Raw genomic sequence first — 115343 nt, forward strand, 5'->3', positions numbered from 1 at the left:
TTAATTTTAAAAGCAAATATTACCATACTAAACACAGCTGCAATTGTTCCAGGATTAATTACTTTAAGAAGGTTCATCTTCTCCTTACCAGAACTTAATACTGTTATACCATGTGTGTAAAACAATAAACTATACATAACGTTACAAACTATAACATATACCATTGCTTCTTTTGGAAGCACCGCCTTAGCAACTGGAATACCTATAAATCCAACATTGGTATAAACCATCATCATAGTATAGAACTTTCTTTTTCCCGCTTCAACACCATAAAGAAATGGCATAATCATACCAAGTATCACATAGAAAATATGTATTACAACACCTGCTAACACTGCAAAAAGCAATACTTTCTTTCCCGATGTAACGCTGTTTGGATCAAGCGATGCAAGTATAATCGCCGGATTACAAACATCCGCTACAATAGCAGATAATTTCTTAGATGTCTGGCTATCAACCACATCCTTCTTAAAAAGATATACTCCAATTAAAACGAGAAGTGAGATGACAGCCATTTGCTGTAGAACAATCAATGTACTCATAATTCATAAACGATAAGTTTACGCATATACCTTGCTATAAACCTATATTCCTTCCATTAGTTTTTCCTTCATCCTATACAAAAACTCCATTATGGATTATATTCTATTTCGTGCTAAGTATCAATAAAGATAGTATCATTCTGATACTATCTTCTTTACTTTGATCTATATAATAATACGATAATTTTATATAATACAATATATTACATTAAATACTAACTCTATAATATCTACCAATCTTAATCAGCCAATATTTCCTTAGCCAACTGCTTAATCTCTTCTTTGTTAGCGTCTGATACTGTTGACTTAATTGTTACCATTGTATCACAGAATGTAATATCACTAAGTTTTTCAAAACCAGCCTTCATGAACTTACCACTCATTGGAGCCCATGTACCATTCTGGATGAAACCAACTTTTCTCTTCTGATAATTTTTATGTTCAAGATCATGTAAGAACATGCTTACAATTGGCATAAGTTCTGTTTCATATGTTGGTGATGCAAGTACTAACTTACCATACTTAAATGCATCTTCAATAGCTTCTGAGAACATATCTCTTGCAAGGTCATGCATAGCAACTTTCTTACAACCCTGTGCAAGTAATTCTTCCTTTAAAAGTTCTGCTGCCTTAGCTGTATTTCCATGCATTGAAGCATATACAACAAATACGCCTTCTGCTTCAACATCATATGCTGCCCAAGTCTTATAAAGGTTAATATAGTATTCAAGATTTTCAGTTAAGATTGGACCATGAAGTGAGCAAATAATTTCAATATCAAGTGCATCTGCCTTAGCTAAAACTGCAGAAACCTGTGGTCCAAACTTACCACAAATATTAAAGTAATATCTTCTTGCTTCACAAGCCCAGTCTTCATCAGTATCGAGTGTACCAAACTTACCAAATGCATCCGCAGCAAATAGTATCTTTTCGCTACTTTCATATGTCATCATAACTTCTGGCCAATGAACCATAGGAGCCATAACAAAATTTAATTTATGACTACCAAGATCTAATGTATCGCCTTCCTTAACTGTAACTTTCTTATCTTCTGCAACTTCAATTCCAAACTGAGTAGCCATTCTGAAAATCTGAGCATTTGCTACAACCTTAACATCTGGATATTTAGCTATAAATGAGCTAACGCCTGCACTATGGTCTGGTTCTAAATGCTGAACAACAATATATTCAGGTTTCTTTCCATCGAGAGCCTTTTCTACATTATCTAACCATTCATCGACAGCTCTTTCATCAACGCCATCCATAACTGTAATCTTTTCATCTAAGATTACATATGAATTATATGCCATACCATTAGGTACTGGATACTGACCTTCAAATAAATCTAAAGTCTTATCATCAACACCTACATAAACTACACTGTTAGTAATATTCTTATTCATTTCTACCTCCAATCAATCAGAAACATAATTAATTATATTTCCCATTATTAAACTAAATAATCTATATAATACTCCATTATTTTCTATAATTAGTCTATACTTCTATCACTAGCATCCTTATACTGAAGTTCTTCCTTATATGCATATATCTTCTCACCATTTTCATTTACAACATATCCATATACACTTTCAGCTTTAGATACTGCTTTATTCTTAACAGAATAAATATCAGCTAATTCACCATCAATATATAAATAGTAGAACTGTCTGTCATTCGGTGGAATATTTAAGTCTATTGTTGTATTTCCACCATATGTATTTTTACCAGTTGAAGTTTTAGTTTCTTCTTCACCATTATTATTACTTGCATCAGCTGTTTCCTTAGTTTCAACTTCAACTTTATCATCTGGTGAAGTAACATATATCTTAGCTGCTTTAACAACTAATTTTTCTCTTACATCTAAAGGATATTTAAAAACAAGAACAGGCATTGTTTCCTTAAGTTCTGTTACTATGAAACTTGGATTTGCTATTTGCTCTTCATCACCCTTAGTTTCAAACAACTGATCGTTAGCAATATTCTTGCCCTTCTTAGTTCTTGATAAACTAATCATATTACCCTTAACTTCAACATCCGTTACTCTAATATCATCCTTTGAGTAATTAGTTGAAACATGTAAATCCTTATCAAGTATGTACATGTTTTTCATTGGGAAAACTATGTTTCCATCAGCATCATTATTTATCTCATCAGCATTTGCTATGCCATATATAAGATCCTTACCAGCATATGCACAAACCCTGATTCTTTCGCCTTCATTTGCTTCGATATCTCTCACACTACCTGTTTCGAAGTTCATTACAGTCATGCTCTTTGCATCCCTTAAATTGCCATCCTTACAATATGCAATTGTATCCATGTTATCATTAACTGCATATGTACCTGGCTCAAGATTTGAAACAACCTGACCATGCTCTTTCGTCGCAAGATTTACATAGTTAATACAAGAATCGATGTATATATATAACACGCCATCTGCGATGTAATAAAGTGTACCAACTTCATTTGCTAAAATCTCATATGGTTTATCATACTCAACAAATATTCTTTCACGAGTTTGATTTTTCTCTTCATTATAGCTGTATGCAACAATACCGTTCTGACCTATGTGTTCCTTTGAATTAAGGTAACCATAAACGATGAATTCAACATTTCCATCATCATCAACACTCATACATTCAAGTTCCGAATCCTTACGATTATCCTTTGCATTTCGACCAATTGTGTATATACATGTAGCCTCGTAATCATCAGTATTAATGCACCATAAACTATCGCCTAAAACATAAGCTATATATTTATTGTTTTCACTTTGTTTATAATCAAAGCCCAAAGTTTTTTGAATACCAAGATTAATTCTCTCGCTTGTAATGGTACCACCACTTGCTTCAAAAACCTGCTCCATAGTTCTATCATAAGATCTTAAATAAACAGTATCAAGGGCTGACCATACTCTAAAGTACTCTTTAACATTATAGAATTCATCCTGTTTAAAATCATTCGGTGCCTTAACCAAATAATCAAGTTCATATGCACCAACATCGCCATCCATTTCAAGAAGTGTAACTGTAGGTTCACCAACACGACTAACTTCCATGTTACCCCAAGTAACCTGAGCAAATGATGACTTAATAGTTACATGCCCAAGATTAGAATTATCCGTATTACTATCCGGTTCTATATAACCTATAATACCCTTATTCCAACTAGCAGCCTTTTCATAATCAAAAGTTGTATCGCTAAAGAACTTAACAAACTCTGCTTGCTCTTTTACAAAACTCTTTTCAAGACACTCAATTCTACTATAATATCTTACTTCATTATAATCATCCGTAGAAAGTGTAATTATAAGAACCCACTCCTTATTAACCTGTCCACTTTCAGGAAATTCTAACACAGCAGAAATTTTATTATCATTTTCCTTAGTCTTAGTAATATCAGTAGATAAAATATTCTGAGTTTCACCGAAGCTTACAATATCAACGTGAATATTTTTAACAGAAGCTCCGTTCTTATCAATCTTAATCTTAAAATTTCTATTCTCTTTATCAACAACAACTAAACTATCATGAATCTTTGTAGTATCCATCTTAGTTGTATATCCATGCAAGGAGTTTATTTCTTTTTCATCACAAACAGTACTGACAGTAGGAAGTACTCCAAGTTCCTCGGAAAATTCAAGAGGTGCATCATCTCCATCCTTTCCCGACTTAGAGTACTTCATTACATACATTATCATCGTACCAAGCACTGCAATTATCGCTAATGCAGCAAATATTCTGATAACCTTTTTCATGGTTTAAAACCTTTCGTATTATTGAATTTACAACATACTATACTTCAATAACTTATTTCTTGGTCTCAGTTTTTGTACTCTTTCCACCTCTCTTAACTGGCATTTTAAAGATTACTGATTCACATCCAGCTAAAGGATATTTAATGTGATATGGCATGCCATCACATTCACCCTTCTCTGCCTTAATTGATATTTCCTCATATTCATCCTTTGATGATAATATAAGTTTGTACGTTCCAGAAATCGGAACACCGACCATGTAATCATCCCTATCAATAGGCGTGAAATTGCAAACAAATACTAAACCGTTTTTATAGTTTTCATTAGTCTTTCTAATAAAACTAAAAATGCTTCTATCTGCATCATCACAATTAATCCATTCAAATGAATCATATGCTAATGTATCAGCGTATAACGAAGGTGTCTCCTTATACAAATGAAGCAACTTCTTTACATGCTCTGATACACCCTTATGTGTATCCTCTTTCAGCAAATACCAATCCAAGCTTTTAGCTTCTGACCACTCAGCAAGCTGAGCAAATTCCTGTCCCATAAATAAAAGTTTTCTACCAGGATGACCAAACATAAATGTATATGCTGTCTTTAAGTTCTTAAACTTATCCTCTGGATAACCTGGCATCTTATTAAGCATTGAGCACTTAAGATGTACAACCTCATCATGAGAAATAACTAAAATAAAGTTTTCACTAAATGCATATGTCATACCAAATGTCATATTATTGTGATTGAATTTTTTGAAATATGGATCGAGTTTTACATACTGTAAAAAGTCATTCATCCAACCCATATTCCATTTATATGCAAAGCCAAGACCATTATCCTCAGGCGCCTTTGTAACATTAGGCCATGCAGTTGATTCCTCTGCAATTAAGTATGCTGATGGATACATCTGTTTTAATACAGAACTTAGATGTTTAAAGAATTCAATAGCTTCTAGATTTTCATTTCCACCATTTTTATTTCTTACCCACTGTCCATCATTTCTACCATAATCAAGGTAGAGCATAGATGCAACTGCATCAACTCTTAAACCATCTATATGATACTTATCAACCCAGAATAATGCATTCCCTATAAGGAAATTAATGACTTCTGTTTTCGAATAATCAAATACCTTTGTACCCCAGTCAGGATGTTCACCCTTTCTAGTGTCGGCATATTCATAAAGTGGAGTTCCATCAAACATTGCAAGACCATGTGCATCCCTTGGAAAATGCGCTGGTACCCAGTCTAGAATAACTGCGATTCCAGCCTGATGAAATTTATCAACCAAATACATAAATTCCTTAGGCTCACCATACCTTGATGTTGGTGCATAATATCCTGTTACTTGATATCCCCATGAACCATCAAATGGATGCTCTGCAATACCCATAAGTTCCACATGCGTGTATCCCATTTCTACTACATACTTGCAAAGTTCATCAGCTGCTCTCTTATAATCATAAAATCCATCTTTTGAATCCTTATCATAATCCTTTTTCCAAGAACCAAGATGAACTTCATATATAGACATAGGCTTTTCATAATGATTTTCCTTAGCCTTTTCTTCTTTCCACTTATCATCCTTCCACTTATATCCTTCAAGATCATAAACTCTTGAAGCGTTGCCTGGACGTTTTTCACTGTAGAAAGCATAAGGATCTGCCTTATATAATGTCTGTCCACTTTCTGTTACTATAACATACTTATACATATCCCCGCTCTTTACGCCAGGGATAAATAGTTCCCATATACCGGAGTCTCCAATACGCTCCATGTTATGGTCAAATCCGAGCCAATCATTAAAATCCCCAATTATACTGACTGTCACGGCATTCGGTGCCCATACTGCAAAATAAGTACCTTTTCTGTTTTTTACTTTTGCAGGATGTGCTCCCAATTTTTCATAAATCTTATAATGCGTACCATTGCCAAACAGATAGCAATCGTCCTTTGTAATAAAATCCATTATAAATACCTTCCTTCTCTCGTTTCTCCTGGTAACCCCAAGTTACCTTTAGTCTCTCTCATATGAATTTTGTCCTTTACGTAGTCATTTGTAAAAACCCAATTTTTGTAAAAACATTTTGCTGTACAGGGCTATACTATCTATCACGGACACTGCTCTCGCACATTGCGGGCTTCCCCTAGCGGAACTAAGTTCGCACTCGATTTATATCGGTGCTCACTAAGTACCGAGACCCGCTATGGTCCTTGCTAGATAGTATAGCCCTGTAACTGAAAATGTTTTTATTTGATTATACGAATACTAAGTAGCAAATTGCTACTTAGTATTCAGTTAAATTTTATATGCTTTTATTATTATAATTAATCAAGCAACCTTTAAGGATGATTTCTCTTTCATCATCTGTCATTTCACCAAGTTTAAGTGTGAACTCTTTAAGTCCTTCACCTGGCTTAACAACGAATGCCTTGATTTCTGATTTCTTTTCCTTAACAGCATTTGCTACTTCAGGGATGAAGATGTAATCCCCGTTAGCAAATGGTAAGTTATCATCTTCAAAGATGAATGGAAGCATACCCCAGTTAATAAGGTTTGATCTATATCTCTTAGTAGCGTATGACTTAGCAATGTTAGCCCAGCCACCTAAAACCTTCTGACATGATGCAGCCTGTTCTCTAGCTGAACCATCACCAGGCTTAACAGCGTAAATTGTACTACCAACACCTGTATTTTCTTTTGAAACATCACTATATGTTTCTTTGATTGTATGCATAACATCCTTAAGTTCTGGAAGAACTTCACCCATGCACTTTCCTTCTTCTCTAGCCTTCTCAGCTGCCTGAACTTCCTTAGCTCTGCCAACGTAAGCAGGGTCTTTTCTTGAAAGTGTAAATTCAGCAAGACCAAGTGGGTTAGATCTGTAACTTGATGTTTCACCTGATGGAATAAGTTCATCAGTTGTTGTAACTGGATCATGAATTTCAGATACAACCTTAATTACCAAGTTATCTGTAAGAGCTACCATCTTAGGCCAATCCTTGATGTTTGGTCCAAAGTGAATTTCTGCATTAGGATCTGCAACACCCTTTGAATCAAATACTCTATTTTCATAAATTGATTTATCAAAGTGATATGTAGGACCTGTAAGTTCAAAGTCCATATCCATTGCTGATGTAAGGAAGCCCTTGTTAGCAGCTGTAGCTGCAATTGATCTAGCATCCATAAGAGCAACAGATGAAATCTGACCATTCTGTAACTTACTACCTTCTCTGTTAGGGAAGTTTCTAGTAGAATGTCTGATTGAAAATGCATTATTAGCAGGTGTATCACCAGCACCGAAACATGGTCCACAGAATGCAGTCTTAAGAATTGCACCTGTTGCTAAAAGATCAGCAGCCTTGCCGTTCTTGAATAATTCCATGTAAATAGGTGTAGATGCAGGATAAACTGATAAAGTAAATTCATCACATCCGATGCTCTTACCCTTTAAGATATCAGCTGCAGCACAGATGTTTTCAAATCCACCACCTGCACAACCTGCGATAATACCCTGTTCAACATAAAGTTTACCGTCAACAATTTTATCCATAAGTGAATATTCTACCTGACCATCAAGTGATACAAGTGCCTTCTTCTCAACGTCAGCAAGAATATCCTTAAGATTTGCATTAACTTCATCAATTGTATAAGTATTACTTGGATGGAATGGCATAGCAATCATAGGTTTAATCTTATCAAGTTCAACATAAACAACTCCATCGTAATATGTAACTGCTCCAGGATTTAACTCCTTGAAGTCTTCACTTCTACCATGTATATCAAAGAAATCCTTAATCTTATCATCTGTTCTCCAAATAGATGAAAGACAAGTTGTCTCTGTAGTCATAACGTCAACGCCAATTCTGAAATCAGCTGAAAGATTAGCAACACCAGGACCAACAAATTCCATAACCTTGTTATTTACATATCCATTAGCAAATACTGCTCCAATAATAGCAAGAGCTACGTCCTGAGGACCAACACCCTTTGCAGGAGTACCTGTCATGTAAATAGCAATAACTTCTGGTCTGTTAATATCATATGTCTGTGAAAGTAACTGTTTTACAAGTTCAGGACCACCTTCACCCATAGCCATAGTACCAAGTGCACCATAACGAGTATGTGAGTCAGAACCTAAAATCATCTTACCGCCACCTGCAAGCATTTCTCTTGCGAACTGATGAATAACTGCCTGATGAGGTGGAACATAAATACCACCGTATTTCTTAGCACAAGAAAGACCAAACATGTGGTCATCTTCATTGATAGTACCACCTACTGCACAAAGTGAGTTGTGACAGTTTGTAAGTACATAAGGAATAGGGAATTTTTCAAGGCCCGATGCACGAGCTGTCTGAATAATTCCAACAAATGTTATGTCATGAGATGTAAGTTTATCAAACTTAATCTGTAATTTATCCATGTTGTCAGAAGTATTATGGTCTTTAAGAATATTATAAGCAATAGTACTCTTTAAAGCCTCTTCCTTTTCTACAAATCTACTACCGAGTTTTCCTTTAACTGCTTCTATACCTTCGTTAACTTCAATGATTTCACTACCGTCAACAAGATATGCGCCGCCTTCACTTAATTTAATCACGTGATTTCCTCCTACTTATCCATAATGAATTCTATTAATTATACCATTTTTTGCCTTTCTTTACAACAACAGGCCGCTTTAAATCACTAAAAAACAGCCATACTCACTATCACCAGTGAACATGACTGTTTTATTTCACATTTTACTAAACTATCTTGCAATTAATATGTGATTTTTTAAATAACCTCTTATATACTTTCTTCTTTGTTTTCGGAACTCTTATTATAACATTCTTAATTCCAGTGTATGCTTTTTTACTTACTTTTTTAAGTTTCGTTGTCTTAATAACTATTCTTTTTAACTTTTTACATTCAGCAAATGCTCCTGCTTTTATCTCTTTAATATTCTTTCCAATACTTACTTTTTTTATCTTTTTATTTCCATAAAAAGCATTCTCTCCAATAGAAACAACTTTATATTTATATCCATTTATTTTAATTGTTGAAGCAATATTAATAGTCTTTAAGTTCTTTTTCATTAAACCAACAACTTCAACTTTTCCAATTATTCCTTTATTATCTCCCTGTTTTAAAACTTTATATACAAGCTTTCCATCACTAATACTATCAGCATTTTCTGATTCTTTAATTATTGAATTAGAAGTAATATCAAACTCTCTTGTAATACTTCCACCGAATATACCCTTACCAGTTATAATGACTTTGCCTTTACCAGGTTTTATATTATTTTCATACTTTACAGTATAGTCCTCGCCTTCCTTTAGGCCGATCACATTTACCTTTGGAGTAATCGCTTTACCTGTATATTCAAACTCACCCTTTTCCATTTCTAATTTGAAATTATTTAAACCTATTTTGGCACTTTCATCTAATGATTTACAATAAATTACATATGCATTCTCTCCATATTTAACCTCTGGTAAAACATATACATACGAACTTGAAACATCCCCTGTATAATTTGCCCAGCTTGAAAACAAACTATAATTACCTTCCGCCGCCACTACAAGTATACAATTTGAAAGCTCATATCTGTATCCATCATTTTCAAACTTAGTTTTAGAAAGATCTTCTTTTCTAAGATTATACTCCACTAAAAAAACTTCTGCATATTTACATTCTTTATCTATCGAAACAATTACTCTACCACCCAATATATGTATTGAGTTTAATGGCTTAGTCAACCTGACAAGTTCTATATCACAATAGCCATGATTACCATATTCTTTTAACATTTCAACGCTAATATTTAACGTACCCGATTTCATATAAAAATCAGATGTTTCTATAGCATTATAAGAATATTCTCCCACGTAACCATTGATATTTATTGTAGGACCATCTATTTCCACCTTGCCAGTTGATTCAATCAATTCGGAAAAAGCAGTTTGATTATTCTTATTCGAAATCGTTAAACTTCCACTTCCTGTAAATCTTATACCATTAGTATAAGCATTATATATACCAACAACACCTTTCCAAGTTGTTCCATTAATCACCGTTGCATCTACTTCATTTTCACCTTTTACTTCAATCTCTATATCTTCATCTCTAGACTCATATTTATATATAGCTATAGAAGAACCTTTGTAATTATCAAGGGTTAACTTCATTTTTTTGCCATCCCAGCTCAGCCCTTTAAATTGATGTTCTTCATCCATTAAAGTAAAACCATCTCCATTATAAACAACAATTCCTACGTCACCTTCTAGCGCATATACTTCATTGTTAAACTTAGCTATCGAAAGTACAACAATCAACATTAAAAATACTTTCAGAAAATTCATTAAATATTTATTCATTATTAATCCCCTTATTGTTCGAATCTAACATTTTTTTCTTTTATTAATTTTTTATAATATTTCTTCATATTCTTTGGTACAACAATCACACAATTCTTTTTCACTCCAGAGTATGCCTTTTTACCAATCTTTTTTAATTTCTTTGTCTTAATAACTATTCTTTTTAATTTTTTACAATTAGCAAATGCTCCCTCTTTTATCTCTTTTACATTCTTTCCAATACTTACTTTTTTTATCTTTTTATTTCCGTAAAAAGCATTCTCTCCAATAGAAATAACTTTATATTTATATCCATTTATTTTAACTATTGAAGCAATTTTTACACTTTTTAAACTCTTCTTTCTAAATCCTATAACTTCAACAGTTCCCGCCTTTTTCTTAGTTGCTTTTTTTATAACATTGTATTTATATCCCTTATCTTTAATAACACATGCTTTAGATATTTTTGTATCCTTCTTATCAGTATCTTCCTTATTAGTTTCTTTCTTGTCAATTTCTATCTGATACTTTACTACAACTGTACCTTTATAATAACCTATACCAGTTATTACCACTTCTGCCGTTCCTACATTTGTATTGTTATTATAAAAAAATATATAATCAATTCCTGGTCTAAGTCCACAAACCTTCACTTTAGGTTTTTTCTCTTTCCCATCATATACGTATTTTTCAGAATCCAAACTTACCTTAAAATTTGAAATATCTGTTTCTGGAACTCTTCCTAGTATTCCTGCTCCCATGTGATTAACATTCTGATATTTCTTATATGATACTTCTTCCCATAAATTCTCATCAAAATTCTTAGTAACGTATCCCACTTCCGTATAAATATAACCTTCTGGCTCCCTAGCATAACTATACACTGGACTTTGCCCTATAATAAGGCAATCAGAAAGTGATATCTCAGGATAATAATCCCCATTTATTACCAATGCAAATATTGGTAAATCAATAGTTCTAGATCTTCCCGTAACACAATCTTTTTCCTCATATCTTGCTAATATAGTTCCGCCCGTTACATTTACCTTTTTTGTAACCGCAATTGTACTATTATAATATTCAAAATCAATCGTGCCATCATAATCTTCTCTAATCTCTTTGTATGGCTCATGATATCCCATTACACATCCTGATTTCATTTCAAACGTATCAACATAAATAGCTCCATATCTACTGCTAGAAATCAAAGAAATTGTTGGTCCATCTACAATAACTCCATTATGAATATCTTCGTTATACTCCGAAGGAATTTGATTATCCGAAGAATAATAACCTATATTATGAAACTTTTCTCTTTCATGTTTTATTTCTAAAAATCCATCTCCCTCAAATGTAATATCAACATTTCTAAGACCTATTGTGGATTTATTATCACTATCTATTATTCTATTCTTCCCCTTTACAATTATCTTAACTTTTTCACATTTGTTTAAAGATGAAAATCTTATACCATAACCATCATAATTATTCATTGTAAGTGTATTATGCGCTGCATCCCAGCTTAGTCCATCAATCCCAGTTGGTTCTACATATTCATAACGATTAGCAGACCACACCAAAATACTAAAATCTCCCTCATCAGCACTAACAAAATCCTTCACGCATACCAAAACGCATAACGTAACAAGAATAAGTAAAATCTTTTTTAATCCCTTATAACTATTCATTTTAAACTCCTTTATAATTATTTTATAAATATACTATCACATTTCTATAATTAAAAACAATCATATAATTCATTACAATATATATACACATATCCATCCCTAATTGTGACAAAAAAGCGGTCACTTACGTGACCGCTCCCAATGAAAGGTTTTTATACATAAAAACTTAGATAGTTAAATGCTTTTCTTTTTTGAAATTACAACACTCTGAATTACAAGGAATACACAAAGCATTAATGCGATTGTAATGCCTGTCCACCAAGCTTCATCAAAGCCTGCATTTGAAACAATATTCTGAATTGTACCAAGTGAAAGTACACCGAATAATGTTCCGATAATATTACCAACACCACCAGTAAGTAGTGTTCCACCGATAATTGATGATGCAATTGCGTTCATTTCCATACCAGCTGCATGACTTGCTGAACCTGATCCAACATGCATGAAGTAAACAAATCCACCAATTCCTGCAAGAAGTCCACAGATTAAATGTGATAAGAACTTTGTTCTCTTTACATTAATACCAAGCATCAACGCTGAATTTGCATTACCACCAACTGCATAGAAGTTTCTACCAAGCTTTGTCCATCTTAAAACAACGAACAATAATGCAACTGTAACAAGTGCAACAACAACACCAATTTCAATATATGCATCAACGTAAATACCTCTTACGTTGTATGATCCCATATATGGAATTCTAATTCTTGTTCCTTTTAATTTAACAAATCCTTTATGTGCAACATTGAAAGGTTTGTTATTTACGATTGTTGTCATACCTCTTGCAAAGAACATACCTGCAAGTGTAACAATAAATGGCTGGATGTCTAAGTATGCTACCAAAAATCCTTGAACCACGCCAAAGAATAATCCAATTAAAATTGCAATCACTAATGCACCTACAACACTTCCATTATGTTTATCAAGATATACCGCACAGCTCATACAAACAAGTGCTGTAACACCACCAACAGAAATATCAATTCCACCTGTAATCATTACAAGACTAAGTCCACAAGCGAGGATTATAAGACATCCATTTGCATTTAATAAATTTAAGAATGTTTGTCCTCTTAAGAATGCTCCTCCTTGAAGAAGCATAGCTCCGATATACATCGCAAAGAATATCACTATAGTGATTGAAAACAAAAGATTGGTATCTGTCATATTTTTAATTCTAGCAAATACATTTGCTGAATCTTTTTTGTCTTTACTCATTATGCTACCTCCTCTTTACTTGCTTTCATATTCTTTGAAAACTGTTTGATTTTTTCTCTAAATACTGGTGAGCTTACAACTACCAAAATAATAACTACGATTGCCTTATATGCTGGTAACGCATTTGAGTCAACTCTGTATTTATAAAGTGTTGTTGTAAGGAACTGAATAACATATGCACCGAGTATTGATGCAGTAAGATTAAACTTACCACCGCTTAATGCATTTCCTCCAAGTGCTACTGCAAGAATTGCATCCATTTCTATATCTTTTGCAATAACCGAGTAATTAATTGTTGAAAGTCTACTAACCTTAATCAACCCGGCTATTGCAACACAGAGGCCTAAAATTACAAAGCATAGAATCTTAATCATCTTAGGGTTAAGACCATTAAGTCTTGCTGAATTTTCATTTATACCAACCGCCTGAGTATATAGTCGAAGATTAGTGAGTTTAAGCACAATTGCCATTACTATTACACAGGCAGCTGCTATGAAAACTGGTGTAGGAATGGGTATTCCGGGTATATATCCACCAAATATTTTAAAGCTCTTTTCTTTTACTTCTGGAAGCTCGTTATTGTTAACCCATGCTGCTATTGAACGTCCAGCTGTATATAAAATAAGGGTCGCAACCATTGGTTGTATTTTAAAGTGTGCAACTAACACACCATTAAATGCACTGAATAACATTGATACAACACAAGCTATAATAAATGCAACGATAATAGGTGCCTGAATATGATCAGGTCTTGTGTTTCTACCACAAAGTACTCTTAAAATTACACTTCCTGCGATAGCAATACCAGCACCAACTGAAATATCCTGTCCACCACATGCTGCAGTAACAAGTGTCATACCAATTGCAAGTATTGCAAGTTCTGAACCATAATCAAGAATACTAATAATGTTTCCTGTTAATACCAAATCCCCCGTATTACTTTTACCTAGCTTGACAGCATAAAATGATGGATCTGCAATCAAATTAAATAACGCAAGAACAAGAAGCGCAGCAATTGGAATAATAATCTGATTTCTTAAAATCTTTGATTTAAAACTTTCCACTAGTTTTCACCTCCTACGTTAGTAATCTCTACAACTTTTTTATTATTATTTTTATCACCTGCAATTGTCTTCATAACATCTGCACTATTAAGTTTATCGCCAACTAATTCTCCAACAACCTTGCCATCTCTCATAACAACTAATCTGCTACAAGTTCTAAGCATTTCATCTGTTTCAGAAGATATAAATGTAATACTCATACCTTCTGATGCAAGTTTAAGAACTAATTTTTGAATATCAACTTTTGTACCAACATCAATACCTCTTGTTGGTTCATCAAGTATTAAATACTTTGGCTTTGTAAGTAACCATCTTGCAAGAATAACCTTCTGCTGATTACCACCGGATAAAGACTTAATAGGGGTTTCAGATGATGCAGTCTTTATCGATAGTAATTTAATATATTCCTGAGCGATTTTTTCAGCCTCAGCTTTTGAGTATGGTTTAGTAAATCCCTTAAGGACCTGACTTGCTAAAATAATATTATCCTTTACAGATAGATCCCCGATGATACCATCATTCTTTCTATCTTCAGGAAGATATGCAATACCCTGTTTCATAGCGTCTAAAGGTTTGTTAATTCGTACTGCTTTTCCATCTACGCTAACCTGTCCACCAACAACCTTATCAGCACCAAAAATAGCTCTTACACATTCAGATCTACCAGAACCAAGAAGTCCTGTAAATCCATTAACTTCACCCTTTTTAATGTGGAAGTTAAATGGCTTAATTCCTGATGTTGAACTAAGTCCAACTGCATTATAAATTTTCTTATCTTTGTCAGCGCCCTTATAAACAACAGAGTCATCTTTAATCTCTGACATGTCATCGAATTTCTTACCAAGCATCTTTGAAACAAGTTCAACTCTAGGCAAGTTTTCAATTTCATATTCGCCAACAAATTTTCCATCTCTAAGAACTGTTATTTTATCGCAAACTTCATATACCTGATCAAGGAAATGTGTAACGAATATGATTCCTACACCCTTACTCTTTAAGTCTCTCATAAGTTTAAAAAGTTTTGCTACTTCCTGTTCATCAAGTGATGAAGTAGGTTCATCTAAAATCAATACCTTACACTCCATATCCACTGCTCTAGCAATTGCAACCATCTGCTGAACTGCTATTGAACAACTTGAAAGCTGTGCTGTTGCCTTCGCTGGTATATCAAGTGATTTTAAAATTTTATCGGCTCTTTTGTTCATCTCTTTCCAGTTAACGCCCTTGCTTATGTTTCTGCCGATATACATATTTTCTGCAACTGAAAGATTTGGACATAATGTAATTTCCTGATAAACAGTACTAATGCCAACCTTCTGTGCGTCCTGTGGAGATTTAATATGTACTTCTTTACCTTCAATACTTATCTTTCCACTATCTTTTGTATATACACCTGTCAATACTTTTATAAGTGTTGATTTACCTGCACCGTTCTCTCCCATAAGCGCATGTATCTCACCCTTATTAAGTTTAAATTCTACATTCTGTAAGGCTTTTACGCCTGGGAAGCTTTTGGAAATTTCTTTCATACTTAAAACTAATTTCTCATCCACTTATCTTCCCTCCTTCTTTCCGTGCTAATTTTTTTATTCTTCTTTTTTCTTTTTTACTTTTTATAATGAAGAGCGCGTCTGACCAGCAATCACCCTGCCAGCCCGACGCTCTCTCTTTTAATTTTTCTTAGTATCATTTTGATACTAACTTTTGTTATTTGGTAAATAACATGCTTTTTCCGTTCTATTTTAACTATTTACTTTAAATTCTATTTGGGTTAAATACTATTTATTACTTTAAAAATATTTGTTTATATATAATTAAATACCGTATTTGTTAACATCATCATCTGTAATTGTTGTAGCATCAAAGCCTTTTTCTTCCATGATGATTGTCTTCTGTTCAAGAGTTTCACCATTTTCAAGTTTCTTAATAATATCATCAAGATATGAAGCCTGGAATGGATTACACTGTCCATCATAGTTCCAATTCTGAGCCTTTAATTCTTCAAGTGCCCACTTGTTACAGTCAAAGCCCATTACGATAACGTCTTTACCAACGCCGTGTGAAATGTTAGCTTTATCAAGAGCAGCTACAGCACCTTTTGCCATGTCATCATTTTCTGCATAAATTACATTGAATTTATCCTTAGCATCGATAACTGACTGTACGATCTGCTGTGCTTTTTCAGCATTCCATTCAGCTGTCTGCTGTGTTACAATATTCCAACTACTTTCTGCATCAACCTGTTTCTGTAACGCGCCTGATCTACCCTGCTGAGCAGCTGTACCCATAACACCCTGGATATGGATTACATTGTATTCTGAAAGGTTCTGACCTTTAAGCCATTCAACTGCTGTTTCACCTTCCTTGTTCATGTCTGAAACAACTGAAGCTTCATAAAGACTTTCATCTGCATCTACTGTACGGTCGAAAAGAATAACTTTAACGCCTTCTCTTTGAGCATCCTGTAAAACTGTATCCCAGCCTGCTGTATCAGCTGCTGAAAGAAGTAAGTAATCAACACCATCCTGAATCATAGTCTGTGCATAGTTAATCTGCTCTTCGTTCTTAAGTGAATATGAAAACTTAGCTTCATAACCATTCTCTTTTGTAAACATTTCTTTTAAGTCCTTATCATTAGCTGTTCTGTATCCAGATTCATTAGGATCGTTATTGATGATACCAACTTTAATTAATTTTTCAGTTTTAGCCTCACCAGAACCGCCTGCACCAGTAGTAGCTCCTTCCTTCTTGTCACCTGCCTTAGGACCACAGCCTACAAGCTGAGTCATGGCCATTGTCGCAACTAAAAGAGTTGCTAAAAGTTTCTTTTTCATTTAATCGTTCCTCCTTAATTAGAAAATTAAACTTCATTCTTGATTTCAATCAAATTTGTTTTTAGATTGCATTTAAGTTATTTTCTTTATCAAAATAACTTTTCATGTTCGCACCAATCTTATGTGTAAATGTTAACATTTATGTTTTTTCAAAAATACAAATTACACTTCCTAATTTTTGGGAAATGATTACTTTTAATTAACTTTTTAAATTTTTCTTATTTTATTTTTTGGGAAATAATTACATTAGTGGGATTTGATTACTTTCTGATAACAATTTAACTAAAAAAATACCGACCTCCATATTAGATTTTTAATCTAACCTTAGAGATCGGTATATAAGTTCAAAACTTTTATACTCTTTCTTTTTTAATTCTAATCATTGACCTTGTTCCTTTATTGTATTCACTATCAATATAAAGGCCACAGTCATCACCATAATATCGACGAATTCTAAAATTAACATTAGCAAGACCAAAGCTTCCCTTATCATGTTTATTTATATCGCCATTAATATTATCTCGAACCTTCTTTAAGGTTTCTTCTTTCATTCCAATACCATCATCTTCTACCACAAAAATTAAGTATTCATCTTCTATGTTACCACTAACACTAATTATACTTTTACCACGTTTACACTTAACTCCGTGATACAAAGCATTTTCTACAAGTGGCTGTAATAAAAGTTTTGGTATGTTGTAATTTAATACTTCTTCATCAAAGTTTATCTCATAATCCATAATGTCCTGATATCTAAACTGTTGGATTTTTAGATAACTTTCAATATGATTTTTCTCTTCCTCAACAGTAATAAAATCTCTACCCTTACTAAGGGTTGATCTAAAAAATTCAGAAAGAGATGTTACCATTGAAACAACTTCTTCATTTCTATTATCTTCGGCAAGCCACACAATTGTATCAAGTGTGTTATATAAAAAGTGCGGATTAATCTGAGCCTGCAAAAGTTTTGTTTCAAGCATGGATAGATCTTTTTGCTTTTCAGTAATGTCTTCTACAAGTTCACCAATCTCTGCTGCCATCTCGTTAAAACTCTCAGAAAGAATTGCAATTTCATCAGTACTACTAACCTTAGTTTTAACATTAAAGTTACCTTTTGATAATTCCTTACTCATATCACAAAGTCTTCTAATAGGTTCCGTTACAGCTCTAAGTGCACGATAAATATTTATAAGAGAAATCATGACAGCCATAAGGAAAATCACTAATACCGATATATATACAACTCTGTTTCTATTATGTTGCTCAACACGAATCTCGCTTAAGTATTCTGTTTCATTTTGAATATACTCTTTTACGCCTTCCTCAAACACGGCGGTAAGCATGTTAACATTATCATCAAGATACTTCATGTTCTCTTCATAAGTACCTCCACCATTTAAGTTTGACTCAAGAGTCTTTATGTTCTGACGTAGCGAATTAAGAGTATTATTTAATCTTTTAATCTGGTTTTTATTAATATCAACTGTTGCAATATCAGACAATTCTGACAAAGTCTTTTGCATCTTTTTTATGTAATCATACGGATTAACTGTTTTTATACCATTAACGGTTATCTCTCCATTTCCAAGAGTTACAAAATCACTTTTTCCAACAACAGCCAAGTACATACTGTAATTCATTCTCTCTTCAAAATCAAGAAGACTGTTTGCATAAGTTACACTCCTAGTTGTTTTAGAATACTGTCTTGATGAATAAGATAAAGATCCTAGAGCAAATACGAGCGCAATACACATTGGAACAAATGCCGATAACGCAATTGCAAGCAGCCTTTTATTTAAAGGTGTACCTTTTTTATTCTTCATCAACATTCCTCATTTTCATTCTATAATCTCTAGGAGTAAAGCCTCTCTCCTTCTTATAAACGTAGCTAAAATAATGCGGATCATTATATCCAATTTCAAGAGAAATCGCAGTTACAGTCATGTCCGTCTCAGCAAGTAATTCTTCACCTTTTTTAAGTCTAAACTTAAGAAGATAATCAGTAAATGTTTCCCCAGTCTCCTGTAAAAACAATCTACTTAAATATGATTTATTAACTGCAAGTTTATCTGCAATGTATCCAAGAGAAAAATCTCTATTTCCATATTCTTCTTCAATTACATGCTTAACTCTATTAATGAGTTTTGAAAACTTCTTAGTATTAACAACTTCTCTATAATTAATTGTTTCTGTAATAATGTCCTTTATAAATGCATATACATCGTCGCGATTATTAACAGAAGTCATGCGATTTTTAAACTCGCTTATTATCTTAACTTCATCTGTATTTTCATTATTAGAATCGCTTTCTGCCTTTGACATGCATACTACATAAACATCCATAATTATGTACTGTCTCATAATTACAGAATTAATGTAATCTCCATCTAGTTTTCTCATAAGTCCGTCAACATATTCAGGAACTTCATCAACTCCACCAAGGGATATGAACTTTTCCAAGCTTCTTCTAATTGATTCAATTTCCACGAAGCTATTTTCTTTAATAACGTCAGTGCTTAATTGTTCTTCATACTTTTCAATGTATAAAACATCACTTTTTTCACTATCGAATCTTCTTGAAAAAGCTCTTTCAGCACTAACATATGCATCCTTTAAATTATGAACTCTCATAACTGTTTTTCCAACGCCAACAAAATATCTAAGAGAATTATAATCCTTACATATTTCTTTTATGTTTGAAACAGTCTCATCACATATTTTAGAAACGTCCTCTTCACTCATGTCGCAGACTATAAAAACTAATCCTTCTACATCTTTTTGAAATGTATATACATTAGCATTTCCTGCATATTTCTTCTCGCATAAATCAAGAACTTCATTTACCTTAACTATCCCTTCCTCATTATCTTCCTTTGGAAAGGCATTAAAAATAATTACGTTATAATAACTTCTAGAAAAATCCATATCAAAACTTTCAGCCTCTTCTAAAAGCTTGGTCATGGACATATCGCTTGAAAGAATACGATTTAAAAACTTAAGCTTATTTCGCTCACTGTTTTCCTTCATATCCATGTTATAACGCACAAGTAATTCCTTATCCTCACTCTCCCTTAAAATCGTATCTTTGATTTTAATCAAAGTTTCAAGTAATTTATCAGAAGATATTGGCTTTAGTAAGTATTCAGTAACTCCAATATCAATTGCTTCTTTTGCATATTCAAATTCATCATATCCAGTTAAAAGCACAATTTTAATATCAGGTATTTCCTTTTTTACAAGCTTACTAAGTTCAAGCCCATTAACAAATGGCATTTTAATATCCGTAATCAAAATATCTGGAGCCGTTTCTATAATTTTTGGATACGCTAGTTCACCATCCCCAGCTTCCCCAACAAATTCAAAACCATTTGCTGACCAGTCTATCTTACTCTTAATACCACTTCTAATAACAACCTCATCTTCAACAAGAAATACTTTTATTTTTCTTACATCTTCCATATCAATACACTCTTTCACTAATGTAATCATCAGTTACCGTTAACAAATCGTACTTGTTTCCATCAACTAAAACATCCGTCAAAATCGAATCATGAACAAATACCTGTTCCTTAACATAGTACTCTTTATTCGGTGTTTTACCTTCTTCTAACATCTTAATAACATTCTCAACTTCTGGTCCCTGAAGTGGATTACATTCTACATCAAATAAAATCTCGCCTGAAAGTGTTCTTTTAAGTCCGCCCTTTGTAGCATCAAACGAAATAATTTTAATACCACCATTTTCTCCAACTGATAATCCAGCTTCTTTGATTGCCTCTATCGCACCAAATGCTTCATTATCATTTTCACAATAAACAAAGTCAATATCCTTCGTCTTTTTCAATATGTTTTTCATGACTTCCTTTGACTTTGCCTGTGTATAATCGCCAGGTTCCTGCGCAACTAAATTCCATCCGTACTTATCACATGCTTCATTAAGTGCATTACTTCTTCCAATCTGAGATGTTGAACCAAGTGTACCTTGAATATTTACAATATTAACATCTTTCATCCCTTTTTGAATAATGTACTTATTAAGACATTCACATGCTTTTTTACCCTGAAGATAAAAGTCAGAGCCAATCCATGTTGTATACAAATTATTATCAGGTACACTTACCTTTCTATCAATTACAATAACCGGAATTTTAGCTCTACTTGCTTCCTCTAAAACAGTTTCAAACCCTTCTTCAATAACCGGCGCAAGTACTATGTAATCAACGTCCTGCTGTATAAATTTACGAATTGATTTAATCTGATTATCCTGCATCTGTCTTGCATCTTCAAATAAAAGATCATATCCCTTACTCTCAGAAAATGTCTTCTTTATGGAAATGGAATTAGCCGTTCTCCAGTCAGACTCTGCTCCAACCTGAGCAAATCCAACGGTAATCAAATTCTTTTTTTTAACCACTTCTTTCTTAGGATGTGTATCCATGTAAAAATAGCAAAGAACACATGTACAAAAAGCCGCCATTAAAACCACCATAAAGGTAATTAATTTTTTCATTATATTCTCCCATATGTAAAACAATGGCGAGGGACGTTCTGTCCCGTCGCCATTTGGTTAACTAATTTTGTCCGTAATAAGCATTTTCTCCGTGCTTTCTGTAGAAATGCTTATCTCTTAAATAATCTGGTGCCTTGTCAGCATCCTTATTAATCATTTCAGTGAATGTTGCCATCTTTGCAACTTCTTCTAATACTACTGCGTTATGCACTGCTTCATCAGCATCCTTACCCCATGTAAATACACCATGATTCTTAACTAAAATACCAGGTGTATAAACTGGATTTACATCACGCTCTTCTAATGTCTCGATAATTACAAGTCCTGTATTTCTTTCATACTCGCCTTCAATTTCTTCCTTTGTAAGACTTCTTGCACAAGGAATGTCTCCAAAGAAATAATCTGCATGAGTTGTACCATATAGAGGAATGTCTCTTCCAGCTTGAGCCCATGATGTAGCAGATGTTGAATGTGTATGTACAACACCACCTAAATCAGGGTATTTTTTATAAAGTTCAAGATGTGTTGGTGTGTCAGATGATGGATTAAGTGTTCCTTCTACTCTGTTTCCATCAAGATCAAGTACAACCATATCTGAAGCCTTCATACCATCATATGAAACTCCACTTGGTTTAATAACAACTAAACCTTTCTCTCTGTCAATACCACTAACATTGCCCCATGTATATGTAATTAAGCCTCTCTTTGGTAATTCAAGATTAGCCTGCAAAACTTTTTCCTTTAATTCTTCTAACATTTTCTTTCCTTCCTTTTGCCCGTATTATAATGTATCAACAGCGCATTTTTCTACTGCGATACCTGCTTTGTAATCCTTCATAAAGTCATTGAAGCCCTTAACGTCTGCTGCATCTGGTTCAACTGTTTCGCCATCGCCTTCGCTAAAGATTTCACCATATAAGAATTCATCAAGGCTTCCGTTAAACTTACCTTCTTCCTTAAGTGATGAATAAGCTGCAAGTAAAGCCATGCCCCAAGGACCGCCTTCGCCAGCTGTCTTAAGTGTTGTAACTGCTGAGTTCATGGCAGCGGCCATTATTCTATTACCAACGCCCGGAGTCTTAAAGAATCCACCGTGTCCAATCATCTTATCAATAGTAACGCCTTCATCAATTGTTAAGATATCTAGACCAATCTTAAGTGAAGCAACAGCTGAATAAAGGTTAGCTCTCATAAAATTTTCAAAACTAAAGTTAGCATTTTCCTTTCTAACAACCATTGGTCTACCACTAAGAAGCCCTGTAATCTGCTCACCAGAGAAGTAGTTATAACTAATTACACCACTACAATTCTTATCAGCATCAAGAGCTGACTTAAACATAGTTGTATATACTTCATTCATGTCAACTTCCTTACCTGCTGCCTTTAAAAATCCAGCAAATATTCCAGCCCATGCATTAATGTCTGAAGTACAGTTATTACAATGAACCATTGCAACATCATCACCACATGGTGTAGTTACAATATCAATTTCTCTATGAAGTTCCTTAACAGGATTTTCAAGTACAACCATAGCAAATACTGATGTACCAGCAGAAACATTACCAGTTCTTACCTTTACACTACCAGTAGCTGTCATACCTGTTCCAGCATCACCTTCTGGTGGAGCAAGAAGTGAACCTGCTTCTAAGTTACCAGTTACATCTAAGAATGCTGCACCACTTTCTGTAAGTGTACCAGCATTATCACCAGCGAGTAATACTTCTGGTAAAATATCCTTAATATCCCAATTAAAGCCTTCAGAACTAATCATGTTTCTAAACTTAGAAAGCATATCCTCATTATAGTTCTTTGTCTTACTATCAATAGGGAACATACCTGATGCATCACCTACACCAAGCACCTTCTTACCTGTAAGTTTATAATGAATATATCCAGCAAGAGTTGTAAAGTATGCAATATCCTTAACATGAGCTTCTTTATTAAGAATAGCCTGATAAAGATGTGAAATACTCCATCTCTCTGGAATGTTAAATCCAAATTCATCTGTCAATTTACCAGCAGCTTCGCCAGTAATTGTGTTTCTCCATGTTCTAAATGGAACAAGCAAATTATCGTCCTTATCAAATGCAAGATAACCATGCATCATTGCACTAATACCAAGACTCTTAATCTTCTTTAATGTAACGCCATATTTTTCATTAACATCTTTTACAAGGTTACCGTAACTTTCTCTTAATCCCTTGTGAATGAGTTCGATGTCATATGTCCAAATGCCGTCAACCAAACTATTCTCCCATGTAAAATCACCTGATGCTAAGATATTACCCTTATCATCAATCATTACACTTTTGATTCTTGTAGAACCAAATTCAATGCCGACCACCGCCTGGCCGTTTTCAATTATTTCTTTGTTTGTCATTTCTTTTTTTTCCTTTCGTCCTTAATTTGCCTCTGTATTCTAATAATACAATATTCATAATTCATTAACAAGTTTTATTATGATATTTCTCAACAAAAACAAAAAAGACCGTTCGCACTGAACAGTCTCTCTTGGTGAAAAAGCAATCTCTTCTTTTCTCTTACTTAAATTCTCTTACTCTTTTGTATAAATTATTCATTTTAATGTTTTTTCAATAAACTAAATTTCCTTAAATAATTGATTGCTCTTCAATTTCTTTTTCTTCTCTTTTCTCTATATTTTGAGTATAAAACTTGTACACTAATTTTTGCAACTTGTTTTTTTCGCATTTTTTCAATAGTAGTTTCCCTGTATTTTTACCTACCTACAGGTATCCCCTTCTATTAACACAGGATCGATTAAAATCTGCTTTTCACACTCATTTCCCTTAATCATATTCATAAGCATTTCAGCAGCCATAGCTCCAAGTTCTTCCTGTGGATGTGCAATGGTTGTAAGCTGCAATCCGACCTGATTACCTCTTTGCGCATTATCAAATCCTGTAACAGATACATCTCTTGGAACCTTAATTCCACACTCACTAAGAGCACGAATAACCATCATGGCAGTCTGATCATTATAGCATACTATGCCATCAAATTCCTTGCCATCATTAATCATTTGCTTAATGCCATTATATGGATGAGACTTTCTATCCTCTGTATAAAACCATATTATATTATCAGGATCATACATAACTCCTGCTTCATTAAGGGCACGAACAAAGCCCCTATGTCTCTTCTGTCCCTGCTCATCATCACTCTTAAAAACACCAACTATGTTTCTATGACCTTTTTCAAGCATGTACTTTGTAACCATATAACCACCTTTTTCATCATCAATGAGTACATGTGGTTTATCCTTCATCTGTACATACTTTCCTTGTATAAATACATATGGGATACCAAATTCATCTAACTTTTTAAAATAACTTGTATGATTACAATATATATGACTCTTACTTGGCTCTATAATCAAACCCTCTATATCCTTAGTAAGTAATTCTTCAAGGCTCTTCGTCTCACCAGTACGTGAATTATTCGTACTTTTGAGCATAATTGAATAACCATATTTTTCCATTACTTCATCAATACCCTTTATGATATGTGGAAAAATATAGTCTGAAAGATAAGTTGTAACAACAGCAACATTCTTAGAACTCTTTGTATGCGCAAGCATCTCTGAACAGAACGTACCTCTACCATGTTCAGCGTATGCATATCCAGCACTTTCAAGATTAGCAATGGCTTTTCTAACTGTCTGTCTACTTACATTATACTTTTTTGCAAGTTCATTCTCAGATGGAAGCTTATCTCCAGGCTTAATATCTTCAGTAAAAATCTTCTTCTTCATATCTTCGAATATCATAACATGTTTTAGTCTCTTGCTTTTATCTTCCATAAGTCCTCCAACTACACGCAAATATTCTTCAAACTAATCAATAATCATAATATATCAACATACAAGTACCTAACACGACCATACTTGTATAATTTCTTCATTACTTGTACTTATAATTTTATCACATATCCATAGTTATTCTACACATTTACAAAAAAATGCTATAAAAAAATACAAGTGAAAGAAGATTTCTTCCAACTTGTACCTTGAAATATAAAAAATCTTACTATATAATAGTCCATGCAAATACAAAGCGGAGGAAACTACTATGTTTAGAATGTGGGGAAAACTTTTTAAAGATAGCCATATGCTAAAAGACATTGTCATAGAAGATGACAGTGATTTAAATAGAACTAAAAAAGTATATAATTCACTTGCGAAAATCTGCGAGGACTTTGATTTAGCGAGCCCAATCTGGCTTGATTCAAACATCTCAGACTTTAAGCGCGTTGCCAAAACTCGCTTTAGAGCAGATTCATTCGTAGAATCCATAGAATTTGATTATCTAGAAATACAAGTAATCGAAGAGGACGATTATTACATATAAAAAAGACCTGTACATACAGGTCTTTTTTATATGTATAAACTTTATTTATTTCTCAGTTTTTCTCATTTTAAACTTTAAAATAATACAATATATAACTGCAATAATAGCCAAAATAACTATAATATTTATTATTGAAACTAACGATGAAAAGCTCATTATCTTCCTCCTGTCCTAATCAATCCTCTGAAATTATAGTCATAATTTATGTTTATGTCAATTATAAATTATCTCTTTTTCTTCTTATATTTAACTACACTTTTCTTATTACTTTTTTTCTTCTTTACCGAATATCCAAAGGTTCCTAATTTCTCACCAAGTGTAAAGTATTCCCCATGGGAATATGTAATAAGATTAGTCTTATCAAGGTTAAACTTATTATTTTCATCCATGTATTTATCATCAACGGTTACACCAACAACTTCACCTATAAACATGTCATGACTTCCAAGTTCTAGTACTTTAACCACTTTACAATATATATTTACAGGACTTTCCTCGATTGCAGGTGTATCCATGTATTCACTTACATACTGATTAAGCTTCATTTCCTTAAACTTGTCTATGTCTCTACCTGATTTCACACCACAGTAATCACATGCTCTTGCAAGTTTTTTAGACACAAGATTTATAACAAACTCCTTGCTCTCACTTATTAACTTATGTGAATATCTAGATTTTCTTACAGATATTGATACCATGGCAGGATCTGAACATACTGTTCCAGCCCACGCTATTGTAATAATATTTGCTTTTTTATCCTCACCCATACAACTAACCATAACCGATGGAACAGGATATAACATATTCCCTGCTCTCCAAGATAACTTACTCATATTTATTCCTCTTTCATTTTTCTCCAACATTTTTTTATCAAAAAATCTTTTATTTCTTTTTCATTTTCGTTCTCATAATATTTAACTAGTAACTTTTTAAATTTTGATACTTCCTTTTCCGGAATCACCAAAAGACCCAAACCATGAGAAATCATATAATGATTAGCAAAAATAACCGCTGCCCTTTTATTTCCATCAATAAATATTTGAGTTCTCATAGTATATAGCAAAATTCTAACAGCCTTATCTATATCTTTCATATTCGATTCTACTATATCGTGGATTTTACCTTTTACTACGTTTTCAATAGGAATCGGTGGAACATAATCACAACCTCCTATTGCTACAGGTACACTTCTTATTCTTCCTCCCTCTGAATAAAATCCTTCATTTATTAACTTTGCTATATAGCTAAGTAAATAGTAGTCACAATCCGCCTGAAGAACATCTTCATCAAGTATAAACTCCCATGCATGCTTTAAATTTAAAACCTTTTGGACATCACTTGCCGTCATACCATTAACAGTACCATTCTCAATTATATCTTCAGTCTGTGGAAATGTCGTTGATACTCCCTCTAAGACAGCCTGATCATATATACTTGTTTTCATATTTGCTCGTGCAAAATCAAGATTCAGGACCGCCTCTGGCGAAAGCTCATTTGAAGTATAACCCAAATCTGCTAATTTCTTCGTCAATCTTCTAATAACTTTTTTTAATTCTCTTGATTCTTTTGCATTCTTTACTAAAAGCTGATAAAGTTCATCCGAATAAATATCAACATATGTTGATGTTAATCTATTCCCAACTCTTTTTCTAACATATAGATATTTTCCACTTTTGTTTTCTTTAATCTCTGGCGATCCATCATAAGGAATAAGATGCAAACGAGCTTCTGCTTCTGCTTTTTCATTTATCAATAACCTTATCAATTCAATATTACTCATATTTTAACCCTCCATTTTAGGGAACTTTTATATCATAATATTATCAAAAAGTTCCCTAAATTTCAATATAATTTTAGGGAACTTTTTTTCAAAATCATCACACAAAAGTTCCCTAAAGCAATACAAGTATTTTATTTATGCTCCTCAAAATATATTGTATAACTTTCATCCTTAACGTCATAGAATGGGATAAACTTAAAGTTCTTCATCTGATGCTTTGTTCTATAATTATTCTGAAGCCAAATAAATGTATCATATGTATGTTCAGAAACAGAATATAAGAAACTATCAGGTTTTTCAAAATCACCATTAATTACATCACAATCACTAGTTAATCCTGCAAGGACAATAGGTCCATCAACAAATGCAGCCTGTTCTGGCATATCTGGTAGTCTTTCTGCCTTAACCTTAGATGGTAAGAATAAATCAATAACATCACCAATCTTACATCCACTTATATTAATATAACCATCTTCAGCAGAAACTTTTACTCTATTACTAGAATTTGCCTTATAATCAACAACCTCATCATTAACATTAACCTGTACATCTCCATCAAGCCAAATAGGTGCTCTAAATAAAAAGCTTATCTCATTAACATCTTCATCGGAACATATTTCAAATTTATATTTCCATCTTGATTTTTCATATCCACCGTGTTCATCAAAAAGTGTCTGTGCATCGTAACTCTTCATATTAAGAGACTGTACTAATTTGATGCTCTTTCCATCTACCTTTCCATCAAGAATTGATGGAATATACTGATTAATGTATATCTTCTTTTTATCATCATCCACTGAATATATAAGTTCTGGATATTTAACCTGCGCTTGAATCATAGTCCCCTGACAACACCAGAAATCATTTCTCTTTGATGCCCATGTCTTTTTTGAACCTGTTGTAAGTGGTAAAAAGTATGCAGGCATTCCAGTATCTTCATTCTGTTGAACTAAAAATCCATTATATAGACATCTTTCTATATAATCAGAATACTTTGAATCTCCTGTCCACTTAAATAAATACTCGGCCACACGCACCATATTATAAACTGTACAAAATTCCTGTCCTCTGTCACCTCTATACTCTCCAAGCTTTTTAGGTGGAATCCAAAATTCACCAGCATTTGCTCCAGTTGTGGCATACATTCCACGGTCTGTTACAGCACTCTTCCAAAAGGCAAGAACTATATTCTTCCATCCTTCATCTTCTGTAACTTCATACATTTTAGCAGCACCTTGTAAAATAGGAATACTTGCATTGGTATGATCATCAGTGAGTGCGTCCTTACCTGCTTTTATAAGTTTAAATATACCCTGACCCTTATATGTATCAGCAAGGGCTTTATACTTTTCATCACCTGTTACAACGAAAGCGTCTGCCCAAAGTTCAAGCATTCCTGCCTGTTCTCCTTTAAATATTGCATCGGGCTTTCTCTTTTTCATGTCTGTGGTCCAATCAATAAACCAATCTGCCATACCTGATAAAATAAGGAGTGCTTCCTCATTGCCAGTATATTTATATGTATCTAAAAGTCCCATCAATAACTTATGAATAGTATACTGTGGAGACCATATATATCTATCTGTTGTAAGTACCTCAAAGTACTTTTCTGGAATTGAACCAGCCCACTTTCCACCATTTAACTCCTGACATTTTCTAAGTTCAGATATGATAAAACGTACTTTAGAAGCTAATTCCTCGTCACCTGTATTTGCTACAACCATAGCTGCTGCTGACAAATAATGTCCTAAAAAATGTCCTCTAAGCTGACAGGTTGGTGCTTCCCATCCCCAATGTAAGCCTGCGCTAGCTGGATCTTCCATCATCATAAGTCCAGGAATAATTATCCCTGCTTCAAAATAATAATTTTGGAGTAATGCTGTATTATCAAGTTCTTTTAAATACTTAATATTTACATCCATTCGTTTTTTAAACAATCCTTCGGTTACTTTCACTTCACCTAATCCATAATTTCTTACCATTCTCTTTTCTTTCCTTTCAAATATAAATATATAAAACCCTCGACAAACCTTATTTTATCATACTAAAAATCTATTTTCTATACTAGAAAAAGAGGGAGATTAACTCTCCCTCTTTTAAAAACAATTTATTTTATATTATTATTTTGTACAATACTGACTTACTACATCCCAGCTATACGATTTAGCTTTTACTTTACCAAATTTTCCAACAGCTACAACTTTAAAATAATAATTTACATTATGAGATATCTTTCTCTTTTTAAACTTTGAAATTATAGCAGATCTCTTTTTTGTTGTTTTAACCATCTTATATCCAGCATCGTTACCCTTTGCCATATATATTACATACTTCTTAGCGCCTTTTACTTTCTTCCAATATAATTTAAATTTTGCTTTCTTTGATGAAGATCCAACCACTTTCAAGTCAGAGAATGAAATATCTCTACATACATATGAATATGGTGACCAATCAGCTAGAACTTTTGTATCTCCAAATTTAACATAAGCTCTTACTCTTACACGATAAAAAATAGATTTTGATCCTTTTATATTGTAAGTAGTATACTCATCTGTATCAGCTATTTTTTTCTTTTTGCCATTATATAATGAATATTCGACTTCATATCCTCCAGCGCGCTCAACTTCATCCCATTTTATCTTAACTGCATCTGAATATGTATCGCTAACTTTTGCTTTTGAAGCCTGGCCTGGTAATGGTATAACACTATAAATGGTAACAACTCTGCTTGGTGCATTATCACGCGCAACATATGATGTAGTCGCTGCTTTTCTAATTGGATATATTTTAACATCTACTTCATCATTTAAATCAATAGTTGCACTAGTTCCACTAACTTCCATTTTCTTTGTTTTATCAACAAATAATTCATAACCAGTAGCACCACTCATAGCTGGCCACTTGATTGTTGCAGTAGTTTTAGTACATGTAACCTGTTCACCAGCGTCACCCTCTTTGCAAATAGGAACAGTTACAACTTCCATTGGTGAAGAATAAGTACTTGTTCCAGTTGCTCTCCATCTTACATAATAACTTTTTCCACTATCTAAATTAGGAATGTATTGTGTTCCTCCATAATTTCTTTCAGATGTTATACACTGACTAAAAGATTTATCTTCCGAAATCTGATAGTCCACATAATCATAAAGACCAAAATTCACTGTAACATTATCATTCGATGCACCAGTCTGCTCTGCGCCATACGCTATGCAGCCTAAGCTAATAGTTGAAACAGCAGCTGCAATAAACAACCCTAATTTTTTTGTTAATTTCATAAAATTATTCCTCCAATTAATTTAATACTAGCAAACAAAACATATAACAACACCCTATCAAATATATGTATCGTTAACTCCACATGCTATTATATACATAAACCATTATTTTGACAAGATACTTGCACTAAAAAAAGCCTGACCCACAATGTGAATCAGGCTTATAATAATCTAATTATTTATTTAATAACTGAGCTCTAAGTTCTTCAAAACCTGGCTTACCAAGTAATGCAAACATATTCTTCTTATAGCTTTCTACACCTGGCTGGTTAAATGGATTAACACCTAATGTGTAACCACTAACACCACATGCGAATTCATAGAAATAGAAGAGCTGTCCAAGATAGAATTCATTCTGCTCTGGAACATTAACTAAAAGGTTAGGGACATCACCATCAACATGAGCTAAAACTGTACCGTTCATAGCACACTTATTAACGAAATCCATATCCTTACCAGCAAGATAGTTAAGTCCATCAAGATCAACTTCTTCTTCCCCAATTACAACTGTATGCTTTGACTTTTCAACATTAACAACTGTCTCAAACATAAGTCTTGTACCATCCTGGATGAACTGACCCATAGAATGAAGATCTGTTGTAAGGTCAACAGCTGCTGGGAAGATACCCTTGCCATCTTTTCCTTCACTTTCACCATAAAGCTGTTTCCACCATTCACCAAAGTAATGAAGACTTGGTTCATAGTTAGCTGTAATTTCAACTGATTTACCCTTACCTAAAAGGATATTTCTTACTGCTGCATAGAGCAATGCATCATTCTCAGCAAATGCATTATTAAGAGCTAACTCTCTACCACTTGCAGCACCTTCCATAAGTTTATCAATATCAGCACCACTTACTGCGATTGGAAGTAAACCAACTGCTGTAAGAACTGAGAATCTTCCTCCTACATCATCAGGAACTACGAAACTTTCATAACCCTTTTCATTTGAAAGGTTCTTAAGAGCTCCCTTAGCCTTATCTGTTGTAGCATAAATTCTCTTAGCTGCTTCTGCTTCACCATATTTATCTTCAAGCATCTTCTTGAATATTCTAAATGCAATTGCAGGTTCTGTAGTTGTACCTGACTTAGAAATGATGTTTACTGAGAAATCCTTTCCCTTTAATACATCAATTAAATCCTGAAGATATGTACTACTAATGCTGTTACCTACATAGTAAATCTCTGGAGTCTTTCTATCTTCCTTTGAAATGTTGTTATAAAAACTATGTCTAAGGAAATCAATTGCAGCTCTTGCACCGAGGTATGAACCACCGATACCAATTACTAATAATACATCTGAATCGCTCTGAATCTTTTTAGCTGCTGCCTTAATTCTAGCAAATTCTTCCTTATCATAATCTACTGGTAAATCAATCCAACCAAGGAAATCGTTACCTTCGCCTGTTTTATTAACAAGTGTGTCTTTCGCTGCTAATACTTTAGCTTCCATAGCCTTTAATTCATCATCACTAAAGAAACTTTTTGCTTTTGAATAATCAAATGATACTTTACTCATCATATCCTCCTACTCTTCTCTAAAGATAATATAATTATCCCCTTCTCTCAGTCCGTTTTTTATTATATAACTTTTATATTATAAATTGCAAGTACTTTTATGTCTGTCCACGTTTCCTATAAGCACTTTTATTTACAATTAATAAATATCTGAAATCTTATCAATCATTGCGTTTATAAGTTTAATTGAATTATCGGCAGCTTTCGCTTCAAATACAGGATAATCCATATGTGAACTTCCATCTGCCTTATCAGAAATAGCTCTAATAACAACAAATGGTACCGAATTAAGAACACAAACCTGAGCAACGGCTCCACCTTCCATCTCACAACATGTAGCATTAAATTCTTCTACAATCTGTGTCTTCTTCTCATCGCTATTAATAAACTCATCCCCACTAGCAATTCTTCCTTCAAAGACCTTAACATCCGTAAGTTCTTTTCTAGCACTGTCTATAGCTATTTCAACCAACTCTCTTTCAGCCTTAAAAGAAAGACTATCAGTTTCTGGAATCTTACCCTTAGGATATCCTAATGCTGTAATATCCATGTCATGCTGAACCACATCACCTGAAATTACAATATCTGAAATATCTATTCTATTATCAAGAGAACCAGCAACACCAGTGTTAATTATGGCATCCACCTTAAATTTATCAATCATAGCCTGTGTAGCACATGCAGCATTAACTTTACCAACTCCACATTTAACAATTACAACTTCGCTATTTTCAAGTATTCCCTTTGTAAAATCTCTTCCTGCAATATGATATGATTCAATCATGCCATCAAGTTCATTTATAATTCCATCAACTTCTATATCCATTGCTCCAATGATTCCAATCATTATTAGCCCTCCGTTATTCATATATACTTTTTATCTCATACAATAATTTATTATATCATACTTTTTAAATAATAATTATATTTTCTAAACCATCTACAAAAATTGATATTTGTTATAACTATATCCTTATGATATAATATCTGATAATAAATAAGTATTTCATACTCATTGAAAGGAGTTAATTATAATGATTTATCAGACAAAAGGAACTTGTTCTAGAGCAATTAAATTTGATGTTGAAGATGGCATCGTTAAAAACGTTCAATTTGATGGCGGATGTAACGGAAACACTCAAGGTGTTGCCATTCTTGTAGAAGGCATGCCAATAGATGAAGTTATAAAAAGACTTAAAGGCATTAACTGTAACGGTCGTGGAACATCTTGTCCAGACCAGTTAGCAATAGCACTTACGCAGTATAAAGAAAATAATAACTAATAAAAAACAAACCATGGATTTATTTTTCCATGGTTTGTTTTTTATAACAAGAATTCTATATAACTACTTTCATTGTCATTGTTTTTCCATCAGGACACAGGGCTTCAATCGTACCCCCGTGAGTTTCAGCAACTGCTTTTGCAATTGCAAGTCCTATTCCATTACCACCTGTTTTTATATTTCTTGAATCATCTGGGCGGTAAAATCTATCAAAGAGTCTTTTTACATCAGGTACTTTTTCCAACTGACATGTATTAAAGACTTCTATTACAACTTTCTTTCGCTTTTTATATATGCTAAGTTTTATTTCACCATTATCATCTGAATATCTAATAGCATTATCAATTAAAACAGATAACATTTGCTGAATTGATGCTTTTTCACCAACCATCGAAACATCTTCAGCTATATCCAATGTAAGCTTCTTATTTTTACCCTTTGCCTGCTGCTCATAGATTCCAATAATTTCCCAAGCTGCACTACTTAATGAAAATTTCTCCTTATTAGGTAGTGGAAGTTCTTCATCTAATTTTGACAAGGTAACAAGTTCACTTACAAGTTTAGACATTCTATTTGTCTGATTCTTAATATTTTCCGTCCACTCATCCTCTCCATGCACCATAGTAATTACGTCAAGACTTGTGGATATAGAAGTAAGTGGTGTTTTTAATTCATGACTTGCATCCGTAATAAATCGCTTCTGCATATTTATGTTCTTTTCAATAGGTATCACTACACTTTTTGAAAAAATCATTATCAATATAAATACCAATGTAAGACTGCCCATTGCTACAACAAGACTTAAGTTTCTAAGTGATTTCATATACTGCTGTTCTCTTGATACATTCAAAAAAACAATAATGGTAGAATCATCCACTTTTTGCATACGATATCGATATTCATCAATATATCCGCTATCACTATCATTTTTATATACTTTAAGAGCATACTCTCGAGCATCAGTTTCGCTTATTGAAGCAACAGAATCTGTAGATGAAGACTCTATATTACCTTCTTTGTCAAAACAAACTGTAAAAAATCTATTCATATAGTTAGATTCCACATCTGGAAATTCAACCAGAGAATCTCTTAGCGGTTTGTTCGTATCTAAGTTTCCACTATCAGATGACCTTAAATCTCGTTTTTCCGTTGCCATAATAAATGAAATTGTATCATCTACCCTGCTGGTTACATTATAATAATTTACAACATTAACCAGGAATGCAACCAAGACAATTATCGCAAGGAAAGCCGCCATGGCTACAATTGTAAGACGCCATCGCATTTTCTTTATCATTCGCTAATACCCTCCAATGAATATCCTGCTCCACGCTTTGTAACAATTTCGACATTTGCTCCAACCTTTTTTAGCTTTTTTCTAACAAAGCCAATATGAGTCCATACAACATCTACTTCAGAATCTGTATCAAATCCCCATATGATTTCCATTAAATGTTCAGTGGAAAAAATATGTCCTGGATATCTGACAAAAAGATCCAAAAGCTGAAATTCCTTATTGGTAAGTTTGATTTTTTCATTATCAACGGAAAGTTCAAACTTGTTGCTATCTAATGCAATATTTCCAATTTTTTTAACTTGTTCATCAAAATTTTCGCTCCGTCTTCCAAGCGCTTTTATTCTTGCAATTAATTCTGCCGTAGCAAATGGCTTTGGTAAATAATCATCAGCACCTGCATCAAGACCTGCCACTCTGTCTTCTAATTCAGCCTTCGCTGTAAGTAACAATACTGGCGTGGTCAAATTATTTTTCCTAATGAGCGCAAGTACTTCAAGCCCACTAATTCCAGGCATCATTATATCAAGAACAATAACATCGTAGCTTGTTCTTGTAATGTTTTGCCATGCATCCATTCCATTGTAAACAATATCAACTGAATACTTTAATTTTTCAAGCAAAAGTTTTAACGCTTTCGCTGTAGCTATTTCGTCTTCAGCTATTAAAATTCGCATACTCAAGACTCCTCATCTTCACCAAGATTTTTCTTTGTGATTGCATATTTTGGCCAGTCCCTTGGAAGCGGACTTAAGTCATATATGTAATCATATCTTGATCTACCAAGTGTACGTTCTATATCATACATAATAAACTGACTTGTACTATCTCCCTCATAAGGAAGCTTTGTATAAGTTAAAATTCTTACATCTCTAGGAATCATCCTATGAAAATACTGCTTTGTAGGTAAATTATCAGTAAATACATTTGTAAGAATTGTAACATCAGCTAATTCGTAATCTATATTATCAACAACTTCTTTTAATTCTTCTAACACATTCGGACTACATGTCTTCCAGTCAACACAGTATAATATATGGTTTTTCTTATCCTGTTTTGTATCATTATGTTCAGGCTTTTTATTCTTACCACTTCCCCATACTCTGTCAATTAATCTGTCGCTGTTCATACCATCATACATTTCATCCTTAATCTTTTCCTTATCAGGAATCTCGGCATTTCCAAGAAGTGTTTCTATTACCTTATCAGTACATCCCTTACTACACCACCACTGCATTCTTAAATACTTTTCTTCATAGTATTCATTATATGCATCAAGATTATTAATGCATGCGTTTAAGGTATTTGCTGCATCCTCTATATCCTCACATACTGCACCAGGAAGTGCTTCAATAGGAACATATAAACCTCTTCCAGATTCATATTCCTTAAGATCTGGTACATAGAATATAACCGGCTTTCCTGTACGAAGGAAATCAAAGAATATGCTTGAATAGTCGGAAATCATAACATCAACAACTGACAAAAGTTCATTTGTATCAATTGTAAATGGAATTAACATATCCTTAAATTCTTCATCAGCTTCTAATTCCTTATAGATAAAATAATGCACTCTTAAATAAACATTATATCCTTCAGGAACACTTCGTTGAAACTTTCTGACTGTACTCTTAAATTCAGACAAATTATAATCAAGTTTATTATATAATTGACCCTTCCAAGTTGGTGCGTAAAGCACAATTTTTCTAGAAGTATCAATACCAACTTTTCTTAATTTATTAACGATGTACTTATAATTCGTACCATTAATCGCATCATATCTTGGATATCCACAATTTAAGTATTCACCCTTAAATGCGCCATCTGCAAGATACGCTCTTTTATACATACGCTCAATCATAAAGTTGTTAGCAGCAATTAAATAATCTGCATTTAATATGTTTCTAATAACACCTCTTGCATTTTCAACTCTTTCCTCAGTATGCTCATAACCCATGTACTTAGTTGGAACACCATGCCAAGTATTAATATAAACCTGTTCATCTCTCTTGGTAAAATAATAACCAAAAGTTGAGTTATTAATTAAGTACTTACTAGTTGCAAGATATCTATAATACGCTCTACTTTCCCTGTCAACGATAATAACATTACGAACATTTTTAAATTCATCAATGTTTTCTTCCATTATTGTTCTATCGTTAACACTCCAAACATGAATATAGTCCTTAAACTTAGGATCTCTTCTTGCCTTTCTAAGCATAGCCTTAAAGATTGCACGAGGATTATCCAAAATTCCAAGTCCAGCAAATGCCTCATACATAATCATATTTTCATTAATAGGCATTTCAAGACATCTGAAATAATACTTCTTAAGATCTGCATTACCATCTTTTAAAACCTTGTGCTTAACTTTAGATAATACTTTCTTTGCCTTACCTATAACCTCGCTAGCAGCAGTATCCTCTTTCTCCTTAGGTATACTCTTACTTCTTTCAGTTCTTACTCTTTCCTGTTTAATTACCTCTTCTCTATCTTCTAAATCAAGACCATCTCTAAAGCTACTATGTTCTTCCTTATGTTTAGGTAAATTATAAGTTATTTTCTTGTCGTTTTGATGTGTTTCATTATTATTCATCAATTTCACCTATATTTCCTTTTTTCTCTTTTCTTCCCCATTAATTAATTGCTTCATAGAACTGACGCATAGCGTTAACATTATACTGATTTGCATCAAATTCTGCTGTTGGAACATTTCCCTTATTAAATTCCTCTAAAGCTTCATAAATTGAATCTGCATCCTTCTTACATACAAGCTGACCATTAGGCTTTAAACTTGATGGTGCAGAATCAAAGTCCGACATAATAATCGGAAGATGTAATGCTCTTGCTTCAAGTAAAACTACTGGCTGTCCTTCATAAATTGAAGGAAGAATAAACAAATCACAATTCTTCATTACAGAAAATGGATTCTCCAACTTACCAGTAAATATAACATTCTTATGTCCATTTCTATCATCAAGACCAAGTTTCTTACATAAGGACTTAAGTTCACTCTCAAGTGGACCCTCACCTATAATGTATAACCTAGTATCTGGATGATTCTTATTATATCTATCATATGCTCTTATAAGTTGTTCATGATTCTTCTCTGGTGAGAATCTACCCATGTTAACAATACACTTAATATTATCATCCAAAAGTCCGTCATATCCCTTAAGGTCCGCTTCTTCTTTTGTAATATCAACCTTAGCGCCTTCAAGAACTCTTGTAAAGTTCGCTATGTTCTCAACGAAAGTACACTTATCCTTCAAGTTCTCATAACCGATCTTTTGTCTGTTAATATTCATAGTTGCCTCTGAACAACCTACGATTTTATCATAGAATTTATATGTTGAAAAAACAACCTTAAGCTCTCTCTTATGTGGCTGTTTTCCATCAACCTTCTTAAGTCTGTCTGTCTCTAAATCGTTATGCTGCCATATAAGTTTTTTCGCATCCCCTGCACTAAGCATTAAAATACTATAAAAACTTCCATATCCCGAAAAGTCTACAGCAACATCAAACTTAGCATCACCAAAACAGCGTCTAAACTCTCTGTCATAACACTTCTTTGGATAGAGCTTATCAAACAGTCCTCCCTTAAATCCAAAAAATCTATTTAAATAGAATAACACTTGCTCACCGAATGTAGCAGGTGTATATGATATTCTTGGGAAAGTTCTTGCATTCTTATTCATTCTCATAAGCATTTCCATCTTTTCAGGGATATGCGCAATCTTTCCAGCAAATACCGTTACATCATACTTATCATAATCAATATGATCAACAAGATTAATAAATGAAGTTGTAATTCCATTAAGAAGCATGCCTCCTCCATATAGAAGAAGTCTCTTTTTCTTTACGAAATTCTCAAGTACTCTGTACTTGTTACCCCAGTTATCAGTGTCCTTATTTTTAAATACTATATCAATAAGTAAATCTGTACTGTTTCCATTTTCAAATGGAGCACAAATATTCTTCATACTTAAATATTTCTTTTTATATTCTTCATTAACATTCTTAATGTTATTAATGTAATTACAAATCTCTTCAAGATTATCAGTTGCAGGACCAGGTAATTCATTAACATTAAAGTATAGTCCGTGATAATCTTCATAATCACTTAAATCAGGAACATAGAATAAAACAGGTTTTCCAGTAATTAAAAAATCAAAGAATATACTTGAATAATCCGATACTAAAATATCTGTAATAGACATAAGTTCATCAGCATCAATATATGCAGGAACCAGTAATCCCTTTAAATCTGCTCTATCCTTAAGTGCCTTATATACAACCTGATGAGGCTTAATCAAAATCTGATACTTATCCATATCAAGATTACTTTCCAAAATCTTCTTAAAGTTAAAGTACTCATCAGTACTAATATCCGGCTTTGAAAAATCAGTCCCCTTCCAAGTTGGAGCGTAAAGAATAACCTTCTTAAGTTCACCCTTACTATTTCTTTCTAAGTCAATGCCAAATCCAGCAAGTTTACTTACTATCTCATCTTCACTAGTACTTCCAATCAAATCACATCTTGGATAACCAGTCTCCATGATTTTCCCTGTATAAAGTCCATCAAGTTTATATTTTTCAAGATAAACATTAGTAAGATGTGGACAAGGTGAAACCATGTAATCTGAAGATAACATGCTTCTAAGCACATTACTAATTGTATATGTAGCATCTGGCAAATCGTAGCCTAATTTCTTCAAAGGAACACCATGCCAGGTATTAATTAAAATCTGATTATCTTTCTTAACATAGTAATATGGCATTGAAACATTAGTAATAATGTACTTCGCACTTGTTAATGCTTTTAAATAAGCTTTATCATGTCTCTTAACAAATACCACGTTATTATCACTTGCGAATCTTTCTATGATAGGTGCATTACCTTCCATATCCTCAATGGCCCATATATGTTTTAAATTCTTAAACTCATCCATGGACTTAAGCTTTTTAAAAATAGCATAAGGATTATCAAGCATACCCCTACTCATAAATGAATCATATAAAACTACAGACTCATCAATAGGTAACTTCTTATATAAAGACGCATACTTCATACGTCGTTTTGTCTCTTTAAGATTTCCAAATTTGTTTTTAACTTTACCTAATATTCCCAAACCTGTCCTCTTTCTTCTGTCTTATTGCTTTCTTTGTTTATGTGCATCCATATTTAAACATACACATTGACTATTATACCACAAAAAAAGCGACTATTGTCGCTTTTTTTATTCTGTCATGGCTTCATATACAGCAGCCACTTCCTCTATATCACCCTGTGCAATAAGTCTACCATGATCAAGTAGAATTGCCTTATTACATAAGTTCTTTACCTGTTCAATTGAATGTGAAACGAATAATACTGTAACACCCTTATCAAACATGCCCTGCATCTTCTTTTCACACTTTCTTCTAAACTTAGCATCACCTACAGAAAGTACTTCATCAAGAATAAGAATCTCTGGTTCAACAATTGTTGCAATTGCAAAACCAAGTCTTGCCTTCATACCTGATGAATAATTCTTAAGTGGTACATCTATAAATTCTTTAAGTTCTGAAAACTCAAGTATTTCATCATACTTTTCTTCAAGAAAATCTCTTGAAAATCCTAAAACTGAACCATAAAGGAAAATGTTCTCCCTACCTGTATACTGCGGATCAAATCCAGCACCAAGTTCAATCATAGGCGCCATTTTACCATGTCTTTCAACATGTCCTTCAGATGGTTTATATACACCAGCGATAACTTTTAAGATTGTACTCTTACCAGCACCATTAAGACCAAGTATTCCAAGTCTGTCACCTTTATTTACTGTAAAGCTAACATCCTTTAATGCCTGAAATTCATTATAATGGAGCTGCCCTTTTACAAACTTTATCGCATATTCTTTTAAATTATCAACTTTTTCCTTGCTCAAGTTAAATCTCATTGTTACATGATCAACTTTAACTGCAACTTTACTCATAATATAACCTTCCTATTAGTATCAAACTACTACTCAATAATTAAATCTGTAAAATAAATTCATCCTGTTTCTTATAGAACATGAATACACCAACGATATCTAATATTAAACTTACTACTAATGAATAAATTAACATATTTCTTTCATTAGCAATTGTAAATATGGACTGGCCATATAAAACTGAACTTCTAAAATTAGAAATTATACAATACAATGGATTTAATTTTACCAACACAGCTGACATACCTTTAAGCTTTGTTGTGTAATAGAATATAGCACTACAATACATAATAAGCATTGATAAAACATTCCATAAATATTCTAAATCTCTAAAGAATACCGATATGGTTGCAAGTATCATACTTAATCCAAAGCAGAACAAGAACAAAACAAATAATGAAGCTAATGCCTCAATAATGTGAATTGTAGGTTTTACACCAAGAACTCCTGATGCTAATGCCAATACAAATAAAGACATTAAGAATATAACATAGGTATATAAAACTGATGATAATGGATATAAGTATTTAGGTACATATACCTTCTTTATCATCGCGGAATTCGCTCTAATTGACCTCATGGCAACCTTAGTTGATTCATTAAAGAATCCATATAACAATCTACCTGTAAGAATATATATTGCATATGGTTCTCCTTGTTTACTTGACGTTCCAAGTAAGTTCTGGAATACGATTGTAAGAACAATTGTTGTAAGAAGTGGTTCTAATAATGTCCAGATAATACCAAGATATGAACGTCTATACTTTAACTTAATACCTTTTTTAACTAACTCTACAAGCAAAAACTTATATCTGTTAAAATTTCTAATATGTTTTTTCACAACATCCTCCAAATATGTAATTAAAATTACATATCAAATAATAATTTTCTATAAATGAATTTCATGTCATTTTGATTATTCGTTATAATACTCGCCACCGCACTTATCTATGCATGCCTTAGTTAATTCATCCATTGCATCAACATAGAAATCACCATTAAAATCATGATTTTGATATAGTACCGATAACTCTGTACAAGCAAGAACTATAACATCACATCCCTTATCTCTCAACTCTTTTACAACTGATAAAAACTGCTTTTTATCACCCTTTTCTCCCTGTTTAACCTGATTGTATATAATATCCATTACATCTTTCTGTCTCTCTTCTGATGGATATACAACTTCCACACCTAAATCTCTTAGTGTCTTTCCATACATATCAGCTTTCACAGTTCCGTCTGTAGCAATAATTCCAGCTTTCTTATAGCCCTTATTAACGATGCGCTCTGCAGTAACTTTAATCATGTTAATGAAATGTCCATGCATGCTATCATCAATCTTATCCTGAAAGTAATGACATGTATTACATGGTATAGCTAAGTATTCGCCACCCATTTTCTTTAACATTTCGATGTCGCCTTCGATAATATTCCAAAGTTCATCTTCCTTACCACCAAGTATATACTCTGTTCTATCAGGCATTGAAGCGTGATTATAAATCAAAATATCAAGGTGTTCTCTATCATTAGAAACTCTTGTACTTTCTATAATCTTTTTATAAAACATCTCTGTTGCTTCCGGTCCCATACCACCGAGTATAGCTAACTTCTTTCTTTCAGCCATAATTATCACCTTTTTACAAACTCTATCGTATTATAATACTTTTTTTATATTTGTCAATCTTTAAACACTGTCTCTACAACTCTCTGTGATGCATGACCATCATCAAGACAACAGAATCGTTCACAGAACTCATCATATCTTTCCTTGTATTCTTCATTTACCTTATCAATGTTTCTAATTGCATCAATAACCTCATCCTCAGTCATAAGAATTGGTCCCGGTAAATCCTTATGCATATCAAGATAGAAACCGTGAAGTACATCTTTATACTTTTCATAATCATAAGTATAGAAGATAACTGGTCTTCTAAGATTTGCATAATCAAAGAATACCGATGAATAATCCGTAATAATCATATCACTGATTAAATATAACTCTGAAATGTCACTATATGAACTTACATCTATTGCAAAATCCGAAAGGCTTGATAAATCAATACTATCAATGATGTAATAATGCATTCTTAAAAGAACCACATATTCATCACCAAATTCTTTCTTCAATCTATCTAAATCAAGTGCAAGTTTGAAATTATAATGACCACCTTCAGTATAATCATCATCTCTCCAAGTTGGAGCATAAAGAATAGTCTTCTTATCTTTAGGAATTCCTAACTTTTCTCTTAAATCCGCTGCAATTTCATCCTTGTTATCATAGTACATAATGTCATTAGCAGGATAACCCGATTCAAGAATCTGGCTTCTCTTAACTAAGAATGCACTCTGAAACTTCTCTGTTGAAAATGGATTATCAGATAACATATAATTCCATCTAGCTGAATTAGTCTTAACAAATGACTTATGGTTAGCTGTTGCTGAATGAACATCTTCCATGTCAAATCCAAGTCTCTTAAGTGGAGTTCCATGCCATGTTGCACAGATAATCATCTCATCCCTAATTGGAACAGTCTTAGGCTGTCTCATGTTAAGAACAAGATACTTACTTCTATTCATGTAATAGTAATACTTGAGACTAAAACGCTTTACTACTTTGCACTTTCCATCTGTAACCTTAACGTTTTTATTATCAACAAACCAGATGTACTTATACTTATTTCCACAATTTTCAAGCATGTATTTATATATGTACTTAGGCTGTCCTGAATAATTTCTACCAAGAAAACTTTCAAAACATACCCAATCATTTTTCATTGAAAGTTTTGAGAATATATGCAATGAAACTGTTCTAAAGAATATTCTTCTATTGCTTCTAAACTTTCTAATCTTTCTAACAGCAAGTATTCTCTTTGACTTGCTCTGAATATATTTAAAATCACATGTAGCAAATTTCTTTAAAAGTTTCTTTTCTCCAGGAGTAAAATCCCACATCTTAAGAACCTTCATATCAACATCTGCCATCAATGATTTAAGTTCATTATAGTATTCATTCTTCCACTCTTTATCAGGTGACCATCTTATGTATCTAATATATTCATTAACTACAAAAATACATAAAATAAGATTTAAATGAAGTTTCAAATCATAATGTTTTTCTAAATCAGCCTTAACAACATCAACTGCTGCCTTATATGACTTAAAGTAATGTGGCATTGTTTCAATCTTTGAATGCTGCATAATTGCCATATTAGTCTCTTTATCATTATGATATCTCTTAATATAAGTCGTACCTTCACATGGTCTTATACCTTTAGCCTTTGTATATAACTTCATAAACACTGCTGCATCTATAAAGAAATGTAAGTCATCATCAAATCTAATATTATTATCAATAAATAATGACTTTCTATAAAGACAACCTAGTACAGAAACTGTTTCCATACGCTTATTACGATTAATCATAAAGTCTTTAACATCTGTAAATTCAAATTCTTTTTGAACCTTTCTAAGTGTAATTGCTTCCTTTTTCTTTTCATCGTAATTAGCCTGGCTCTCTTTATATACACCACGTCTAAACCATGTTCTCTTAAAATCACTATAAACAATATCCGTGTTATCATCCATTAGTGCAACCATCTTTCCAAGATAATCACCAAAGAAATAGTCATCACTATCAAGGAAGAATACATACTCACCCTTAGCTTCATCAAGTCCAAGATTTCTTGCTGATGCACAACCTTCCTTGTCATCTAAATAAAACACTCTTAAGTTTATAATGTCCTTATACTTATTAATAACTTCCTCTAAATCATCTTCGCTATGATCAATAACTAAAATTGTCTCATAGTCTTTATATGTCAGATCCTTAATACTATCAAGGGCATCCTTTAAATAAGGCACGCCCTTTTTATGTGGAATAATTATACTAATCATTTTAACTCCTACTAATAACTCTTTAATAATTTTATTTTTATATCAAAAAGTCTTAGTTTTTCTTTGCGTTTAAATCCTTCTTAATCTGAGTTGTTGAAATCTCAGGTGTTCTTGGTAAATAAACAACTTCAACACCTTCATCTTTTAAGAAGTCAAACTTTCCTTCCCAGTCATCACCGATAACGAAAGTATCAACATGATACTCCTTAACATCAGTAACCTTCTGATCCCATGATTCCTCAGGAATAACTAAATCTACATATCTAATAGCTTCTAAAAGCTGCTTTCTTTTTTCATATGAAAAATAGCATTTCTTCTGCTTGCTATCCCAATTAAATTCATCTGTTGAAAGCGCTACGATTAAGTAATCTCCTAATTCCTTTGCTCTCTTAAGTAAGTTAATATGTCCGTAATGAAGCATATCATATGTACCATATGTAATTACTCTCTTCATTTTTAATACCTCTTCTAAATTTATTTTAAAGTTAAAACTTTAATACCTCTTTTATAAACAAGACTTATTTACGCTTGTTCATTCTTAAATACAACATCAACAAATCTCTTTGACGCATTGCCATCATCAATATCACAGAATTCCTTAGCAAATGCTTCGTATTTTTCCTGATATTCTTCTGAAACATTTTCAATATCAACAAGTCCCTTATAAACTTCTTCTTCAGTTCTGTAAATTGGTCCAGGGAGCTTTTCAATATCAAAATAAAAATCTCTTACCTCATCCTTATATTCTTCTAAATCATACATATAAAAAAGAATTGGTCTTTTTAAATTTGCATAATCAAAAAATACCGATGAATAATCTGTTATTAAAATGTCTGATATTAAATATAAATCACTTATATCATCAACATCTGAAACATCAATAACAAATCCTTTATATTCATTAAGATTTAATTTCTCAGTTATGAAATAATGACTTCTATAAAGAACTATATAATCCTTAAAATGATTCTTCATAACATTAAAATCAAAACCTGTATTTGCTCTAAAACCTTTTACTACATCATGCTTGTTATCCCTAAAAGTAGGCGCATACATGATTACTTTTTTATCCCTAGGAACATTATATTTTTCTTTTATCTTTTTAATGTATTCATCATCATTACAATGAGTATACAATATGTCATTTCTTGGATAACCACAAGTTAATACACAGTCTTCCTTATGTACTTCACTTAAGTTAAATGCTGATATAAGTTTTTCCTTTGTAAATTCAGATGGAGCAATCATATAATCAATTCTTTTAGCCTGATTATTATAAATCTTTTCCATCTGAGCTAAACTTGTAATCGCATTCCCTGTTCTATTAACATCTAATCCTATTTTTTTAAGAGGTGTACCATGCCATGTTTGAACAAACACCTGGCTATCCTTAAAAGTACAAAAATCTCTAGGATTTGAATTTGTAATAATATATCCAGCTTTCGCTAAATATTTGAAATATAACAAACTTTCATATTTCACAAGATAAACCTGATGATTACCTATTTTACTTTTTGAGGTAAAGATAGTATCATTTTGATACTTACTAACATCTCTAAATCCCCAGACAAAAGTATAATCCTTGAATCTTTCATCATTTAACATATATTCATAAATTGCCTTAGGATTACATGCATATTTCTTCCCTTGATATGATTCAAAGAAAACAATATTCTTTTTAGGAGTAAGAGCTCTTTTACACAAAAAATATAATAAGCGCTTATATGTAAGCATCATTACTCTTGCTAAATTTCGTAGTTGTTTTTTCATATTCTAATTCTCATTCTCTTGTGGTGCTGGATACTCACTATCCATACCGATTTTTTCAAGAAGTCTTTTACAATTCTTCCCATCCTGATATGTATTAATAAGATGATTTACTCTTGATCTGTCTGGTCCGAAAGATTCTTCGCCTTCGCAAACATCCTTCATAAACTTTAACATATCATCATAATTCTTTATGAACATACCTGGCATGTAATCCTTTGCAGGGTCTAATAAAAAACCTCTGTCATTACTATACTTTCTCATATCCTCAACAACAAATCCAATTGGTTTATTAAGTAAAAGATAATCAAAATATATTGATGAATAATCTGTTATGAGACCATCAGATGCTCTACATAAATCATATACATTAATACCTCTTTTATCCAACTCTTTCTGAGTTAGAATCTCTATGTTTTTAAGCTTCATGTTTCTATAATCAGTATCATTATATGCCTGTAGTGGATGAAGCTTTATTATAAGCTTAGTTTCATTCTGTTTTAAAATACTATCTAATTCTTTTATGTCTTCCCTTGAAAGCATTGGAATAGGCCACATTGAAAGTTTAGCAAGAGTTGTTACTTTACTTTCATCAATAACTTCTTCCGTATCACTTTCTTCTTCAACTTCACCTTTTGTAAATCTGTAAGTAGGCATCCAAACAAATAACTTCTTAGCACCCTTTCTAATCTTACTATCTACAGCAGGTAAATTCATAAAGAGCCTATCACATCTAGGCTGACCACCAATTAAAATCTGATTATCAAAGCAACCGAAACAGTCCTTCATAATCTGTCTATAGTACTCACTACATGTTAAAACATAAGTGAAATAATTATAATCAATATTCTCCTTACCCTTTTCAGTATTACCTAATTTCTTAAGCGGAATACCATGAGTAAGATTAACTACCACCTGATTGTCACTTGGTTTGATTGGATACTTTCCAAAACAGAAAAACATGTATTTTGCTCTCAGAAAATACTTTATGCCTTCCTTATTATCAACAACAATAACACCATTCGGTATCTTCTTTATTTCTGATTCATCATTTAAAGAAAGAACTATTTTATACTTCTTATTAAGACCCTTAGAAATCATATAATCAAAAAGTTCTTTAACATTATCCCTAAACCCTAAATTAGTGTAAAACATAACAAGATTTTTATCTTTAGGCATTACTTTATTTACTATTGTTAATGGTTTGAATAATAATTTCAAAGTCTCTTTCTTCATGATAAATCCTTATTTACTTTCTTTCCTTAGAACTTTCTTATATACGAACTTTCTAAATGAATTAGGCATTATACTAACAACTATGTGTCCACACGCCGAATATAAAAATTGCGTTAGAGATAAAAATCCCATCTTATACAAATGCTTTTTAAATTTCCATATATATCCTGCGTACTTAAATCCGCCTCTTCTTTTATAAAGGCCACCACCTGTTCTCATTTTAAGTAGCGGTTCTTTAATATTTATTGCTCTAGCACCACCATGAAGCATAGTAGCCCATAAGTTATAATCTTCAAAAAATGGGTAATCCTGATATCCACCATAAGATAATACAAAACTTTTTTTGTACATAACCGATGGATGATTAAACGGATTCCTCTTCTTTGCATATTTAACTATATCTTTATACTCACATGGAACCTCTCTTATATCAATAATATCATCTGGATCTTCAGCAAATTCATAAACCGAAGAACCTACAATATCAACTTCATTCTTTTCAAACACTTCAAGCTGCTTTCTGCATCTGGTCGGAAGTGCAATATCATCTGTGTCCATTCTTGCTACCAATTCATGTTCACATACCGCAAGCCCCGCATTAAGTGCTTTTGCCAAGCCAACATTTTCTTCTAAATAATGAATGGTAAATAAATCATCATATTTTTCAACATATTCATCAATAATGCCATATAATTCGTCTGTCAGTTTACCATCACAAACTATCACAATCTGAGAAGGCTTTATGGTTTGATTTAATATACTTTCTATACTTGTCCTAAACCATTCTGGATTTTCTTTTTCATATACGGACATCAAACATGAATATCCATATCTATCATCCAAATTATTCATATTCTTCCTTCATTAATCCTTAACTTAAGGATTGATTCTTAATTTTTTTCTTCCTTGCCCACACTACCGTCAGTAATAGTTGCTGTCTTTTGCCAGGATTCAACACCCTCAGTATTATCCTTAACAAATAATATCTTAACTGTCATCATAATTAACCTTAAATCCAAAAGGAAATTCTGATGTTCAATATAATAAAGATCAAGTTTTAATTTATCATATGGTGTTGTATTATACTTACCATAAATCTGTGCATAACCAGTAAGTCCAGCTTTAACCTTTAATCTAAAATCAAATTCAGGAATAGAATCTAAATACTGCTTTGCAATTTCTGGTCTTTCAGGTCTAGGACCAACAAGTGACATATCGCCCATCCAGATATTATAAATCTGAGGTAACTCATCTAAATGACATGCACGTAAAAATCTACCAATAGGAGTAACTCTGTCATCACCCTTAGCTGCAAGTCTGGCTCCTTCCTTTTCAGAGTCAACTCTCATACTTCTAAACTTAAGTACATTAAATACTCTTCCACCCTGTGTAAGTCTCTGCTGTTTATAAAGCACAGGACCACCATCTGTACACTTAATAATAATTGCAAATAAAAGCATAAATGGTGCTGTAACAATAGCCATAATTGTTGACACAAAAAGATCGACAAATCTCTTTGTGAATCTTTTCTCTGCAGAGAATCCTTCATTCTTTGCAAGTAAAAGAGGTGTATCAAAAAGATGAATATTATCAGCGCCCATAAGTATGATATCTGAAAGCTTAGGTGTAATATAAACTCTTATACCCTTACTAAAACCATACTTTATAAGGTCATTTCTAATATCACCCGGTATATCACAAAGTAAAATTGCCTTATGCTTATCAATAACCTGTGTTAATTTTTCAAATCCAACATCAATGTGGATTGAATCTTCAATTTTATATTTATCCGCTCTTGCATTCATCTTCTTAACAAGATTATCCGGATCTCTATCACAATATACTAACAAAATATCACGTGCTGGATATAATAATGTATATACATATCTAGCAAATACTGCCCAAAGGATGATTGCTGAAACATCCATAAGAGTCATAGATATCATTGGAATAACTGATACTAATCTTAAAGAAAGCATACAGATCTGCAAATATGCAAGGATATTAACAAATACTGTTGATAAGCTTTGTGAAAAAATAACATCAGTTGTTCTAAGATTAGAAACCTTAAAACCACCATATACCCTTGAAAATCCAAGTAACATTAAGTCATATAAAAGAATCATTACAATCTGACCTTTTAATACGAATGTTCTCTGAATATATGGATTGTAATATACACTCCAATAGTAAAAGAATATTGCTGTTTGTGCAGCGATAATAAGCACTGTTAGAAAAAATATTACTATTCTTCTAAAATGTTCTCTATTCACTGATATCTCTCCAATCAAATATATATTTAAATCATCTTAAAAATGTTTATAAACAAAAACTACTATCTACGCATAATTATCCAATTTAAATCATTGCATAGATAGTAGAATTGTAGCAAATACGCTATATTTTGTCAATAATTGCGCCAATTATTTAATTTCACCCATAAGATTTACCATTTCAATTGCTGATAATGCACAGTCATAACCCTTATTTCCCGCCTTTGTACCAGCTCTTTCAATAGCCTGTTCAATATTCTCAGTTGTAACAACACCGAATAATACAGGAATACCTGTATTAAGGCTAACAGTAGCAACACCCTTTGAAACTTCATTACATACATAATCATAATGAGATGTTGCACCACGAATTACAGTACCTAAACAAATGATAGCATCATACTTACCTGTTTCAGCCATCTGCTTTGCAACAACTGGAATTTCAAAAGCACCAGGAACCCATGCTGCTGTAATGTTCTTTTCATCAACACCATGACGAACCAAACCATCTACTGCTCCACCTAACAACTTGCTTACAATAAATTCATTGAATCGTGCTGCCACGATACCAACCTTCATATTTTTCTTTGCTACTAATTTTCCTTCTAAATAGTTAATTGCCATTTTTCTACTTCCTTTCATAATTATATATTTCTACATAAGTTATTGTTTAAAATTTTATTTCATTAAATACATGACCCATACGGTCCTTCTTAACCTTTAAATAATTAAAATCATACTTCTGTGGTTTGATTTCAATTGGCTCACGACTTGATACCTTAATTCCAAAACCATCAAGTCCATAAATCTTACTAGGATTATTAGTTAAAAGTTTCAATGATTTAATACCTAAATCCCTTAATATCTGAGCACCTACCCAGTATTCACGAAGATCTGGTGCAAATCCCAACTCGATATTAGCATCAACTGTGTCAAATCCCTGCTCCTGTAACTGATAAGCCTTTAATTTATTAATAAGACCTATACCTCTACCTTCCTGTCTCATGTAAAGAACAACACCACGTCCTTCTTTTTCAATCTGTCTCATAGCCTGTGCTAACTGTTCTCCACAATCACATCTGCATGAACCAAACACATCACCAGTAAGACATTCTGAATGAATACGGCAAAGCACATCTTCACCATCTCCAATTTCACCCTTAACAAGTGCAACATGATGCTCTCCTGTAATATCATTAATATAGCCATACATCGAGAACTCACCATACTTAGTTGGCATTTTAACCTTAGCTTCCTGCACTACATGCTTTTCATGAAGTCTGCAATAATCCTGTAAATCCTTAATAGTGATAAACTTCATATTGTGAGCATTTGCTAATTCCCAGAGTCTGTCAGTCTGCATCATAGTTCCATCATCTTCCATGATTTCACAACACAAACCACACTCTTTAAGTCCTGCCAATCTACATAAATCAACAGTTGCTTCAGTATGTCCGTTTCTACTTAATACGCCTCCCTTTCTTGCAACAAGTGGAAACATATGTCCCGGACGTCTAAAATCAAGAGGTTTACTTTCATCATCAACAATCTTCATGGCTGTAAGCGAACGCTCAACTGCTGAAATGCCTGTCTTTGTATCAACATAATCAACTGATACAGTAAATGCTGTTTCGTGATTATCAGTATTATTTTCCACCATTGGTACAAACTCTAAACGTTTAGCAATCTCCTCACTCATAGGCATACAGATAAGTCCTTTGGCAACTGAGGCCATCATATTTACATTTTCAGTCGTAGCGAACTGGGCTGCACAAATCATGTCGCCTTCATTCTCTCTATCTGGATCATCTGTCACTAAAATTATCTCACCATTTTTCAATGCTTCTAATGCTTCTTCAATCTTGTTGTATTTATAATCTTTCATAATCTCTCCTTTCATATTCTATTTATAGAAAACCATGTTCTCCAAGAAAATCCATGGTTATTTTACTATCATTCTTCTTATCGGCAATCTGTAAAAACTTTTTCACATACTTTCCAATCATATCTGTTTCCAAATTTACAACATCACCTTTTCCTTTTTCAAATAGAATTGTATGACTACCCGTATGTGGAATAATCGATACAGCAAATGCATCTTCCTTAACCCAGGCAACCGTCAAACTAATTCCATCAATTGTAATTGAACCCTTTTCAACAATTCCATTAATCAAAGCTTCATCCGCTTCTATTTCATACCACACTGCATTGCTTTCTGGCTTAACATTTGATATTGTTCCAACTCCATCAATATGTCCTGAAACAATGTGCCCTCCAAATCTACCATCTGCTGCCATTGCTCTTTCAAGATTAACATGTGAGCCCTTTTTCAAATCTCCAAGACTACTTCTTCTAAGTGTTTCCGCCATAACATCTGCAGTAAATCCATTCTTTTTTAAATTAGTTACAGTTAAACACACTCCATTAACAGCTATGCTATCACCAAGCTTTGTTCCTGAAAGTACAGTATTTGCTGAAATTTCAAGTTTACCACTTGCGCCCTGCAAAAGAACTTTCTCAACACTACCCACTTCTTCTATAATTCCCGTAAACACTATATCACTTCCTTTATATATGTAATTCGCAAATCTGCTCCAATCTGCTTACTATCAACCATATTAAAATGAGTTGCTTCTGATGGCTCGCATACGCCAACACCTTCAACAGGTGTCTTTGCATCAATTCCACCAAATACTTTCGGAGCAATATAAACATATGCACGATTAACAAATCCAACTCTTAGCATTGCATCATTAAGCGTTCCGCCACCTTCTAATAAAATGCTATCGATTTGCTTCTCTCCAAGTTTACTCATCATATCACTTAAAGCTATGTGTCCATCTTTCTCATCAACTTCTAAAACACATACACCTGCATCCTCTAATTTTTTCACCTTATCAGCATTAGAAATTTTGCAACTTTCTGTAGTAACAACTATGGTTTCATATTCATTAGCCGTAGTTACTATCTTGCTTTCTAAAGGAATCTGCAAATGGCTATCCGCAATTATTCTAATTGGACTTCTTCCACCATCCATTCTACAATTAAGCATTGGATTATCAGCAAGAACCGTACCAATTCCAACCATGATTCCTCTATGCTCATGACGTAATCTTTGCACATCTTCTCTTGATTCTTCACCAGTTATCCACTTTGAAGCACCAGTCTTAGTTGCAATCTTACCATCCATGGTCATAGCATACTTCATTGAAACATATGGAATACGCTTTGTAATGTAATGGAAAAATATTGGATTAATCTCATCACATTCCTTACGCATAAAGTCCTCAACCACCTCTATTCCTGCATCCCTTAAAATCTTTGCGCCTTTACCAGATACTAACGGATTAGGATCTCTAGAACCTATAACCACTTTGGCAATTTTATTCTCTATAATAGCCTCCGTACAAGGAGGTGTCTTACCATAATGACAACAAGGTTCTAAAGTAACATATATGGTTGCTCCTTTAGCATCCTCTGTTAGTGCAGCTATTGCATTTCTTTCTGCATGAAGTTGTCCACATCTTTCATGATAACCCTCTCCAATCACACGGCCATTCTTTACTATAACCGCGCCAACCATTGGATTAGGACTAACAAATCCTGCCCCCTTCTTTGCAAGCTCTATTGCACGTCTCATATATTGTTCATTCATAATCATTACTTCCTTATAATATTTACAATATAAAAGAGCCTTGATAATTCAAGGCTCTGATTAATTCATAATTCATTCAATTCATCAAAATGATTTTATTAATCCTTCTCTCATCCAGACTATACTGTCGGCTCTGGAATCTCACCAGATCATACCTTTCGGCTTGCGGGCTTTACCGCCGGTAGGGACTTACACCCTGCCTTGAAGTTTTAATCTCTATTCATATTTAAAACAACATTACTTTGTTTTCTACTATAATATATACCATTTATCAGCAAATGTAAATAAAACTTAGAAAATTCTTTGTATTTGCTATGCTTATTTCATATTTCTTAACGAAGTCTTACATTTTTTATTTATTGTTGTCAATGTTTATTTTATGTAGTATAATAGGCAACTGAAAATGTGGCAATATGTCTATTTTCGCAAATTATACAAGATTGTTTGAATAAATTTATAAAGAAAATATTGAGAAGTTAAGGAGAGAATTATGAAAAATTCAGAGACAGAGGATGTTAAAATCAATTCCAAAGACAAGCCAGAACTAACTGGCGGTCAGAAATTTGGACTTTTTGTGTCCTATTTATTTTTAATTTTATCAATTGTATTTGTTGGATCGCTACATTATGCAGACTTACTACCTGTGTATATTATAGCAATGGTTGTTGTTGGACTTTCATTACTTTATTTATACACATACTTTACTCAGTTCGGTAGCAAGAATCTAAGAAGAGCCGGAACATTCCTTTCTATACTGTTATGTGTATGTTTAGGTTTTGGTACCTATTATGTATTAGTAACAAAGGGAACTCTTAAAAAGATTGCCGGTGCACATAAGAAAACAGATACAATCAGTTTAATTGTTATGGATCAAAATCCAGCTAAAACAGTTAATGAACTTAATGGTTACAACTTCGGTATTGCTACTACAATCGATAGAGCTAATACTGATAAATGTATTAAAGACGTTGAAAAAGACTTAGATGGTTCAGTTGATACCAAGGAATGTGGTGGTATCGACACTTTAGTTTCTGCACTTTATGATGGCGAAGTTGATGTTATCATTCTTAACGAAGCCTATCGTCAGACTATTGAGGATTCAAAAGAAAACTTCAGCAAGGAAACAAGAGTAATCAAACAATATAAGTATGAATCAGAACTTTCAAAAACAAATAGTGTTGATGTAGATAACGAAACATTTGTTGTTTATATCAGTGGTAATGATACTTATGGTGCAATTGCAGATACTTCAAGATCTGATGTTAATATTTTAGGTATTGTAAATCCTAAGACTAAGACATGTCTTTTAGTTTCAACACCTAGAGATTCATATGTTGAATTATCAATCGCACCAGGACAAACTAAGGATAAACTTACACACGCTGGTATTTACGGCGTTGACTGTTCAATGGATACACTTGGAAACATCTACGGAGTTAAACCAAACTACTTTGTAAGAGTTAACTTTACAGGTTTCCAAAATATCATCAATGCATTAGGTGGTATTACAATTAAAAACGATACATCATTTACATCACATGATGGCTACCACTTTGAACAGGGTACTTTAGAACTTGATGGACTTCACGCACTTCACTATTCAAGAGAGCGTAAAGCATTTAAGAACGGTGACTTCCAGAGAGGTCAGAACCAGATGAAGGTTATTAAAGCAATGGTTAAGAAGATGACTTCACCTTCTATATTAGGAAACTATGCTTCACTTATGAGTGGTGTTTCAGATAGTTTCAGAACAAGTTTATCTGATGATGAAATTTCATCACTTGTTAAAGCACAGCTTAAAAATGGTGGTGATTGGAATGTAGTATCATATAGTGCTGTAGGTACTACCGGAAGTGAATACACATATTCATACGCTGGTAAACCTCTTTCAATCGTAAACCTTAACCAGACTTCCGTTGAAAATGGTAAGAAACTTATCAAGAAAGTAATGGATGGTGAAACATTAACTCAGGATGAATGTGATTCATTAATAGTAAATGACAAATAATTAAATATGTACTATACTAATATGGCGAGCATTAATATGCTCGTCATATAAATTTAAAAATATATAATATGAGGAATAATTATGTCAAAGAAAATAATCTTAACTGGCGGTGGAACTGCCGGACATGTAATACCTAACATAGCTTTACTTCCAGCTCTTAAGGATGCTGATTTTGAAATAATGTATGTAGGTTCCTATAAGGGAATAGAAAGAACGCTTATTGAAAAAGAAGGTTTATATTATAAGCCTATATCAAGCGGAAAGTTAAGAAGATACTTTTCAATTCAAAACTTCATAGACCCATTCAAAGTAATCAGAGGTTATTTTCAAGCAAAAAAAATAATTAAAAAATACAATCCTGATGTTGTATTTTCCAAGGGTGGATTTGTTAGTGTTCCAGTTGTTATGGCAGCAAGCAAGAAGAAAGTTCCTGTTATCTGCCACGAGTCAGATTTAACTCCTGGTCTTGCTAATAAATTATCCATGAAGTATGCAAATAAGATTTGTCATACATTCCCTGAAACAGCTAGATTCCTTGGTGATAAAGGTGTATTTACTGGTTCACCAGTTAGAAGCGATTTAAAAACAGGTGACAAACAAAAAGGTATTGAATACTGTGGTTTTAAGGATGATAAACCTGTAATACTTGTTGTAGGTGGAAGCCTTGGCGCAGCAGCTATTAACAAGTCAATACGCTCATCTCTAGATACTTTGCTTAAAGACTTTAATATTATTCACTTATGCGGTAAGGAAAAATTAGATAAAAACAAGGAAGGCATAGAAGGATACAAACAGTTTGAATATGTTAACGAAGAGATGAAAGATCTTTTCGCTGCATGTGATATCATAGTATCAAGAGCAGGTTCAAATGCTATTTGGGAATTTGTTTACCTAAACAAACCTGCAATTTTAATCCCTCTTCCTGCTGCATCAAGTAGAGGTGATCAGATTTTAAATGCAAAATCATTTAAAAAGCAGGGATTCTGTGAAGTTCTCAATGAAGAAGATTTAACAGATGAGTTACTTATTTCAACAATTGAGGATATGTATAAGAACAAAGATAAATACATTGATGCAATGAACAAGTCAGAAGCAACTAAAGCAGTTGATAAGATTACAAAACTTCTAATTGAAGCTTGTAAATAATTTGATTTTTTAACATATAAAAAGACTTTAGATTAATTTCTAAAGTCTTTTTTATACTAAATATTACTGAAGTTTTGATTTAATATTTTCAGCAAGTGCTGATAACTTATCCATCTCGGGTTCTAAATGCTTCCAAGTAATTGTTGCACTATCACCTTTATATCTTGGAATAATATGTGTATGGAAATGGAATATAGTCTGACCTGCTATTTCACCATTATTCTGAAGAATATTAAGTCCATCACATCCTGTTTCTTCCTTAATTGCAGCAGCAACTTTCTTTGCAACTACGAAAAGCTTACTTGCTTCATTATCACCAAGTTCATATACATTTGCGTAATGTTCCTTAGGTAAGATTAAAGCATGTCCAAAAGATGCTGGAGAAATATCAAATATTACTCTAAAATCTTCATCCTCATAAAGTGTTGTTGATGGAATTTCTCCACCTGCTATTTTACAAAAAATACATTCTGGGTCTTTCATTTCTACCTCCTCAATTTTACTAGTATTTACTATTATTATTTATTATAAATCTCTTTAATTATAATCTTTTCTTTAAAATTTCTCTACCAGGTCCTAATAAAAACCATAATCTTGCAATAATAAGACCGGCAATCAAACCTGCAATATGCGCTGTTACATCAACCGATGAATCAATTAAAACATCGCTCATAGTAAGGAAAACAACTAGTATAACTCTTATTACTCCGCTTTTTAAAGTAACCATTCTTTTCTCTACTGGAATCTGTAGAATCTCAACCATCGTTACAATAATATATACACCTAATATTCCATATATGGCTCCACTTGCTCCTGCGCCTACAACATCACCTGTTGCATTAGCACATGATACAATTCCAGCTATCAAGCCCGTTGAAAGATACATAAACAAAAATGGAATTGTTTTAACCTTCTTTTCTATTTTATCACCTAATACCGCAAGCATAAACATATTACCTAAAATATGCTCAATACCAAAATGCATAAACATGGAAGTAACAAGTCTATAATACTCTCCACCCTTTAAAATCTTTTGAGGATTACTTGCACCATGCTTAAGCATAAAGCTTGAATCCAATGTTGATCCTATCATTTCTAAATAGATAAAATATGCAACATTTAAAAATATCAAGAGCGCTGTAGCGTACGGGAACATCTTAACTTTAGAAAGAAAAGAAGTTTCATTTTTTTCATCTTCATCTACAGAATTTAAAGCAATTTCCATCGATTTATATAAATCGCAGAAATCATCTGGCTGATTTTCAAAAATCATGATTCTCTTTCCTCTTGAATCCAACAGCCAGTATTTCACGTTAGCATCATTATACGATTTTATCTGATTATCGCCTCTACCATATCCCATCTCAACTTCCGGATTTCCAGTTAGTACCAAACAGATACTATCTACATCCGTTGCCTTCTTCATATACAATATTTGGGCAATTCTTCGACTAATATCTTCTAGTATACCGCCTCCAGATCTTGTTCCTGCTTCATTATTAAAAACAAAGACTACCTTATATTCTGTTTCATTTTCAACTTTAATATAGGATCTTATATCTATGTCCTTGCCTTCTATGTTCCCCTTAATAAAACCCTTATCTAACAAAGCTTTCTCAACTCTGTCTACTAGCATAAATTCCTCCATAAAATTACGTTAGTATCATTTTACTACTATCTTTCATATAATCACTAACCAATTTAATCTATATTATGATTTTTTATCAAGTTTCCTTATATAAGCAAATGTTTCCTTTTCACCCTTTTCTTCAAGCATTACTAACAGACTTTCAATAAAATCTGATGTTTCAGGATGAATCATTCTTTTTCCTTTTGCCTTCATAAAGTATTTAAGCGGTTCTCCATCATTATACTTATCTTTTAAATATATCTTACTAGCCGCTACTCTATCACAAAACATTTCTATTACATATCTTGTAGGCATTTTAACCGGACTCATAACTCTTGTTTCTGGATTATAATCTGTCCAGTATTCAAAATGATGTTTGTTTCTTCCTTTATGATGCATCCATGCATATGAAAACCCATATGCTTCTCTTTCCCCTTCATTAGGACTTCTATATCCCTGATAATATTTTACTCCCTTAAAAAATTCCTCAGGACAATATTTTGATAAATCATGTCTTAAACCTTGAAACCCAATTCCAGCTTTAAAAGCATGATATATAACTCTACGTCTATGTTTATTTATTGTATGTAAATGTCCAAAAAATCTCTGAAAAAAATTCATCTCAACTTCACCAAACTAACTTATTCCTTTTTACTTTGTTCTAACACTTACTTCACCACTTCTAAGTGTTTCTAATTCTCCGTCTTTCTTTTTAACAACAAGTCCTAAGTTATCATCTATATCAATCACTTTACCAGTCTCTAAACTATCACCGTATTTGCTAACTATTTCACTAGTTGTTCCAAGGCTTCCATGATTAGAATCTATTATATACACTTCTTTACCTAATACTATGGATTTATCCTTATACGCTTTAAGGAAATCTTTCTCAGGCAATTTATTATAGTATTTCATAAATTCATTAACCGTTTCAGCCACTAGTTTAGAACTAACATCTTCAATGTCTTCACCATTAATAACAGGTCCTGCGATTTTTTTAATTTCATCACCATATCCCCCCTCTGGCTCTCTTACATTAATGCCTATTCCAACAACTGCATAATCAAGACTTCCATTCTCCATACTAATAGAGCCTTCTGTTAAAATGCCACATACTTTTTTGTCGTCTAAAAGTACATCATTAACCCATTTTATTTTCGCTTCCTTAGAAGTAACTTTCTTAATCGCCGTAACCACTGCAACTGCTGCAATTGTAGTTATAAAAAGAGCTTCATTAGGATTAATACTTGGTCTTAATAACAAACTAAAATACACACCTCCATTTTTAGGTGAAGAAAATGCTCTATTCATTCTGCCCTTACCCTTTGTCTGTTCTTTTGCAACAACCAAAAGGCCCTCACTTTCTCCATGTGCACCTTTTTCTTTTAAGTATGTATTTGTTGAATCTAAGCTATCAAATACTTCTACTCTAATATTTCCATCATTTAGATATTTCTTAATTGCATCCTTACTAATAACATCAACACTTGATACAATTCTATATCCCTTATTTGATATTGCATCAATCATTATTCCGTCTTTCTTAATGCTATTAATGGCTTTCCAGATTGCATTTCTAGAAACACCTAATTTTTCAGATAAGAATCCACCTGATATATAATCTTCTTTATTCTCTTGTAAGTATTTTAAAACCTGTTCCTTTGTACTCATAATTTTCCTTTAAACTTACCCTTAGGATCAACTATTTTTCTATATTGTTTTTCAATTTCCTTATAACCTTTAAGATGCTTTTCTGTAATTTCAGCAAATGGTATAATATCGTATCCTCTAGCCAGATTTATATTATATGTATATGTTAAATCAAATTTTGTATTTTCAAAACTTACTTTTCCATCATTAACAACTATATCCGTTGCTGCTAGAAGTCCTATTATCTTTGCCATTCCAAGTTCATGCTGTGCAGATATTAAATTTCCCAAAGAATATATACATAATGTATCTCCAACATATTCTATAGGCTGAATCACATGAGGATGTGAACCTATAATAAGATTAACTCCGATTTTAGATAGGTACTTCGCTTCCTCTCTTTGTTCAGATGTAGGCTCATGAGTATACTCAACGCCCCAATGCATTGCTACCATTATTACTTCTGCGCCTTTACTTCTTGCTGTTTCAACATCCTTTTTAACTAATTCTCTACTATACTCATTAACAAGATACTCCTTGCCCTCAGGTGCATGGAATCCATTAGTAGGTATTGTATATGCTAAAAATGCATATTTAATATCATTCTTTTCATAAACAGGTATGTCATCTCTTTCTTCAAATGAATCATATGAACCTGCTGTATGTGCTTTTTTTGATAAGGTCTTCCAAAACTTAATTGAATATCTAAGACCTTCCTCTCTACAGTCAAATGAATGATTATTAGCCAAACTAACTAAATTAAAACCTGTTTTTACAAGATCAGAACCTATCTCATCAGGTGAACAAAAAAGAGGAAAATTACTTGGTTCTCCACCTCCGATTATAGATTCCTGATTATAGTATCTTAAATCATATTTTTTCAATATTGGTTTAAATCTTGTAAACATCTTTGCAAAATCGTATTCATCCGTTGACTTATATGTTTTATTTTTGCTCGCATCCATAAATACACCATTATGGATAACTGTATCACCAGCCATAATAATAGACATTCTTCTTTCAGGAAGTTTCTTAGGTTCTATAACATCCTGCATTTTATGATTTATGGCTATCTCCTTGCTGTAATCAGTCTTTTTTTCCTTACTTGGTTTTTTCTTAAATTCCTTAACAGTCAAACCAATAACAACAACCAACACGAAAACTAGCAATGTCCCAAATATCGTCTTCAAACCATTTTTACTCATGACTTACCCCTTCATGAACTTATTAATTTTTCCATTCTTCGCGTCTAATAGTATAACATATTTATACATATTTATAAAACCCTTGTGATTGAAATACTAATACAAATATGTTATTATCTGCTATGTGTATTTTTACGAATACATAATTATAAATATTTTGCATTTGCTGCAAAAACTAAAGGAAGAATTATTATGAACATTTATATATTCAGACATGGAACAACTGAATGGAATAAAACATTTAAAATTCAAGGAGCAAGCAACATCCCTCTTGCAGAAGCTGGAATAGAACAGGCACACATTGCAGGAGCGGCTCTTAAAGAAGCCAATCTTTCTTTTGATATGGTATTTTCAAGTCCCCTTGATAGAGCATACGAAACTGCAAAGATTTTAACCTCTTATACAAATGAAGGTATTGAAATAACAAAGGATTCAAGAATTAGAGAGTTAGAATTCGGAGATTTTGAAGGACATACATTTGAAGAACTAGCAGGCATAGACGGAAGTCCTTTTATTTACTTTAAAACAAGTCCAGATTTATATAACGAAAAAGCTCCTTATTACTACAAGGAAAATCAACCTGAATCTCTTTCACACCTGTGCAAAAGAACTAAGGATTTTTTTGAAAACGTAATTGAACCATTAGAAAAAGAACAACCTAATAGTAATGTTTTAATCGTTGCTCACGGTGCTGTAAATAAAGGCATGCTTATGCACGTTAATAAAGAAACAGATTTGAAAAACTTTTGGAAACCAGGCCTTCAAAGCAATTGCCATGCTGCTATAGTTAGTCTAGTGAATGGAAATTACAACGTATTAGAGTATAATAAGGAATACAAATAAAAACAACCGACAAAAACATTGATTTTAAAGATAATCATCTTAAAATTTCTAAGTTTTCGTCGGTTATTTTATTTATATTTAATTCTTTACTCAAATACTCTCTTTATACTATCGTAATGCAAGAACTTACCTTCTGCTGCAATAGCTTCAATCTCTTCCTTTGTAGCAAATGTAAATCCAGCAGTTTCAGCTTCCTGTAACTTTACATCTTCCTCTGTAACATCCTTTACAAATCTGTAAATATCAACAAAGTAATTATCACCTTCATCTGGATTCTCTCTTGAATATGTAAATACATATCCACCATCTGCATCACTTACATCTATTCCTGTTTCTTCTAAAACTTCTCTTTTAACAGCTTCAAGTGATGACTCTCCAGCCTGAGCAGCACCTCCACTTACTTCCCAATGTCCTGGTGCCCACGCCTTTGTTTCAACTCTCTTTGTAATTAAAAACTTTCCATCTGGCCTTTTTATTACTCCTAAAACTGTAAGATGAAAATCGCCCGGCTTCATAGTCCAGTCGTTTCTTTCCATTGTTCTTCCAGTTAATTTTTTATCCCTATCATAGATATCCCAAAGTTCCATCTGTTTCTCCTTTTACACTTTTTTACTTCATTCTCAACTAATATATCATATAACCATTATTTTTCTCAAGATTTTCCATATATGAAACATAAAAAGAATCTCCATCACCCTTATTTATTTGTTATCTCTAACATTTTAATTATGCCATTTTAATATACTAAAATCAATGATTTCAAATTCAAAAAATACACTTTATTTCTTTATCCTAAAAATAATCCGTGATATAATTTAATTAACTATATAATCTGGATAGTGGGAGGATTATAGAATGAATAATAAGATTGCAGTATTTGCTAATGGTTTTAGCAATGAGTTTATCGAAAAAGTTATAACCGGTATACAAAAAGAAGCAAAGAAAGATGGAATAGATATCTTTGTTTTTGTTTCATACTGCGCTCATTCAACCCCTGAATTACAAAACAAATGTCAGCTCAATATATTCCATCTTCCAAACCCACAGGATTTCGATGGGGCGATAATGCTTACAAATACATTTAATTTTTCTTATGAGCAAGAACGTGTCTGTGCATGTTTTCAACGTGAAGGTGTTCCTATGCTTTCTTTAGAAGTTGATGTCCCTGATATGTCTTGTATAAAATCTGAAAACTATAAAGGTGTTAGAGCACTTGCAACACACCTTATTGAGCATCATAAAGCAAAGAAGATTCTCTATGTAAATGGAATTGAAGGTAATGCTGAAAATGCCACTAGACGTAAAGCTTTACTCGATGTTCTTAAAGAACATAATATGGAATTATACGCTGAAATAAGTGGAAATTTTAGTTTTTATAGTGCATATAGTGAAACAAACAACTATTTAGATTCAAAAAAAGAACTCCCAGATGCGATTGTATGTGCAAATGATTATATGGCTCTTGGAGTCAATTCCGCACTTAATGCACACGGTTATAACGTTCCAAGAGATGTTATAGTTACTGGTTTTGATATGATTAAAGATAGCCAATGGACAGTTCCTATTTTAGCTACAGTATCAAGTGGTTGGGATTCCCTTGGTGAAACGGCTTATAACAAACTAAAGTATCAAATTGAACATCCAAAGGAAATATTCACAGAAATTTATGATTCGTTTTTTATTCCATCTGAAAGCTGTGGTTGTAAAGCTACTAAAGAAGCTGAAGAAAAACGAATCAACAAAATTAGAAATCTTCACTATGAAAGCATCCAGAAAAATATTATGAATATATGTTTCCAAAGATTACAAATTCCTCTTGCGCAAGCCAAACGTAAAGAAGATTTCTATGATAAAGGTTTCAAAGATTTAAGAGACATTCCTGATATTGGTCCAAATTATTGTATTTGTACAGAGCCTGAATTTTTCGAGTTAAATAATGATTTTTATCCTGAACGCATAAGAGGATATAGTAATAACATGGATATTCTTTATGAGCTAGAGGATAATCAAAAAAAGGCAATGGGACATTTAAACTCTAAAGACCTTTATCCTAATTATAAACATGAAGAAGGAAAATCAAATCTTTATATATTTGCTCCGCTTAATTATATGAATTTTATTATCGGTTATATTGCAATAAAAAATACACCAACTTTACTTTTCAATGCTGAGCTATGTAATTTCGTTTCAAATATGAATGCTCTACTTTTTAGTATGCGTGTTCATATATTTGCTGAAAAAACAAATAAAGAATTAAAAAGAATATATATGAACGATGCTCTAACTGGCATATATAATCGTACTGGATGCGAAAAAGTTCTTTATAATTATATACTTGATCAGAAAGAAAAAAAGGAAAGATCCATTCTTGTTTTCGCAGATATCGATCGCATGAAAACCATTAATGATGTATATGGACACCTTAATGGAGATTTTGCAATAAAAGCTACTGCTGAGGCATTTAAAAAACATGCTCCAAAAGATTGGCTATTCGGAAGATATGGCGGTGATGAATTTATTGCTGTAGGTTCTTGTCCACCGGATGATGAAATTCCTACATTTATAAAGAACTTATCGGAATCAATGACTGCAGATTTTAAATCACTGAATCTATCATTTATGTTACATGCAAGTATCGGTTATGTTGTAATTGAACCTGCAGATGAAGGTACTATTAATGATTATATCAACTCAGCTGATAAAGTTATGTATGCTGAAAAAGAAAAGTATCATGAAATAATAGATTCGATGCGAAAAAATAATTTATGAATATGCAAAAAAGGATTGTAAAGATTACTCTTTACAATCCTTTTTTTGTCTAATTATTTAGTTGTAGCTACTAATTTTCCATCAGCGACATCAATTAAAATAGTATCTCCTTCTGATACATTGCCCTCTAAGATTAATCTAGCTGAAAGTGTTTCAACATTCTTCTGTAAAAATCTCTTAAGTGGTCTTGCACCATACGCTGGCTCATATCCTTCATCAATAATGAATGTCTTCGCACCATCAGTAAGGTCTACCTTAATGTCTCTATCTTTAAGTCTAGCATTTAATTCATTCATAAGAAGGTTAATGATTCCACCAATGTTATCCTTTGTAAGTGGCTTAAACATAACTATTTCGTCAAGTCTGTTTAAGAACTCTGGTCTAAAGTGATTACGAACATCAGTCATTACAAGGTTTTCTGCCTCACTGCTGATATTTCCATTATCATCAATTCCATCTAAAAGATATCCACTTCCTAAGTTAGAAGTCATGATAATAATTGTATTCTTAAAATCTACAAGTCTTCCCTGTGAATCTGTAATTCTACCATCATCTAAAACCTGTAATAATACATTAAATACATCTGGATGAGCTTTTTCAACTTCATCAAAAAGAATAACACTATATGGCTTTCTTCTTACTGCTTCCGTAAGCTGGCCACCCTCATCATATCCAACATATCCCGGAGGCGCTCCTATAAGTCTTGATACAGAATGCTTCTCCATATACTCACTCATATCAATTCTTACCATGTTGTTTTCATCATCAAACATGGACTCAGCAAGAGCCTTTGCAAGTTCAGTCTTACCAACACCAGTAGGGCCAAGGAACATAAATGAACCAATTGGTTTACCTGGATCCTTAATTCCAGCCTTTGATCTAATGATACTTTCTGTAACTAAGGATACACCTTCATCCTGACCAACAACTCTCTTATGAAGTTCTTCATCAAGATGTAAAATCTTAGCTTTTTCCCCTTCATTTAATTTGGCAACTGGAATTCCAGTCCACTTTGAAACAATCTTCGCTATATCATCTTCAGATACATTTTCATGAACATATGTATCTTCCTTTTTATTCTCTTCAGCTTCTTTTAACTGCTTTTCAATTTCAGGTAATTTACCATACTGAAGTTCTGCAACTTTTTCAAGGTCATTGCTGTTCTGCGCAACTTCAATCTGACTCTTAATATCATCTCTTTCTTCACGAAGTTTCTGAACCTTTTCAACATAACCTTTTTCGTTATCCCAATCAGCCTTCATGGCATTAAACTTATCCTTAAGTTCAGCAAGTTCCTTACTTAAGTCATCAAGTCTTTCCTTACTTAACTTATCCTCTTCTTTTTTAAGAGCCATTTGCTCGATTTCCATCTGCATAATCTTACGATTCAACTCATCAAGTTCAGCTGGCATAGAATCAAGCTCTGTTTTAATAAGTGCGCAAGCTTCATCCACAAGATCAATAGCCTTGTCAGGCAAAAATCTATCTGATATGTATCTATTAGATAAAACTGCAGCAGAAACTAATGCGTTATCTGAAATCTTTACACCATGGAATACTTCATATCTTTCCTTAAGTCCACGAAGAATTGAAATTGTATCTTCAACTGTCGGCTCATCAACTAAAACTGGCTGGAATCTTCGCTCTAGTGCAGCATCCTTTTCAATATACTCTCTATATTCATCAAGTGTTGTTGCACCGATACAGTGAAGTTCGCCTCTTGCAAGCATAGGCTTTAATAGCTGACCTGCATCCATTGCACCATCTGTTTTACCAGCACCAACTATAGTATGTAATTCATCTATAAATAGAAGAATCTGACCATCTGAGCTCTTTACATCATTAAGAACTGCTTTAAGTCTTTCTTCAAATTCACCCCTGTACTTTGCACCAGCAATAAGTGCGCCCATATCAAGAGCAAATATCTTCTTATCCTTTAAACTATCAGGAACATCACCCTTTGCAATACGCTGTGCCAAGCCTTCAACTGCTGCTGTTTTACCAACACCAGGTTCACCTATAAGCACTGGATTATTCTTTGTCTTTCTACTTAAAATTCTAATTATATGTCTAATCTCAGCATCTCTACCAATTACAGGATCCTGCTTACCAGTTTTTGCTTTCGCTACTAATTCCTGACCATATTTTTCAAGTGAATCATAAGTTGCTTCAGGATTATCACTTGTTACAACCTGGTTACCTCTAACTTCTGATAAAGCCTTAAGAAATCTATCCCTGGTAATACCATATTCATTCATAATTTCCTTAATACCAGCATTTGCATGTCTTTGCATAGTAAGGAAAAGATGCTCAATCGAAACATACTCATCACCCATGGCCTTAGCTTCATCCTCGCCATGAATCAAAGTATCATTTAAGTTCTTACCAATATAGTTCTGGCCACCTGAAACCTTAACTCTTTTTTCAATTTTACTTTCCACATTCTTTGTAATATGATCTAAATCAATTTCCATCTTCCTTATAAGTTTTGGAATAAGACCATCTTCCTGAGTAAGCATAGCATATAGCAAATGCTCCTGCTCAATCTCTTGATTGCCATGATCAACTGCGATTTTTTCAGCCATTTGAATTGCTTCAATTGACTTTTGTGTAAATTTGTTGATATTCATAGTGTTTCCCTCCTTTTTTTACTACTATCTATCAGGAATTTTGAATAGCATAAATGGGCCACATATCGTAGCCCAACTCTTAACCTAAACTCATATTAGCACAAAAATTAGCACTCGTCAATAGAGAGTGCTAATAATTTTTAAATTCTTTTATATACGAAATAGATATTCGTTTTAATCAAAAAGAAATTCGTTTTAAAATAATTTATAACGAATTTCTTTTATCTTATTTTGTATTCATAACATGATTATACATTTTCTTCACATCATCACTCATGCCCTTTATAACTAATTTTACATTAGGATTATTATTAGCAAATACGATAAATAATTGATGTGCAAATCCCTGTCCCATCCAGTCTAGACCTTCAAAATCAAGTTCCACCTCACTAAACTCTTCTAATCCAGCACATAATCTTTTAGCCTGAGATCTAGACGTTGGACTACTACCGTAAATATTTTTCAAAGCAATACTTGTACGATTAAATCCTCCATCAACATCAGAATATCTATCAAATAACTCTTTCATATTTTTTCTAGTTTCATTATTAAGCGACATATACAATGCTGTGCCTTTTTCATTTTTTATAGGATTATCAAGAAGTATACTTTCATCATATTTATCAACGTGAAAAAGTTTTCCACTAGATATAATAAGAAATTCATCCATTATTCTTGAAGTAAAAAAGATACCTTCACCAGAATGATACTCTTTCTTAGTCGTAATTTTTCCTTTAAATAATTCATTCACTGCATCTTCAATAGTCTTCAATTTAAAGAAATCTTTAATATGTTCAAATATTCCAATTCCATCATCAGCAATCCAAATACTCGTTTTTACTGCGTCCTTATTAATTATAATAACGCATTTTTCAGCTTCGGAGTGATCTATTACATTATTAAACATTTCTCCAAATGCATATTCCCAAATCTTATACGTATTATCGGAAAACTCTCCAACAACTGGTTTTACATACTTATCAAATGTATATAATTCTTCCTCTATCTCGCCTGCTTTCCTACTTAAAATATACTTTTTTCTTTCACCCGTCAAACTATAAACGTCTCTTTTTTCTCGTTTTATAATACCTTCATTAATTAATTCGTTTATATACGTATGAACTGTATTTTGATTTATATTAAAGTTATCTGCAACCTTTTTAGTTATCCCTTCTTCTTTCTGTTCTATTTTCTCTAGCAAGTAGTTTTTTATTGCATTTTTCTTTGTTTCAGTAAATCTCATAATTCACCTCCTTACAGACCAGTCTCCTCATCACTATATAGATATTATAGACTTTATTTCCATATATCGTCAAGGGATATTCGTTTTAAGCAAAAAGAAATTCGTTTTAAAATATTTTAAAACGAATTTCTTAATTAATTATTCATTATCTAATACTTCCATTTCCACAATACAAAAATCTAAAACATCATCGTAAGACTGACTAGACGAAGACTTATCCGTATAAGTAATCTTTTCTTTTGAAACATCCTCAAAAGTAAGATTATCTCTATTTGATAAAACCACCATCTTAACTTCTCTCATCTTATTACTATAAACAAATCCATCTAATCTTGATTGTGCCATTTCTCCAGATAACTCAAACTTATTCTTATATGTTATTCCATTATAAACCCACAAACCATCATTATTCTTATAATATGCATTCTCCAAACTAAGTGTGGTTGCTTCGGTTTGAGTTTCATTATACTTTTCTTGTTCGTAGTACTCTTTCATTTTCTTATTTTCATGTTTATCCCAAATTAGTATCGCTGCACAAATCAAAGCAGTAATAACAACTCTAATGATTCTCTTTTTCATTTTGTCTCACTTTCTAGTTATATATTATTCCCCTTCCATAAAATACATCCTACTTCCTAAATCCTGGAAATATCTCACACTTTCATCATAGCCAGTTCCACCAAATGCCTGCTTAAGATTTATACCTGCATTCATAAGCACGCTACCATATGCAACATAATCTTCACACTCACCTGGCATTGTCACATGTCTTGCTATAATGTTATGAAGAAGTGAATCCTGTTTAATATGAACTGGAGATGCTGTATTAATTAGATCTCCAAAATTCTTAATATTATATCTCTTACTTTCATTTGTAAAATGATATTTAATATCACTATCAAGTCCCATAGGTTTGAAATATTCATACTGTTTATTAGGTTCAACTAATGCCTGAATAATCATACCCACTGCTGCCTTTTTATCCTTTGAAACAACAGTCCATTCATTAATATTACCATGACCAAATACATCCTCATTTCTATATTCAGTATGTTCGCCATGAAGAAGCATTCTGCGTCCTCTATAGAATGAACCAAACTGAAAAACATCTCTCCAGTTTTTATATGTTTCAATCTGTCTTTTTATAATAGCAAGTTCTTCCTTCTTTAAATCGCATAGATTTATCTCATATCCGAAATTACCAAATGCAGCCACATTAAATCTAGTATCAAGCGGTGACTTACGAAGTGTTTGATGGTTTGGACTTGCCGAAACATGAGCACTAACTGTACTTAGAGGATATCCATAACTATAACCTGTCTGACAAGTTACTCTATATAAGCAGTCAGTATCATCACTTGCCCATATCTGTGGGAAGTATGATATTATTCCTAAGTCAAATCTATTACCACCACTTGCGCATCCCTCAAATAAAATATCTGGAAATTTTTCGGTAAGTGTAGCCATCACTTTATATAATCCAATTACATATCTGTGATATACTTCACCCTGTTTCTCTGCAGGAAGATACTTAGAATATACATCAGTAAATACTCTATTCATATCCCACTTAACATATGAAATATTTGCACCAGCAAATACATCTGACATTGCACTAATAATATACTCAACAACATCAGGATTACAAAGGTCAAGTATTCTTTGTGTTCTTCCTTCTGAATGTGGTTTATCCTTTAAGTCCATAGCCCAATCAGGATGTTCTCTATATAAATCACTATCAACAGAAACCATCTCAGGTTCGACCCATATACCAAACATTAAACCTAGATCATTTACTTTCTTTGCAAGGGACCCAAGTCCATTAGGTAATTTCTTTTTGTTAACATACCAGTCTCCAAGAGAGCAACTATCATCATCTCTCTTTCCAAACCAGCCATCATCCATAACAAAAAGTTCAATTCCCACATCCTTAGAAGCCTTTGCAAGCTTAAGTAATTTACTTTCATTTATATCAAAATATGCCGCTTCCCAACTATTAAGTAAAACTGGTCTAATTTTATTTTTCCAATTTCCTCTAACTATATTCTCACGAACAAATCTATGCATATTCTGGCTCATTCCATTAAAACCATTCTTAGAATATGTCATAACAGATTCTGGAGTTTCAAATTCCTCGTTCGCATCTATCACAAAGTTAAATCCATCTGGACTAATACCGTGAACAAATCTAAGTTTATAATGTGCAGATACTTCACACGCCTCATAATGATTACCACTATACACTAAATTAATGCCGTAACATTCACCAGTATTTTCTGTTGCGCCATTCTTATAAATCATAACAAATGGATTTGCCTTATTTGATGATATACCATCCCTACTACTGTTTACAAATTTACCTGCAGTAAGTCTTCTATCATTCCTCTGCATTTCCCTTGCCCAAGCTCCATTAAATGTAGTGAATGTATAATCGTTAGTTGCAAAGTCAAGTTGATTACTCATAAGTCTTAGTAGCGATATGCTACTATCTCCATCATTTTTAAAAACTGCACGTTTTGTAATAACATCTTTATCATAGAAAACATCATATATTAAAATAAGTTTCTGTTTATAATAATCATCTACCAGCGTAATTTGGAGTTCTATATCCTTATTATCTATGGTTTCATTTCCTTCTTCTTTATACTCTATATATGATGATGGAAGAGTATTAATCTCACTCTTCTTATCCAAAACAGATGCACTTTTAAACAGAAAATCAGAAGTTCTACATCCATCAGAATTAATAACTTCAATAAAAGGCTCCCTTAAATCACTCTTTCCTAAAGTTGATATTTCAAGCCTCATATCATCTAATGAAAAACTTCTATCTTCATTTGTATAATTAGCTGTTGCACCAGGTGCATATGCATGTTGCTCAGCTAAACATAATAAATCTTCCTTTTCTTCTATTCTAATTTTTTCACCATAATAAAGGTGTTCAAGCTGTCCTGTTTTTATCACACGAAATGCATATGTTGTATTCTTTGTATCAAGAACAAACCATTCATTATCAAAATTTCTAATCATCTTCTCTCCTTTTATTAACCTCTATCTATAGCACATACTTTATTCTTTTTCCTGCTGTCTTCTATCTTTTATCTGCTTTGAAATCTCTTCTATCTTTTCATCTGTTAAAATATATTTTTTCTTAAAATATACAACTGCAATTATAAGACCAATGATTGGAAGAATGGTCATTGTCATCCTTAGTCCCATTTTGCTACTATCTGATACACCTTTTGATAAATCCATCGTCTGTTCAGCTTCTGTTGTTGCCTTACTACTAAGTGAAAAAATAGATAAACTAATTGATGCAACGAATGCAGCAATACCACTTGCAAGTTTTACCACAAATGTCTGCATTGAAAAAATAACTGATTCATCTCTTCTACTATTTTTTATTTCTCCATAATCAACAGTATTAGCTAAAAAGATAGTAGTTAAAACTTGTAGCATTCCATTTGCTGCAAATATAAAGAATGCAGGAATAAATGTAACATATACACTACCAATTCCAATGTTTATTATTGCAAAGAGTGCTGCATATCCAAGTAGCGCACTTATTATACATATATAGTACATCTTTATTGTATTAAAGAACTTTCTAAGAAGTGGGAAAAATAACATCATTGCTAAAATCTGTATTCCACCACCAAATGTATTAAAAAGTGTGTATCCATCAAACCAACTTTCTCCACCAAAGTCATATTTAAAGAAATATATAACAAGGTTAGAAGTAATGTATACTGCACAGTTTATAAGCACTATTGTAACAACTATTGTCATAGCCTGATCGTTCGATAAAAGTGCTTTAAACATATCTGAAACGCTAGCCGTCTTCATATTAACTGTAGATTTTTCTTTTATATTCATACATGTAATGGTTATAAAAACTATAAATATAATTGCAACTATTAGAGCAAACCATTTAAAACCATACATCTCAATCTTTCTATTAGAAAGGTTATCACCACCTATGTTTCCAAGTCCATATACAAATTTCATTGTAAGAATCATTACTAATGCTGAACCCACGCCCGCTGCAGATCTAGCAAGAGTAGTAAGGTTTTCTCTCTCTCTACCGCTTTCAGTAAATGCCGGAATCATTGACCAATATGGAATATCCATCATAGTATATGTAACACCCCACATTATATAAGTGATTGCTGCATATGCTGTAAGAGAACCTGCTGAGAAAGACGCCGGTGCACTGAACATTAAAAACAATAATACAGCATTTGTTAATGTTCCAATCATAAGCCATGGTCTAAACTTTCCCCACTTAGTTTGAGTTTTAGCAACTATTACACCCATAATAGGATCGTTAAATGCATCAAAAATTCTTGCAATTAAAAGTATAATGCCCATAGCAAATGCTGATACTCCCATAACATCCTGGTAGTAATAAAGCACATAACTAGCTGACAACATATATACCATATCCTTACCTACAGCACCAAGCCCATAGGAAGCTTTTTCTCTAAATGATAAATTCATAATATCCTCCTTCTCTTTAGTTAGTATTAAAACAATACTAACTAACGTTGCAACTCACCCCTAGTTCCCCTATTATTTTTAAAACAAGCCCCTTGCATACGCAAGAGGCTATATGTTATATTACTTCTTCATGTTCATTGCCAATTCAATTACCTTATATGCCCCGCTATAAATTTCCATTTTATTATTTTTCTTTATATTTTCGCACATATCTATTAGGAAATCGTCATCTTTTATAAACATGTCTATCATCTGATTTATGTGAGGAATATCTCTACTTTCAATAGTTCCATCTCCAATTTCACAACTGTGAATTGCTCCCCACATCTCATGCTTTCCAACTCTCTTAATAAAGAGTTTTGGAATCGGATAGAATGCTAACTCACTTGGCTTTGTCACAAGTACATCCGCACTTCTCATAAGAAGGTTTGTCGAATATACTGCTTCAAAAATATTCTTATGATAAAAAGCATGTATACCTTTTATTTCAATATTTTCATCTAATGCATCTTCTGAAAACTTCTTTGTATCCTCAAAATCATCGAAGTGTTCAAAAGATACACCCTTCATATCTGGAATACTCTTAAGCAAATCATCCCATACATTTTTATAATCACCTACGTTTATATATAAAACAACTTTTTTCTTTTTGATAAGTGGAAGTATGTGCTTTATAATTCCAGCAAATATCTCCTTCTGTGCTCCCGCACCACCTATCGACATTAGAAAACGAATTGCCTTTTTATTCTTCTTCCTTTGGATTCTTGCATCACAATCACTTTCAATGCTCGCAACAATCTCATGGTCAATATAGTGTCCTGTGTATACAAGGTCATTTGCTGGCATAGGACTATTGACCTTCTTTTTATTCATTCCATTTAAAATTCTATAACCCTGATATGCAAAGTGACACTGCACAGTGTGCAATGACCCTTCTGCTAGATGCAAAGCCATAGGCCAATTATCAGGAATTGCATTAACCACATATTTCATTCCTGCATGCACTGCCGCCTGGGCTGGCCAGCAGTGCGTACCTACAACAGGAATTTCATCTGGCACGTTTTTGAAAACAGGTGCCATAAGCTCTGCTCTCTTTTGATCCCCACTATTGTATGTTAATGATCTAAAACCTTCGTAATTAAGTGGCTCCCAAACAAATCTGTTGAAAATGGGATCTTTCGAAAGCCTTGATCCTAATGAATACAATTTATTCTGCTCACTTATAATCTTGGTACACACTGTGTCTGGATAACCATTAAGGTCCATCCAGTATGGCGTATATCCCATGTAATGTGCACATGATGCCATTGCCATAGAGATTCGGTAATGTCCAAATCCCATTCGAATATTTCCAACTATTAACCCTTTTTCTAAATCAAACTTCTCTACAGAACTCTCTTCATCCGTCTGTTTTTTAGTTGTGACTTTAATATCTTTTACTCCAAGACTATCTCCGATATATTTATTATCGGCAATCGTAACATATAATTCTTTATTAGAATCATCCCCATACTTCTTAAAGCATTTTTGCTTCCCTTTTAAGGACTTCTTATAAGCTCTACTCGTGATTTTATTCTCAAAAACCACACTTGCTCTATCACTCTTCATTTCACCCTACTCCTAAATTCCTCTTTACTAATCCTTCGGTTTATCCTGTCCCCAAATTACGCCTTAATACCATCGATTAAGATATTTACAACTTCTTCAAGTCCTTCTGTGTATGACATCTTGCTATTAACTAAAACATCACTCATGAAAAATCTCTCAACTGTTGCTTCAAACATTGTTTTCACAAGAGCTGTATCAACTGGTCTGATAACACCTTCCTTAATACCCTGATTGATAAGCATTAATGTAGCTTCCCATCCAGTTTCAAGTCTCTCCTGAACCTTAACAAATATTTTTGGATATCTTGTCTTAAGAATACTTAGTTTTTCAAAACTAATATCCTTATATCCTTCTGGCATAACTCCTAATAATCTTCTTAATTTTTCAAGAGTTGCCAATGAATCATCTTCAAGCACCTCTTTTTCGCTTTCCTTAATTTTATCAAAGCAATAATCAACTGTACTTAGGAATAAATCCTGCTTGTCTCGAAATGTATTGTAAATTGTTTTTTTACTCATACCCAGTTCGGCAGCGATGTCATCCATGGTGAATTTAATCCCTTTTCTGTTAAACACTTCAATAGTAGCTTCGATAATCTTATTTTTTAATAATCTTGTTTTCGTAGCCATATTTTCCTCCTCACTATAGGGTTTCGTAAAATGATAGAGTATATAATATATTATAGTAAACTTCACCCTATTTTTCCATACCAAACAACCAAATTCAGAAAACTATTTTGCCAAGAATCGTTTCCTTTATAGCTTTATTTTAACACCAATCTTTCTTTTTTCAAGAAACGTTTTTTACAAATTTGGTTTCCGTTTTTTGTGCATTTTTACCTACGCATTTGCCAAAGTACTTTTTATAGTGGGTTGTTCATTTTTTTCACAAGATGTGGTATACTAGAATTGGCTGTAAGTATGATTTTTTACGGAAGGTATAATTCATATTTATAATTTATATGCTTGGGGGTGGATTATGAAATTAACTTTTATCGGGGCAGCTCATGAAGTAACCGGCAGTGCTCATTATTTGCAGGTCGGCGACAAAAATATAATTGTAGATTACGGCATGGAGCAAGGTGTAAATCTATATGTAAATCAGGAACCACCTTTTACTCCTGCAGATACAGATTATGTGTTTGTAACACATGCACACATCGACCACACTGGTCTTTTACCTTTGTTATATAAACAAGGTTTTAGAGGCAAAGTCTTCTGTACAGTTGCCACTTTTGAATTATGTTCCATTATGCTTAAGGACTGTGCACACATTCAGCAGTTTGAAGCAGATTGGCGTTCAAGAAAGAATAGACGTAGCGGTAAGGATTTAGTTGAACCACTTTATGATTTCGACGATGTTGATGGTATTCTTGGATTATTTGAAGGCTACCATTATAATGAAGAGATTAAAGTTTGTGAAAATGTTAAAATTAGATTTGTTGATGCTGGTCATCTTATAGGTTCCGCTTCAATTGAGGTTTGGGCTACAGAGAATGACATTACCAGAAAACTTGTATTTTCAGGTGACATTGGTAATTTCGACCAGCCACTTATCAAAAATCCAACATATATAGATAGTGCCGATTATGTTATTATGGAATCTACATACGGCACAAGATTACATTCGGATGAAAAACCTAATTACGATGGCGATTTGGTTAGTATAATTAGAGATACATTTGCTAGAGGCGGTAACGTTATTATCCCTTGTTTTGCAGTAGGTAGAACTCAGGAAGTTTTATATCACCTAAGAAAGATCAAAGAGTCTGGTGTTCTTCCTGAATTTAATGATGCAACTGTTTATGTGGATAGTCCACTCGCTGTCGCAGCAACTTCTGTTTTTAATGAAAAGAATAGAGAATGTTTTGATGAAGAAACTTTAAGTCTTATGGATCAGGGTATTAACCCTATTGAATTTAAGGGACTTCGCCTTTCAATTACAACTGATGATTCAAAGGCTATTAACTTTGACCCTAAACCTAAGATTATTCTTTCAGCTTCGGGTATGTGTGATGCTGGTAGAATTCGTCATCATTTAAAATATAATTTATGGAGATCCGACAGTACAATTGTATTTGCTGGATATCAGTCAGTTGGAACACCTGGCCGCACCATTTTAGACGGTGCTAAGTCAATTAAAATCTTCGGAGAAGAAATTGCAATCCAAGCTAAGATTACAAAAATTGAAGGTATCAGCGGACATGCAGATAGAGCCGGTCTTCTTAAATGGGTAGAATCTTTTAAGGAAAAACCAAAAGGAATATTTGTTGTTCATGGTAATGACACTGTTACTGATGAATTCGCCGCTCTTGTTTCTAATACTTTTGATATTAAAACTGCTGCTCCTTATTCAGGTGCTGTATTTAATTTACTTACAGGCAAATTTGAATTCGAAGGAGTTAAAGAACCTATTAAAAGAAAACAGGTTAGCACTAATAATGTATTCAACAGACTTATTGCGAACGGTGAAAGACTTATGTCTGTTATCAGAAAGAACGAAGGTTGTGCAAATAAAGACTTAGCTAAATTCGCTGACCAAATTAAAGAGTTATGTGATAAGTGGGACAGATAGTTGCATTTTGATACTAAGTGCAATTATTCTTTACATACGTATAAATGATTTATGCTAGATTATTATTAATATGGAGGATTTATTATGGGACTTTTGGACAGTTTAAACAAAGCTGCCGAAGAGGAAAAATATGCTAAAGAATTAGCAGCTAGTGCTGATTCTTCAAATGATAGTAGCGAGAGTGCTACTAAGTCTAAAGTTCCCGTATACTATAGTGAGGTCGTCAACTTAGGATTTAACTGCGAAGTTTCCTTTAGAATATGTGGATATTTTAAAACATTGCATTCATATATGTATTCCTGGATATATAGTCATGATAGAGAATTACTTTTAGATTCTTTTGACAAAATGCATGATATTTTATCCGGCGAGGTTGAATTTTTACCAGATACAAATATGATAAGATGTAAAAAATTTAATATGTCATTTCACATCAAGGCAAGAAGGGATGAACTTGCAAACTCCCTTGGTTCTTTAAGAGATGACGCTTGTAAGGAGGCTTTAGAAGAACTTCGTAGTCGTGCTTCACATTTAGCTGACAAGACCGAAAACTTATTTAACAGTCCTCTTTCAACATTATTTATTTACAAATTAAAATTTACGAATGACTGGGAAGCTGATAACGACTATGTTCAAAGAATGTTAGATAAATTGTCTTCGCTTTATAAAAGTGGTCGTTTCACACTTCTAATCGTTCTAGAAGCTGCTCATGCTTATAAATTTACGCTTCCAGAAAGTGAACATTTACAGATTGCCACGGTTCCAAACTTTACTAATCTTAATAATGTTCAAGAAGGTAATACTACAAACGACGGTTGGAAAGAAATAGAGGATAAATTCTTTAAAAAGGTCCTCTTAAGATAATTGATGTACATTTAGGAAAGATGTATTCCGTTGTAATAATTTAATTTTATTTTATTAAAAAAGACCATGCTAATATCACATGGTCTTTTTTTCTACTACTGCACCTTTTATAAAATTCAAAATAACTTTATATCCTTCTGCATTATAATGTAATCCATCAGATATATAAGCTGATCTTGCATTTCCATTATCATCTCTCATGGTGCTTGCTATATCAAGATATATCAAATCTCCATAAACATTACACATTTCATATATCTTCGCATTATAAATTCTTGCATTTTCATTTGAAAAAGTTGGATGATTAATTGAGAAAGCCTCGCCCATAGGAAGAATATTTTCTACATATATTATAGCACCTGGATGACACTCCTTAATTTTATCTATTATCACTTCTAAATCCTGTATGAATTTATCCGCATCTCCAAGTCCTAAATCGTTCGTTCCATAACCAACGTAAAAAATATCATAATCTGCATACTCTATGGTTTCTAATATATTTCTATAATATCCATCACCAAATGTATACTCTCTTTCATAACAGGCCGCTGCCGCTGTTGTACCAACTTTAAAAAATCCATTCCACTTAGGCAATCCAGAAAATTGTAATAATCCCTGAGTTCTAGAATCTCCTAAGAAACATACATTTTCAAAATATGAATCATCCACCTTGTCGCATTTTGCTTTGTACTTGCTAAAGTTATACCAACTATTATTAAAATGTGCATGCTTGTATGCGACTTCCTGATCTAAAACAAAAGGCTCCTCATATGATTCTTCTGTTTCCAAATAATTACTTTCATTTGAAACATGTCCAGTTTCATTTAAATGGACTTCATCTTTTTCACTATTTTTTATTATGTTCTTATTAACCCACAGCAACGCTATCGTCGTGACTGCAACGACCATTACTAATACAGCGACACATATCACAGCGTCTAAATGTTTCGCTTTGGGTTCATATCTTTCATCTCTCTCTTTTATCTTCTTACTCATTTCTCTTTTCCTTATTAGTTCTCTTGTATATTTATAAATATCCCCGCGTGTTACTGTACAACTTTATTTATGGAATGTCAACTGTTCTTATTTTTTTGCAGACATAAAAATACACCCTAGACGCCCAAATAGGACGATTCATAGGATGTATTTATACTAACGTGTTCGTTTTTATTATTTTCTTTCATCTCTATCTGATAGCTTCTGACTTGCATAAATCTTAGGAACTATTAATCCCTTCTTAACCAAACGAGCATTTACAAACTTATCTACAAGGTTCGCTACTACTGCTACGATTGGAACACCAAGGAACATTCCTAATATACCTCCAGCCCAGCCACCTAATGTAACAGCAAATAATATCCAGAATGGACGAAGACCTGTTTTATCACCTAAAATCATAGGTCCTAATATAAATCCATCAAACTGCTGTAAGATGATAACTAATATAACAAACTTCACTAAACTTCCTGGAGCAACTACTAGTAATAATAAACCTCCAATAAAGCCTCCAATAAATGGACCAATATATGGAATCATGTTTGTTATTCCAACTACCATACTAACGATTAATGCATAATCAATATGTAATACTGTACATACTACAAAACATATAACACCAATAATTGATGAATCAATAAACTTTCCTATAATAAAGTCACTGAATATATCATTGCTTTCACGTAAATTTGAAATTATTATCCTAGCATGTTTCTCACTAAACATTGCATAAATAAGTCTCTTTAATGAGCGAATCATAGATTTCTTATCAAGTATTAAATAAAATGAAACTACAAATCCCATTAATATATTATAAATCCAAGATAATACTGATTTTGAAGTACCATATATCTTAGTTCCAATATTTGTAGCACTATTTTGAATAAAATCAATGGCTGTTGGATATGCACTTTCCAATGATTTTTCTATTCTTTCCAAATCTAAGTCTGGATACTTCTTAGCTGTTTTTTCAAACCAATCATATACTTTATCTGAAAATGATTTTGCGTTTTCAACCAAATCGTTAACACTATTTAAAATATTAGGAATAATATAAACTAATAAAGAAACAATTACTCCAACAAATATCACATATGATATTAAAATTGAAAAATACTTTCTAAATTTAGCACATTTTCCTCTGAATAACTTTTTGAAAGCCTTATGATAAAGCCAATTGTATAATGGATTAATACAATATGCTATCAAAATACCGACCATAAATGGAGCGAGTCCATTAAGCAAGTCTTTAAAAAAGCCCAAGGTTTCGGCGAAATTAAAAATCGCCTTCACCAAAATAGCACAGATTATAACAACTATAATCGTGTAAATACTTATGGTGAAATACTTGTCACTTCTCTTAAAGACACTCTTTCTTCTTTCGTCTTCCATAATTTCCTCCGTATAAATCTACTTATATTAAAGTATAACAAGAATTAACCAATAAAACAAGGCAGTTTTTAAACCGTAAACTTCCGGTTCCTTCGCTACCTATCGCAATGAACCACGTACAGCTCGTAAACTTCCGGTTCCTTCGCTGATGCGGCATTCGCCTTCCTTCTCAATGAACCACGTACAGCTCGTAAACTTTCAGTTTACGAGCTGATGCGGCATTCGCCGCATAAAATAAAAAGAAAAGAATTCATCTTGAAAGTAAACTTTCCGATGAATTCTTTTCTTTCCATTTTTACGTGGCTCATTGCTTACGCACAAAAAAAGTACCAACCCAAACAATTTAATGTTCAAACTGGTACCTTTAGTGCGCCTCCAGGGGCTCGAACCCTGGACACCCTGATTAAGAGTCAGGTGCTCTTCCAACTGAGCTAGAGGCGCATAACTCAAAACGCAAGAGTTATTATAAGATAGTATCAAGAAAAAATCAAGTCTTTTTTACAATTTTTTTAATATTTTTTAAGATTCCTATTTTTTCTTCTAATTATTAGCAATTTGATACTATCTCTTAGCTATCAATTTACATATAGGATTGCCCATTGAAGAGAACTTCTGCTCATACTCTGTCATGACATTTCCTTTGCACATTTCTTCATTATTATGAAGGTCCTTTGTGCTCTGTTCTACATGAAATCTTGTATTCGGAATCTCCTCAAGCGAGAAATCAAATAAATCCATGTTATCAGTCTTAAACTCTACAACTCCATCTTTATTTAAAATCTTATCGTATCTTTCAAAAAATTGTCTTGATGTAAGTCTTCTTTTTGCATGTCTATCCTTTGGCCATGGATCAGAGAAATTAAGATAAATCTTATCTACTTCTCCTTCAGCAAATACATCTGTTATGTATTCTGCCTCCATACGAATAAAAATAATGTTATTGCATTCCTCTTCCATTGCCTCTCTTTTTTCAATTGCACGAAGTAAAACACTTGAATACTTTTCAATTCCTACATAATTAATATCCGGATTATTAAGCGCAAGAGTTGTTAAAAACTTTCCCTTACCCATACCGATTTCTATGTGTATTGGATTATCATTTCCAAAAAACTCATTCCATTTTCCTTTTAACTTTTCAGGTTCATTAATGGTAAATTCACTTTCAACCATCTTCTCCCTCGAACCTCTTATGTTTCTAAGTCTCATATTTTATCTCAACTTTCCTATTATTCTCATATAAATCAGCAAATACTTCTCGCGCTTGTTATTATATCAAATAATTTTATATTTTAAAGTCTTTTTTCTTTATTTTATACTTTTCAACTTCTTAAGAAACCCTTTTATTCCTAGGTTTTACTTGTAATTTCACCCTTATTTTGATATTATGTAATCGTTAGAATTTAATATTGGAGTCAATTATGAAATTTAAAATTAAGAATTTATTTATATATATTTTTGTACTAATGTACATCTTAACTAGTAGTATTTCTTATTCATCAACAGTATTTGCTGAGCCTGACGAAAACGAAGTTCAGGCAGATGATAATTCTGATATCGAATCAGATGAAGATGAGGACGAAGATGAAGATGATGAGGACAGCGATTTAGAAGATTCAGAAAGTAATGACGAAACTGAAAACACTAACAGCAAAACTACTGATGTTTCAAATGAAAGCAATTCACTTTGGCCAGAAGGTCCAAAAATAAAAGGCAAAACAGCAATTGTCATAGATGCAGAATCTGGTGCAATCCTTTATGAAAAGAAAAAAGATAAACAGATGTATCCTGCAAGTATCACAAAAATTCTTACATGTTTGCTTACATTAGAAAACTGTGATATGAAAGATAATGTTACAATGTCTCATTTCGCCGTTTACAATTTAAGATACGGTGATGCACACATTGGTTTAAAAGAAGGCGAAACCATTTCTGTTGAAGATTGTTTATATGCACTTATGCTTGCTTCAGCTAATGAAGTTGCATATGGTCTTTCAGAACATATCGGCGGAAGCGTCGAAGGATTTGCTGAAATGATGAATAACAAAGCTAAGGAAGTTGGCGCACTTAACAGTCACTTTGTTAATCCTAATGGTCTTCCAGATGAAAATCACTATACTACCGCTTACGATATGGCGATGATAACAAAGGCCGCATTAAAATATGATCAGTTTTCTAAAATTGTAGGAACTAAAATGCATGTCATCGGCAAAACAAAGATGACAAACGAAAAGAGATACACTAACAACTTCCATCGTATGTTATATGAGGATAATAAAGAATATTATCAAGGTATCATCGGTGGCAAAACTGGTTACACTGAAGAATCCGGTAACACTCTTGTTACAATAGCTGAAAGAGATGGAAGAAAGCTTATCTGTGTTGTTCTTAAATCAAAGAAAATATATGAAGATACAAAGGATCTTCTTGATTTCGGATTTGAAAAATTCAAGTCCGTTACAATTGATGAATCAACAATAACATCACCAACTGGCATGTGTTACAATAAGCTTGCACAAGCTCTCGGAAAAGGAATTATGACCGTTTCTTATCCAAATGGAAATTACTTAACAGTTCCAGCAAATGCAGACGAGAACGACATCACATATGAAATAGCTTTAAAGGATGAGAATACTACAGATTCTACTAAGCCTACAACTACTAACGAAACTGCTAGTACAACTAAGCCAACTGAAAAAGCAGATTCACCAAGTACTCCTCCAGTTGCAACAGTTACATATTATTATGATAACAAGGAAGTTGGCAGTATCGATATTTCATATAAAGTAACTGCAAGTCCAAAAGAAGGCAACGACGACAAAGGTGGCTTTTTTAAAAACATAACTAAAAAGAAAACAGTTAATTTCTTTAGTTCTTCAATTATGAAGGCAATTCGTTTATTAGGATTAATTTTAGGAATCACGCTTCTTATATTAATCATACTTGCAATAAGAATTGCACATATTAATAAAGTTAATAGGAAGCGTAAAGAAGAACGTAGACGTAAACGACTTGAAATTAGAGAACGGGAAAGACGCGAACAGGAAGAATCCTACAGACGTGATCGTGAACATAGAACAAATAGAGATAATCATATGAGATAAAAATGGGACCATTAAATGGTCCCATTTTTTAACCCTATGAATTCTGCTAAAAATAAACATAAAAACGAATGGGACCATTTCTATGGTCCCATTAATTCGTTTCATGTTCGACAACATATTATGTTTTGTTAGATTTTATTTTAAAACTCTTTCGAGTTAAGGATGACTTCTTTGAATGGGATTAAATTGAATTAATCCCATTCATCCATTTCTAGTTGACAACAATTTTATTTATGTTAGATTTTTATTTACGAGTTCTCTCGAACTCAAAGGATGAATATTTATAAGATGTTTTATCTTATGTCATTATTATAATCAATTTTATTGATTAAATCTCCCTTTTTGTGTAAAGAGTTTAAGAACAAATTGTGAACAAACAAAAAATAATTTGTGAAATTCACGCAATTTTACTAATTTTCCATCACAAAAATTCAAAAATCATATCTTTTCAATCGTATTTACCTTATGTGTATATGTTTCAAATTGCTTTTCTAATTCTTTAATTACTTCTGTATAATTCTCTTCCTGAGCTGCCTTTAGCTTTCCAGAATTTTTAAGCATATTAAACTTATCTTTCAACTGAGCAAATGCATCCTTCGCAGAATCCTTGTAATTATTTCCCATATACATCTTTATACGATCAAGTATTTCTTCTAACTCTTTATGTTTTCCCTTATTCTTCCCAATTCCAAACATTAATCCTCTCTCCATTTCTTTAAAAACCCTTATAAAACGAATGGGACCATCATTATGGTCCCATTATTTCGTTTCATGTTCGACAACATATTATGTTTTGTTAGATTTATTTTTTAACTCTTTCGAGTTTAGGATGACTTTTTAAAGTTAGACTTCTTAAAGAATACTTTCAACTTTCGGATGACGTTTTTTGTATTTCTTTATCTTATACCATTATTATAATAACTTTTTTGATTTAAATCTCCCATTTTATGTAAATAGTTTAAGAACAAATTGTGAACAAATACAGAAAATGTTACGAAACTTATCAAAAATGAATAATTTTGTTCACAATTAGCTATATTTACGTCTTTCAAAATCTTATTGATTTAATTTGTTCTTGGTATTACGATTGATAGAATAAATACACCATCTTCTATTTCAACCTTATCTATACCTTCGTACTTTAATACGGTTTCTTTCATATTCTGTACGCCAAAACCATGATGCGCTTTATCTTTCTTTGTTGTAATTCGTTCACCTTCATCAAAAAGCCTTGATAATGGTTGCGTCTTTTCCTCTTCATTCATTGAATTCTCTAATTTTATAAGAAAGAATTTATCTGTTCTCTTAACAGACAGTTTAATCCATCTATTAATATCCTTAGGTATTTTCTCACAAGCCTCAATGGCATTATCAAGTGCATTTGCGAATATACTACATACATCCACAGCTTTCATTCCAAGCCCACCATCAATAACTCCTTCAAGAGAAAAATCAATTCCTTCTTCGTCCATCTTAGCCGCTTTCATTCCAACTATACAATCAAGCATTTCATCTCCAGTTATATATTTCGGAGACATGGATTTAACATTTCCTAAAAGTGTATCAATATATTCCTTCGCACCATCATAGTTTTTCTCATCATGCAAAGCGGATAACATTGAAAGATTATTAATAATATCATGTCTAAATGCTCTTATTTCTGTCTGATTCTTTTTATATTGATTGATATAATCTAGCTCCGCTGAAATATATTCTTCCTGAATAAGAGTTTTATCCAATACATATTTTCTAGATATTATGATCATAAAAAAGAATGGTATAACTATACACAACGCAAGCATTATAACTCCAAGTTCATATCCCATGTATCTTTCACGTTCAGATTCATCTAACCCCTTCATAAATGGTAAGTATAAAATAGCAATCATTAATACTTCCCATAAAATAAAGTATAATCTAAATTTCCAACCTATATACATTGTTCGATGTTTTTTATACATACTAAAATACAATACCAAAAAGAAAATAAGCATTATTAAAAGGTATGTAAATGTAAATACAAACGCAGATAATCCACCCTCATATTTATAAAAATTTATAATACCATCAATTGGTAATTTCCTCTGATCCAAGAAAAACATAATCGAAAAATGCATTCCACTTGTAATGTACACTTCAAATACCATTGTAAATAAGAAAGCACAAATACTATTTATAATTCGCTGTCTTTTAAATGTTAACAATGGTATCAGTATCATAATCACAAGACAAACTACTGTATTAACCATATCTATCCAGGCTTGTTCCGATATTATTCCCATACCTTTCTCATATTTTTCATTCCAACTTGGTCTTAATATCAAATAATCATGTATAACTGTAAACATATTTAAACTAAAGCCTATAACCATACTAGCAAATACCGGCATCAATGTTTTCCTATTGAAAGAACCTTCTTTACCTATGAAACATATCATTATCATTATTACAGAAAGTATGGCAGCCCATTCTCCTGTATAGCCAACGATTGCAAGTATACTATCTTGTAAAATCGAAAAAAACTTATCCCCACATGTCATATTATATACCCCTTTATATTAATTAATTCACGCACAAAATGAATGGAACCACTTACGCGGTCCCATTCATTTCTGTCAAGATTGACAACATATTATGTTTTGTTAGATTTATTTTAAAACTCTTTCGAGTTAAGGATGACTTCTTTGAATGGGATTAAATTGAATTAATCCCATTCATCCATTTCTGGTTGACAACAATTTTATTTATGTTAGATTTTTATTTACGAGTTCTCTCGAACTCAAAGGATGAATATTTATAAGATGTTTTATCTTATGTCATTATTATATTCATTTTTTAGTGTTAAATCTTCCACTTTCTGTAAAAAAAATAAGAACAAATTGTGAACAAACAAAAAATAATTTATAAACATGTGGCATTTTTACCTAACAAACTATGGAAAATAACATTTTAACTCGCATTTCGCATAAAATCCCTAAAATAACAAAAAGACCTTCCTCCCCGGATAGGTCTTTTTTGTTAATCATCTAGCTCTTCTATTTCTTCTATCTCTTCTTCATAGCTAGATCCCTTTTCTTTTTCTTCGCGCATCTCCATCTTTTCTCTAATTCTGCGCTCTCTTCTTTTTTCTCTGATTGCCTTCTGTTTATCAGCAATCTTCTGTGCTCCTTCTTCATCTGTTGATTTCAAAATCTTTATCGCATAGCACATATCTTCTTCTGCTGATTTGATTCTCAACTTTCCTCGAACCAAACCATGTTCTTTACAATATCCAACACAATAATGTGTTTTCATGCCATCTGAGAACCAGTTAATACGTCTTTCAAGAGGTTTATCACAAATATTACAGTTCATAGTAGTCAATTCTTTGTCTCTAAACATTTCTTCTTTATCAAAAAATTCTCTTGAAACATACTTTGTATAATTCTCAAATCTAATGAAAATTTCTTCTTCCTTAATACGAGGTAAATAGAATGTATCTACTGAAAAAAATCCCTGAACCTTTTTAAAGTCCATAGTCTTCATAACTCTCGCTGTATATATTGAATCATCTATCGCTCTATGGAATGGTATATCCATATCAATCTTCAATTCTTCTACCGCGTATGAAAGAGTTCTTTTAGTTCGTCCGTTTTCATAACAAAGACTATACATCTTTTGTAGATCATAGAAGAATAATGGGAAATCCAATACTCTTTCTAAATGATAAAACTTCATATTTCTTTGAAGTTCTCTCAAATCCATTGTTCCCCATGTTACAAATCTATAATCATCTCCACACCATTCTAGAAAATCATAAATAACACTTCTAAAACTTCTTCCTTCATATAACTCATCTAACGTGATATGAGTTATATCTTTAACCTTATAATGGAGTTGTTTATAAATACGTGGTTTTATAATCTCACTGAATTTATCTATAATCTCAAAGTCTTCGTTAAGTTTAACGGCACCAATTTCAATGATTTCAAATGGAAGACCTTTTGCCTCATTGCCTTTTCCATAAGGACACTGGTTCCACTCTAAATCCATGACAATATAGTCCATAACTCTTAACTTTCCTTTATATTAAATTTTTATTCAAAAACGACCCAGACAGGAATCGAACCTGCGACGTTCCGCTTAGGAGGCGGACCCTCTATCCTACTGAGGTACTAGGCCACACCCTATATATTTTACCAATTTTCACATACAAACGCAAGGATTCTAAGAAAAAACTTAGGTTTATTGCCTTTATTTAGGCCATTTGCTCTGTGTATTTGCTCGATTTTTTGAAATAATTTACCTAATATGATATAATCTGTCTTGTCGTAAAATTTATAAAGAAACACAGATTAAGGAGAAATTATATGAAAACTAGAAAAAGAATTCTTTCTATAATAATGGCAATCGCCCTTGTTATAGGTAGTCCGTACGTTGAAAACATAGCATTTGCTGCAAATGATGCAACAATAAATAAGCCTATTGAAGTACTTTTTATTGGTAATTCATTAACTCACAGAAATTCAATGCCAGCTATTTTCGAAGGTATTTCAGAAGCTAACGGAGTTGACGTTAATACTACAATGCTTGCATTCAGTAGTTATTACTTATCTTATTTTGCAGATCCAACAAATGACTATGGAAAGCAGTTAAGACAATTACTAGAGAAAAACTCATATGACTTTGTAGTAGTTCAGGCTCAGTCATCTGAAGCACTCAGCATGTACGAAACATCAACAATTCCATCAGCAACAACACTTGCTAATCTTATTAGAAATAATGGTGCTGAACCAGTTATGTATATGACTTGGGCATACAAAAATAAATGTAGCTACGAACAGGATGGTAAAACAATTACTACTGACAATGCTACAATGACCGAAAAATTATCAGAAGCATATTATCGCATGGGAAATGAACTTGGCGCAAAAGTTGCACCAGCAGGTCAGAACTTTAAGAGATATAAAGACCTTTTCCCTAACGAAGAATTATATAATGAAGACGAAAAACATCCTACATATTTAGGAAGCTACCTTGCAGCATGCACAATTTACAATACTATTTTCTCTGATTATCAGTTCTCTGATAATGAAGAAGAAAACATTGCAAAACAGTCATGCATCGGTTGTCCTTATTACAAATCTGAAGAACTACCAAATATTAAGATTAATAAGGAAAAAGCTGAACATTGTCAGATGATTTCAGACGTTACAATGTCAGCAAATGCTCCATATGTTTCAATTCCATTTAAAGGAACCGGAAGATTTTTCGCAAGTGTAGATGCAAGTAAATCAAATGACCTTTACAAAGAGCTTTGTCCAAATGGTGATAAGATTACTTTTTCAACTCTTGATAACTCAATAGTTTCTATTGATAAAACAACTGGAAAGTTTAAAGCTAACAAAGTTGGAACAACTCTTATAAAGGCAACTTCAGAAAGTGGAGTTTCAATTTGCCAGACAGTAAATGTTCGTATGCCTGCTTCCGGCGTCAGTTTTAACGAAGACAAAAGTTCAATGCATGTTGGTGAAACTAAAAAAATTAATGCAACAGTTCTTCCAGCAAATGCAACAGACAAATCATTAACATGGACATCAAGCAATACAAGCATTGCAACAGTTAATAACGGAACAGTTACAGCACTTACTCCTGGAACTGTTACAATTACTGCTAGAACACATAATGGTTATTCAGCTCAAACTACAATTACTATTTCATTAACTACTCCAACTAATTTAACTCTTAAACATACAAAATCAAGCAAGGGTGGCGCTTATATAAACATCACAGCAAGTTGGAATAGTGTTGCTAAAGCTGAAAAATACATTGTATATAGAAGTACATCAAGCAACGGAACATATAAAAAAGTAGCTACTGTAAGTAATACAACATACACAGATTCAAATCTTAAACGTGGTTCAAAATACTTCTATAAGGTATATGCTTCATGTGGAGTTCTTGCTTATAGATCAGCTGAATCAAGTATTGCATCATATCTTGTTCCATTAAAAGCTAAAATTGCTTCAGCTGCAAGAACAAAAAATAAAACTTATATTAAACTTAACTGGAATGAACAGAGTAATGCTAATGGTTACTTAATTTACCGTGCGGTTAATAAAAAGACTAATACATATAAATTAATTAAAAAAATCACAAAAAATACTAAGATTTCATTTATTGATAAAACAACTAAAAAGAACAGACAGTATTTCTATAAGATTTGCGCATACACTAAGAATGGTAACGTTAATACAAACGGCGCATACTCAAAGATTGTAAGAGTTAAAAAAGCAAAATAAAAAAAGGTCCGAAAGGACCTTTTTTATTTCCCCATCTTTATCTGTTTTTTCTTTTACCATCCAAGATCAATAAGCCATGCATTAAGTGCACGTTCCTTATCTCTCTCAGACTGCTCTTTTGTATTATCATATTCGCCCCTAATATTTCCATCTTCTATGTATAATACTCTTGAACATCTTGAAGCAACTTTAACATCATGTGTTACCATCATTATGGTAGTTCCCTCTTTATTAATTTTAACGAATTCATTCATAACTTCATCAGAATTAGAGCGATTCAAGGCCCCTGTTGGTTCGTCAGCGAAAAGTAATTTTGGTTTATTAATTAAACTTCTGCAAATACAAGCTCTTTGTAACTGACCACCTGATACTTCATTAATATCATTATCAGCTGCTTCAATAATACCAAGCTTTCTCATTAATTCCTCACCATACTCTTCAACCTCTTTTTTACTTCTCTTATTTTTCTTACTTTCAACTCCTGGAAGAATAATATTATCTAATATTGAAAGATTTTTCATCATAAACATTTGTTGGAATACAAATCCCATATCATCAAGTCTAACTTCTGATAATTCATTCTTGCTAATCTTAGTAATTTCCTTTCCATCAAAAATTACACTACCGCTTGTTGGTGCATCCATACCGGATACACTATATAATAATGTTGATTTTCCTGAAGCAGATGGTCCCATAATTGCAACCATCTCACCTTCTTCAATTTTAAAATTTACATTCTTAAGAACATTATTCTGTCTTTTATCTGCTACGTATGTTTTACAAAGATCCTTTACTTCTATTACTGTTGCCATATTATTTTCCTCCTAATATCAATCTAATTTTTCATGTATTATTCAATGTTTGCTGTATCTCTTGCTACAATCTTTCTTGTTGATACAACACTAATATTTGCTGCTACTATAGTTGCTAAAAGTACGATTACTGGATATAAAACAAATCCTCCTATATCGTATCTATATTTAATATCACTTGTTCCAAGCATTCCAAAAATAGGTGTGATTAAAAGTTTTGTTAATGGAACCGATAAAACTATCGCAGTAATCATAGCTAAAATAGTTACAATTATAAATCTATTTGTATGCCAATTTCTAACAAATGAATCCTTAAATCCAATTGCTTTCAAAAGTGCAATGTCATTCTTTTCTTTATATACAAATGTCTTTTCCATCATTATGATAAGAAGAACAACAACGAATATTGTTACTATTAAAAGTACGTACTGAACAACTTTAACTGCATCTACAACTGCTAAACAATCAACACAATATTCCTTCTGATTTAAAACTTTTACTTTTGGATATAATGCCTTAATTTTATCCTTAACTTCTTCTATTTCACTAGCTGTATGGTCTCCTTCAAGGAAAACTGCAATCTGCATTCCTCCTGCTACGTATGAATAATCAATTTCTGTCTTTTCATTAAATCTTAAAAGTTCACCCATAAGATTCATGGTTCTAAATTTAGCTGTAATAATATATTCTTTAAAACCTTTACCTGTATCAATTTTAATTGTATCGCCAATTCCTACATTATATTCATCAGCAAGCTTACCAGAAATTGCTATTTCATTTTCATTTTCGGGAGCTGATCCTTTTGAAAATTTATAATCACTCTGAACTGTATTAATACCCTGTGAATATGTTAGCAAATACTCTTTGCCATCAATTAGAGTTTTCAATTTATAGTTCATATCAAAACCAACTCTTGAATTAACTCCCTCTTTTTTAAGATCTTCTTTAATGTTATTAAGGAAATTTTCAAAACCTTTTTTACCTTCTACATTGTACATCTGCTTTGAAATACCAGGCATATTATCTATATAAATATCAGCCTTCGCACCAAACATATCAAGAAAAGCGCTACTATTTAATGTTGAATATGCATTAACCATTATAAGCATAAATAATATACAAATTGTTGTTGAAATAAAAATATTAAAATATTTCTTTGGACTATCAAGAACATCATTTGCTGCCATAAACACTGAAGTCTTTGCTTTGCTCTTTGATAATTTAATTTTATTTTTCTTCTTATATCTTTCACCAGTCATACCACTTCTTATGGCATCAATTGGTGTAAGCTTCTTAATTCGCTTAGTACAAAAATAAGCAAATCCAATAACTACTATACATACTAAAATACTACCAATTACATTCAATGTGATTCCAAATTCATTACCAAGATACATTTTATTACTTAAGGTTTGCATTATAACATTTCCAAATGGAACACTTAGTATCAATCCGATACTAACACTTATTATTGAAATAAATGTATATTTTGTAATATATAATTTTCTTATTGGAGTATCTTTTAATCCAATTGCTTTCATAACTCCAATTTCTCTAAACTCTTCACTAATTGTAAATGAAATTGAAAACTTTAAAATGAAAAATGAAATTATGATTAAACAAATACTTAATATAAAGAAGATAAAAATAGCAAACATATCTACTGCATATATTCCTTTTAACTGGTCTCTGTCAGTTGAAAATGCAATATGTGAAACCTTTGAAATTCCTGCTTTTACATCTTTTACTTTATCTGTTTTAATGTATACACACTGACCACTGTAGCCATTCATTATTTTATCATTCGCTTTATAATCTTTAATGTCATCCTCATTAACTATGATTCTTACATTACCAATAAGAGAAGCACCAAGGAAAGCATCTTTTGCAATACCATCATATATTAATTCTTTCTCTATCCCTTCAAGTTTAACGATGATTTTATCGCCAACTTCTAAGTCATTTGATTCAACGAACTGTGCCGAAATGTAAGTATGTCCTTTTTCTACTTTTTCTATTTTTTTATTATTCTTATCAAAGACATTTATTTTTAGATCATCAATCGACTGTAATATATTATTTCCAGATCTCGTTTTACACTCTTCCTTTGTTTTAGCATTAATAAGATCTGTATTTTCAAGGTAAATAACATCTTCTACTTTGTAACTATCTATCTTCTTTTCATTTTTAAGATATTCATCAGCAGCACCCATACTTCCAGGTCCACTCGTTACAAACATAACATTTTCAATTTCTGCCTTATTCATAAAGTAATCAAGTCCAGTTAAAACTGAAACTACATTATTAATTCCACTTGCAACGAAAATGGTTGCTACAATAATAAACATACATAAAATCGTATTTATTGTTTTTCCTTTCTTAATATCTTTTAATAACATCCTCTTAAACATTTTTCATTCCTTTCTATGATTAATTGCTTTCACAATGCCTCTTGTTTCATCTTACACTCATATCATACTATTTAAATTATTAAATAATCATTAAATGCCAAAGCATTGAGCAAAGCACACAAAAAATAGTACCAAATTTCGAGTTTACTCGCATAATTTGGTACTATTTTTCGTGTATTTGGCGATAGCCAACATTGCAAGGAACCGAGGATTTATCCTCGGTTCCTTGCAATGCTTTGCTCAATGCTTTGACATTTATGCTTTGCTCAATACTTTGACATTTATGCTTTGCTTAATGCTTTGGCATTTATTATTTAATCAATACTTAGCATTTATTGTCTAATGCTTCACATTTATATACTTAAATTATTTTATATTTAATAAACCATTTTGTATTTGCGTATGACATAGCATATGAACTCTTCTTACAATAAAATGTTACTTCACTACATCCCTTAAAAGATGTCTTAGCAATTTTCATTACACTCTTTGGAATTTCAATTCTCTTAAGATTTTCACAACCCTTAAATGCATTTCTTCTAATATACTTAACACCTTTCTTAATCTGAACTCTAACGAGATTATCGCAACCCCAGAATGTTGAATTTGAAATCTGTTCAACACTTCCTGGAATAACAATTCTAGTAAGACCCTTACATTCTTCAAATGCACAAGCACCAATATATCTAACTGTATTTGGAATTGTAATAGCAGTAATCTTTGAATTTTGGAAAGCTGATGCTGCAACTACAATTGTAGATCTAGGTATAGAATAACTTCCTTCTCTTGTAAGAGGATAAGCAACTAACTCTAAACCTCTAATATTTTCATATGTTCTCTCTCTAAATAAAACGCCATCAATTGTTGAATATCTTGGATTTTCACTTGCATCAAATTCCTTAATGTTTACACAACCATAAAAAGCTTCTGAATCGATAAGAAAAACATCTTTAGGAATTTTGTATGTTCCACTAACGCCACCTGCTACTAAAAGAAGAGTATCATCAGACTTATCCATAATACATGTTCCATCTGAAACATATTCCGCATTATTTTCATCAATAATAATATTCTTTAATGACTTACAATTAGCAACTGCATTAACATGGAATTCCTCAACCTGGGCTCCAATTTTAATACTTTCAAGCCTATCACAATCAGAGAATGCCCAATAATCAACGTACTTTCCATACTTTGATAAATCTACTTTTGTTAAACCTGATCCCTTAAAAGCACCATAATCAATAGTTTCTAATGTACTTGGAAATTCTATATTTCCAAGAGCTTTACAATCATTAAATGCAGACTCCCCAATTGTCTTAAGATTTTTACCCAAAGTTAAACTACTTAATTTTTTACATCTGTCGAATGTCTCTTTATCAATATTCTCAAGTTTTTCACCAATCTTAACAGTTTCAAGTTTCTTACATCCAACAAATGCCTTTGTCTCAATTAAAGATACAGAATCTGGAATAACAATTGACTTAATCTTTGATTTTTCAAATGCACTTTCCCTAATAGTACCTAAACCATCATTAAGTTTAATATCTTCGACTCCTGAATTGTAAAATGTTTCTTTCTCTATAGTTTTTACATTCTCCGGAATATCAATACTCTTTAATTTTTTAGTACAGTAAAATGCACCTTCCCCTATACTCTTTAATGAATCAGATAAATTGATCGATTCAAGACTTGAAAAAGCAAATGCTTTATAATCAATCTTTTTAACTTTATCACCCATCTTAACTGTTTTTAAACCATCACAATCGTAAAAAGTACTTTCTGGTATGTATTTATAATTCCAAACAACGTTCTCTAAATTATCACAGTAGCTAAATACACCATCTCCTACCTTTTTAATCTTATCTGATATTTCAATGCTTTTAATTGCTGTTCCTTCAAACGCATAATTTCCAATATACTTAACAGTTTTAGGTAATGATACCTTTTCTAAATCTCTCAAATATGAAAATGTTGAGTTTTTAATACCTGTAATTCCGGATTTAACAACCAATTTCTTTATTTTTAATTTTTCCCATTTATCTGAACTCTCTACATATCCACTACCTGAAATGGTAAGTTCCTTATTCGCTTCATTATATGTCCATTTTGCATTCTTTCCACATGTATTTTCTGCTCCTAAGACCGAAAATGAAGCACCCATAATCATAATGCCTGTCATCAAAGCTAATGTTTTACTCTTTATAGAAGTCTTTCTAATCATTTTTATTCCTCCTTTAATATACAAAATTAAATAAAATACATTTAAATCTTAGTCATGACTTATCTCTTTCTTTATCCCTTTCACTTTATACACAAATGATCTTTTTAAAAAGTCACATTTTTAAAAAAGACATCAAAAAATTTTTTTGATGTCTTTTATGCCTTCCTGACAACCACTGTTGCAATATAATCATTCTCTTCAATTTCAACGAATATATCTCCACCCATATTCTTCATTAGGTTCTTACATATATATAATCCAAGTCCATTTCCTTTAATATTATCAGTATTACTTCCTCTATAAAATGAATCAAATATATTAGGAAGCTGATCCCTATCTAAAGTATTTCCCGAATTTCTTACACTTATTAATTTACAATCTTCCTCATCAGCAAATGCAATAGTAATAGTTTTACCATCTCCATACTTAATAGCATTTTCAATTAAGTTCTGCATTACTTCTATAAGTCGATTACTATCGCCTCTTAATAAAACATTATTAAATTCTTCTATATTAAATACCGTATGTAATAAGGAAAGTTTTTCTTTATAATATTTTTCAATATCATTAATTACATCCTGTAAATAAAACTCCTGTTTAACTACTTCAAGATTTAAAAAGTCCTCTCTGGATATTTTATTTATTTCATTTACGTAATTCTTTATTGAAGTAACATTTGCCAAAATACCCTCTAATGCTTCCTCTTTCTTTTCCTCAGTATCATATAAGTTTTCCTTAAGAGCTTTCGTATATAAATCAATTGCTGAAAGCGGTGTTTTTATATCATGAGATAAAGATAATAATAATGTTTTCTTTTCCTTCTGAAGCTTAAGTTCCTTTTGCTTATTAGACTCAAGGTTTTCTCTTAACATATCCATTCCCCACATAAACTTACCAAAAAACTTACTCTTTTCAGCCTTAAGTGGGGTAGTTAAATTTCCTTTTGCAAGTTCATAAGTCATATTACTCATATTGTAAAAAGGTTTTATTATCTTCATATATATATATATCAATATTCCAATTACAGATAATCCCATTATAATAATAAAGATATTAATATACCAAACACCATTAAGTCCATTAGGTTGTTTATATTCAATTCTATAATATTTATCATTGAATTTTTTTACAACATAATCATTATTACAAGCTTCTTCAGAATATATACTTACTTTAACTATCTGGTCGTATCTTGATAAATTAATACTTTCAGGATTATCAGCATAATCAGGATTAGTTTTAATTTCATTAAATACTCTTTCAGCTTGAACCTTATATTCTTTATCTGTGTTATTATTGTTTTTCGAAAATAGATAGTAGTTAAATGATACTATCATAAGTATTTCGAAAATAATAACTACAAATATCAGTCTTCTAAACTTATTCAAATCTGTATCCTACTCCCCATACTGTAATAATATGCTTAGGTTCTTTAGGATTATCTTCAACTTTTTCACGTAACCATTTTATATGAACAGTTAATGTTTGCATATAAGAATCACTATCACTACCCCATATGCTGTTGAAAAGATAATCTTTCTTTAATGTAGAACCCTTATTTTCAATAAGTAGTTTTAATAACTCAAATTCCTTATCTGTAACAGTTATTTCTTCATCATTCACGTAAAGCTGCCTTGTAACGGAATTAAGTTTTAAATTACCTTCAACCATTTCATCCTGTGCATATTTTCTTTTAAAAATACCATTTATTTTTGCAATTAAAATATCTATGTCATATGGTTTTTCAATATAATCATCCGCGCCAAGATTTAAGCCTTTTAACTTATCATTCTTTTCAGTCTTTGCACTGGCAATTAAAATATGCGCATTTGATGTTTCCCTTATTTTTGAACATATAGCATACCCATCAATGTCAGGAAGCATAAGATCTAATATGATTACCTTAGCACCATATCGTTCATATATATCTATTGCCTTTTCACCAGTATCCGCTACTGTTACTGTATAATTTTCTTTTCTAAGAAAATCAGATAGCAATGTTCCAATTTCCTTATTATCTTCTACCACTAAAATATCTAACATTCACATTCACCATAAATCTATGCACTAACAGTTAGTTTCATTTTGCTACTAACTGTACTAATCATGTTTTGCCTGAGATAAAGCTTTCTCCAAAGCTTCCTTTTCTTCTTCACCAAGTGCTGTATATGATTCACCCTTAATAATTTCTTTTACATATGTATAACAACTCTCTCTACCATGCATTGAGTTTAAAATAAAACCACAGTCATCTGCATCAAGCATAGCAAGTGCAAAACTTAAATTTCCACCCATTTCCTTAAATGCATCATATTTAACAAGACCCATCTTCTGATATGTAGATCTAATAGAGTTAAGAGTGATATCCATATTACTCTTTGTCTGCTGGAATGCCTTCATTAACTTCTTCATATTACTAAAGTTATCTAAAATAGCATCTTCTAATGTTTCAGCATCTCTACCACGCATAAACTTATCGTATTTTCTAGAAAGTGAAAATACTTTTGCACTTAAGAAAATAACCATTGCAAGTAATATAAGCAAAACAACTAGCATGACAAAAGTTGTTGCCGTAAGTCCAAATTTATCTAATAATTTATCCATTATATCCTCCTAGTTTCCACTAATTAAATCGATAATTCTATCTAATTCATCTTTGGAATAGTACTCAATTTCAATTTTTCCTCTTCCCTTTTTATTTCTAGTTATATTTACATTAGTTCCAATTATAGTTTTTAATCTTTCAACCATTGAAAGATATGCACTCTCAAGTTGTGTATCAACTTTTGCTTTCTCCGCAGCTGGTTTAAGAGCATTCTTTACTAATCTTTCTGCATCACGTACACTTAACTTCTCAGCTATTATTTTTCTTGCAAGCATAGCCTGTAAATCAGAATCTTCAACTGGAATAAGTGTTCGTGCATGACCACTTGAAAGTTCACCTGTAATCACAAGGTTTCTAACTTCTTCACTTAACTTAAGAAGTCTCATGCTATTTGTAATTGTAGATCTACCTTTTGATAATCTTTCAGCAAGTTCCTCCTGGAGCAAATCATATTCCTTAATAAGACTTTCATATGCCATAGCTTCTTCAATAGGATTCAAATCTTCTCTTTGAATGTTTTCTATAAGAGCTATTTCCATAATTTCTCTATCCGTATAATCTTTTATGATTACTGGTACTTCTTTTAACTTAGCAAGTTTAGCTGCTCTCCATCTTCTTTCACCGGCAATAATCTCATAATAACCATCACGTTCCTTAACAACGATTGGTTCAATCATACCATGTGTTTTTAAAGATTCAGCAAGTTCCTTTAACGCATCTTCATTAAAGAACTTTCTAGGCTGACTTCTATTTGGTTCAATTTCAGATACACGAAGTGTACTTTTATTCAAATTGCTACTAACTACTTCCTTATTATCAACGATCTCTTCCACTATAGGTTTTGTACTAACCTTAGTTTCTGCTTTTTTAGCTGCTGTTTTAGTCGTAGCATTTATTTCTGTTTTCTTAACTGTAGTCTTAGTTGCTGCCTTTGATTCTGTTTTCTTTGCAGCTACTTTTGTTGCAGTTTTTGGCTCTTCCTTCTTAGTAGTAGACTTAGCTGTAGTTTTTGTGTCTGCTTTCTTCGTTGATGTTTTTGTAGTAGTCTTAGTTTCTGCCTTCTTGGCAGTTGTCTTAGTTGTAGATTTGGCTTCTGCTTTTTTAGTTGTTGCTTTAGATGCAGTTTTTGGTTCTGCTTTCTTAGCTGTTGTCTTTGTTGTACCTTTAGCTTCTGTCTTCTTTACAGTTGATTTAGCTGTTGTACTCTTTGTAATTGACTTAGTTGCTTTTTCTTGTGTCGTTTTATTATTAGCACTGCCGCCACCAAGCATTAAATCTAATCCTTTCCCTAATCGACTTCTTGCCATATAATACTCCTTTCAATACCCACTATAAATCCTCAAGTGTATCAATACCCAATACTTCGTTTGCCAGATTATTATATGCGATAGCTCCAGTAGATTTTGGATCATATTTACTAATTGGAAGTCCAAAACTTGGTGCTTCTGCTAATCTTACATTTCTTGGAATCATTGTTCTATATATTTTCTGATTCAAGTTTTCCTTTACAGTTTCTACTACCTCTAAAGATAAATTTGTTCTTGAATCAAACATTGTGAATACAACACCTTCTATTTCAAGTTTTTTGTTTAATCTCTTCTTGATTAACTCAATTGTATTAACTAACTGAGCTAATCCTTCAAGAGCATAGTATTCACACTGAATTGGTACGATTACAGAATCAGCTGCTGTCATGGCATTAACTGTAAGTACATTTAATGATGGTGGACAGTCAATAATTACATAATCATAGTTTTTCTTCTTTGTCTTAAGAATTTCCTTTAAAATATGTTCTCTTTTGTCCAAACCAATCATATCTATCTCCGCACCAGCTAGATCAACATCTGATGGTAATACCTGAAGATTTTCAACAACACTGTCTGTCAAACAATCTTCAAAAGTACATTCTCCTAAAATCATTTCATATACTGTATTATCTAATGAATCTTTTTTGATTCCTAATCCACTTGTTGCATTTCCCTGTGGATCAATATCAATAACCAACACTCTATTGCCTTTTTGTGCAATATATGCTGCAAGATTCGTAGTTGTCGTTGTTTTTCCTACGCCACCTTTCTGGTTAGCAATTGCTATTACTTTGCCCATGATACCTCCTTGTATTTATATCTCTTTATATTATTCGCCGATTATCTATGATTATATCACGATATAATAAGAATTTCTATATGTTTCACGTGAAACATGGCTATTTTTCTACAATTTAAGAAAATCTTAAGTATTATAATATGAATAAAATAATTTTGAAATCTTTTTCATATCAATATAATTATTTTTAAGCATAACACCGATGTTTCACGTGAAACATTATGAAATAGAAAAAAATATGATTAGAAATAATTAATTTGAGTTTAAAACAAAGTTTTATATAAATAAATAATTAAATAAACAATTGAATTATTACAACAAGAAAGAGAATAATATGCATCTAAGAATCTATTCTAATAATAATCATAACATATAAATATACTACAACTATTATTACAGAATATAAAATATAAAATTATTAAATAATGAAATAAAATAATTAAACTTATGTAAAGTTGATTACCTATAACGAACTTCGTAATAATTGATTTATAATTTTACTTAATTAATACAGGGATTAAAAATGTATAAAAATAATATAACTTAATAACCTAATACTAGTAGAACTCGAAACAAATAACAATACATAAAAATAATAATAGAGTAGTAGTAAGAATAACAATGACCAGATATAACGGAATAGAAATAACTATTCTTTAGACTACATTAAACAAATCTTCAAAAGTATAACAATAAAAAATTTGTAATAGAGTAGTAAAAGTATAATAGCAAAAGAGTAGTAATAAGTATAATAGTAGAAGAGTAGTAATAAGTATAATAGTAGAAGAGTAGTAATAAGTATTTCATATAATAAGATATATAAATATAAAAAAGAATGTTTCACGTGAAACATTCTTTAAAAATCAAATTCTACTTTTTTCAATTACATTTCAAACAAACATGTTTTTATTAAATAAGTTTTTCAAATCCATCTATTATCTTTGACAATGTCATAATTACTCTTTGATTATCTTTTCCAACCAAATTTCTACTTAATTTCAATCTTTCAACAACAATTTTTGCATCTTCCTTAGAAAGAACGTAATTTTCTTCGATTTCTTCTAAAACTTCTTCAAGTTCCTCTTCCACAATTTCTTTCTTTGACTCTAGTTTATCTTTATTACTAATGCCATTATCTTTTTGACTCTGATTATCATCCTTAGAAGTATCTTTCTGTGATATATCCATAACTTGAAGTTCATCTTTATCTAAATCATTTACAATAATCTTTTTCTTAATAGAAGATAGCTCAGATTTTGCATCATTAATTGCAAATAATTCCTGTTCAATCTCTTTAACTTCAACAATATCATCAGTATTTCTATTAAAGAGTTCTTCCATTCTATTTTCTAAGCTTTTCTTTTCGTCTTCTAAAAAGTCTTCATCACTACTTTTAGCCTGGAAAACATCATAGCTTTCATCAACTGATTCTTCTAAATCTTTAATCTGATTCTCAATTTCAGTAATTTCAGCTCTGCCTTCTTTGATATGTTCTTCAAGACTTATCATTCTTTTACTTAAAATATCAAATCTATTATCTAAATATTTTTCGGTCCTAAGTTCTATTGTTTCTATCATACGACCTCCTAAATTCCCAAATTACGTTACTATCTTCATTTCTACATTTATTTAATCGGATCCCTACTTGGAATACCTGACTTTCTCGGATACTTTTTATCTATTTTACCTTTAACAGATATTTTTATCAATGTTCTTTCTATGTCTGTTTCAGGTAGTACAAATTTATCAATTCCAGCAACTTCACTTGATAGAGTAGTAATAGCTTTATTACTTTCTTTGAGTTCTACATCAATATTACCTGATTTATAACATACAAACATTCCACCTTCTTTAACAAATGGCAAACAGTATTCTGATAGAGTAGCAAGATTAGCCACTGCTCTTGAAACACATAAATCAAAATTCTGTCTCATTCCATTAACTCTGGCTCCATCTTCAGCTCTTGCATGAATTGCATCAACATTTGTTAAGTCAAGACGAATAGTAGTATCATTTAAAAAGTTTACTCTTTTTCCAAGTGAATCAAGCATAACTAAATTAATATTAGGAAATGCTATCTTAAGCGGTATGCCTGGAAATCCAGCTCCACTGCCCACATCAATAACATTCATCTCTTTTGTCATATCAACAAATTTTGCAATAGATAAACTATCGACAAAATGTTTAATAACAACTTCTTCCAAATCAGTAATTGCAGTTAAATTCATAACCTTATTCTTTTCAATTAATAAGTTATAATACTTCATAAACATTTTTAACTGTTTATCATTTAATTCAACATTTACATCCTTAGCTAAGTAATATAATTTTTCTTTTGCTTTATCTTCACTAATCATTTTTGCCTCTTTAAATTATACACATTTTTAAGTGATTCTTATTTATTCTTATGTTTCAACTGTTCAAGATAAATTAATAATACTGAAATATCTGCAGGTGAAACACCTGATATTCTTGATGCCTGACCAATTGATAATGGTTTATAGAATGCAAGTTTCTGTCTTGCTTCCTTTCTAATACCAGCAATATTTTCATAATCAATATCTGGATCAAGTTTTCTATTTTCAAGTCTCTTAAATTCTCTAACCTGTTTTTCCTGTCTTTCAATGTATCCTTCATACTTGATATTAATATCAACCTGCTCAATTACATCCCAAGCTAGTGGTTTTCTATCAGTATCAAATTCTTCAAGCATATCATATGAAAGTTCAGGTCTTCTAATAAGTTCTGCAAGAGAAGTACCTGTCTTAAGCGGTGTACTTCCATGGTCTACAAGGAATTGTTGAATTTTCGCATTTGCTCCAATACGAACTCCTTTAATTCTTTCTATTTCTTCAGCGATTTGTTTACGCTTAAGTTCAACTCTTTCATATGTTTCATCATCAACAAGACCTATGTCATGTCCTATTTTTGTAAGACGTAAATCCGCATTATCCTGGCGGAGTAGTAGTCTATATTCAGCACGACTTGTCATCATACGATATGGTTCATGACTTTCCTTAGTTACAAGGTCATCAATTAACACACCAATGTAACCTTCTGATCTATCAAGTACTAGCAAATCTTCACCTTTAACTTTAAGTGCAGCATTAATACCGGCAATAATACCCTGAGCCGCAGCTTCTTCATATCCAGAACTTCCATTAAACTGTCCAGCACTGAATAAACCTTCAATTGTTTTAAACTCAAGTGTTGGAAGTAACTGTCCATATTCGATGCAATCGTATTCAATAGCGTATGCATTTCTTACAATCTTTGCATTTTCAAGTCCTGGAACTGTATGGTACATAGCCTCCTGAACATCTTCAGGAAGTGAACTAGACATACCTCCTAAATACATTTCATTTGTATAATAACCTTCAGGTTCAATAAATACCTGATGTCTATTTTTATCAGCAAATTTCATGACCTTGTCTTCAATTGATGGACAATATCTAGGACCTGTTCCCTCAATCATTCCAGAGAATAGAGGAGAGCGGTCAATATTTGCTTTTATAATTTCATGAGTTTTTTCGTTTGTATATGTTAAATAACAGGATGCCTGTTCTTTCTGAATGCTATCAATATCTGTTGAAAAAGAGAATGGTCTAATAGGTGTATCACCAAATTGTTCTTCCATCTTTGAAAAATCAACAGTTCTCTTATCAACTCTTGCAGGTGTTCCTGTTTTGAATCTTCTCATTTTAATGCCATTCTTAATAAGTGCATCCGTAAGATGAGTTGCAGCCATAAGTCCATTAGGACCTGTATAATTACTTACTTCACCATAGATACATCTAGCATTAAGATATGTTCCTGTACAAAGAACACATGCTTTTACAAAATATGTAGCTCCAGAAGTAGTCTTAACTGCTGTAATTTTACCATCTTCAACTACAAGATCTGTAACTTCACCCTGTTTAATAGTTAAATTATCAGTATTTTCAAGAGTTTTTCTCATCTCTCTTGAATATTCCTGTTTATCTGCTTGTGCACGAAGTGAATGAACTGCAGGACCCTTTGATTTATTAAGCATCTTTGACTGAATAAATGTTTTATCTATATTTTTTCCCATTTCTCCACCAAGAGCATCAATCTCTCTAACTAGATGTCCCTTTGAAGTTCCACCTACATTTGGATTACATGGCATAAGTGCTATTGAATCAACACTTACTGTAAACATAATTGTATTAAGACCAAGTCTTGCTGATGCAAGTGCTGCCTCGCATCCTGCATGTCCTGCTCCTATAATTGCTATATCATAACTTTCTGTAACTACGTTCATTTTTAACTCCGTTAATATTTATTCTATTTACATTATTTTCCCATACAAAACTTGCTAAAGATTTCATCAACAAGATCTTCGCCTAGTGATTGGCCAATTACATCGCCTAATCTTTCGTAAGCATCCATAATGTCTATTGAGAAAAAGTCCTCTGGCATATTAAGTTCAATACTTTCAAGAACTTTTGAAAGGGACTCATCTGCCTGAATCAATGCATCCTTCTGTCTAATGTTTGTAATATAAACCTGATCATTAAAATTAATTAATCCATTAGCAAACATATCATAAATGCAATCTGTAATCTCTGTTACATCATTATCCACAAGAGCAGAAGTAGTAATTACCCTTTTATCCACATAGGATTTAATTACTTCTTCAGTAACAACTGTATCTAGATCACTTTTATTTAAAACAATAATTGCCTTTTTATCTTTAATATGACCTAATATCTTTTTATCATTTTCATCTAGTTCAACTGATGAATCCACAACAAATATAATTAAATCTGCATCATCAGAAGTTTCTAATGCACGCTCAACACCAATCTTTTCAACAATATCTTCAGTATCTCTAATACCAGCTGTATCAACGATGTTTAAGCGCAACCCTTTTATATTAATACTTTCTTCAAGTGTATCCCTAGTTGTTCCAGCAATATCAGTAACTATTGCACGGTCTCTTCCAGATAATCTGTTAAGAAGAGAGGACTTACCAACATTAGGTTTACCAAGTATAACTGTCTTAATTCCTTCGCTAATAATTCTACCATCATCAGCATTTTCTATTAATTTCTTAACTTCATCCTTTACTTCAATAACAGCACCCTTAAGTGTTTCGCTATATCCATCAATATCTATATGTTCTGGATCATCAAGTGCTGCCTCAATGTAAGCAATGTGATAAATTAAAACTTCTCTTAATTTCTTTATTTTTTCAGAAATTCTACCTTCAAGATTTCCAACAGACACCTCAAGTGCAAGTTCACTTTTTGCATTTATAAGATCCATGATTGCCTCAGCCTGAGATAAATCAATTCGTCCATTTAAAAATGCTCGCTTAGTAAATTCTCCACTTCCAGCAAGTCTGGCTCCATTTTTAAGCACAAGACTAAGCACCTTTTTCACAACTAATACACCGCCATGACAATTAATCTCCACAACATCTTCACGTGTATAAGTTCTTGGTGCTTTCATAATTGAAACCATAACCTCATCAATCATCTCATCCCCATCATATACAAATCCATAATTAATAGTATGAGAAGGTGATTCCTTTATAGTTTTTCCATTCTTCAATTTTATAATCTTATCAGCTACTTCAAAACTTTCCTCACCGCTAATTCTAATAACACCAATTCCCTGGTTATTAACAGCAGTAGCAATAGCAGCTATGGTATCTGTTATCTTCATTATTAACCTTCTAATATATGTATTTCCAAAATTAACTCAACAGTATTGTACCATTTTTTTACTCAAAAAAAAAGGGTCTATATAATCAGCAAATGCCAACTATAAGACCCCTAAAAATCTTAATATCTATTTCTGTTTCTATTTCCACCCTTAGGAACTACAACAACATGTCTATAAGGTTCATCACCTTCTGATCTTGTTGTTACATACTTATCATCCTGAAGAGCTGAATGAATAATTCTTCTCTCATATGGATTCATAGGCTCAAAAGAAACTTCTCTTCTAATTCTTTTTGCTTTCTTTGCAACATTCTTTGCAAGATTTTCTAATGTTTCTTTTCTTCTTTCTCTGTAGTTTTCTGTATCAAGTTTTACTCTATAGTAATCATCTGTACCCTTGTTAACTACAAGACTTAAAAGATACTGAATTGAATCAAGTGTCTGTCCTCTTTTACCAATAAGAACACCCATGTCATCACCAAGAAGATTTACATCAATTGTCTTTTCTTCATCATTAACAGCGATGTCCATTTTAACTACAAGATTCATTGCAGCAAACATTTTATCTAAAAATTCTTTAGCAGCTTCATCAATGTTCTTGCTAACTTCTTTAATTCTTGCATTAATTCTTGCAGGTTTTTTACCTAAACCTAAAATACCAGAACTTTCTTTTTCTATAACTTCATATTCAATATTATCACTTGTTGTACCAAGTTCGATAGTAGCGTTAGTTATAGCTTCTTCAACTGTCTTTCCAGTAAATTCTCTATATTCCATTTCACACCTTCTTATTTCTTATACTTATCTGCTAATTTAGCTTTTGAAGCAAGACTACCTGGTTTTGAATCTTTGTTAGTCTTTTCCATAGCTTCAAAACTGCCATCATCATTTGCTGATTTATTATTAGAATTAGTATTATTAAGTTCATCACTTAATTTTTTGTTTTCTTTATAGATTTCATTCATCTTTTCAGAAATGCTCTTCATTGACTTTGTCTTCATAACTGAAGCATTCTTTAATGCATTATCATCTATACCTAACTTAGCACGTCTTTCTGCAGCTTTCTGTTTATTCTTTTCAACAAGAACATCTACAGGAATTGAATTATAATACTTAGTTACACAAAGCTGAATAATTGTAGTAATAACTGTACTTGCAATCCAATATAAACCAAGACAAGTAGGAAGTGTATAACACATAATCAATGAAAGTAATGGCATTGTATATGTCATAGTCTTAAGTGATGCAGCCATTGGGTTATCATCACCATCTCCACCCTGATCTACCATCATAAGTTTTGAACTAATAAACTGAGTTAATGCAGCTAAAATTGGAATTAAAATAGCAACATTAATACCTAAACCAACTAATGTCTTAGGAGATAATGTTAAATTCATACCTAAGAAATTATTAGCATGTTCAATCTTATGCATATTCTTAGTAATAACATCTCCACTACCAGCAAATGCTTTCTTTAAACTTTCCCAATTTTTATTATCAAACTTATACATTACATCAACAAGTTTATTAACTGTTTCTGTTTTTCCATCTAAGTTTTCTAATTTAATATGACCAGTCTTAGCAACTTCTTTAATAACATCACTATTAAGAAGTTTATCTACTCCAACTTTATCAATAATGTTTGTGTAATGTGCCTTTAACTGTGGAACATAAGCAGGAATTCTCATAATAACCTGATAAATACCAAACATGATAGGAAGCTGGATAAGCATATTTAAACATCCACCTGAAGGTGAAACTCCATACTTCTTATAAATATCAGTCATTTCCTGATTTTTTGCCATAAGAGATTCCTGGTCTTTTTTACCTTCATACTTCTTATTAATTGCATTTATTTCAGGTTGAATAATAGAATTCATCTTTGTGAATTTCTGCTGTTTAATTGTAAGAGGTAACATTATGATTCTTACAACTACAACGATAAGAATTACACATAATCCAACATTCTGAAGTCCGAAATGAGCAAAAAATCTATAAAGGTAATTAAATATAGCACCAATTGCTTTAGCAAATGGTCCTAACCATCCTGATGTTTGAGTCAGTACTGTAAAATCCATTTTTCCTCCTTACGGTACCGGATCATATCCTCCCTTAGCTAGGGGATTACATCTTAAAATTCTTTTAATAGATAAAAACAGTCCCTTAACAGGACCATATTTCTTTAAAGCCTCAATTGCATACTGTGAACATGTAGGTGTATAAATACAATGTGTTCTTTTCATAGGGGAAATAAACTTTTGATAAAATCTAATTAATAACACAAAAATAAAGACAATACTATTTGAAATAAGTTTTATTTCCTTTTTAATATGTACTATAATACTTTTATCCTTTTTCATAATATGCCTCATTAGCTTTTATTTTCTAATTAACTTTCGAATTTACGGCAACTATTTTGTGTAATTTTGCTAAGTGCAAAAATGCACTTTCCATTTCTTTATAACTTATATCTTTCGCTGTTATTCTCGCAATAACAACTACGTCCAAACCACTATTGAACGTATTCTTATTCAGTCTGTATATTTCACGTATGAATCTTGTTAGGTGATGTCTTACTACGCTATTTCCTACTTTTTTACTTACTTGGATACCAAGTTTATCTTTACCTTTATCATCCGCTTTAACATACATTACTAAATACTTATTAGCAAATGACTTGCTATTATCAAATACTTCTTTAAATTCTTTATAATTCTTTAAAGATTCATAACTTTTCATATTTTTCTCCTATATGATTAAACCAATTGTCCATAATAGAAGAAAAAGGCCACATAAATGCGGCCTAAGCTGACAATTTTTTTCTACCTTTTAATCTTCTAGCAGCTAAAACTTTTCTTCCACCAACACTGCTCATTCTAGCTCTAAAACCATGTACTCTAGATCTCTGTCTTTTCTTTGGCTGAAATGTCATTTTCATTGCTCAGGCACCTCCTTACTATATTTATAGTAAAACATCATTCCTAGTATAATAAAACATATAATCTATGTCAAGTTTTATTTATTCTTTTTACCCACAAATTTATCCACTTTACATAAATATTTATTTTTAATTTACATAATTTTATCCACATTTTCTCTTTAATGTGTGTTTTTTTGTGGATAACTCTTCAGATTTACACATTTTTCACCGTTTTTTTGTAATTTTGTTTATCCACAAATTCACATGTTATTAACATAAAATTTTTATTATATTTTTTTATGTTAATTGCATTTTTTATTGATTTTTTTTAATATCCATTTTTCCTTATTTTAAGCCATTTATCCACATTTTGAAATTTTTTCTTCCTTATTATAAATAATACTCATTTTCTATTGAAAACATCTTTAAAATTTTATATAATAATATCATATATTTTAATCAAGGAGAATACTAATTATGCTTGATACATTAACTAGTAATTGGAACCAGATTTTAGAATTTTTAAAAACAGAATATGACATACAGGAAATTGCTATAAACACATGGTTATCTCCTTTAAGCGTTTATAGTGTAGATGGAAATAATTTAACTTTAGCATATGATGATGATAACAGTATGAAAATCAAATATGTTAATGACAAATATAAAGACTTTTTAAAAATGGCTATTAATGATGTTGTTGGTAAAGAATTTAATATATCTATTTGTTCAAAATCATCATTAAAAGAAGACATATCAAACCTTTCATCAGATATGAATAATTCTTCTTTAGTCAATGAACAAAAATTATCTTATTCTAATATTAATCAAAAGTATACTTTTGATTCTTTTATTGTAGGACCTAATAATAATATTGCACAGGCTGCATCTTTAGCTGTTGCTGAATCACCAGGAGAAATATATAATCCATTATTTATTTATGGTGGAGCAGGTTTAGGTAAAACTCATTTAATGCATGCCATTGGCAATTATATTATCAATAATAATCCAAATAAAAAAGTATTATATGCTTCTAGTGAAGAATTTACTAATGAACTTGTTTCTATTATCAGAAATGATAATCAAAATCAGTCTGCAATTAATGACTTTAGAGAGAAGTATAGAAGTGTTGATGTTTTACTTATTGATGATATTCAATTCATTATCGGTAAGGAAAGAACACAGGAAGAATTTTTCCATACATTTAATACTTTATTTTTAGCTAAAAAACAGATTGTTATTTCTTCTGATAAACCACCTAAAGATATGGAACTTCTTGAAGAAAGATTAAGTTCAAGATTCTCTAATGGTTTAACAGTTGATATTCAAAAACCAGAATATGAAACAAGATTAGCTATCTTAACTAAAAAAGCTGAAATAGAACATTTAAATATTCCAAAAGAAGTATTTAACTATGTTGTTGAAAACATTACTTCTAATGTTCGTGATCTAGAAGGTGCTTTAACTAAAATCGTTGCATTTTCTAAATTATCAAATCAAAATATTACTTTGGAGTTTAGTGAAAATGTTTTATCTGATGTTATTAATCCAACCCAAAAGACCATAACTATAGATTTAATAATTAATACAGTTGCAGAACATTTTTCAATTAAAAAAGAAGATATTGTTTCAAAAAAGAAAAATGCAGATATTGCATATCCAAGACAAATAGTTATGTACTTAAGTAGAATTCTTACAGATGAAACATATTCAAATATTGCTAAAGCACTTAATAGAAAAGATCATTCAACTATTATACATGGTGCTGACAAGATAGATTTAGATATTAAAAATAATCCACAGACAAAGGATTTAATTGATATCATAACTAAAAAAATTAATCCAAATTAATATAAACATATATACACATATAAGATAATGTAAATAATATAATAAATTAAATATATTTATAAATTTTATTTTATGTTCATAAATATGTTTATAAATATGTTTATAAATAAAATAATTATGTGATTATACTAGTTTATAACTTTACATTTTAGTTTATAAGTTTTTCAATTGCATAAGAATATGATTATATATGTTTTTTAAAAGTGTGAATTAATTTAACTTAAACACTATTTAATCTACATTAAAAAAGTTTACTTTTATTATATTTTCAAAGGATTATTTTTATAATTCACATATTCACACCCTATAATAAGAATAATATTAAATATTAATAATATATTTATATATGGATTTCGAAAGGAGATATTTCTAAATGAAAATTGTATGCTCAAAGAATGATTTACTAGCTGGTGTTAATATTGTTATGAAGGCTGTTCCTTCTAAAACATCAATGCCTATATTAGAATGCATTCTTATTAATGCAGAAGATGGTGAAATTAAACTTACTGTTAATGATATGGAACTCGGTATTGAAACTAAGGTAAAAGGTAATATAGAAGAAGCTGGTATGATTGCAATCGAAGCAAAGTTATTTGCTGAAATTGTTAGAAAGCTTCCTAATGATGATATTACTATTGATGTAAGTGATGATTTAAAAGTTAAAATTACATGTCAGAAAGCTAAATTTGATCTTATTGGTTTAGATGGAAATACATTCTCATTCCTTCCAGACATAAATAAGAATGAAAGTATTTATATTTCACAATTTAGTTTAAGAGAAATTATTAATCAGACTTTATTCTCAGTTGCTGATAATGATAAGACAAAGATTTTAACTGGTGAGCTTATTGAAGTTAATGGAAGTAATTTAAGAGTTGCTTCTCTTGATGGTTTTAGAATTTCAATTAGAAATATTACATTAAAAGAAGAATTTGGTAATGTAAAGGTTATTGTTCCAGGAAAAACACTTAGTGAAATTAGTAAGATTTTAACTGGTGGACTTGAGGACATGGTTAATATTTCATTTACTGAAAATCATATTTTATTTGAATTTGATAATACAGTTGTTGTATCACGTCTTATTGAAGGTGAATTCTTTAAGATTGATAAGATGATTTCTAATGATTATGAAACTAAGGTTAAAGTTAATAGAAATGAACTTATGAGTGCGATTGATAGAGCAACTCTTCTTGCGAAAGAAGGAAATATTAAACCTATTATTTTAAATATTAATGATGATGCTATGAATATTAAGATGAATTCATTTATTGGATCAATGGATGAAGATGTTGATGTTGATAAAGAAGGTGGAAATCTTGTAATAGGTTTTAATCCTAAGTTTATAATTGAAGCACTTCGTGCAATTGATGATGAAGAAGTTGATATTTACTTTGTAAATTCAAAATCTCCATGTTTTATTAAGAATGAAGAATTAAGTTATATTTATTTAATAGTTCCAGTTAATATTAATACAAATGTTAACTAATAATTTAGTAGGTATTATGATTTATTAAAATATCAATTAATATTAATAATAAATTAAAAATAAGTAAAAAAATAATATAAAAGATAATAGATAATAGATAAAAAGGTTTATATTATTTTTAAATTAGGAATATATATGCAAGAGATAAAATTAAGAGAAGATTATATTAAACTTGGACAGGCACTTAAAGCTTGTGGATTAGTTTCTTCAGGAATAGAAGCTAAGATTGTTATTCAAGATGGTGAAGTAAAAGTTAATGGTGAAGTTGATACCAGAAGAGGTAAAAAACTTGTAGATGGTGACATTGTAGAATTTAATGGAGAAACAATAAAAGTAATAAAATAATATATTATATTAAGTATTTTTATATTATATTGAATTATTAATTCATTATGTAGTATTAAAAATTTATTAATTCTTATTTTATGTTTTATTGAAATTATATATGTTTATTGAAAAATTAGAACTTAAGAATTACAGGAATTATGAATCACTTGATATTGATTTAAGTAATAATGTTAATATTTTCTTTGGGGATAATGCTCAGGGAAAAACTAATATATTAGAATCAATTTATTTATGTGCAACTGCTTCTTCACATAGAGGAAGTAAGGATAAGGACATTATAAAATTTGAAAGTGATGAAGCTCATATAAAGTTATTTACAAAAAAAAGAGAAATGTCTTATAGAATAGACATGCATCTTAAAAAAAATAAAGCAAAAGGAATTGCTATTAATGGTGTTCCTGTAAAAAGAATAAGTGAAGTTTTTGGAATATTAAATGTTATTTTATTTTCTCCAGAAGATTTATCTATTATTAAAGATGGTCCATCAAAAAGAAGAAAGTTTCTAGATGTGGAACTTTGTCAGATTGATAAGATTTATCTTAATAATTTAATAAATTATAATAAGATTTTGAACCAAAGAAATAAGGTTTTAAAAGATTATGAAAAAGTGAATAATGTGGATACAATGCTTGATGTTTTAGATGAACAGTTGATAACTTATGCTAAAGAAATAATTAAGAGAAGAAAAGAATTCATTAAAGAACTTAATAGTATTGTATTTAATATTCATTCTAAAATTTCTGATAACAGAGAAAAAATAAATATAGTTTATAAACCTAACATTGATGAAAGAATAGAAGATATGTATCTAATTAATAGAGATACTGATAAAAGATATAGAACAACTTCTATTGGTCCTCATAGAGATGATATGGTATTTATGAATGATAAAGAAGATATTAGAGTTTATGGTAGTCAGGGACAGCAGCGTACAGTTGCTCTTTCACTTAAACTTGCAGAAATAGAATTAGTAAAAAATAGAATAGGTGATAATCCTATTTTATTACTTGATGATGTATTATCTGAACTTGATGATAAAAGACAACATCATCTTATTGATTCATTAAAGAATGTACAAACTCTTATTACATGTACAGGTGTTAATGATTTCGTTAGTAAACAAGCAGGTAAAAATAAAATATTTAAAGTTATAAATGGAACTGTTGATGAAAGGAGTTTCAATGAGTAATAAAGAAGAAATATTAGAGAATGGAAAAGAAGATATGAATAATGCAAATAAAGCCAGTGATTATGGTGCAGATCAGATTCAGATTCTTGAAGGTCTTGAAGCTGTTAGAAGAAGACCTGGTATGTATATTGGATCTACTTCTTCAAGAGGTCTTCATCATCTTGTTTATGAAATTGTTGATAATTCAGTAGATGAAGCACTTGCAGGATTTTGTAGTAAGATTGTTGTTACAATTAATAAAGATAATTCAATTACAGTTAAGGATGATGGTAGAGGAATACCGGTTGATATTAATGAAAAGGCTGGAATACCAGCAGTTGAAGTAGTATTTACTATTCTTCATGCCGGCGGAAAGTTTGGTGGTGGAGGATATAAGGTATCAGGTGGTCTTCATGGTGTAGGTGCATCAGTTGTAAATGCTCTTTCAAAAAGTCTTACTGTAAGAGTAAAAAGAAATGGAAAGATTCATGAACAGACTTATGAATATGGAAATGCTACCAAAAAGCTCGAAGTAGTTGGTACATGTGAAGAATCAGATACAGGAACAGAAGTAACATTTGTTCCAGATGAAACTATTTTTGAAGAAACAGTTTATGATTTTGATATCTTAAGAAGAAGACTTCGTGAGACTGCCTTTTTAACAAAGGGTCTTAAGATTGTTCTTATAGATGATAGAGGTGAAGAACCTGTAAAGAAGAAATTCCATTATGAAGGTGGTATTAACGAATTTGTTAAATACCTCAATAAGGGAAGAAAAGGTTTATATGAAGAACCTATTTATTGCGAAGGTAAAGTAGGTGAAGGTGAACATGAAGTTTATGTTGAAGTTTCAATTCAGCATAATGATGGATATAACGAAAATATTTTAAGTTTCGTTAATAACATTAATACTCCTGATGGTGGTACTCATGTTGAAGGTTTTAGAAGATCACTTGCTAGAACTTTAAATAAATATGCCAGAGAGAAGAAAATCT

Annotated in this window: 91 protein-coding genes, 2 tRNA genes and 1 riboswitch (2 of these 94 running past the window's edge); of the genes, 15 read left to right on the forward strand and 78 right to left on the reverse strand. The window is 31.9% G+C overall.

Annotation, left to right across the window (positions count from 1 at the left end):
* The 17 genes from B5D16_RS03730 to B5D16_RS03810 form a co-directional block, all read right to left on the reverse strand.
* A protein-coding gene (locus B5D16_RS03730; protein WP_078765630.1) for an AEC family transporter crosses the window boundary here: on the reverse strand, nucleotides 1–542 show its 5' portion. 382 nt of this gene lie to the left of the window's left edge; 542 of the gene's 924 nt are visible here — the first part of the coding sequence; it begins with the start codon at nucleotides 540–542; the stop codon falls past the left edge of the window.
* A 239-nt stretch (nucleotides 543–781) separates the two neighbouring features.
* Entirely contained in the window at nucleotides 782–1945 is a 1164-nt protein-coding gene (locus B5D16_RS03735; protein WP_078765631.1) for an FprA family A-type flavoprotein, read from the reverse strand.
* A gap of 89 nt (nucleotides 1946–2034) precedes the next feature.
* On the reverse strand, nucleotides 2035–4302 hold the full coding sequence (locus B5D16_RS03740) for a hypothetical protein (protein WP_078765632.1): 2268 nt from the start codon (nucleotides 4300–4302) through the stop codon (nucleotides 2035–2037).
* 52 nt (nucleotides 4303–4354) lie between these two features.
* Nucleotides 4355–6274 (reverse strand): 1,4-alpha-glucan branching protein GlgB, encoded by a 1920-nt coding sequence (gene glgB / locus B5D16_RS03745; protein WP_078765633.1) that lies wholly within the window; start codon nucleotides 6272–6274, stop codon nucleotides 4355–4357.
* Between the two features lie 337 nt (nucleotides 6275–6611).
* Nucleotides 6612–8906: a hydratase gene (locus tag B5D16_RS03750; RefSeq protein ID WP_341465183.1), complete on the reverse strand. Its 2295-nt coding sequence runs from the start codon at nucleotides 8904–8906 to the stop codon at nucleotides 6612–6614.
* Nucleotides 8907–9054: 148 nt separating this feature from the next.
* Nucleotides 9055–10671: a leucine-rich repeat protein gene (locus tag B5D16_RS03755; protein ID WP_078765635.1), complete on the reverse strand. Its 1617-nt coding sequence runs from the start codon at nucleotides 10669–10671 to the stop codon at nucleotides 9055–9057.
* An 11-nt stretch (nucleotides 10672–10682) separates the two neighbouring features.
* A complete protein-coding gene (locus B5D16_RS03760) occupies nucleotides 10683–12338 on the reverse strand; it encodes a leucine-rich repeat protein (protein ID WP_078765636.1) in 1656 nt (551 codons plus the stop codon).
* A gap of 174 nt (nucleotides 12339–12512) precedes the next feature.
* On the reverse strand, nucleotides 12513–13556 hold the full coding sequence (locus B5D16_RS03765) for an ABC transporter permease subunit (RefSeq protein WP_078765637.1): 1044 nt from the start codon (nucleotides 13554–13556) through the stop codon (nucleotides 12513–12515).
* Nucleotides 13556–14620 (reverse strand): ABC transporter permease, encoded by a 1065-nt coding sequence (locus B5D16_RS03770; RefSeq protein ID WP_078765638.1) that lies wholly within the window; start codon nucleotides 14618–14620, stop codon nucleotides 13556–13558. Before B5D16_RS03770 ends, B5D16_RS03765 begins: the two co-directional genes overlap by 1 nt.
* The gene (locus tag B5D16_RS03775) at nucleotides 14620–16173 is read right to left on the reverse strand and encodes a sugar ABC transporter ATP-binding protein (protein WP_341465181.1); all 1554 of its coding nucleotides are present in this window, start codon (nucleotides 16171–16173) and stop codon (nucleotides 14620–14622) included. Before B5D16_RS03775 ends, B5D16_RS03770 begins: the two co-directional genes overlap by 1 nt.
* A gap of 261 nt (nucleotides 16174–16434) precedes the next feature.
* Nucleotides 16435–17454: an ABC transporter substrate-binding protein gene (locus B5D16_RS03780; protein ID WP_078765639.1), complete on the reverse strand. Its 1020-nt coding sequence runs from the start codon at nucleotides 17452–17454 to the stop codon at nucleotides 16435–16437.
* Between the two features lie 353 nt (nucleotides 17455–17807).
* Complete coding sequence (locus B5D16_RS03785) at nucleotides 17808–19277, reverse strand: sensor histidine kinase (protein ID WP_078765640.1); 1470 nt, start codon at nucleotides 19275–19277, stop codon at nucleotides 17808–17810.
* Nucleotides 19267–20913: a response regulator gene (locus B5D16_RS03790; RefSeq protein ID WP_207651108.1), complete on the reverse strand. Its 1647-nt coding sequence runs from the start codon at nucleotides 20911–20913 to the stop codon at nucleotides 19267–19269. Before B5D16_RS03790 ends, B5D16_RS03785 begins: the two co-directional genes overlap by 11 nt.
* Nucleotide 20914: 1 nt before the next feature.
* The gene (locus tag B5D16_RS03795; protein WP_078765642.1) at nucleotides 20915–21964 is read right to left on the reverse strand and encodes an ABC transporter substrate-binding protein; all 1050 of its coding nucleotides are present in this window, start codon (nucleotides 21962–21964) and stop codon (nucleotides 20915–20917) included.
* A gap of 61 nt (nucleotides 21965–22025) precedes the next feature.
* Complete coding sequence (locus B5D16_RS03800) at nucleotides 22026–22721, reverse strand: L-ribulose-5-phosphate 4-epimerase (RefSeq protein ID WP_078765643.1); 696 nt, start codon at nucleotides 22719–22721, stop codon at nucleotides 22026–22028.
* A gap of 24 nt (nucleotides 22722–22745) precedes the next feature.
* Nucleotides 22746–24344 (reverse strand): xylulokinase, encoded by a 1599-nt coding sequence (locus tag B5D16_RS03805; RefSeq protein ID WP_078765644.1) that lies wholly within the window; start codon nucleotides 24342–24344, stop codon nucleotides 22746–22748.
* Nucleotides 24345–24704: 360 nt separating this feature from the next.
* On the reverse strand, nucleotides 24705–25784 hold the full coding sequence (locus B5D16_RS03810) for a GntR family transcriptional regulator (RefSeq protein WP_078765645.1): 1080 nt from the start codon (nucleotides 25782–25784) through the stop codon (nucleotides 24705–24707).
* Between the two features lie 268 nt (nucleotides 25785–26052).
* On the opposite strand from B5D16_RS03810, the gene B5D16_RS03815 reads away from it, so the two are divergent.
* Nucleotides 26053–26331 (forward strand): hypothetical protein, encoded by a 279-nt coding sequence (locus tag B5D16_RS03815; protein ID WP_078765646.1) that lies wholly within the window; start codon nucleotides 26053–26055, stop codon nucleotides 26329–26331.
* A 224-nt stretch (nucleotides 26332–26555) separates the two neighbouring features.
* On the opposite strand, the gene B5D16_RS03820 is transcribed toward B5D16_RS03815, so the two are convergent.
* From B5D16_RS03820 to B5D16_RS03845, 6 genes are all read right to left on the reverse strand, one after another.
* The gene (locus B5D16_RS03820) at nucleotides 26556–27164 is read right to left on the reverse strand and encodes a flavin reductase family protein (protein WP_078765647.1); all 609 of its coding nucleotides are present in this window, start codon (nucleotides 27162–27164) and stop codon (nucleotides 26556–26558) included.
* Between the two features lie 2 nt (nucleotides 27165–27166).
* Nucleotides 27167–28111: a DUF6788 family protein gene (locus tag B5D16_RS03825; RefSeq protein ID WP_078765648.1), complete on the reverse strand. Its 945-nt coding sequence runs from the start codon at nucleotides 28109–28111 to the stop codon at nucleotides 27167–27169.
* Nucleotides 28112–28242: 131 nt separating this feature from the next.
* Complete coding sequence (locus B5D16_RS03830) at nucleotides 28243–30093, reverse strand: beta-L-arabinofuranosidase domain-containing protein (RefSeq protein WP_078765649.1); 1851 nt, start codon at nucleotides 30091–30093, stop codon at nucleotides 28243–28245.
* Nucleotides 30094–30231: 138 nt separating this feature from the next.
* Nucleotides 30232–31386, reverse strand: a complete 1155-nt coding sequence (locus B5D16_RS03835; RefSeq protein WP_078765650.1) for a GH85 family endohexosaminidase C-terminal domain-containing protein — start codon at nucleotides 31384–31386, stop codon at nucleotides 30232–30234.
* 175 nt (nucleotides 31387–31561) lie between these two features.
* On the reverse strand, nucleotides 31562–32908 hold the full coding sequence (locus B5D16_RS03840) for a glucose-6-phosphate isomerase (protein ID WP_078765651.1): 1347 nt from the start codon (nucleotides 32906–32908) through the stop codon (nucleotides 31562–31564).
* Nucleotides 32909–33043: 135 nt separating this feature from the next.
* On the reverse strand, nucleotides 33044–33751 hold the full coding sequence (locus B5D16_RS03845; RefSeq protein WP_078765652.1) for a 5'-methylthioadenosine/adenosylhomocysteine nucleosidase: 708 nt from the start codon (nucleotides 33749–33751) through the stop codon (nucleotides 33044–33046).
* Between the two features lie 187 nt (nucleotides 33752–33938).
* Between B5D16_RS03845 and B5D16_RS03850 the strand changes: the two genes are divergently transcribed.
* Nucleotides 33939–34187 (forward strand): TIGR03905 family TSCPD domain-containing protein, encoded by a 249-nt coding sequence (locus tag B5D16_RS03850; protein ID WP_078765653.1) that lies wholly within the window; start codon nucleotides 33939–33941, stop codon nucleotides 34185–34187.
* A 55-nt stretch (nucleotides 34188–34242) separates the two neighbouring features.
* On the opposite strand, the gene B5D16_RS03855 is transcribed toward B5D16_RS03850, so the two are convergent.
* The 17 genes from B5D16_RS03855 to ribD form a co-directional block, all read right to left on the reverse strand.
* Nucleotides 34243–35484, reverse strand: a complete 1242-nt coding sequence (locus B5D16_RS03855; RefSeq protein ID WP_078765654.1) for a sensor histidine kinase — start codon at nucleotides 35482–35484, stop codon at nucleotides 34243–34245.
* Nucleotides 35481–36158: a response regulator transcription factor gene (locus tag B5D16_RS03860; RefSeq protein ID WP_078765655.1), complete on the reverse strand. Its 678-nt coding sequence runs from the start codon at nucleotides 36156–36158 to the stop codon at nucleotides 35481–35483. Before B5D16_RS03860 ends, B5D16_RS03855 begins: the two co-directional genes overlap by 4 nt.
* Nucleotides 36159–36160: 2 nt before the next feature.
* Nucleotides 36161–38077 carry a CDP-glycerol glycerophosphotransferase family protein gene (locus B5D16_RS03865; RefSeq protein WP_078765656.1) on the reverse strand — a complete coding sequence of 639 codons (1917 nt, stop codon included), beginning with the start codon at nucleotides 38075–38077 and terminating at the stop codon, nucleotides 36161–36163.
* Between the two features lie 40 nt (nucleotides 38078–38117).
* A complete protein-coding gene (locus B5D16_RS03870; RefSeq protein WP_078765657.1) occupies nucleotides 38118–40613 on the reverse strand; it encodes a glycosyltransferase in 2496 nt (831 codons plus the stop codon).
* 108 nt (nucleotides 40614–40721) lie between these two features.
* A complete protein-coding gene (locus tag B5D16_RS03875; protein WP_078765658.1) occupies nucleotides 40722–41459 on the reverse strand; it encodes an ABC transporter ATP-binding protein in 738 nt (245 codons plus the stop codon).
* A gap of 40 nt (nucleotides 41460–41499) precedes the next feature.
* Entirely contained in the window at nucleotides 41500–42300 is an 801-nt protein-coding gene (locus B5D16_RS03880; protein ID WP_078765659.1) for an ABC transporter permease, read from the reverse strand.
* 75 nt (nucleotides 42301–42375) lie between these two features.
* On the reverse strand, nucleotides 42376–43086 hold the full coding sequence (cuyB, locus tag B5D16_RS03885) for a cysteate racemase (protein ID WP_078765660.1): 711 nt from the start codon (nucleotides 43084–43086) through the stop codon (nucleotides 42376–42378).
* Between the two features lie 53 nt (nucleotides 43087–43139).
* On the reverse strand, nucleotides 43140–45356 hold the full coding sequence (locus B5D16_RS03890) for a bifunctional glycosyltransferase/CDP-glycerol:glycerophosphate glycerophosphotransferase (RefSeq protein ID WP_078765661.1): 2217 nt from the start codon (nucleotides 45354–45356) through the stop codon (nucleotides 43140–43142).
* Between the two features lie 52 nt (nucleotides 45357–45408).
* Nucleotides 45409–45810, reverse strand: a complete 402-nt coding sequence (gene tagD, locus B5D16_RS03895) for a glycerol-3-phosphate cytidylyltransferase (RefSeq protein WP_078765662.1) — start codon at nucleotides 45808–45810, stop codon at nucleotides 45409–45411.
* Nucleotides 45811–45878: 68 nt separating this feature from the next.
* Nucleotides 45879–47126, reverse strand: a complete 1248-nt coding sequence (locus tag B5D16_RS03900) for a CDP-glycerol glycerophosphotransferase family protein (RefSeq protein ID WP_078765663.1) — start codon at nucleotides 47124–47126, stop codon at nucleotides 45879–45881.
* Between the two features lie 3 nt (nucleotides 47127–47129).
* Nucleotides 47130–48359, reverse strand: a complete 1230-nt coding sequence (locus B5D16_RS03905) for a CDP-glycerol glycerophosphotransferase family protein (protein ID WP_078765664.1) — start codon at nucleotides 48357–48359, stop codon at nucleotides 47130–47132.
* 9 nt (nucleotides 48360–48368) lie between these two features.
* Nucleotides 48369–49211, reverse strand: a complete 843-nt coding sequence (locus B5D16_RS03910; RefSeq protein ID WP_078765665.1) for a glycosyltransferase — start codon at nucleotides 49209–49211, stop codon at nucleotides 48369–48371.
* A gap of 38 nt (nucleotides 49212–49249) precedes the next feature.
* On the reverse strand, nucleotides 49250–50632 hold the full coding sequence (locus tag B5D16_RS03915; RefSeq protein ID WP_242942979.1) for an exopolysaccharide biosynthesis polyprenyl glycosylphosphotransferase: 1383 nt from the start codon (nucleotides 50630–50632) through the stop codon (nucleotides 49250–49252).
* Between the two features lie 150 nt (nucleotides 50633–50782).
* Nucleotides 50783–51250, reverse strand: a complete 468-nt coding sequence (gene ribH, locus B5D16_RS03920; RefSeq protein ID WP_479723669.1) for a 6,7-dimethyl-8-ribityllumazine synthase — start codon at nucleotides 51248–51250, stop codon at nucleotides 50783–50785.
* Between the two features lie 52 nt (nucleotides 51251–51302).
* Nucleotides 51303–52517, reverse strand: coding sequence for a bifunctional 3,4-dihydroxy-2-butanone-4-phosphate synthase/GTP cyclohydrolase II (locus tag B5D16_RS03925; RefSeq protein WP_200803927.1), 1215 nt, complete (start codon nucleotides 52515–52517; stop codon nucleotides 51303–51305).
* Nucleotides 52518–52539: 22 nt separating this feature from the next.
* Complete coding sequence (locus tag B5D16_RS03930; protein WP_078765667.1) at nucleotides 52540–53187, reverse strand: riboflavin synthase; 648 nt, start codon at nucleotides 53185–53187, stop codon at nucleotides 52540–52542.
* On the reverse strand, nucleotides 53187–54290 hold the full coding sequence (gene ribD / locus B5D16_RS03935; protein WP_078765729.1) for a bifunctional diaminohydroxyphosphoribosylaminopyrimidine deaminase/5-amino-6-(5-phosphoribosylamino)uracil reductase RibD: 1104 nt from the start codon (nucleotides 54288–54290) through the stop codon (nucleotides 53187–53189). Before ribD ends, B5D16_RS03930 begins: the two co-directional genes overlap by 1 nt.
* A 95-nt stretch (nucleotides 54291–54385) precedes the next feature.
* Nucleotides 54386–54500, reverse strand: a riboswitch (FMN riboswitch).
* A 277-nt stretch (nucleotides 54501–54777) separates the two neighbouring features.
* Here ribD and B5D16_RS03940 point away from each other — a divergent pair.
* Complete coding sequence (locus B5D16_RS03940) at nucleotides 54778–56295, forward strand: LCP family protein (RefSeq protein WP_078765668.1); 1518 nt, start codon at nucleotides 54778–54780, stop codon at nucleotides 56293–56295.
* A gap of 81 nt (nucleotides 56296–56376) precedes the next feature.
* Nucleotides 56377–57441 carry an undecaprenyldiphospho-muramoylpentapeptide beta-N-acetylglucosaminyltransferase gene (locus B5D16_RS03945; protein ID WP_078765669.1) on the forward strand — a complete coding sequence of 355 codons (1065 nt, stop codon included), beginning with the start codon at nucleotides 56377–56379 and terminating at the stop codon, nucleotides 57439–57441.
* A 63-nt stretch (nucleotides 57442–57504) separates the two neighbouring features.
* Here the strand turns inward: B5D16_RS03945 and B5D16_RS03950 are convergent, their stop codons facing one another.
* The 5 genes from B5D16_RS03950 to B5D16_RS03970 form a co-directional block, all read right to left on the reverse strand.
* Complete coding sequence (locus B5D16_RS03950) at nucleotides 57505–57924, reverse strand: HIT family protein (RefSeq protein WP_078765670.1); 420 nt, start codon at nucleotides 57922–57924, stop codon at nucleotides 57505–57507.
* A 58-nt stretch (nucleotides 57925–57982) separates the two neighbouring features.
* Complete coding sequence (locus tag B5D16_RS03955) at nucleotides 57983–59077, reverse strand: rhomboid family intramembrane serine protease (RefSeq protein ID WP_159444275.1); 1095 nt, start codon at nucleotides 59075–59077, stop codon at nucleotides 57983–57985.
* A gap of 75 nt (nucleotides 59078–59152) precedes the next feature.
* On the reverse strand, nucleotides 59153–59692 hold the full coding sequence (locus B5D16_RS03960) for a DUF5662 family protein (RefSeq protein WP_078765672.1): 540 nt from the start codon (nucleotides 59690–59692) through the stop codon (nucleotides 59153–59155).
* Between the two features lie 30 nt (nucleotides 59693–59722).
* A complete protein-coding gene (locus tag B5D16_RS03965; protein WP_078765673.1) occupies nucleotides 59723–60742 on the reverse strand; it encodes a biotin--[acetyl-CoA-carboxylase] ligase in 1020 nt (339 codons plus the stop codon).
* Nucleotides 60739–61926 carry a CapA family protein gene (locus B5D16_RS03970; RefSeq protein ID WP_078765674.1) on the reverse strand — a complete coding sequence of 396 codons (1188 nt, stop codon included), beginning with the start codon at nucleotides 61924–61926 and terminating at the stop codon, nucleotides 60739–60741. The genes B5D16_RS03965 and B5D16_RS03970 overlap by 4 nt, the downstream gene beginning before the upstream one ends.
* 192 nt (nucleotides 61927–62118) lie before the next feature.
* On the opposite strand from B5D16_RS03970, the gene B5D16_RS03975 reads away from it, so the two are divergent.
* Nucleotides 62119–62769, forward strand: coding sequence for a histidine phosphatase family protein (locus B5D16_RS03975; protein WP_078765675.1), 651 nt, complete (start codon nucleotides 62119–62121; stop codon nucleotides 62767–62769).
* An 86-nt stretch (nucleotides 62770–62855) separates the two neighbouring features.
* Here B5D16_RS03975 and B5D16_RS03980 read toward each other — a convergent pair whose 3' ends face one another.
* On the reverse strand, nucleotides 62856–63356 hold the full coding sequence (locus tag B5D16_RS03980; protein WP_078765676.1) for an NUDIX hydrolase: 501 nt from the start codon (nucleotides 63354–63356) through the stop codon (nucleotides 62856–62858).
* 268 nt (nucleotides 63357–63624) lie between these two features.
* On the opposite strand from B5D16_RS03980, the gene B5D16_RS03985 reads away from it, so the two are divergent.
* Entirely contained in the window at nucleotides 63625–65538 is a 1914-nt protein-coding gene (locus B5D16_RS03985; protein ID WP_078765677.1) for a substrate-binding and GGDEF domain-containing protein, read from the forward strand.
* A 53-nt stretch (nucleotides 65539–65591) separates the two neighbouring features.
* Here B5D16_RS03985 and clpB read toward each other — a convergent pair whose 3' ends face one another.
* The 7 genes from clpB to B5D16_RS04020 all read right to left on the reverse strand — a co-directional run bounded on the left by clpB (nucleotide 65592) and on the right by B5D16_RS04020 (nucleotide 76148).
* Nucleotides 65592–68168 carry an ATP-dependent chaperone ClpB gene (gene clpB / locus B5D16_RS03990; RefSeq protein WP_078765678.1) on the reverse strand — a complete coding sequence of 859 codons (2577 nt, stop codon included), beginning with the start codon at nucleotides 68166–68168 and terminating at the stop codon, nucleotides 65592–65594.
* Nucleotides 68169–68394: 226 nt separating this feature from the next.
* Entirely contained in the window at nucleotides 68395–69411 is a 1017-nt protein-coding gene (locus B5D16_RS03995) for an STAS-like domain-containing protein (RefSeq protein ID WP_078765679.1), read from the reverse strand.
* A gap of 138 nt (nucleotides 69412–69549) precedes the next feature.
* Nucleotides 69550–69990, reverse strand: a complete 441-nt coding sequence (locus B5D16_RS04000) for a hypothetical protein (protein WP_078765680.1) — start codon at nucleotides 69988–69990, stop codon at nucleotides 69550–69552.
* Between the two features lie 24 nt (nucleotides 69991–70014).
* Entirely contained in the window at nucleotides 70015–72441 is a 2427-nt protein-coding gene (locus B5D16_RS04005) for an alpha-galactosidase (protein WP_078765681.1), read from the reverse strand.
* A 39-nt stretch (nucleotides 72442–72480) separates the two neighbouring features.
* Complete coding sequence (locus B5D16_RS04010) at nucleotides 72481–73911, reverse strand: glycoside-pentoside-hexuronide (GPH):cation symporter (RefSeq protein WP_078765682.1); 1431 nt, start codon at nucleotides 73909–73911, stop codon at nucleotides 72481–72483.
* Nucleotides 73912–74031: 120 nt separating this feature from the next.
* A complete protein-coding gene (locus B5D16_RS04015; RefSeq protein WP_078765683.1) occupies nucleotides 74032–75519 on the reverse strand; it encodes a DUF6937 domain-containing protein in 1488 nt (495 codons plus the stop codon).
* 56 nt (nucleotides 75520–75575) lie between these two features.
* A complete protein-coding gene (locus B5D16_RS04020; protein WP_078765684.1) occupies nucleotides 75576–76148 on the reverse strand; it encodes a TetR/AcrR family transcriptional regulator in 573 nt (190 codons plus the stop codon).
* Between the two features lie 349 nt (nucleotides 76149–76497).
* Here B5D16_RS04020 and B5D16_RS04025 point away from each other — a divergent pair, with 349 nt between their 5' ends.
* A complete protein-coding gene (locus B5D16_RS04025; protein WP_078765685.1) occupies nucleotides 76498–78093 on the forward strand; it encodes an MBL fold metallo-hydrolase RNA specificity domain-containing protein in 1596 nt (531 codons plus the stop codon).
* A gap of 84 nt (nucleotides 78094–78177) precedes the next feature.
* On the forward strand, nucleotides 78178–78957 hold the full coding sequence (locus tag B5D16_RS04030; protein ID WP_078765686.1) for a hypothetical protein: 780 nt from the start codon (nucleotides 78178–78180) through the stop codon (nucleotides 78955–78957).
* 75 nt (nucleotides 78958–79032) lie between these two features.
* Here the strand turns inward: B5D16_RS04030 and B5D16_RS04035 are convergent, their stop codons facing one another.
* From B5D16_RS04035 to trmB, 4 genes are all read right to left on the reverse strand, one after another.
* Nucleotides 79033–79953, reverse strand: coding sequence for an SGNH/GDSL hydrolase family protein (locus B5D16_RS04035; RefSeq protein WP_078765687.1), 921 nt, complete (start codon nucleotides 79951–79953; stop codon nucleotides 79033–79035).
* 174 nt (nucleotides 79954–80127) lie between these two features.
* Nucleotides 80128–81345 carry an AI-2E family transporter gene (locus B5D16_RS04040; RefSeq protein ID WP_078765688.1) on the reverse strand — a complete coding sequence of 406 codons (1218 nt, stop codon included), beginning with the start codon at nucleotides 81343–81345 and terminating at the stop codon, nucleotides 80128–80130.
* Between the two features lie 368 nt (nucleotides 81346–81713).
* A tRNA-Lys gene (locus B5D16_RS04045) sits at nucleotides 81714–81786 on the reverse strand.
* 120 nt (nucleotides 81787–81906) lie between these two features.
* Nucleotides 81907–82551 carry a tRNA (guanosine(46)-N7)-methyltransferase TrmB gene (gene trmB / locus B5D16_RS04050; protein WP_078765689.1) on the reverse strand — a complete coding sequence of 215 codons (645 nt, stop codon included), beginning with the start codon at nucleotides 82549–82551 and terminating at the stop codon, nucleotides 81907–81909.
* Nucleotides 82552–82763: 212 nt separating this feature from the next.
* Here trmB and B5D16_RS04055 point away from each other — a divergent pair, with 212 nt between their 5' ends.
* Entirely contained in the window at nucleotides 82764–84446 is a 1683-nt protein-coding gene (locus B5D16_RS04055) for a D-alanyl-D-alanine carboxypeptidase family protein (protein WP_078765690.1), read from the forward strand.
* 438 nt (nucleotides 84447–84884) lie between these two features.
* On the opposite strand, the gene B5D16_RS04060 is transcribed toward B5D16_RS04055, so the two are convergent.
* From B5D16_RS04060 to B5D16_RS04075, 4 genes are all read right to left on the reverse strand, one after another.
* Entirely contained in the window at nucleotides 84885–85142 is a 258-nt protein-coding gene (locus tag B5D16_RS04060) for a hypothetical protein (RefSeq protein WP_078765691.1), read from the reverse strand.
* A 368-nt stretch (nucleotides 85143–85510) separates the two neighbouring features.
* On the reverse strand, nucleotides 85511–86986 hold the full coding sequence (locus B5D16_RS04065) for a sensor histidine kinase (protein WP_078765692.1): 1476 nt from the start codon (nucleotides 86984–86986) through the stop codon (nucleotides 85511–85513).
* 478 nt (nucleotides 86987–87464) lie between these two features.
* Nucleotides 87465–88493 (reverse strand): 3'-5' exonuclease, encoded by a 1029-nt coding sequence (locus tag B5D16_RS04070; protein WP_078765693.1) that lies wholly within the window; start codon nucleotides 88491–88493, stop codon nucleotides 87465–87467.
* A 40-nt stretch (nucleotides 88494–88533) separates the two neighbouring features.
* Nucleotides 88534–88607, reverse strand: a tRNA-Arg gene (locus B5D16_RS04075).
* A 188-nt stretch (nucleotides 88608–88795) separates the two neighbouring features.
* Here B5D16_RS04075 and B5D16_RS04080 point away from each other — a divergent pair.
* Nucleotides 88796–90727: an Ig-like domain-containing protein gene (locus B5D16_RS04080; protein ID WP_078765694.1), complete on the forward strand. Its 1932-nt coding sequence runs from the start codon at nucleotides 88796–88798 to the stop codon at nucleotides 90725–90727.
* Nucleotides 90728–90780: 53 nt separating this feature from the next.
* Here the strand turns inward: B5D16_RS04080 and B5D16_RS04085 are convergent, their stop codons facing one another.
* From B5D16_RS04085 to rpmH, 17 genes are all read right to left on the reverse strand, one after another.
* Nucleotides 90781–91539 carry an ABC transporter ATP-binding protein gene (locus B5D16_RS04085; RefSeq protein ID WP_078765695.1) on the reverse strand — a complete coding sequence of 253 codons (759 nt, stop codon included), beginning with the start codon at nucleotides 91537–91539 and terminating at the stop codon, nucleotides 90781–90783.
* 38 nt (nucleotides 91540–91577) lie between these two features.
* Nucleotides 91578–93950, reverse strand: coding sequence for an ABC transporter permease (locus tag B5D16_RS04090; RefSeq protein ID WP_078765696.1), 2373 nt, complete (start codon nucleotides 93948–93950; stop codon nucleotides 91578–91580).
* 361 nt (nucleotides 93951–94311) lie between these two features.
* A complete protein-coding gene (locus B5D16_RS04095; RefSeq protein ID WP_078765697.1) occupies nucleotides 94312–96174 on the reverse strand; it encodes a leucine-rich repeat domain-containing protein in 1863 nt (620 codons plus the stop codon).
* 155 nt (nucleotides 96175–96329) lie between these two features.
* Entirely contained in the window at nucleotides 96330–97562 is a 1233-nt protein-coding gene (locus tag B5D16_RS04100; protein WP_078765698.1) for a HAMP domain-containing sensor histidine kinase, read from the reverse strand.
* On the reverse strand, nucleotides 97555–98217 hold the full coding sequence (locus B5D16_RS04105; RefSeq protein ID WP_078765699.1) for a response regulator transcription factor: 663 nt from the start codon (nucleotides 98215–98217) through the stop codon (nucleotides 97555–97557). The genes B5D16_RS04100 and B5D16_RS04105 overlap by 8 nt, the downstream gene beginning before the upstream one ends.
* Before the next feature lie 57 nt (nucleotides 98218–98274).
* Nucleotides 98275–98778 (reverse strand): DUF4446 family protein, encoded by a 504-nt coding sequence (locus B5D16_RS04110; protein ID WP_078765700.1) that lies wholly within the window; start codon nucleotides 98776–98778, stop codon nucleotides 98275–98277.
* Nucleotides 98779–98787: 9 nt separating this feature from the next.
* Nucleotides 98788–100086 (reverse strand): ParB/RepB/Spo0J family partition protein, encoded by a 1299-nt coding sequence (locus B5D16_RS04115; RefSeq protein WP_242942980.1) that lies wholly within the window; start codon nucleotides 100084–100086, stop codon nucleotides 98788–98790.
* Between the two features lie 22 nt (nucleotides 100087–100108).
* Nucleotides 100109–100885, reverse strand: a complete 777-nt coding sequence (locus tag B5D16_RS04120) for a ParA family protein (protein ID WP_078765701.1) — start codon at nucleotides 100883–100885, stop codon at nucleotides 100109–100111.
* Between the two features lie 909 nt (nucleotides 100886–101794).
* The gene (locus B5D16_RS04125; RefSeq protein ID WP_078765702.1) at nucleotides 101795–102463 is read right to left on the reverse strand and encodes a hypothetical protein; all 669 of its coding nucleotides are present in this window, start codon (nucleotides 102461–102463) and stop codon (nucleotides 101795–101797) included.
* 47 nt (nucleotides 102464–102510) lie between these two features.
* Entirely contained in the window at nucleotides 102511–103242 is a 732-nt protein-coding gene (rsmG, locus tag B5D16_RS04130) for a 16S rRNA (guanine(527)-N(7))-methyltransferase RsmG (RefSeq protein WP_078765703.1), read from the reverse strand.
* Nucleotides 103243–103280: 38 nt separating this feature from the next.
* Nucleotides 103281–105167, reverse strand: a complete 1887-nt coding sequence (mnmG, locus tag B5D16_RS04135; protein ID WP_078765704.1) for a tRNA uridine-5-carboxymethylaminomethyl(34) synthesis enzyme MnmG — start codon at nucleotides 105165–105167, stop codon at nucleotides 103281–103283.
* 32 nt (nucleotides 105168–105199) lie between these two features.
* Complete coding sequence (gene mnmE / locus B5D16_RS04140) at nucleotides 105200–106576, reverse strand: tRNA uridine-5-carboxymethylaminomethyl(34) synthesis GTPase MnmE (protein WP_078765705.1); 1377 nt, start codon at nucleotides 106574–106576, stop codon at nucleotides 105200–105202.
* A 119-nt stretch (nucleotides 106577–106695) separates the two neighbouring features.
* Nucleotides 106696–107352 carry an RNA-binding cell elongation regulator Jag/EloR gene (jag, locus tag B5D16_RS04145; RefSeq protein WP_078765706.1) on the reverse strand — a complete coding sequence of 219 codons (657 nt, stop codon included), beginning with the start codon at nucleotides 107350–107352 and terminating at the stop codon, nucleotides 106696–106698.
* A gap of 11 nt (nucleotides 107353–107363) precedes the next feature.
* Nucleotides 107364–108653, reverse strand: coding sequence for a YidC/Oxa1 family membrane protein insertase (locus tag B5D16_RS04150; RefSeq protein ID WP_078765707.1), 1290 nt, complete (start codon nucleotides 108651–108653; stop codon nucleotides 107364–107366).
* Nucleotides 108654–108662: 9 nt separating this feature from the next.
* A complete protein-coding gene (yidD, locus tag B5D16_RS12705) occupies nucleotides 108663–108872 on the reverse strand; it encodes a membrane protein insertion efficiency factor YidD (protein ID WP_341465185.1) in 210 nt (69 codons plus the stop codon).
* Between the two features lie 88 nt (nucleotides 108873–108960).
* A complete protein-coding gene (gene rnpA / locus B5D16_RS04160) occupies nucleotides 108961–109314 on the reverse strand; it encodes a ribonuclease P protein component (protein WP_078765709.1) in 354 nt (117 codons plus the stop codon).
* Nucleotides 109315–109378: 64 nt separating this feature from the next.
* Entirely contained in the window at nucleotides 109379–109513 is a 135-nt protein-coding gene (rpmH, locus tag B5D16_RS04165; RefSeq protein ID WP_078765710.1) for a 50S ribosomal protein L34, read from the reverse strand.
* Nucleotides 109514–109972: 459 nt separating this feature from the next.
* Here rpmH and dnaA point away from each other — a divergent pair, with 459 nt between their 5' ends.
* The 5 genes from dnaA to gyrB form a co-directional block, all read left to right on the forward strand.
* Complete coding sequence (gene dnaA / locus B5D16_RS04170; protein WP_078765711.1) at nucleotides 109973–111346, forward strand: chromosomal replication initiator protein DnaA; 1374 nt, start codon at nucleotides 109973–109975, stop codon at nucleotides 111344–111346.
* 373 nt (nucleotides 111347–111719) lie between these two features.
* A complete protein-coding gene (gene dnaN / locus B5D16_RS04175) occupies nucleotides 111720–112832 on the forward strand; it encodes a DNA polymerase III subunit beta (protein WP_078765712.1) in 1113 nt (370 codons plus the stop codon).
* A gap of 135 nt (nucleotides 112833–112967) precedes the next feature.
* A complete protein-coding gene (locus B5D16_RS04180; RefSeq protein ID WP_078765713.1) occupies nucleotides 112968–113177 on the forward strand; it encodes an RNA-binding S4 domain-containing protein in 210 nt (69 codons plus the stop codon).
* 100 nt (nucleotides 113178–113277) lie between these two features.
* On the forward strand, nucleotides 113278–114369 hold the full coding sequence (gene recF / locus B5D16_RS04185; protein WP_078765714.1) for a DNA replication/repair protein RecF: 1092 nt from the start codon (nucleotides 113278–113280) through the stop codon (nucleotides 114367–114369).
* 34 nt (nucleotides 114370–114403) lie between these two features.
* Nucleotides 114404–115343, forward strand: partial view of a DNA topoisomerase (ATP-hydrolyzing) subunit B gene (gene gyrB, locus B5D16_RS04190; protein ID WP_078765731.1) — the 5' portion only. Its footprint extends 1001 nt past the window's final position; only the first 940 of its 1941 coding nucleotides appear in the window; it begins with the start codon at nucleotides 114404–114406; its stop codon lies beyond the right edge, outside the window.

Source organism: Eubacterium uniforme (genome assembly GCF_900167115.1).
Classification (GTDB): Bacteria; Bacillota; Clostridia; order Lachnospirales; family Lachnospiraceae; genus Eubacterium_S; species Eubacterium_S uniforme.

Coding starts and splice junctions, on each gene's coding strand:
- B5D16_RS03735 (WP_078765631.1), bottom strand. CDS start 1,945: ATGAATAAGAATATTACTAACAGTGTAGTTTATGTAGGTGTTGATGAT.
- B5D16_RS03740 (WP_078765632.1), bottom strand. CDS start 4,302: ATGAAAAAGGTTATCAGAATATTTGCTGCATTAGCGATAATTGCAGTG.
- glgB (WP_078765633.1), bottom strand. CDS start 6,274: ATGGATTTTATTACAAAGGACGATTGCTATCTGTTTGGCAATGGTACG.
- B5D16_RS03755 (WP_078765635.1), bottom strand. CDS start 10,671: ATGAATAAATATTTAATGAATTTTCTGAAAGTATTTTTAATGTTGATT.
- B5D16_RS03760 (WP_078765636.1), bottom strand. CDS start 12,338: ATGAATAGTTATAAGGGATTAAAAAAGATTTTACTTATTCTTGTTACG.
- B5D16_RS03765 (WP_078765637.1), bottom strand. CDS start 13,556: ATGAGTAAAGACAAAAAAGATTCAGCAAATGTATTTGCTAGAATTAAA.
- B5D16_RS03780 (WP_078765639.1), bottom strand. CDS start 17,454: ATGAAAAAGAAACTTTTAGCAACTCTTTTAGTTGCGACAATGGCCATG.
- B5D16_RS03785 (WP_078765640.1), bottom strand. CDS start 19,277: ATGAAGAATAAAAAAGGTACACCTTTAAATAAAAGGCTGCTTGCAATT.
- B5D16_RS03790 (WP_207651108.1), bottom strand. CDS start 20,913: ATGGAAGATGTAAGAAAAATAAAAGTATTTCTTGTTGAAGATGAGGTT.
- B5D16_RS03795 (WP_078765642.1), bottom strand. CDS start 21,964: ATGAAAAAATTAATTACCTTTATGGTGGTTTTAATGGCGGCTTTTTGT.
- B5D16_RS03800 (WP_078765643.1), bottom strand. CDS start 22,721: ATGTTAGAAGAATTAAAGGAAAAAGTTTTGCAGGCTAATCTTGAATTA.
- B5D16_RS03805 (WP_078765644.1), bottom strand. CDS start 24,344: ATGACAAACAAAGAAATAATTGAAAACGGCCAGGCGGTGGTCGGCATT.
- B5D16_RS03810 (WP_078765645.1), bottom strand. CDS start 25,784: ATGGAAGATAAAAGCAAGAGACTAAAACATGTTATGATATTCGAAGAT.
- B5D16_RS03815 (WP_078765646.1), top strand. CDS start 26,053: ATGTTTAGAATGTGGGGAAAACTTTTTAAAGATAGCCATATGCTAAAA.
- B5D16_RS03820 (WP_078765647.1), bottom strand. CDS start 27,164: ATGAGTAAGTTATCTTGGAGAGCAGGGAATATGTTATATCCTGTTCCA.
- B5D16_RS03825 (WP_078765648.1), bottom strand. CDS start 28,111: ATGAGTAATATTGAATTGATAAGGTTATTGATAAATGAAAAAGCAGAA.
- B5D16_RS03830 (WP_078765649.1), bottom strand. CDS start 30,093: ATGGTAAGAAATTATGGATTAGGTGAAGTGAAAGTAACCGAAGGATTG.
- B5D16_RS03835 (WP_078765650.1), bottom strand. CDS start 31,386: ATGAAATTAACAAAAAAATTAGGGTTGTTTATTGCAGCTGCTGTTTCA.
- B5D16_RS03840 (WP_078765651.1), bottom strand. CDS start 32,908: ATGATGAGTAAAGTATCATTTGATTATTCAAAAGCAAAAAGTTTCTTT.
- B5D16_RS03845 (WP_078765652.1), bottom strand. CDS start 33,751: ATGATTGGAATCATTGGAGCAATGGATATAGAAGTTGATGGAATTATA.
- B5D16_RS03850 (WP_078765653.1), top strand. CDS start 33,939: ATGATTTATCAGACAAAAGGAACTTGTTCTAGAGCAATTAAATTTGAT.
- B5D16_RS03855 (WP_078765654.1), bottom strand. CDS start 35,484: ATGATAAAGAAAATGCGATGGCGTCTTACAATTGTAGCCATGGCGGCT.
- B5D16_RS03860 (WP_078765655.1), bottom strand. CDS start 36,158: ATGCGAATTTTAATAGCTGAAGACGAAATAGCTACAGCGAAAGCGTTA.
- B5D16_RS03865 (WP_078765656.1), bottom strand. CDS start 38,077: ATGAATAATAATGAAACACATCAAAACGACAAGAAAATAACTTATAAT.
- B5D16_RS03875 (WP_078765658.1), bottom strand. CDS start 41,459: ATGAGTAAAGTTGCAGTTAAAGTTGATCATGTAACAATGAGATTTAAC.
- cuyB (WP_078765660.1), bottom strand. CDS start 43,086: ATGGCTGAAAGAAAGAAGTTAGCTATACTCGGTGGTATGGGACCGGAA.
- B5D16_RS03890 (WP_078765661.1), bottom strand. CDS start 45,356: ATGATTAGTATAATTATTCCACATAAAAAGGGCGTGCCTTATTTAAAG.
- tagD (WP_078765662.1), bottom strand. CDS start 45,810: ATGAAGAGAGTAATTACATATGGTACATATGATATGCTTCATTACGGA.
- B5D16_RS03900 (WP_078765663.1), bottom strand. CDS start 47,126: ATGAAAAAACAACTACGAAATTTAGCAAGAGTAATGATGCTTACATAT.
- B5D16_RS03905 (WP_078765664.1), bottom strand. CDS start 48,359: ATGAAGAAAGAGACTTTGAAATTATTATTCAAACCATTAACAATAGTA.
- B5D16_RS03910 (WP_078765665.1), bottom strand. CDS start 49,211: ATGAATAATTTGGATGATAGATATGGATATTCATGTTTGATGTCCGTA.
- B5D16_RS03925 (WP_200803927.1), bottom strand. CDS start 52,517: ATGAAAGATTATAAATACAACAAGATTGAAGAAGCATTAGAAGCATTG.
- B5D16_RS03940 (WP_078765668.1), top strand. CDS start 54,778: ATGAAAAATTCAGAGACAGAGGATGTTAAAATCAATTCCAAAGACAAG.
- B5D16_RS03945 (WP_078765669.1), top strand. CDS start 56,377: ATGTCAAAGAAAATAATCTTAACTGGCGGTGGAACTGCCGGACATGTA.
- B5D16_RS03950 (WP_078765670.1), bottom strand. CDS start 57,924: ATGAAAGACCCAGAATGTATTTTTTGTAAAATAGCAGGTGGAGAAATT.
- B5D16_RS03955 (WP_159444275.1), bottom strand. CDS start 59,077: ATGCTAGTAGACAGAGTTGAGAAAGCTTTGTTAGATAAGGGTTTTATT.
- B5D16_RS03960 (WP_078765672.1), bottom strand. CDS start 59,692: ATGAATTTTTTTCAGAGATTTTTTGGACATTTACATACAATAAATAAA.
- B5D16_RS03965 (WP_078765673.1), bottom strand. CDS start 60,742: ATGAGTACAAAGGAACAGGTTTTAAAATACTTACAAGAGAATAAAGAA.
- B5D16_RS03970 (WP_078765674.1), bottom strand. CDS start 61,926: ATGAGTAAAAATGGTTTGAAGACGATATTTGGGACATTGCTAGTTTTC.
- B5D16_RS03975 (WP_078765675.1), top strand. CDS start 62,119: ATGAACATTTATATATTCAGACATGGAACAACTGAATGGAATAAAACA.
- B5D16_RS03980 (WP_078765676.1), bottom strand. CDS start 63,356: ATGGAACTTTGGGATATCTATGATAGGGATAAAAAATTAACTGGAAGA.
- B5D16_RS03985 (WP_078765677.1), top strand. CDS start 63,625: ATGAATAATAAGATTGCAGTATTTGCTAATGGTTTTAGCAATGAGTTT.
- clpB (WP_078765678.1), bottom strand. CDS start 68,168: ATGAATATCAACAAATTTACACAAAAGTCAATTGAAGCAATTCAAATG.
- B5D16_RS03995 (WP_078765679.1), bottom strand. CDS start 69,411: ATGAGATTTACTGAAACAAAGAAAAATGCAATAAAAAACTACTTGCTA.
- B5D16_RS04000 (WP_078765680.1), bottom strand. CDS start 69,990: ATGAAAAAGAGAATCATTAGAGTTGTTATTACTGCTTTGATTTGTGCA.
- B5D16_RS04005 (WP_078765681.1), bottom strand. CDS start 72,441: ATGATTAGAAATTTTGATAATGAATGGTTTGTTCTTGATACAAAGAAT.
- B5D16_RS04010 (WP_078765682.1), bottom strand. CDS start 73,911: ATGAATTTATCATTTAGAGAAAAAGCTTCCTATGGGCTTGGTGCTGTA.
- B5D16_RS04015 (WP_078765683.1), bottom strand. CDS start 75,519: ATGAAGAGTGATAGAGCAAGTGTGGTTTTTGAGAATAAAATCACGAGT.
- B5D16_RS04020 (WP_078765684.1), bottom strand. CDS start 76,148: ATGGCTACGAAAACAAGATTATTAAAAAATAAGATTATCGAAGCTACT.
- B5D16_RS04025 (WP_078765685.1), top strand. CDS start 76,498: ATGAAATTAACTTTTATCGGGGCAGCTCATGAAGTAACCGGCAGTGCT.
- B5D16_RS04030 (WP_078765686.1), top strand. CDS start 78,178: ATGGGACTTTTGGACAGTTTAAACAAAGCTGCCGAAGAGGAAAAATAT.
- B5D16_RS04035 (WP_078765687.1), bottom strand. CDS start 79,953: ATGAGTAAGAAGATAAAAGAGAGAGATGAAAGATATGAACCCAAAGCG.
- B5D16_RS04040 (WP_078765688.1), bottom strand. CDS start 81,345: ATGGAAGACGAAAGAAGAAAGAGTGTCTTTAAGAGAAGTGACAAGTAT.
- trmB (WP_078765689.1), bottom strand. CDS start 82,551: ATGAGACTTAGAAACATAAGAGGTTCGAGGGAGAAGATGGTTGAAAGT.
- B5D16_RS04055 (WP_078765690.1), top strand. CDS start 82,764: ATGAAATTTAAAATTAAGAATTTATTTATATATATTTTTGTACTAATG.
- B5D16_RS04060 (WP_078765691.1), bottom strand. CDS start 85,142: ATGTTTGGAATTGGGAAGAATAAGGGAAAACATAAAGAGTTAGAAGAA.
- B5D16_RS04065 (WP_078765692.1), bottom strand. CDS start 86,986: ATGACATGTGGGGATAAGTTTTTTTCGATTTTACAAGATAGTATACTT.
- B5D16_RS04070 (WP_078765693.1), bottom strand. CDS start 88,493: ATGGACTATATTGTCATGGATTTAGAGTGGAACCAGTGTCCTTATGGA.
- B5D16_RS04080 (WP_078765694.1), top strand. CDS start 88,796: ATGAAAACTAGAAAAAGAATTCTTTCTATAATAATGGCAATCGCCCTT.
- B5D16_RS04085 (WP_078765695.1), bottom strand. CDS start 91,539: ATGGCAACAGTAATAGAAGTAAAGGATCTTTGTAAAACATACGTAGCA.
- B5D16_RS04090 (WP_078765696.1), bottom strand. CDS start 93,950: ATGTTTAAGAGGATGTTATTAAAAGATATTAAGAAAGGAAAAACAATA.
- B5D16_RS04095 (WP_078765697.1), bottom strand. CDS start 96,174: ATGATTAGAAAGACTTCTATAAAGAGTAAAACATTAGCTTTGATGACA.
- B5D16_RS04105 (WP_078765699.1), bottom strand. CDS start 98,217: ATGTTAGATATTTTAGTGGTAGAAGATAATAAGGAAATTGGAACATTG.
- B5D16_RS04110 (WP_078765700.1), bottom strand. CDS start 98,778: ATGGATAAATTATTAGATAAATTTGGACTTACGGCAACAACTTTTGTC.
- B5D16_RS04115 (WP_242942980.1), bottom strand. CDS start 100,086: ATGGCAAGAAGTCGATTAGGGAAAGGATTAGATTTAATGCTTGGTGGC.
- B5D16_RS04120 (WP_078765701.1), bottom strand. CDS start 100,885: ATGGGCAAAGTAATAGCAATTGCTAACCAGAAAGGTGGCGTAGGAAAA.
- B5D16_RS04125 (WP_078765702.1), bottom strand. CDS start 102,463: ATGATAGAAACAATAGAACTTAGGACCGAAAAATATTTAGATAATAGA.
- rsmG (WP_078765703.1), bottom strand. CDS start 103,242: ATGATTAGTGAAGATAAAGCAAAAGAAAAATTATATTACTTAGCTAAG.
- mnmG (WP_078765704.1), bottom strand. CDS start 105,167: ATGAACGTAGTTACAGAAAGTTATGATATAGCAATTATAGGAGCAGGA.
- mnmE (WP_078765705.1), bottom strand. CDS start 106,576: ATGAAGATAACAGATACCATAGCTGCTATTGCTACTGCTGTTAATAAC.
- jag (WP_078765706.1), bottom strand. CDS start 107,352: ATGGAATATAGAGAATTTACTGGAAAGACAGTTGAAGAAGCTATAACT.
- B5D16_RS04150 (WP_078765707.1), bottom strand. CDS start 108,653: ATGGATTTTACAGTACTGACTCAAACATCAGGATGGTTAGGACCATTT.
- rnpA (WP_078765709.1), bottom strand. CDS start 109,314: ATGAAAAGTTATGAATCTTTAAAGAATTATAAAGAATTTAAAGAAGTA.
- rpmH (WP_078765710.1), bottom strand. CDS start 109,513: ATGAAAATGACATTTCAGCCAAAGAAAAGACAGAGATCTAGAGTACAT.
- dnaA (WP_078765711.1), top strand. CDS start 109,973: ATGCTTGATACATTAACTAGTAATTGGAACCAGATTTTAGAATTTTTA.
- dnaN (WP_078765712.1), top strand. CDS start 111,720: ATGAAAATTGTATGCTCAAAGAATGATTTACTAGCTGGTGTTAATATT.
- B5D16_RS04180 (WP_078765713.1), top strand. CDS start 112,968: ATGCAAGAGATAAAATTAAGAGAAGATTATATTAAACTTGGACAGGCA.
- recF (WP_078765714.1), top strand. CDS start 113,278: ATGTTTATTGAAAAATTAGAACTTAAGAATTACAGGAATTATGAATCA.